Source organism: Streptomyces vilmorinianum (assembly GCF_005517195.1).
Classification (GTDB): domain Bacteria; phylum Actinomycetota; class Actinomycetes; order Streptomycetales; family Streptomycetaceae; genus Streptomyces; species Streptomyces vilmorinianum.
In genome coordinates this window covers 7,243,650-7,355,339 of the sequence record NZ_CP040244.1, presented here as the reverse complement: position 1 = coordinate 7,355,339, position 111,690 = coordinate 7,243,650, and the positions used below count along the sequence as shown (strand labels likewise).

The 111,690-nt window shown below is 71.3% G+C and carries 107 protein-coding genes and 1 tRNA gene (2 of these 108 running past the window's edge); 60 read left to right on the top strand and 48 right to left on the bottom strand.

Annotated features, from left to right (window positions below; translation table 11 throughout):
* Positions 1–796 carry the 5' portion of a mycothiol synthase gene (gene mshD / locus FDM97_RS34235; RefSeq protein ID WP_137994350.1) on the bottom strand. Its footprint begins 131 nt before the window's first position, so the window shows 796 of its 927 coding nt (coding positions 1–796); its start codon is at positions 794–796; its stop codon lies off the left edge, out of view.
* Positions 797–1,055: 259 nt separating this feature from the next.
* On the opposite strand from mshD, the gene FDM97_RS34230 reads away from it, so the two are divergent.
* The 6 genes from FDM97_RS34230 to FDM97_RS34205 all read left to right on the top strand — a co-directional run bounded on the left by FDM97_RS34230 (position 1,056) and on the right by FDM97_RS34205 (position 7,300).
* Entirely contained in the window at positions 1,056–2,885 is a 1,830-nt protein-coding gene (locus FDM97_RS34230) for a bifunctional metallophosphatase/5'-nucleotidase (RefSeq protein WP_137994349.1), read from the top strand.
* 211 nt (positions 2,886–3,096) lie between these two features.
* On the top strand, positions 3,097–4,722 hold the full coding sequence (locus FDM97_RS34225; protein WP_217510276.1) for a vanadium-dependent haloperoxidase: 1,626 nt from the start codon (positions 3,097–3,099) through the stop codon (positions 4,720–4,722).
* Positions 4,723–4,743: 21 nt separating this feature from the next.
* Positions 4,744–5,223, top strand: a complete 480-nt coding sequence (locus tag FDM97_RS34220) for a hypothetical protein (RefSeq protein WP_137994348.1) — start codon at positions 4,744–4,746, stop codon at positions 5,221–5,223.
* A 120-nt stretch (positions 5,224–5,343) separates the two neighbouring features.
* On the top strand, positions 5,344–6,195 hold the full coding sequence (locus FDM97_RS34215) for a phosphatidylinositol-specific phospholipase C (RefSeq protein WP_137994347.1): 852 nt from the start codon (positions 5,344–5,346) through the stop codon (positions 6,193–6,195).
* Positions 6,196–6,295: 100 nt separating this feature from the next.
* Positions 6,296–6,742 (top strand): helix-turn-helix domain-containing protein, encoded by a 447-nt coding sequence (locus FDM97_RS34210; protein WP_137994346.1) that lies wholly within the window; start codon positions 6,296–6,298, stop codon positions 6,740–6,742.
* A gap of 15 nt (positions 6,743–6,757) precedes the next feature.
* The gene (locus tag FDM97_RS34205; RefSeq protein WP_137994345.1) at positions 6,758–7,300 is read left to right on the top strand and encodes a PIN domain-containing protein; all 543 of its coding nucleotides are present in this window, start codon (positions 6,758–6,760) and stop codon (positions 7,298–7,300) included.
* 16 nt (positions 7,301–7,316) lie between these two features.
* Here the strand turns inward: FDM97_RS34205 and FDM97_RS34200 are convergent, their stop codons facing one another.
* From FDM97_RS34200 to FDM97_RS34180, 5 genes are all read right to left on the bottom strand, one after another.
* Positions 7,317–8,720, bottom strand: a complete 1,404-nt coding sequence (locus FDM97_RS34200; protein ID WP_254705860.1) for a HAMP domain-containing sensor histidine kinase — start codon at positions 8,718–8,720, stop codon at positions 7,317–7,319.
* Positions 8,717–9,451, bottom strand: a complete 735-nt coding sequence (locus FDM97_RS34195) for a response regulator transcription factor (RefSeq protein ID WP_137994344.1) — start codon at positions 9,449–9,451, stop codon at positions 8,717–8,719. Before FDM97_RS34195 ends, FDM97_RS34200 begins: the two co-directional genes overlap by 4 nt.
* A gap of 20 nt (positions 9,452–9,471) precedes the next feature.
* The gene (locus FDM97_RS34190; protein WP_137994343.1) at positions 9,472–10,524 is read right to left on the bottom strand and encodes a S1C family serine protease; all 1,053 of its coding nucleotides are present in this window, start codon (positions 10,522–10,524) and stop codon (positions 9,472–9,474) included.
* Between the two features lie 88 nt (positions 10,525–10,612).
* Positions 10,613–11,638, bottom strand: a complete 1,026-nt coding sequence (locus tag FDM97_RS34185; protein ID WP_137994342.1) for a LacI family DNA-binding transcriptional regulator — start codon at positions 11,636–11,638, stop codon at positions 10,613–10,615.
* A gap of 24 nt (positions 11,639–11,662) precedes the next feature.
* A complete protein-coding gene (locus FDM97_RS34180) occupies positions 11,663–12,478 on the bottom strand; it encodes a response regulator transcription factor (RefSeq protein WP_137994341.1) in 816 nt (271 codons plus the stop codon).
* 234 nt (positions 12,479–12,712) lie between these two features.
* On the opposite strand from FDM97_RS34180, the gene FDM97_RS34175 reads away from it, so the two are divergent.
* The 7 genes from FDM97_RS34175 to FDM97_RS34140 all read left to right on the top strand — a co-directional run bounded on the left by FDM97_RS34175 (position 12,713) and on the right by FDM97_RS34140 (position 17,774).
* Positions 12,713–13,558 (top strand): alpha/beta hydrolase, encoded by an 846-nt coding sequence (locus tag FDM97_RS34175; protein ID WP_137994340.1) that lies wholly within the window; start codon positions 12,713–12,715, stop codon positions 13,556–13,558.
* 60 nt (positions 13,559–13,618) lie between these two features.
* Positions 13,619–13,873 (top strand): MoaD/ThiS family protein, encoded by a 255-nt coding sequence (locus FDM97_RS34170; RefSeq protein WP_137994339.1) that lies wholly within the window; start codon positions 13,619–13,621, stop codon positions 13,871–13,873.
* A gap of 10 nt (positions 13,874–13,883) precedes the next feature.
* Entirely contained in the window at positions 13,884–14,975 is a 1,092-nt protein-coding gene (locus FDM97_RS34165) for a hypothetical protein (RefSeq protein ID WP_137994338.1), read from the top strand.
* Positions 14,976–15,069: 94 nt separating this feature from the next.
* Positions 15,070–15,759, top strand: coding sequence for an LmeA family phospholipid-binding protein (locus FDM97_RS34160; protein ID WP_137994337.1), 690 nt, complete (start codon positions 15,070–15,072; stop codon positions 15,757–15,759).
* Between the two features lie 471 nt (positions 15,760–16,230).
* Positions 16,231–17,076 carry a sulfurtransferase gene (locus FDM97_RS34150; protein WP_137994336.1) on the top strand — a complete coding sequence of 282 codons (846 nt, stop codon included), beginning with the start codon at positions 16,231–16,233 and terminating at the stop codon, positions 17,074–17,076.
* Positions 17,077–17,128: 52 nt separating this feature from the next.
* Positions 17,129–17,416 carry a DUF1416 domain-containing protein gene (locus FDM97_RS34145; RefSeq protein ID WP_046908577.1) on the top strand — a complete coding sequence of 96 codons (288 nt, stop codon included), beginning with the start codon at positions 17,129–17,131 and terminating at the stop codon, positions 17,414–17,416.
* A 94-nt stretch (positions 17,417–17,510) separates the two neighbouring features.
* Positions 17,511–17,774 (top strand): DUF3099 domain-containing protein, encoded by a 264-nt coding sequence (locus tag FDM97_RS34140; protein WP_137994335.1) that lies wholly within the window; start codon positions 17,511–17,513, stop codon positions 17,772–17,774.
* Between the two features lie 123 nt (positions 17,775–17,897).
* Here FDM97_RS34140 and FDM97_RS34135 read toward each other — a convergent pair whose 3' ends face one another.
* Positions 17,898–18,260, bottom strand: a complete 363-nt coding sequence (locus tag FDM97_RS34135; protein ID WP_137994334.1) for a DsrE family protein — start codon at positions 18,258–18,260, stop codon at positions 17,898–17,900.
* A gap of 104 nt (positions 18,261–18,364) precedes the next feature.
* On the opposite strand from FDM97_RS34135, the gene FDM97_RS34130 reads away from it, so the two are divergent.
* The 4 genes from FDM97_RS34130 to FDM97_RS34110 all read left to right on the top strand — a co-directional run bounded on the left by FDM97_RS34130 (position 18,365) and on the right by FDM97_RS34110 (position 21,830).
* On the top strand, positions 18,365–19,237 hold the full coding sequence (locus tag FDM97_RS34130; protein WP_254705859.1) for a hypothetical protein: 873 nt from the start codon (positions 18,365–18,367) through the stop codon (positions 19,235–19,237).
* Between the two features lie 17 nt (positions 19,238–19,254).
* The gene (locus FDM97_RS34125; protein ID WP_254705858.1) at positions 19,255–20,088 is read left to right on the top strand and encodes a hypothetical protein; all 834 of its coding nucleotides are present in this window, start codon (positions 19,255–19,257) and stop codon (positions 20,086–20,088) included.
* Positions 20,085–21,029, top strand: a complete 945-nt coding sequence (locus FDM97_RS34120) for a hypothetical protein (protein WP_254705857.1) — start codon at positions 20,085–20,087, stop codon at positions 21,027–21,029. The genes FDM97_RS34125 and FDM97_RS34120 overlap by 4 nt, the downstream gene beginning before the upstream one ends.
* 228 nt (positions 21,030–21,257) lie before the next feature.
* Entirely contained in the window at positions 21,258–21,830 is a 573-nt protein-coding gene (locus tag FDM97_RS34110; protein ID WP_137994332.1) for a heme-binding beta-barrel domain-containing protein, read from the top strand.
* 34 nt (positions 21,831–21,864) lie between these two features.
* Here the strand turns inward: FDM97_RS34110 and FDM97_RS34105 are convergent, their stop codons facing one another.
* Entirely contained in the window at positions 21,865–23,097 is a 1,233-nt protein-coding gene (locus FDM97_RS34105) for an RNA-guided endonuclease InsQ/TnpB family protein (protein WP_432816292.1), read from the bottom strand.
* Between the two features lie 201 nt (positions 23,098–23,298).
* Between FDM97_RS34105 and FDM97_RS34100 the strand changes: the two genes are divergently transcribed.
* The gene (locus tag FDM97_RS34100; protein WP_137994331.1) at positions 23,299–23,736 is read left to right on the top strand and encodes a Fur family transcriptional regulator; all 438 of its coding nucleotides are present in this window, start codon (positions 23,299–23,301) and stop codon (positions 23,734–23,736) included.
* A gap of 10 nt (positions 23,737–23,746) precedes the next feature.
* Positions 23,747–24,727, top strand: a complete 981-nt coding sequence (ygfZ, locus tag FDM97_RS34095; RefSeq protein WP_137994330.1) for a CAF17-like 4Fe-4S cluster assembly/insertion protein YgfZ — start codon at positions 23,747–23,749, stop codon at positions 24,725–24,727.
* A 112-nt stretch (positions 24,728–24,839) separates the two neighbouring features.
* Here the strand turns inward: ygfZ and dtd are convergent, their stop codons facing one another.
* Positions 24,840–25,265: a D-aminoacyl-tRNA deacylase gene (gene dtd, locus FDM97_RS34090; protein ID WP_137994329.1), complete on the bottom strand. Its 426-nt coding sequence runs from the start codon at positions 25,263–25,265 to the stop codon at positions 24,840–24,842.
* A 127-nt stretch (positions 25,266–25,392) separates the two neighbouring features.
* Here dtd and FDM97_RS34085 point away from each other — a divergent pair, with 127 nt between their 5' ends.
* Together FDM97_RS34085 and FDM97_RS34080 are read left to right on the top strand one after the other, a co-directional pair.
* Positions 25,393–25,986 (top strand): RsiG family protein, encoded by a 594-nt coding sequence (locus FDM97_RS34085; RefSeq protein ID WP_137994328.1) that lies wholly within the window; start codon positions 25,393–25,395, stop codon positions 25,984–25,986.
* Positions 25,987–26,300: 314 nt separating this feature from the next.
* Positions 26,301–27,548 (top strand): GNAT family N-acetyltransferase, encoded by a 1,248-nt coding sequence (locus tag FDM97_RS34080; RefSeq protein WP_137994327.1) that lies wholly within the window; start codon positions 26,301–26,303, stop codon positions 27,546–27,548.
* Between the two features lie 63 nt (positions 27,549–27,611).
* On the opposite strand, the gene FDM97_RS34075 is transcribed toward FDM97_RS34080, so the two are convergent.
* Together FDM97_RS34075 and FDM97_RS34070 are read right to left on the bottom strand one after the other, a co-directional pair.
* Positions 27,612–28,358: an ABC transporter permease gene (locus FDM97_RS34075; RefSeq protein WP_137994326.1), complete on the bottom strand. Its 747-nt coding sequence runs from the start codon at positions 28,356–28,358 to the stop codon at positions 27,612–27,614.
* Positions 28,351–29,277, bottom strand: a complete 927-nt coding sequence (locus FDM97_RS34070; protein WP_137994325.1) for an ATP-binding cassette domain-containing protein — start codon at positions 29,275–29,277, stop codon at positions 28,351–28,353. Before FDM97_RS34070 ends, FDM97_RS34075 begins: the two co-directional genes overlap by 8 nt.
* A 139-nt stretch (positions 29,278–29,416) precedes the next feature.
* Between FDM97_RS34070 and FDM97_RS34065 the strand changes: the two genes are divergently transcribed.
* Complete coding sequence (locus tag FDM97_RS34065) at positions 29,417–30,178, top strand: TetR/AcrR family transcriptional regulator (protein ID WP_254705856.1); 762 nt, start codon at positions 29,417–29,419, stop codon at positions 30,176–30,178.
* A 241-nt stretch (positions 30,179–30,419) separates the two neighbouring features.
* Here FDM97_RS34065 and FDM97_RS34060 read toward each other — a convergent pair whose 3' ends face one another.
* The 3 genes from FDM97_RS34060 to FDM97_RS34050 form a co-directional block, all read right to left on the bottom strand.
* Entirely contained in the window at positions 30,420–31,043 is a 624-nt protein-coding gene (locus FDM97_RS34060) for a dihydrofolate reductase family protein (RefSeq protein WP_137994324.1), read from the bottom strand.
* Between the two features lie 121 nt (positions 31,044–31,164).
* Entirely contained in the window at positions 31,165–33,465 is a 2,301-nt protein-coding gene (locus FDM97_RS34055; RefSeq protein ID WP_254705855.1) for an ATP-binding cassette domain-containing protein, read from the bottom strand.
* 283 nt (positions 33,466–33,748) lie between these two features.
* Positions 33,749–34,084 carry a VOC family protein gene (locus FDM97_RS34050; protein ID WP_137994323.1) on the bottom strand — a complete coding sequence of 112 codons (336 nt, stop codon included), beginning with the start codon at positions 34,082–34,084 and terminating at the stop codon, positions 33,749–33,751.
* A gap of 241 nt (positions 34,085–34,325) precedes the next feature.
* On the opposite strand from FDM97_RS34050, the gene FDM97_RS34045 reads away from it, so the two are divergent.
* Positions 34,326–35,297: an ATP-binding cassette domain-containing protein gene (locus tag FDM97_RS34045; protein ID WP_137994322.1), complete on the top strand. Its 972-nt coding sequence runs from the start codon at positions 34,326–34,328 to the stop codon at positions 35,295–35,297.
* Positions 35,294–36,088, top strand: a complete 795-nt coding sequence (locus FDM97_RS34040; RefSeq protein ID WP_137994321.1) for an ABC transporter permease — start codon at positions 35,294–35,296, stop codon at positions 36,086–36,088. The genes FDM97_RS34045 and FDM97_RS34040 overlap by 4 nt, the downstream gene beginning before the upstream one ends.
* Here FDM97_RS34040 and FDM97_RS34035 read toward each other — a convergent pair.
* Positions 36,069–39,239, bottom strand: a complete 3,171-nt coding sequence (locus tag FDM97_RS34035; RefSeq protein ID WP_137994320.1) for an ATP-binding protein — start codon at positions 39,237–39,239, stop codon at positions 36,069–36,071. The two genes, FDM97_RS34040 and FDM97_RS34035, sit on opposite strands and share 20 nt — an antisense overlap.
* 188 nt (positions 39,240–39,427) lie before the next feature.
* On the opposite strand from FDM97_RS34035, the gene FDM97_RS34030 reads away from it, so the two are divergent.
* The 3 genes from FDM97_RS34030 (at position 39,428) to FDM97_RS34020 (ending at position 40,920) form a co-directional block, all read left to right on the top strand.
* Positions 39,428–39,853, top strand: a complete 426-nt coding sequence (locus FDM97_RS34030; RefSeq protein ID WP_175439338.1) for a helix-turn-helix domain-containing protein — start codon at positions 39,428–39,430, stop codon at positions 39,851–39,853.
* A 32-nt stretch (positions 39,854–39,885) separates the two neighbouring features.
* Positions 39,886–40,482, top strand: a complete 597-nt coding sequence (locus FDM97_RS34025) for a hypothetical protein (protein WP_137994319.1) — start codon at positions 39,886–39,888, stop codon at positions 40,480–40,482.
* A 96-nt stretch (positions 40,483–40,578) separates the two neighbouring features.
* The gene (locus tag FDM97_RS34020; RefSeq protein ID WP_137994318.1) at positions 40,579–40,920 is read left to right on the top strand and encodes a DUF2516 family protein; all 342 of its coding nucleotides are present in this window, start codon (positions 40,579–40,581) and stop codon (positions 40,918–40,920) included.
* A 26-nt stretch (positions 40,921–40,946) separates the two neighbouring features.
* Here FDM97_RS34020 and FDM97_RS34015 read toward each other — a convergent pair whose 3' ends face one another.
* The 3 genes from FDM97_RS34015 to FDM97_RS34005 form a co-directional block, all read right to left on the bottom strand.
* Complete coding sequence (locus FDM97_RS34015; protein ID WP_137994317.1) at positions 40,947–42,182, bottom strand: PP2C family protein-serine/threonine phosphatase; 1,236 nt, start codon at positions 42,180–42,182, stop codon at positions 40,947–40,949.
* Between the two features lie 203 nt (positions 42,183–42,385).
* The gene (locus tag FDM97_RS34010) at positions 42,386–43,495 is read right to left on the bottom strand and encodes a C40 family peptidase (RefSeq protein ID WP_137994316.1); all 1,110 of its coding nucleotides are present in this window, start codon (positions 43,493–43,495) and stop codon (positions 42,386–42,388) included.
* Between the two features lie 197 nt (positions 43,496–43,692).
* Positions 43,693–44,412, bottom strand: a complete 720-nt coding sequence (locus tag FDM97_RS34005; RefSeq protein ID WP_254705996.1) for a class I SAM-dependent methyltransferase — start codon at positions 44,410–44,412, stop codon at positions 43,693–43,695.
* 357 nt (positions 44,413–44,769) lie between these two features.
* On the opposite strand from FDM97_RS34005, the gene mshA reads away from it, so the two are divergent.
* The 3 genes from mshA (at position 44,770) to FDM97_RS33990 (ending at position 48,344) form a co-directional block, all read left to right on the top strand.
* On the top strand, positions 44,770–46,128 hold the full coding sequence (gene mshA / locus FDM97_RS34000; protein ID WP_137994315.1) for a D-inositol-3-phosphate glycosyltransferase: 1,359 nt from the start codon (positions 44,770–44,772) through the stop codon (positions 46,126–46,128).
* Entirely contained in the window at positions 46,121–46,615 is a 495-nt protein-coding gene (locus FDM97_RS33995; protein WP_137994314.1) for a type III secretion system chaperone family protein, read from the top strand. The genes mshA and FDM97_RS33995 overlap by 8 nt, the downstream gene beginning before the upstream one ends.
* A 109-nt stretch (positions 46,616–46,724) precedes the next feature.
* Positions 46,725–48,344 (top strand): glycosyl hydrolase family 28-related protein, encoded by a 1,620-nt coding sequence (locus FDM97_RS33990; RefSeq protein ID WP_137994313.1) that lies wholly within the window; start codon positions 46,725–46,727, stop codon positions 48,342–48,344.
* On the opposite strand, the gene FDM97_RS33985 is transcribed toward FDM97_RS33990, so the two are convergent.
* Complete coding sequence (locus tag FDM97_RS33985; RefSeq protein WP_137994312.1) at positions 48,334–49,650, bottom strand: MDR family MFS transporter; 1,317 nt, start codon at positions 49,648–49,650, stop codon at positions 48,334–48,336. The two genes, FDM97_RS33990 and FDM97_RS33985, sit on opposite strands and share 11 nt — an antisense overlap.
* A gap of 126 nt (positions 49,651–49,776) precedes the next feature.
* Here FDM97_RS33985 and FDM97_RS33980 point away from each other — a divergent pair, with 126 nt between their 5' ends.
* Together FDM97_RS33980 and FDM97_RS33975 are read left to right on the top strand one after the other, a co-directional pair.
* Positions 49,777–50,535, top strand: coding sequence for a phosphoglyceromutase (locus tag FDM97_RS33980; RefSeq protein ID WP_137994311.1), 759 nt, complete (start codon positions 49,777–49,779; stop codon positions 50,533–50,535).
* A gap of 210 nt (positions 50,536–50,745) precedes the next feature.
* Complete coding sequence (locus FDM97_RS33975) at positions 50,746–51,081, top strand: DUF6980 family protein (protein ID WP_137994310.1); 336 nt, start codon at positions 50,746–50,748, stop codon at positions 51,079–51,081.
* Between the two features lie 542 nt (positions 51,082–51,623).
* Here FDM97_RS33975 and FDM97_RS33970 read toward each other — a convergent pair.
* From FDM97_RS33970 to FDM97_RS33960, 3 genes are all read right to left on the bottom strand, one after another.
* The gene (locus FDM97_RS33970; protein ID WP_137994309.1) at positions 51,624–56,759 is read right to left on the bottom strand and encodes a hypothetical protein; all 5,136 of its coding nucleotides are present in this window, start codon (positions 56,757–56,759) and stop codon (positions 51,624–51,626) included.
* A gap of 16 nt (positions 56,760–56,775) precedes the next feature.
* Positions 56,776–57,081 carry a trypco2 family protein gene (locus FDM97_RS33965; protein WP_137994308.1) on the bottom strand — a complete coding sequence of 102 codons (306 nt, stop codon included), beginning with the start codon at positions 57,079–57,081 and terminating at the stop codon, positions 56,776–56,778.
* Between the two features lie 310 nt (positions 57,082–57,391).
* Positions 57,392–57,640, bottom strand: coding sequence for a hypothetical protein (locus FDM97_RS33960; protein WP_137994307.1), 249 nt, complete (start codon positions 57,638–57,640; stop codon positions 57,392–57,394).
* Between the two features lie 160 nt (positions 57,641–57,800).
* Here FDM97_RS33960 and FDM97_RS33955 point away from each other — a divergent pair, with 160 nt between their 5' ends.
* Positions 57,801–58,268 (top strand): GNAT family N-acetyltransferase, encoded by a 468-nt coding sequence (locus tag FDM97_RS33955; RefSeq protein WP_137994306.1) that lies wholly within the window; start codon positions 57,801–57,803, stop codon positions 58,266–58,268.
* 112 nt (positions 58,269–58,380) lie between these two features.
* Here the strand turns inward: FDM97_RS33955 and FDM97_RS36115 are convergent, their stop codons facing one another.
* On the bottom strand, positions 58,381–58,536 hold the full coding sequence (locus tag FDM97_RS36115) for a hypothetical protein (RefSeq protein WP_175439337.1): 156 nt from the start codon (positions 58,534–58,536) through the stop codon (positions 58,381–58,383).
* A gap of 117 nt (positions 58,537–58,653) precedes the next feature.
* Positions 58,654–59,334, bottom strand: a complete 681-nt coding sequence (gene phoU / locus FDM97_RS33950) for a phosphate signaling complex protein PhoU (protein ID WP_137994305.1) — start codon at positions 59,332–59,334, stop codon at positions 58,654–58,656.
* A 264-nt stretch (positions 59,335–59,598) separates the two neighbouring features.
* On the opposite strand from phoU, the gene FDM97_RS33945 reads away from it, so the two are divergent.
* Both FDM97_RS33945 and FDM97_RS33940 read left to right on the top strand, forming a co-directional pair.
* A complete protein-coding gene (locus tag FDM97_RS33945; protein WP_137994304.1) occupies positions 59,599–60,891 on the top strand; it encodes a two-component system sensor histidine kinase PhoR in 1,293 nt (430 codons plus the stop codon).
* Positions 60,888–61,568 carry a two-component system response regulator PhoP gene (locus tag FDM97_RS33940; RefSeq protein ID WP_017242433.1) on the top strand — a complete coding sequence of 227 codons (681 nt, stop codon included), beginning with the start codon at positions 60,888–60,890 and terminating at the stop codon, positions 61,566–61,568. The genes FDM97_RS33945 and FDM97_RS33940 overlap by 4 nt, the downstream gene beginning before the upstream one ends.
* Before the next feature lie 122 nt (positions 61,569–61,690).
* On the opposite strand, the gene FDM97_RS33935 is transcribed toward FDM97_RS33940, so the two are convergent.
* A complete protein-coding gene (locus FDM97_RS33935) occupies positions 61,691–62,329 on the bottom strand; it encodes a DUF461 domain-containing protein (RefSeq protein ID WP_137994303.1) in 639 nt (212 codons plus the stop codon).
* A gap of 699 nt (positions 62,330–63,028) precedes the next feature.
* Here FDM97_RS33935 and FDM97_RS33925 point away from each other — a divergent pair.
* From FDM97_RS33925 to FDM97_RS33900, 6 genes are all read left to right on the top strand, one after another.
* A complete protein-coding gene (locus FDM97_RS33925; RefSeq protein ID WP_003953493.1) occupies positions 63,029–63,511 on the top strand; it encodes a CarD family transcriptional regulator in 483 nt (160 codons plus the stop codon).
* A gap of 292 nt (positions 63,512–63,803) precedes the next feature.
* Complete coding sequence (gene ispD / locus FDM97_RS33920; RefSeq protein WP_137994301.1) at positions 63,804–64,553, top strand: 2-C-methyl-D-erythritol 4-phosphate cytidylyltransferase; 750 nt, start codon at positions 63,804–63,806, stop codon at positions 64,551–64,553.
* Positions 64,543–65,085: a 2-C-methyl-D-erythritol 2,4-cyclodiphosphate synthase gene (ispF, locus tag FDM97_RS33915; protein WP_254705854.1), complete on the top strand. Its 543-nt coding sequence runs from the start codon at positions 64,543–64,545 to the stop codon at positions 65,083–65,085. Before ispD ends, ispF begins: the two co-directional genes overlap by 11 nt.
* Before the next feature lie 74 nt (positions 65,086–65,159).
* Positions 65,160–66,560 (top strand): cysteine--tRNA ligase, encoded by a 1,401-nt coding sequence (cysS, locus tag FDM97_RS33910; RefSeq protein WP_137994300.1) that lies wholly within the window; start codon positions 65,160–65,162, stop codon positions 66,558–66,560.
* A gap of 97 nt (positions 66,561–66,657) precedes the next feature.
* Positions 66,658–67,617 (top strand): 23S rRNA (guanosine(2251)-2'-O)-methyltransferase RlmB, encoded by a 960-nt coding sequence (gene rlmB / locus FDM97_RS33905; RefSeq protein ID WP_137994299.1) that lies wholly within the window; start codon positions 66,658–66,660, stop codon positions 67,615–67,617.
* Between the two features lie 166 nt (positions 67,618–67,783).
* Complete coding sequence (locus FDM97_RS33900) at positions 67,784–69,289, top strand: DoxX family protein (protein ID WP_137994298.1); 1,506 nt, start codon at positions 67,784–67,786, stop codon at positions 69,287–69,289.
* 111 nt (positions 69,290–69,400) lie between these two features.
* Here the strand turns inward: FDM97_RS33900 and FDM97_RS33895 are convergent, their stop codons facing one another.
* The 4 genes from FDM97_RS33895 to FDM97_RS33880 form a co-directional block, all read right to left on the bottom strand.
* A complete protein-coding gene (locus FDM97_RS33895; protein WP_137994297.1) occupies positions 69,401–70,117 on the bottom strand; it encodes a nucleotidyltransferase family protein in 717 nt (238 codons plus the stop codon).
* A 51-nt stretch (positions 70,118–70,168) separates the two neighbouring features.
* Positions 70,169–70,582 carry a hypothetical protein gene (locus FDM97_RS33890; RefSeq protein WP_137994296.1) on the bottom strand — a complete coding sequence of 138 codons (414 nt, stop codon included), beginning with the start codon at positions 70,580–70,582 and terminating at the stop codon, positions 70,169–70,171.
* 190 nt (positions 70,583–70,772) lie between these two features.
* Positions 70,773–71,870, bottom strand: coding sequence for an ABC transporter ATP-binding protein (locus FDM97_RS33885; protein ID WP_137994295.1), 1,098 nt, complete (start codon positions 71,868–71,870; stop codon positions 70,773–70,775).
* 356 nt (positions 71,871–72,226) lie between these two features.
* Positions 72,227–73,630, bottom strand: coding sequence for an RNA-guided endonuclease InsQ/TnpB family protein (locus FDM97_RS33880; protein ID WP_137994294.1), 1,404 nt, complete (start codon positions 73,628–73,630; stop codon positions 72,227–72,229).
* A 156-nt stretch (positions 73,631–73,786) separates the two neighbouring features.
* Here FDM97_RS33880 and FDM97_RS33875 point away from each other — a divergent pair.
* Together FDM97_RS33875 and FDM97_RS33870 are read left to right on the top strand one after the other, a co-directional pair.
* A tRNA-Thr gene (locus FDM97_RS33875) sits at positions 73,787–73,862 on the top strand.
* Positions 73,863–74,205: 343 nt separating this feature from the next.
* On the top strand, positions 74,206–75,933 hold the full coding sequence (locus tag FDM97_RS33870) for an FG-GAP repeat domain-containing protein (RefSeq protein WP_137994293.1): 1,728 nt from the start codon (positions 74,206–74,208) through the stop codon (positions 75,931–75,933).
* Between the two features lie 241 nt (positions 75,934–76,174).
* Here the strand turns inward: FDM97_RS33870 and FDM97_RS33865 are convergent, their stop codons facing one another.
* Positions 76,175–77,305, bottom strand: a complete 1,131-nt coding sequence (locus FDM97_RS33865) for a helix-turn-helix domain-containing protein (RefSeq protein WP_137994292.1) — start codon at positions 77,303–77,305, stop codon at positions 76,175–76,177.
* 123 nt (positions 77,306–77,428) lie between these two features.
* Here FDM97_RS33865 and FDM97_RS33860 point away from each other — a divergent pair, with 123 nt between their 5' ends.
* From FDM97_RS33860 to FDM97_RS36105, 9 genes are all read left to right on the top strand, one after another.
* Positions 77,429–78,049, top strand: coding sequence for an NADPH-dependent F420 reductase (locus tag FDM97_RS33860; RefSeq protein WP_137994291.1), 621 nt, complete (start codon positions 77,429–77,431; stop codon positions 78,047–78,049).
* Between the two features lie 95 nt (positions 78,050–78,144).
* Positions 78,145–79,089 carry an AfsR/SARP family transcriptional regulator gene (locus FDM97_RS33855; protein ID WP_254705853.1) on the top strand — a complete coding sequence of 315 codons (945 nt, stop codon included), beginning with the start codon at positions 78,145–78,147 and terminating at the stop codon, positions 79,087–79,089.
* 202 nt (positions 79,090–79,291) lie between these two features.
* On the top strand, positions 79,292–80,713 hold the full coding sequence (locus FDM97_RS33850) for an FAD-binding oxidoreductase (RefSeq protein ID WP_254705852.1): 1,422 nt from the start codon (positions 79,292–79,294) through the stop codon (positions 80,711–80,713).
* 224 nt (positions 80,714–80,937) lie between these two features.
* On the top strand, positions 80,938–82,302 hold the full coding sequence (locus tag FDM97_RS33845; RefSeq protein ID WP_137994289.1) for an MFS transporter: 1,365 nt from the start codon (positions 80,938–80,940) through the stop codon (positions 82,300–82,302).
* A gap of 124 nt (positions 82,303–82,426) precedes the next feature.
* On the top strand, positions 82,427–83,485 hold the full coding sequence (locus FDM97_RS33840) for an acyl-CoA synthetase family protein (protein WP_175439336.1): 1,059 nt from the start codon (positions 82,427–82,429) through the stop codon (positions 83,483–83,485).
* The gene (locus FDM97_RS33835) at positions 83,485–84,867 is read left to right on the top strand and encodes an aldehyde dehydrogenase family protein (RefSeq protein ID WP_137994288.1); all 1,383 of its coding nucleotides are present in this window, start codon (positions 83,485–83,487) and stop codon (positions 84,865–84,867) included. The genes FDM97_RS33840 and FDM97_RS33835 overlap by 1 nt, the downstream gene beginning before the upstream one ends.
* A 170-nt stretch (positions 84,868–85,037) precedes the next feature.
* Positions 85,038–86,315: an MFS transporter gene (locus tag FDM97_RS33830; protein ID WP_254705851.1), complete on the top strand. Its 1,278-nt coding sequence runs from the start codon at positions 85,038–85,040 to the stop codon at positions 86,313–86,315.
* Positions 86,316–86,365: 50 nt separating this feature from the next.
* Positions 86,366–86,935 (top strand): hypothetical protein, encoded by a 570-nt coding sequence (locus FDM97_RS36110; protein ID WP_175439335.1) that lies wholly within the window; start codon positions 86,366–86,368, stop codon positions 86,933–86,935.
* Complete coding sequence (locus FDM97_RS36105; protein WP_175439334.1) at positions 86,932–87,525, top strand: TetR/AcrR family transcriptional regulator; 594 nt, start codon at positions 86,932–86,934, stop codon at positions 87,523–87,525. Before FDM97_RS36110 ends, FDM97_RS36105 begins: the two co-directional genes overlap by 4 nt.
* A 69-nt stretch (positions 87,526–87,594) precedes the next feature.
* Here the strand turns inward: FDM97_RS36105 and griH are convergent, their stop codons facing one another.
* From griH to FDM97_RS33810, 3 genes are all read right to left on the bottom strand, one after another.
* Entirely contained in the window at positions 87,595–88,701 is a 1,107-nt protein-coding gene (griH, locus tag FDM97_RS33820; protein ID WP_137994286.1) for a 3-amino-4-hydroxybenzoic acid synthase, read from the bottom strand.
* 85 nt (positions 88,702–88,786) lie between these two features.
* The gene (locus FDM97_RS33815; protein ID WP_137994285.1) at positions 88,787–89,608 is read right to left on the bottom strand and encodes a 2-amino-3,7-dideoxy-D-threo-hept-6-ulosonate synthase; all 822 of its coding nucleotides are present in this window, start codon (positions 89,606–89,608) and stop codon (positions 88,787–88,789) included.
* A 15-nt stretch (positions 89,609–89,623) separates the two neighbouring features.
* The gene (locus FDM97_RS33810) at positions 89,624–90,910 is read right to left on the bottom strand and encodes an aspartate kinase (protein ID WP_137994284.1); all 1,287 of its coding nucleotides are present in this window, start codon (positions 90,908–90,910) and stop codon (positions 89,624–89,626) included.
* Positions 90,911–91,182: 272 nt separating this feature from the next.
* Here FDM97_RS33810 and FDM97_RS33805 point away from each other — a divergent pair, with 272 nt between their 5' ends.
* Both FDM97_RS33805 and griF read left to right on the top strand, forming a co-directional pair.
* Complete coding sequence (locus tag FDM97_RS33805; protein ID WP_254705850.1) at positions 91,183–91,578, top strand: tyrosinase cofactor; 396 nt, start codon at positions 91,183–91,185, stop codon at positions 91,576–91,578.
* Complete coding sequence (gene griF, locus FDM97_RS33800) at positions 91,575–92,534, top strand: grixazone synthase (RefSeq protein ID WP_432816271.1); 960 nt, start codon at positions 91,575–91,577, stop codon at positions 92,532–92,534. The genes FDM97_RS33805 and griF overlap by 4 nt, the downstream gene beginning before the upstream one ends.
* A 76-nt stretch (positions 92,535–92,610) precedes the next feature.
* Here the strand turns inward: griF and FDM97_RS33795 are convergent, their stop codons facing one another.
* Positions 92,611–94,002, bottom strand: coding sequence for an NAD(P)/FAD-dependent oxidoreductase (locus FDM97_RS33795; RefSeq protein ID WP_137994283.1), 1,392 nt, complete (start codon positions 94,000–94,002; stop codon positions 92,611–92,613).
* Positions 94,003–94,202: 200 nt separating this feature from the next.
* On the opposite strand from FDM97_RS33795, the gene FDM97_RS33790 reads away from it, so the two are divergent.
* Both FDM97_RS33790 and FDM97_RS33785 read left to right on the top strand, forming a co-directional pair.
* A complete protein-coding gene (locus FDM97_RS33790) occupies positions 94,203–95,117 on the top strand; it encodes an aminoglycoside phosphotransferase family protein (protein WP_432816270.1) in 915 nt (304 codons plus the stop codon).
* A gap of 19 nt (positions 95,118–95,136) precedes the next feature.
* Complete coding sequence (locus FDM97_RS33785; RefSeq protein ID WP_137994281.1) at positions 95,137–95,613, top strand: GNAT family N-acetyltransferase; 477 nt, start codon at positions 95,137–95,139, stop codon at positions 95,611–95,613.
* Positions 95,614–95,744: 131 nt separating this feature from the next.
* On the opposite strand, the gene FDM97_RS33780 is transcribed toward FDM97_RS33785, so the two are convergent.
* The 6 genes from FDM97_RS33780 to FDM97_RS33755 form a co-directional block, all read right to left on the bottom strand.
* Entirely contained in the window at positions 95,745–96,929 is a 1,185-nt protein-coding gene (locus FDM97_RS33780; protein ID WP_254705849.1) for a methyltransferase domain-containing protein, read from the bottom strand.
* 901 nt (positions 96,930–97,830) lie between these two features.
* Complete coding sequence (locus FDM97_RS33775; RefSeq protein WP_137994280.1) at positions 97,831–98,013, bottom strand: hypothetical protein; 183 nt, start codon at positions 98,011–98,013, stop codon at positions 97,831–97,833.
* 429 nt (positions 98,014–98,442) lie between these two features.
* On the bottom strand, positions 98,443–98,685 hold the full coding sequence (locus tag FDM97_RS37170; RefSeq protein ID WP_137994279.1) for a DUF7848 domain-containing protein: 243 nt from the start codon (positions 98,683–98,685) through the stop codon (positions 98,443–98,445).
* Positions 98,682–98,900 (bottom strand): hypothetical protein, encoded by a 219-nt coding sequence (locus FDM97_RS33765; RefSeq protein ID WP_137994278.1) that lies wholly within the window; start codon positions 98,898–98,900, stop codon positions 98,682–98,684. Before FDM97_RS33765 ends, FDM97_RS37170 begins: the two co-directional genes overlap by 4 nt.
* A 127-nt stretch (positions 98,901–99,027) precedes the next feature.
* Positions 99,028–99,870, bottom strand: coding sequence for a helix-turn-helix domain-containing protein (locus FDM97_RS33760; RefSeq protein ID WP_137994277.1), 843 nt, complete (start codon positions 99,868–99,870; stop codon positions 99,028–99,030).
* Positions 99,867–100,619, bottom strand: a complete 753-nt coding sequence (locus tag FDM97_RS33755) for a DUF6879 family protein (RefSeq protein WP_137994276.1) — start codon at positions 100,617–100,619, stop codon at positions 99,867–99,869. Before FDM97_RS33755 ends, FDM97_RS33760 begins: the two co-directional genes overlap by 4 nt.
* A 122-nt stretch (positions 100,620–100,741) precedes the next feature.
* Here FDM97_RS33755 and FDM97_RS33750 point away from each other — a divergent pair, with 122 nt between their 5' ends.
* A complete protein-coding gene (locus FDM97_RS33750) occupies positions 100,742–101,212 on the top strand; it encodes an NUDIX hydrolase (protein WP_137994275.1) in 471 nt (156 codons plus the stop codon).
* A gap of 410 nt (positions 101,213–101,622) precedes the next feature.
* Here the strand turns inward: FDM97_RS33750 and FDM97_RS33745 are convergent, their stop codons facing one another.
* Entirely contained in the window at positions 101,623–102,606 is a 984-nt protein-coding gene (locus FDM97_RS33745; protein WP_137994274.1) for a zinc-binding dehydrogenase, read from the bottom strand.
* A gap of 46 nt (positions 102,607–102,652) precedes the next feature.
* Complete coding sequence (locus FDM97_RS33740; protein WP_137994273.1) at positions 102,653–103,816, bottom strand: NAD(P)-binding protein; 1,164 nt, start codon at positions 103,814–103,816, stop codon at positions 102,653–102,655.
* A 115-nt stretch (positions 103,817–103,931) separates the two neighbouring features.
* On the opposite strand from FDM97_RS33740, the gene FDM97_RS33735 reads away from it, so the two are divergent.
* The gene (locus FDM97_RS33735) at positions 103,932–104,597 is read left to right on the top strand and encodes a pentapeptide repeat-containing protein (RefSeq protein ID WP_137994272.1); all 666 of its coding nucleotides are present in this window, start codon (positions 103,932–103,934) and stop codon (positions 104,595–104,597) included.
* A gap of 48 nt (positions 104,598–104,645) precedes the next feature.
* On the opposite strand, the gene FDM97_RS33730 is transcribed toward FDM97_RS33735, so the two are convergent.
* The 4 genes from FDM97_RS33730 to FDM97_RS33715 all read right to left on the bottom strand — a co-directional run bounded on the left by FDM97_RS33730 (position 104,646) and on the right by FDM97_RS33715 (position 108,433).
* Positions 104,646–105,146, bottom strand: coding sequence for a hypothetical protein (locus FDM97_RS33730; RefSeq protein WP_137994271.1), 501 nt, complete (start codon positions 105,144–105,146; stop codon positions 104,646–104,648).
* Positions 105,147–105,325: 179 nt separating this feature from the next.
* On the bottom strand, positions 105,326–106,546 hold the full coding sequence (locus FDM97_RS33725; protein ID WP_175439333.1) for an FAD-dependent monooxygenase: 1,221 nt from the start codon (positions 106,544–106,546) through the stop codon (positions 105,326–105,328).
* Positions 106,547–106,661: 115 nt separating this feature from the next.
* Positions 106,662–107,282, bottom strand: coding sequence for a response regulator (locus FDM97_RS33720; RefSeq protein WP_137994270.1), 621 nt, complete (start codon positions 107,280–107,282; stop codon positions 106,662–106,664).
* On the bottom strand, positions 107,279–108,433 hold the full coding sequence (locus FDM97_RS33715) for a sensor histidine kinase (protein ID WP_137994269.1): 1,155 nt from the start codon (positions 108,431–108,433) through the stop codon (positions 107,279–107,281). The genes FDM97_RS33720 and FDM97_RS33715 overlap by 4 nt, the downstream gene beginning before the upstream one ends.
* A 291-nt stretch (positions 108,434–108,724) precedes the next feature.
* On the opposite strand from FDM97_RS33715, the gene FDM97_RS33710 reads away from it, so the two are divergent.
* Entirely contained in the window at positions 108,725–109,279 is a 555-nt protein-coding gene (locus tag FDM97_RS33710; protein WP_137994268.1) for a GlcG/HbpS family heme-binding protein, read from the top strand.
* 95 nt (positions 109,280–109,374) lie between these two features.
* Positions 109,375–110,760 carry a M1 family metallopeptidase gene (locus FDM97_RS33705; RefSeq protein ID WP_137994267.1) on the top strand — a complete coding sequence of 462 codons (1,386 nt, stop codon included), beginning with the start codon at positions 109,375–109,377 and terminating at the stop codon, positions 110,758–110,760.
* A gap of 2 nt (positions 110,761–110,762) precedes the next feature.
* Here FDM97_RS33705 and FDM97_RS33700 read toward each other — a convergent pair whose 3' ends face one another.
* Positions 110,763–111,284, bottom strand: coding sequence for a GNAT family N-acetyltransferase (locus FDM97_RS33700; RefSeq protein ID WP_137994266.1), 522 nt, complete (start codon positions 111,282–111,284; stop codon positions 110,763–110,765).
* 72 nt (positions 111,285–111,356) lie between these two features.
* Positions 111,357–111,690 carry the 3' portion of a TerD family protein gene (locus FDM97_RS33695; protein ID WP_137994265.1) on the bottom strand. Its footprint extends 242 nt past the window's final position, so 334 of the gene's 576 nt are visible here — the last part of the coding sequence; its start codon lies off the right edge, out of view; it ends in the stop codon at positions 111,357–111,359.

Here is a 111,690-nt window from a genome sequence, read left to right as displayed (position 1 = left end):
GCCGCAGGCCGATCGCCGTGAGCGCCTTGCCGAGCCCGCTGCCCTGCGCCTCCGGCAGGACCCCGACCACGTACACCTCGCCGAGCTGCTCCTCGGCGTGCACCTTCGTCCAGTGGAAGCCGATCAGCCGCCCCTCCTTCTCCGCGAGGAAGAAGCCCTTAGGGTCGAACCACGGCTCGGCCATCCGGTCGTCCAGGTCGCGCTGGGTCAGGGAGCCCTGCTCGGGGTGGTGGGCGAACGCCGCCGCGTTGACGGCGAGCCAGGCCGCGTCGTCCTGGCCGGGGACGAACGTACGGACCGTGACGCCCTCGGGCAGCACCGGCTCGGGGATGTCGAGCGGCACCAACGGGCGGCGCAGCTGGCGCAGTTCACGGAAGAGGGTCAGGCCGAGCACCTGGGCCAGATGCCGGGCCGCCGACTTCCCGCCGTGCGCCCACACCCGCAGCCGCTTGCCCGAGGCCGCGAGCAACGCGGTACCGAGCGCCCGCCCGTGCCCCCGGCCGCGCTGCGACGGGTGCACGACCAGCTCGGCGGCCGGCGCCTCGACCGGGTCGGTGTCCTCCAGCTGGGCGTAGCCGTAGAGCTGGTGGCCGACGGTGAGCAGGAAGTGCCGTACGCCCTCGCGCCGGCCGTGACGCAGATACAGCCGCCCCTGCTCGGACACGGCGTGCATGCCGTCGGCCTGGTCGGCGGCCTCCAGCAGGTCGACGACGTCCTGGATCTGCTCGGGGGAGAGCTCGTCGAAGGTGTTGATCTGCCGTCCGGGTTCGAGGGCCGGTGCCGCGTCAGGAGTCATGGCTACGAGCCTACGGCGGGCCCGCGCCGGGGCGGGGGAGATCGCCCGGAGACTGTCGTACGGGGCGGTCGGCAGTCGGTCGGGCGCCTGCCGGCGGCCTGGCGGGTGCCTGTCGGCGGCCTGGTGGGTGCCTGGCGGGTGCCTGCCGAGTGAGCAAAATCAACCAGCTCGTAACCCCTGACCCCTGTTGCGCTACGCGCGTTGACCCTAGGCTGCGCCCGGACCGAGACTTCCCTTCACATGCACCACAGGGGGGCGCATGCCTACCACTTCTCAGAACCAGCACCGCAGACGCCGTACGCACCGGCTCCTCGCGGCTGTCGCCGGCCTCACCACCGTGGGAGCGCTCGCGGTAGCGCTGCCGGGCACCGCGAGCGCCGGCCAGAACGGCCACTCGGACAAGCAGTCCGGCCGCTACCAGGACATCCAGCTGCTGTCCTTCAACGACTTCCACGGCAACCTCGAGGCCCCCACGGGTTCCTCGGGGCGGCTCACGGAGATTCAGCCCGACGGCAGCGTCAAGACCATCGAGGGCGTCGGCGGCGTCGAGTACCTGGCCGGCTCGCTGCGCACGGCCCGCCAGGGCCACCCGTACTCGATCACGGCCGCCGCGGGCGACCTGATCGGCGGCAGCCCCCTCATCTCCGCGCTCTTCCACGACGAGCCCACGATCGAGGCGATGAACGCCCTCGACCTGGACGTCACGGGCGTCGGCAACCACGAGTTCGACGAGGGCGCCGCCGAGCTCAAGCGGATGCAGGACGGCGGCTGCCACCCGAAGGACGGCTGCTACGCGGAGGGGCGGACCTTCGAGGGCGCGCAGTTCCCGTACCTGGCCGCGAACGTCGTCGACGAGAAGACCGGAAAGCCGATGCTCGACCCCACCTTCGTGTGGGAGAAGGACGGCATCAAGGTCGGCTTCATCGGCGTGACCCTGGAGGGCACGGCGGACATCGTCACCGCCGACGGCGTCAAGGGCCTGAAGTTCCTCGACGAGACCGAGACGATCAACAAGTACGCGCGCCAGCTGCAGAAGCGGGGCGTGAAGTCGATCGTCGCGCTCATCCACGAGGGCGGCGCCCCGGCGTCCGACGCGTACAACTACGGCTGTGACGGGAACGGCCCCGGCACCGGTATCTCCGGCCCCATCGTGGACATCGCCAAGGGCGTCGACGCCAAGGTCGACGCGCTGGTCACCGGCCACACCCACGCCGCGTACGCGTGCACCATCCCGGACCCGGAGGGCAAGCCGCGCACGGTGACCTCCGCCGCGTCCTTCGGCCGCCTCTACACGGACACCACGCTGACCTACGACCGGCGCACCCGCGACATCGTCCGTACGTCGGTGAAGTCCGCGAACCACGTCGTCGTCCGGAAGGACCCGGCCGGCGACATGACCGACCTGATCGCCCGCTACAAGGCGATCTCCTCCCCGATCGAGAACCGGCCCATCGGCTGGATCGCCGCCGGGGCCGCCGCCCCGAGCGGGCCGGACGACTCCCCGCTCGGCAACCTGATCGCGGACGCCCAGCTCGCGTACGCCAAGTCCGTGGACCCGAGCGCGGACCTCGCGCTGATGAACCCGGGCGGCGTGCGGGACAGCCTGGTGTACGCGTCCTCCCCGGCCGGTGAGGGCGACGGCGTCGTCACCTACGGCGAGGCGTTCCGGGTGCAGCCGTTCGGCAACACGGTGAACCTGCTCGACCTGACCGGCGCGCAGCTGCTCACGGTCCTCCAGCAGCAGGTCACCGGCCCGAAGAACGAAGGGTCGCCGAAGGTGCTGCAGCCCTCGTCGGGCCTCAGCTACACGCTGGACCTGACCAAGACCGGCGCGGACCGTGTCGTCGCCGACTCGGTGCGGCTGAACGGCGCTCCGCTGGACCCGGCCGCGACCTACCGGGTCGCCGTCAACTCCTTCCTCGCGGGCGGCGGCGACGGCTTCGGCGAGCTGGCGAAGGGGACGAACCGGCTGGTCGGCGTGGACGACCTGCTGGCCTTCGAGACCTACCTCCGCACCTCCTCGGCGAGCGCCCCGCTGCCGGTGCCGGCGGCGGACCGCATCAACGTGGTGTACCCGCCGAAGCCGTAACCGGCGTCGGTGACGCAGTCCCGGGACCCCGCCCGGCCATGACGGCCGGGCGGGGTCCCGTGCGTCGGGGTATTCAAACTCCCTTTGCCAGAGGCATTGTTCACGCGCATTTTCCAGCCGGAACGGACCCGTCAGGCGGACGCTGCTCCTATGCTGCACGTGATCTTGTCAGCACACGATCAACTTTCGTGATCTCTGGAGGGGCAAGACTGTGAGACACCCTGTCAGACGCTCCATCACCGTCGGCCTGGCGCTGTTACTGGCAAGCGTGGGCATATCGGCGCCCGCACACGCCAGTTCGACCACAGGCGACCGGGTCCTCTACTGGAACCAGGCGCTGCTCGACGCCTACGTCACCACGGGCGGCGCTCCGGGACCCCTGGCACGGGCCGGGGCCATGATGCACCTGGCCATGTACGACGCCGCCAACGCCAGCCGCTGCCACAGCAGTGGCGGCTTCAAGCCGGAGAACTGCATCGGGGCGCTCTACACCCCCGGCATCAGCGTGAAGGCCGGCGTCGCTCCCAACGTCGACGCGGCCCTGGACCACGCCGCCTACAACACCCTCAAGTCCGCCTTCCCCGCCCTCGACTTCACGCCCTACCTCACGGCGGCCCGCACGGGCGAGCCGGTCGACGCCACCACCACGGAGGGCAAGAGCGTCGGCGAGAAGGCCGCCGCGGCGATGATCGCCCGTCGTACCGGCGACGGATCCCAGGACACCACGCCGTATACCCCGAGCACCGAACCCGGTCAGTGGCGGCCGACGGGCTCCGGTGCGGCGGCGACTCCGAACTGGGGCAAGGTCAAGAAGTTCATCGACTACGGCGACTACCCGTGGACGTACTACAAGACCACGGCGGCCGACCTGCGTCCGCAGCAGCCCGGCGGGTTCACGACGATGCCCGAGCTGCTGAAGAGCCCCGCCTATACGGCCCAGTTCAAGGAGGTCGCTGAGCTCGGCGCGGCCAACAGCACGACACGGACCGCCGAGCAGACCCAGATCGCCTGGTTCTGGGCCAACGACCTGAACGGCACCTACAAGCCGCCGGGGCAGCTCTTCTCCCACACCCGGATCGTCTCCACGCAGCGCGGACTCGACCAGCTCGCCAACGTCCAGCTCTTCGCGCTGGTCGCGGGCTCGATGGCGGACGCGGGGATCTCCGCCTGGGACCAGAAGTACCAGACCCCCATCGATCTGTGGCGGCCCGAGAGCGCCATCCAGCTGGCCGATTCGGACGGCAACCCGGACACCGCGCAGAACAGCTCCTGGCAGCCGCTCTCGGCCGACGAAGGCGACAACCGCTTCAGCCCGCCGTTCCCCGCCTATGTCTCCGGGCACGCGACCTTCGCCGGAGCGTGGGCCGAGTCGATGAAGCAGTTCTTCGGCACGGACGACATCTCCTTCACCGGCACCACCGACGACCCGCACGCGGTCGGGGTCACCCGCACCTTCCCCAACTTCAGCGCGGCGGCGACCGAGAACGCCCGCAGCCGGGTCTACCTCGGTGTGCACTTCCAGTGGGACGGCGACCTCGGCGTCGCGACCGGCCGGAAGGCCGCCGGCCAGATCATCAACAACTCGTACGGCTGGACGAGTTACAACGACCAGACGCCTTCGTACAGCATCCCCCGCCTCGCCACCGTGGGCAAGCAGTGGCTGATCAAACCCATGGGTGCCACGACCGTCGGGAACCTGTACGACGGCACCCACGAATCCTGGTACTGGTGTGACGAGTACGGGGCGGAGAACGCCTACCACCAGGGCCTCTGGAACTCCTACGGCTGTGTGAACGGCTACGACGGCCGCACGCACCTCTACTACGTTCCGCGCTAGTACCGGAAGGACGGTTTTCCCGTGATCGGAAAGAATCTCCGACGCATCGGCGCGACCGCCGGTGTGGTCGCCGCGCTCGTCACCGTCGCGGTCTTCAGCGCGACGAACGCGACGGGATCGCAGGTCGAGCCCAGCGTGCCGGGGACCCTCCGGGTCTTCGCCGGACCGTACGAGCAGGCGCAGTTCTGCGAGGGCGGCCCGACCCCGGTGATCTCCGGCACGAACGGCGGCGCGCTCGCCGCCTCGCCGACCGCGTTCGGCAAGGACGCGGGCAAGAACAGGAGTTACCACTCCCTGCGGGCCACCTTCGAGGTCGCCAAGCCGGGCGAGGCCGCGCTCATCACCAAGACCGAGCGGATCTGGCCGAACGGCATGGTCTTCAACCTCGCTCTCTCCGCGGGCGAACTGAAGCCGGGTGAGTACCAGTTCCGCCTGCACACGATCGGCGGCAGCCAGGTCTCGGCCTGGACGCCCTGGTGCGCGTTCACCGTCACTCAGTGACCCTGAAGGGCCAGGAAGGCCGGTTCCCCGTCGGGAACCGGCCTTCGGCCGACCCGGTGTCCCGTAGATGTCTCACGCCCCCCTGGCAGTATTGACGTGTGCCTGTCATAGTCCCGGTCCATGGACCGACGACGATTCCTCGTAGGGGCCGCGGCCGCCGGAGCGACTCTGCTCGTGGGAGCCCCCGACGCCTCCGCCGTGGACGCGCGCGCGTGGATGGGGGCGCACGGGGACGGGACCGACCTGCGGCGGCTCACCATCCCCGGGACGCACGACTCAGGGGCCCGGTTCGGCGGGGCCTGGAGCGAGTGCCAGAACACCACCATCGCCCAGCAGCTGGACAGCGGCATCCGCTTCCTGGACGTGCGGTGCCGGGTGACCGGCGGGTCGTTCGCGATCCACCACGGGGCCTCGTACCAGAACATGATGTTCGGGGACGTCCTCATCGCCTGCCGGGACTTCCTCGCCGCGCACCCCTCCGAGACCGTCCTCATGCGGGTCAAGCAGGAGTACTCGCAGGAGTCCGACGCCACCTTCCGCGCCGTCTTCGACGACTACCTCGACCGGCGCGGCTGGCGCTCCCTCTTCCGGATCGGGGACACGCTCCCCCTCCTCGGCGAGGCCCGCGGACGGGTCGTGCTGCTCGCCGACAACGGCGGGCTGCCCGGGCTGAGGTGGGGCAGCTCGGCCTTCGCCATCCAGGACGACTGGAACGCGCTGCCCGACGCCAAGTACCCGAAGATCCAGACCCACTTCCGCACGGCCGTCACCCAGCCCGGCCGGCTGTACGTGAACTTCGTCAGCACCTCCGCGTACCTGCCGCCCCGCTGGAACTCCGACCGGCTGAACCCGTGGGTCCACGGCTTCCTCGACAGCGCCGAGCTGGCCGGACGCGTCGGCCTCGGGATCGTCCCGATGGACTTCCCCAATACTCGCTCAGGCCTGGTCGAGTCCCTCATCCGGCACAACTGACACACCTCCGGGTGCGACCCGGGCTTCTTTCGTTTCCTTCGAATCTTGCGTTTCTTTCGAATTGATGCCAAGGTGGGGTGAGCCTCGAAGGAGACGACGTATGAACAGCACAGCGGAAGACAGGACTCTCCTCCCGGAGCACAGGGCCGAGATCGCGGAGCTTCGCGCCTTTCTCGACCGGACGCCGACGGCGTCCGAGCCTGCTCTCTTGCGGGGCCCGGACGGTACGACCAAGGCGCTGCCCGCAGAGGTGTACGAGGCCCTCGTCGTCGTCGTACACGCGCTGTCCGAGGGCAAGGCCGTCACCGTCGCCCCCAAGCAGACCACGCTCACCACCCAGGAAGCCGCGGAGATGCTGGGCGTCAGCCGCCCGACCCTGGTCAAGCTCCTCGACCAGGGGGACATCCCCTTCACCCGGCCGGGCAGGCACCGTCGGGTGCTGCTGACCGACATCCTCGCCTACCGCGAGCTACGCCGCTCCACGCGGCGCAGCGGCCTGGACGAACTGGTCGAACTGACAGAGGAAGCCGACCTGTACGGCGACTGAATTCCTGGGAGTGATGTGCAGCGCGTCGTTCTGGACACCTGTGTCCTCTTTCCGAACTGCCTGAGGGACACCCTGCTGAGGCTGACCGAGGCGGAGATCTACGAGCCGCTCTGGTCGGCCGACATCCTGGAGGAACTCCGGCGGAACATCGCCGACAAGCGTGACGAGGAGACGGCGAAGCGCCTGGTCGAGACCCTCGACCGACACTTCCCCGCCAGTTCCGTGACCGGGTATGAAGGGCTCGTCCCGGTCATGAGCAACGATCCCAAGGACCGGCACGTCCTCGCGGCCGCGGTGCGGGGCGAGGCGCAGGCCGTCGTGACGCTGAACCTCCGCGATTTCCCCGAGGACTCCACCGCCCCGTACGACATCGAGGTGCTGCACCCCGACGAGTTCCTGCTCGACATCCTCGACCTCGAGCCGGTGGTCGTCCTGTCCGTGCTCCGGCATCAGGTCGCGCGCTACCGCCGTGAGCCCCGCGATCTCCACGGGCTCCTCGACCGGCTGGCGGCCGGCGGTGCGCCCCAGTTCGCGGCCGAGGTGCGCCGCCGCATCTGACGCCCGCCGTCAGACGTCAGGCCTCCGGCGGAGGCGTCGGTGCGCCCGGGAGGCGTAGGACCGCTGCCGTGCCGCCGTCCTCCGGTGTCGTCAGGGTCACCGTGCCGCCGGCCTGCTGGACCGTACGTGCCACGATCGACAGGCCCAGGCCCGAGCCCGGGAGGCCTCGGGCCGAGGGGGAGCGCCAGAAGCGGTCGAAGACGTGGGGGAGTTCCTCGGGGGCGATGCCCGGGCCGTGGTCGCGGACCGTCAGTTCGCCGCGCATCAGGGTCACCTCGATCGTGCCCCGGGGCGGCGAGAACTTCACCGCGTTGTCCAGGACGTTCACCAGCGCGCGCTCAAGACCCGCCGGTTCCGCCCGTACGTACCAGGGCGCCAGGTCCGTACGGAAGGTCAGTTCGGGGCCCCGCAGCCGCGCCCGGTCGAGGGCCGAGCGCAGGATCGTGTGCAGCGGTACGACCTCCAGCGGGCCCGGCTGGACCGCGTCCGGGCGGGCCAGTTCCTGGAGGTCGCCGATGAGCGCGGCCAGCTCCGTCATCTGCGCCTTCACCGACGCCATCAGCGCCCGCCGGTCCTCCGGCGGCAGCGCGCGCCCCGTCTGCTCGCTGCGGGCGAGCAGCTCGACGTTCGTGCGCAGCGAGGTCAGCGGAGTGCGCAGCTCGTGACCCGCGTCCGCGATCAGCTGCGCCTGGCGGTCCCGGGAGACGGCCAGCGCGGCCGTCATCGCGTTGAAGGAGCGCGAGAGCCGGGCGATCTCGTCCTCGCCCTCGACCGGGATGCGCACCGTCAGATCCTCCGTCGCCGCCACATGCTCGACCGCGCCCGTCAGCCGGTTCACCGGCTCGAGCCCGGTCCGCGCCACCCACAGGCCCGCCGCGCCCGCACCCACGACCCCGACCCCGGAGACCAGCAGCAGCACCCAGGCGAGCGTGGTCATGGAGTTGTCGATCTCCGCCAGCGGGCGGGCGACCGAGACGCCGACGAGCTGCTGGAGCGCCAGCGAGGGCTGCGCGTAGGTGTAGACGCGCATCTCGCCGCCGTTCTCGGCCTTCGTCGTGTGCAGGGCGTACGGAATCTGCCCCCGCGCCACCGCGAGATCGTCCGGCTGGGCGGGGATCGGCGAGGTGCCGTACGTACAGACCTTGCCGCTGCTCAGCACGATCTGCACGGTGTACGAGCCACCCGAGGGGACGGGGGACTCGCCGCTCTGCGCGCAGGTCAGCGCCAGCTGGCTCACCGAGCGCTCGTCCAGCTTGCTGCTGCGCAGCGACGAGTCCAGCTCCGCCTCCAGCTGCGCCCGCGTCACGAACCAGCACGCCAGCGACACCCCGGCCACCGCGAGCGCCACCGCCGTCGCCGTCAGCAGCGCGAGCCGGGAGCGCAGCGGGCGGGAGCGGAACCAGGTCAGGGGACCGCTCACTCCGGACCTCCGCCGCGCAGCACGTACCCCACGCCCCGCACCGTGTGCACCAGGCGCGGCTCGCCGCCCGCCTCCGTCTTGCGCCGCAGATACATCACGTACACGTCCAGGGAGTTCGAGCTCGGCTCGAAGTCGAAGCCCCACACCGCCTTCAGGATCTGCTCGCGGGTCAGCACCTGCCGCGGGTGCGCCAGGAACATCTCCAGGAGCGTGAACTCGGTGCGCGTCAGCTCCACCGGCCGCCCCGCACGCGTCACCTCCCGGGTCGCCAGGTCCATCCGCAGGTCCCCGAAGGTCAGCACGTCGCCCTCGGGCTCGGCCGACGAGGCCGACGAGGCCGACGCGTACGAGCTGCGGCGCAGCAGGGCCCGGATCCGGGCGAAGAGCTCGTCCAGCTCGAAGGGCTTCACCAGGTAGTCGTCGGCGCCCGCGTCGAGCCCCGTCACCCGGTCGCCGACCGTGTCCCGCGCCGTCAGCATCAGGATCGGCACGGTCGAGCCGGACGCCCGGATGCGGCGGGCGGCCGTCAGCCCGTCCATGCGGGGCATCTGCACGTCGAGGACGACGAGATCGGGGCGGTACGACTCCATCCGGGCCAGCGCGTCGATGCCGTCGACGGCCTCCTCGGTCCCGTACCCCTCGAAGGCGAGACTGCGCCGCAGCGCCTCCCGTACGGCGGGCTCGTCGTCGACGATGAGGATGCGGTCGCCTTCATTCACCGGGCCAGTCATGGGGCCAGCCTCGCATGCGTTCAGTTGTCGCCGCCGGAGCGGAGGTCGTCCAGGTCGGCCTTGACGGTGTCGATCGGGATGGCGAATCCGAGCCCGACGCTGCCCGCCGAAGAACCGTTCGAAGAACTCGGCGAATACATGGCCGAATTGATCCCGATGATCTCGCCGTTCATATTGATCAGCGCACCGCCGGAATTCCCGGGGTTGAGCGAGGCGTCCGTCTGGATCGCCTTGTACGTCGTCTTCGACGAGCCGGTGTCCCCGTTGAACTGCTGCCCGCCGAACTCGAAGGGCCAGCCCTGCCGCGGGTCGTACTGCTGCTGCTGCCGCTGGTCCTGGCCGTCGTCCTTGGCCACGGTCACATCGCGGTCGAGCGCCGAGACGATGCCGCTGGTGACCGTGCCGGTCAGGCCCTCGGGGGAGCCGATCGCGACGACCTCGTCGCCGACCTTGACGTCGTCGGAGTTCCCGAGCGTGGCCGCCTTCAGACCGGACGCGCCCTCCAGCTTGATCAGCGCCAGGTCCTTGTCGGGGTCGGTGCCGACGACCTTCGCGTCGTACGTCCTGCCGCTGGACAGCTGCACCTTGATCGAGGAGGCGCCGGAGATCACGTGGTTGTTGGTGACGATCTCGCCGTCGCCCGTGATGATCACGCCGGAGCCGGTGGACTTGCCGGAGGCCGTCGCCGCGGAGATCTCCACGATGGACGGGGAGACGGCCTCGGCCACGCCGGCGACCGTGCCCTTGCTGCTCGCGGAGACGGTCGTCCCGTTGACGCCGGTCGCGCTCCGGGTACTGTCCGCGGTGAGCTGCTGCACCAGGGTGGCCGTGCCCCCGCCGACCGCCGCCGCCGCGATCGCCACGGCGGCGAGGAGACCGACGCCCCGCTTGGCGCGATGGCGCGGCGCGGGGGCCGGGGGTGTGACCGCCGGGGGTGTGACCGCCGGCGGTACGTGACCGCCGGCCGGCCAGATCGTCGTGCCCGGCTCCGTGGTGACCGGCTGCGTCGGGTCGTACGGCGGCCGAGGCGGATAGTACGGCTGCTGCTGCGGCTGCTGCTGGAAGTCCGTCATGGATACGACTCTCGGAGCCGTACATGAGAGCTCTCTGAGGACGGCCTGAGAAGCCCGACAGAACCCCGTATGTCCCGTATAAGGACGGTCAGTCGTGGCAGCCGCAGGAGCGGCGGACGACCAGCGCCGACGGGAACTGCTTCACGCGCTCACGCTTCGAGCCCGCCACCCGCAGCCCGTCGTCGAGGACGAGGTCCACCGCCGCCCGGGCCATCGCCGGACGGTCCGAGGAGACCGTCGTGAGCGGCGGGTCCGTGAGCGCCGCTTCCTTCACGTCGTCGAAGCCCGCCACCGCCAGCTCGCCCGGCACGTCGATGCGCAGCTCGCGCGCCGCACGCAGCACGCCGAACGCCTGGTCGTCGGTGGAGCAGAAGATCGCCGGCGGCCGGTCCGGCCCGGAGAGCAGCTTCAGCGCCACCTGGTAGGCGTCGTAGCGGTTGTACGGAGCCTGGAACAGCCGGCCCTCGATCGGGATGCCGGCCTCCAGCATGGCCCGCCGCCAGCCCTCCTCGTGGTCGGCGACCGGGTCGCCGACGGCGGGGGTGTTCGGGATGCCGCCCATGCACGCCACGTACGGATGGCCGTGCTCCAGCAGGTGCCGGGTGGCGAGCTGCGCGCCGCCGATGTCGTCCGTGACGACGGCGACGTCGTCCAGCGCCTCGGGCCGCTCGTGCAGCAGCACCACGCGCGCGTCCCAGGCCTCGATCTCGCTCGCGGCCCGCTCGCTCATGCCCTGGCTGACCAGGATCAGCCCGGAGACCCGCATCCCGAGGAAGGCGCGCAGGTAGTGGACCTCGCGCTCGTCCCGGTAGTCCGAATTGCCGACGAGGACCATCTTCCCGCGCTCGGCGGCGGCCTGCTCGACCGCGTGCGCCATCTCCGCGAAGAACGGCTGCCGCGCGTCCGGGACGATCATGCCTATGAGGTCCGTGCGCCGCGACGCCATGGCCTGGGCCACCCGGTCGGGCCGGTAGCTCAGCTCCTTGATCGCGGCGAGTACACGCTCGCGCGTGGCCGGGGCGACCGGCCGGGGTCCGTTGTTGATGACGTAACTCACGACCGCGGTCGAAGTCCCCGCCAGTCGCGCTACGTCATCCCGCGTCACCTTGGCCACGCGCGGCAGTCTACGCGGGGGGACCTACCTACCGGCAGGTCGCACTGTGGCTTCCGCCACGTTCACGTCCTCCGTCGGGGTGACATCCCGCGCGGCGTCCTTGACCCGGGCCTCTTCCTTGACCCGAGCCTCTTCCTTGGCCCGCGCCTCCTCGGCCGCCCGCTCCACCTTCTCCGGGGTGACGAAGCGGTAGCCGACGTTGCGGACGGTGCCGATCAGCGACTCGTGCTCGGGGCCGAGCTTGGCCCGCAGACGCCGTACGTGGACATCGACCGTTCGGGTGCCACCGAAGTAGTCGTACCCCCAGACCTCCTGCAGGAGCTGGGCGCGCGTGAAGACCCGGCCCGGGTGCTGGGCGAGGTACTTCAGGAGCTCGAACTCCTTGAAGGTCAGGTCCAGGACCCGGCCCTTGAGCTTGGCGCTGTACGTCGCCTCGTCCACCGACAGATCGCCGTTGCGGATCTCCATCGGGGAGTCGTCGGAGACGATCTGCTGGCGGCCCATCGCGAGCCGCAGCCGCGCCTCGACCTCGGCCGGCCCCGCGGTGTCGAGGAGGACGTCGTCGATGCCCCAGTCGGCGGTGACGGCCGCCAGGCCGCCCTCCGTGACGACGAGGATCAGCGGACAGCCCGGCCCGGTGGAGCGCAGCAGCTGACAGAGGCTGCGCACCTGGGGCAGGTCACGGCGGCCGTCGATCAGGATCACGTCCGCGCCGGGGGTGTCCACCAGCGCGGGGCCCTCGGCGGGGGCCACCCGCACGTTGTGCAGCAGCAGGCCGAGTGCGGGGAGCACTTCGGTCGACGGCTGGAGGGCGTTGGTCAGGAGCAGCAGTGAGCTCATCGCGCCCCACCTGCCTGGGTCGACTGGATCGTCGGTCGGTCGTGCTCGGTTCGCTCGTCCATGACGTCGGTTTCCTCCTCGGTCCCTGCGAGGACTACGGCACTGCTTCGTACACATCACTGCTGCTCTCGCGCCCTGAGAGCTTTTGTTCATCCGCCCGTAACAACGGTCGGAAAACACAAAAGGACCCGGGGGCTGCGTTGCCCGGATCCTCTGGCTAGCAGAATAGCCCACATGAGTTCCGAGGCAGAGGGCCGATTTCACATCGTGGATGTTTCCTCGATCTCCCCCTACGCCCCAGGGGGCGTGGAGGGACCCCCACCTGGTCCCCAGCGTGCCACTTTGCTCACCGATGACGGGGTCCGTATCGACGCTGTTTACGAATCGTGTACGCGGAGTGTCCCCGGTACGGCCGCCCCGGCCGTCGTCCTCGCCCACGGCTTCACCGGCTCGGCCGACCGGCCCGCCGTCCGCCGCGCCGCCCGGGTCCTGGCCGAGCACGCGGCCGTCGTCACGTTCTCCTTCCGGGGCCACGGCAGGTCCGGGGGCCGCTCCACCGTCGGCGACCGGGAGGTCCTCGACCTCGCGGCCGCGGTGCGCTGGGCCCGGCAGCTGGGGCACGCGCGCGTGGCGACGGTCGGCTTCTCCATGGGCGGGTCCGTGGTGCTGCGCCACGCGGCCCTGGAGCGGGAATCGGGCGGTCACACCGACGCGGTCGCGGCCGTCAGCGCGCCCGCCCGCTGGTACTACCGGGGTACGCCCGCGATGCGACGGGTCCACTGGGTGATCACCCGCCCGACGGGCCGCCTGGTCGGCCGCTACGGGCTCCGTACGCGGATCCACAACCGGGACTGGGATCCCGTACCGCTGTCGCCCGTGGAGGCGGTGCCGCTCATCGCGCCGACCCCGCTGCTGATCGTGCACGGCGACCGCGACCCGTACTTCCCCCTCGACCACCCGCGCATGCTGGCGGAGGCCGGCGCGTCCGAGCTGTGGCTGGAGCGCGGGATGGGCCACGCCGAGAACGCGGCGGACGAGGAGCTCCTCGCCCGACTGGGGGACTGGCTCACCCGCACCTAGATCGTCCGCGCATGGCCCATCATGGACAGCGGCGCGCACACGAACGAAGGGAGCGCCGCTATGGCAGCGGGAACCATCCGCTACTGGGCCGCGGCCAAGGCCGCCGCCGGTGTCGCCGAGGAGCCGTACACCGCCGAGAACCTGGCGGAGGCGCTGGAGGCCGCCCGCGCGAAGCACCCGGGTGAGCTCGTCCGCGTACTCCAGCGGTGTTCGTTCCTCATCGACGGCAACCCCGTCGGGACCCGCGCGCATGAGACCGTACGCCTTGCCGAGGGCGGCACGGTCGAGGTGCTCCCGCCGTTCGCAGGAGGGTGAACCGCACAGCATGAGCAGTGATCAGCAGCAGCCGTACGATCCGTACGGCGACCGGTACAGCGATCCGTACGCCGGGCAGCAGCAGCACGGGTACCAGTACCAGGACCCGCACGTCACACAGACGTGGGAGGGCCAGACCTGGGACACCCAGTACCAGCCCGTGGCCCAGCCCGCCGTCCAGCCCCTGGCCCAGGAGGAGCCGCAGCCGGTGGCGTACGACACGGCCTACCTGCCGCCGCAGGCCGCGTACCCCCTGCCGCCCGAGAGCACGGCCGAGCACGCGCCCGAGCCCACACCTGAGCCCGTGCCCGCGTTCTCCGCCCCCACCACCTCCGGCAACCTCCGGATCACCGACGCCCAGCGCGCCAGGGCCGAAGGCCGCTCACCGGTCATCGAGCCCGGGATGCAGCCCGCCGCGCTCACCGCGGTCCTCGGCATCCTGCTCGCCGCCGGCGCCGCCATCGGCTCGTACGGGCTGCTCGTACCGCTCGTGCTGCTCCAGGCCGTCACCGCCGCCGGCTGGTTCCGGCTCAACGGCATGTGGCCGGCCCGGCAGGGCATCGCCCTCGCCTTCGCCGGCGGCCTGACCGCCGACATCGCCCTGCTCGCCGCCGGCCGTGAGAACGCCCCGGCCGCGATCATGGGCACCCTCGGCGTCTGGGTGCTGCTCACGCTCGTCCTCCAGCTGCGCAGCCACGCCGACCCGGACGAGCGGATGTACGGGCTGATGGCGACCGTCGCCTCGGCCGCGCTCACCATCGTGGCCGCCGGACACCTCGGCGCCGCCCCCGACGCCGTCGTCGTCGGCGGGATCGCGGTCGCCGCCGCCGTCCTGGCCCGCGCGCTCCCGCTGCCGGGCCCGGCCTCCGTCGTCGTGGCGCTCCTCGCCGCCGCGGGCGCGGGCATCGCGGCCGGCGGGCTCACCGACCTGGGCGCCTCCGGGGCTCTCCTCGGCCTCGCGGCCGGGGTGTGCGCGCTGGTCGGACTGCGGGTCGCGAGCTACGACTACCCCTCGCGGTTCGTCCACATGACCGCCGGCGTCGCCCTCCCGCTGACCGCCGCCGCCCCCGCCGTCTACCTGCTGGGCCGCGCGCTGGCGTAGCGCTCCTCACAGGCTCCCCGGGAACCATCCGGCCTCCCGACACGTCGATCTTCGTGTCGGGGGGCCGGAGACTTTCCAGGGGGGCGTGCGGGCCATGCGAGCACTGCGCATACTGCTGATCGTGGCCGTCGTGCTCGGCGGGATCTTCGTCGGGATCGACCGCCTCGCGGTCTCCTACGCCGAATCGGAGGCCGCCGACCGCGTCAGGCTCGGCCCCGCCCGGGCCGGCTCGACGGACATCGACATCAAGGGCTTCCCCTTCCTGACGCAGGTCATGGACAAGCGTTTCGACGAGGTCGACGTGACCCTGACCGGCGTCGAGGCCACGGCGGGCGGCAAGAAGATCCGTATCAGCGAGATGACCGCCGCGCTCCACGACGTCACCCTGAACGGCGACTACACGAGCGCCCGCGCCGGCACCGCGACCGGCACCGCGCTGATCTCGTACGAGGACCTGATGGCCGCCGCCGACCGCGACGTGAAGATCTCCTACGGCGGCAACGGCAAGGTGAAGGTCACCGGCGGGTTCGAGATCCTGGGCCGCACGCTCACCCGCAGCGTCCTGTCCTCGGTGACCCTCGTCGACGGGGACACGATCCGCGTCCGCGCCGACAAGGTGCCGGGCGAGGGCATCCCCGGCCTGGAGTCCCTGGTCCGGCAGCGGACCGACTTCGACCGCGGGATCGGCGGACTGCCCGAGGGCATGAAGCTGACGAAGGTCGAGGCCCGCGAGGACGGCGTGGCCATCGCCGTGACCGGCACGGACGTCGTCCTGGCCGGCTGAGCGGCCCCTTCCGGCCCCCTTCTCGGCGCCTTCCCGGCCCCTCCCCGGCCCCTCCCCGGCCCCTCCCCGGCCTCTCCTCCCACATCCTGAGACGGTGCCGTCCGACCTGTAGAAACAGAGCCCGGAGGTCCTGGTCCGCGGGCAGGCCGGAGCCCCTTCCCGCGTGATCACGTCCCACATCTCGGACGTTCGCGTCTCAAAATACGACACACCGGTGACACGGCCGCCTGTCCGTCCCTACGATCGTGGGCATGAAGCGACAGGCGGATCTCACGAAGCGGCGGGCAGTAGACCTGTGCCGCATCGCCGCCATGCTCTGTCGCCCCGTCTGAGCGGGACACCCAACTCCCGTATTCCTCAGGCCCTTTGACTGTCCGGTCGGGGCCACCCCGTGTAGCCGTACGCATGCACTGACGCGTACCCGCACCACCCCGCGCCACACCGCCGAACACTGCCCCGGAGGAGAAAAGCATGAGCCGCAGCGACGTCCTGGTAGACGCCGACTGGGTCGAGGCGAACCTCGACAACCCGCAGGTCGCCATCGTCGAGGTCGACGAGGACACCTCGGCGTACGAGAAGAACCACATCCGCAACGCGATCCGGATCGACTGGACCAAGGACCTGCAGGACCCGGTCCGCCGCGACTTCATCGACCAGGAGGGCTTCGAGAAGCTCCTCTCGGCCAAGGGCATCGCGAACGACACCACGGTCGTTCTCTACGGCGGCAACAACAACTGGTTCGCCTCCTACGCCTACTGGTACTTCAAGCTCTACGGCCACCAGGACGTCAAGCTCCTCGACGGCGGCCGCAAGAAGTGGGAGCTCGACTCCCGCGACCTCGTCGACGGTTCCCAGGTACCCGCCCGCCCGGCCACCGAGTACAAGGCTCAGGCCCAGGACACCTCGATCCGCGCCTTCCGCGACGACGTCGTGGCCGCGATCGGCGCCCAGAACCTGGTCGACGTCCGCTCGCCCGACGAGTTCTCCGGCAAGCTGCTCGCCCCGGCCCACCTCCCGCAGGAGCAGTCGCAGCGCCCCGGCCACGTGCCGAGCGCCCGCAACATCCCGTGGTCGAAGAACGCCAACGACGACGGCACGTTCAAGTCGGACGACGAGCTCAAGGCCCTCTACGAGGACGAGCGGGTCGACCTGGCGAAGGACACCATCGCCTACTGCCGCATCGGCGAGCGCTCCGCGCTGACCTGGTTCGTCCTGCACGAGCTGCTCGGCGTCGAGAACGTCAAGAACTACGACGGCTCGTGGACCGAGTACGGCTCCCTCGTCGGCGTGCCGATCGAGCTCGGCGCCAACAAGTAAGACCCCCGGACCCTCTCCTCCTCCGGACCCCTCGACCGTAAGGACAGAAAACATGTGTGGAGCGCAGCCCGGCGGCCCCGACGCCTCGACGATCAAGCCCGGTGAGACCACCATCCAGGGCTTCGTGACCAAGGACGGCCAGCCCGTCACCGGTTACGTCCGCCTCCTGGACTCGACCGGCGAGTTCACGGCCGAGGTCCCGACCTCCGCCACCGGCCAGTTCCGCTTCTACGCGGCCGAGGGCACCTGGACCGTCCGCGCCCTGGTCCCCGGCGGCACCGCCGACCGCCAGGTCGTGGCGCAGAAGGGTGGCCTCGCAGAGGTCGCCATCGCCGTCTGACGGCACCGCTGAACCGGCCGAGGGGCCGCACCTTTCTGGGGGTTGGACGCCATTCCAGGATTTGAGGTGCGGCCCTTCGGTCTACGCTGAAGGTATGTACGCGCGACGGCGTCGTGTCTACTTCTGGATGATGGGCATCTGCCTGGTGCTTTTCGTGGGTGCCTGGGCTGTCGTGCGGCTCTTCTCGATGCCGGTCGCCATCGGGATGTGCGTGGTCGCCATGCTCATGCCGCCGGTCGCCGCGATGATCGCGAACCGGCGGGGACCCGAGGACCGGTGGTGGGACGACCCTTCGGGGGACCCGCAGTCGGACGAGTGGTGGGACGAGCTCGACGGCAAGAAGCGCCGGGAGCGTTGAACCGCCGCGCGGCCACGAGCCGCCTGGCGGAGTCAGGCGCAGCGGCTCGAAGCCTGTGAGGCCCCCCGGGGGCCGAGCAGTGCGGGAGGCGCGTCGAGGGCGGGGCCGGTGGTGGGACGACCGTCAGTAGACGAGGGCCTGGGTGCCGTCCGTCATGGCCTCCTGGACGAAGACCTGGGCGCCGGCGATGCGGACGCCCTCCAGGACGTCCTTCTCCGTGATCTCGCGGCGGGCCGCGCACTGCGTGCAGAGCGTGATGCGGCCGGCGGCCAGGATCGAGTCGATCAGGTCCGGCAGGGGCGCGGCGTGCGGGAGCTCGAACTCGGCCGCGCGGCCCGGGAGCGCGAACCAGGACGACTCTCCGGTCAGCCAGAGCGAGACCTCGACACCGCTGGCCACGGCGACCGCGGCCACGGTGAAGGCCTGGGAGCAGCGTTCGGGGGCGTCGGCCCCGGCGGTCACCTTGATCACGAGCTTCTTCGCCATATACCGAACTGTAATGCGGACCCGTGCAACCCCATGCACCACTCACCTGTCAGTGGGGTGCGCGGGTTACGGAATCTGCGCTTCAGGTCTCGTGGGGGGACCCCTTGGAAGCCACAGAAACCGCGCCGAACGCGGACAGCAATGACAACGACGTGCCCGTGACGGAGCCGGCGGCCGAGGCCGCGCCCGCAGCGGAGCCCGTGCAGGAGGAGCCCGTACAGGAGGAGCCCGTACAGGAGGAGCCCGTGCCGGCGCGCCGTCGGCGGGGCGGCCGTGCCGTCGCGCTGATCGCCGCCGCCGCCGTCCTCGGCATCGTCGGCGGTACGGCGGTGGGCTACGGCATCCAGGCCGAGCGCGAGCCGACCCCGCTGCCCGCCCTGAACCAGCCCGCTCTCGCCTACCCGAAGCCGCTCCCGGAGGGGCAGGCGCCGAAGCCCTTGCCGGCGTCCGAGGACCGGAAGGCCAAGACGGACGGCGACCTGCGCAAGCTGCTGCTGCCGAAGCCGGCGGGAGCGCAGAAGCCAGAGTTCGCGGACGCCGACGGCTGGATGACCGTGCCGCAGTACGTCGGGTATTTCAACCACCCGCGTCGGGCGCTGAACTATCAGCTGGAGAGCCGTATTCGGCGCGTCGCGACCACCTCGTGGCGGACGGGCACATACCGGACGACCTCGATCCGCCTGGTCCAGTACCGCCCCAGCGACATGCTCGGCGCGCAGGATCACGCCGAGAACCAGATGGATTACATGCCCGACGAGGACTACGCCCGGTCCGAGGGCGACCCGATCAAGGGCTCCGCCAACGGCCGCTACTACGTGTTCCCGGTGAAACGGGAGGCCGGTTACCTGGACCACTACCAGGCCCGTGCGTACTTCTACCGCGGCGACATCATGGTCGAGATCTTCATCAGCGACACCAAGAAGATCTCCAAGAAGGACATCAGTTCGGTGGCCGAGCGGCAGCTGGGGCGCCTGTGAGCGAGGACCGGAACACCGTGACCGATGTGGACGACGTGGATGTGGACGACGTGTTCGCCGCGACTGTTCCCCCGGAGGAGCCGAAGAAGCGTGGGCGGGGGCGCAAGCTGCTGACCGTCGCCCTACCCGCCGTCCTCGTCCTCGGCGTGATCGGCGGTGGCGTCACGTACACGGCCGTCATCGTCGCCTCCGCGGACCGCAGCGCGCCGACGGTCCCCTGGGAGCAGACGGACATGACAGCGCGGGACGAGGACCCGGCGCTGCGCGCCCTGCGCGGCAAGGCGTCGACGCCGCTCAGCAAGCTGCTGCTGCCCGCGCCGGAGGGGTACGAGCTCGGTCCTGACGTCGAGTCGTACGGGAACGACAGCGAGCTGGGCGAGAAGGAGGCCCTCGCGCTGCTCAAGCAGGAGGGCAAGGGGCTCTCCGGCAAGAAGCGCCGCGCGTACGAGAAGCGGGTCGAGAAGGTCGGGATCAAGGGCATCGCGGTCCGGTCCTTCGCGTCGCAGGACGGCGACACCGTGGTGTACATCCGCGTCACGCAGATGAAGGACAAGAAGCGGATCCGCGAGATGTTCGAGCTCAGGAAGGAACTCTTCGAGCTCTTCGAGTTCCCCAAGGGGCCGAAGATCGGCGGGCACAAGAACTCCGCCTGCTACATGGCTCCCGAGGCCAAGGACCTGGACAAGGAGGAGAAGGCCGATCAGCTGGAGGAGATGCGCTGCACGGCGTACGACTCCGAGGTCGAGGTCACGGTCACGGTCGCCGGCTCCAAGCCGTTCGACAGGTCCGCGGTGGCGGATCTGGTGAAGAAGCAGCTGGACCACATCGAGTCCCCGGGGGAGTACGTATGACCGAGCAGACGGACGTGACACTGCCGGAGCAGTCCCCTGCTCCGGCAGCCGAGTCGGTGCCCGCCGCCTCGGCCGTTCCTCCCGTGATGCCGGATCAGCCGGATCAGCCGGATCAGCCGGATCAGCCGGATCAGGCGGATCAGGCGGTGCGGCAGACGGTGGACCCCGAGCAGCCCAAACCCAAGCGCTCCCGGCGGCCGCTCCTGTGGGCCGTCGCCCGCTGGACCGCCGCTGTGCTCGTGTGCGGCGGAATCGGAACCGGGACCGCGCTCCAGATCACCTCCATGGAGCGCACCGACGTGCCCGGTCTCGCGACGGAGAGCGACGGCCGCTGGGCGTACCCGAAGCTCAGCCTCCCCGCGCTCCCGGCCGGCGTGCCCCGCCCCTACACCGAGGGCAACGACGGCGAGATCCACCACGCCGACCTGCGCAAGCTCCTCCTGCCCGCCCCGGCCGGTGCCACGCCCGACCCCAAGCTGGACGGCGGCTGGGTCGACGTGGAGCAGTTCCTGTCCCAGTACCGCAAGGACGATCGGACCGAGCTGTCGGATCCGCTGGCCGAGTCAGCGCTGCGGCACATCGCGGCCAGGGGGTGGACCATGCCGGACGGCACGACGACCCGGATCCACCTGCTCCGGTTCAACTCGGTGGCCTTCGCGGAGGCCTTCAAGGACGACGCGGTGCAGGCCGACTCGACCGACGGACCTGTCCTCGACGGGGTGGAGGGGGCCGAGGCGGACGGCGAGTTCCCGACTGCCATCAGAGTGCCGTTCACCGTGTCGTACCCCTTCGTCGAGCTGCCGCACGACGACGAGCAGACCCGCTGGGCCTACATCCAGGCCGGTGACACGCTCGCGCTCGTCACCCAGTCCCGTAAGGGAGAGGCGCTCACGGTCCCGTTCCAGCAGACCGTCGCCCTGCAGAACCAGCTCCTGGGCTGACCGGACAGCGCCTTGACCCACCTCACAGAACGGGTCGGGCCCCAGCCCATTAAGCTGGGGTCCGGCCCGTTCTGCCTTCACCGCTCATTCGAGGAGCACCTGTGATCATCTTCTTCGAAGCCCTCCTGGCCCTGGTCTGCGTCGGCGTGCTCGCCTTCACCGGTCTGGCCGTGAAGAAGCTGTACCAGGGCCAGCGCTAATCCCCTCTACAGATCGACAGAGCTGCTCATGATCGAGATCCCGTCCGACCTCAACCCGGACCTCGTCCCGCTCGCGTTCCTCCTCGGAACGTGGGAAGGCGCGGGCGTGGCCGACTTTCCCGGCGCCGAGAAGTGCAACTTCGGCCAGTCCGTGACCTTCAGCCACGACGGCCGTGACTTCATCGAGTACCGCTCCCACTCCTGGGTCCTCGACAACGACGGCAACCAGATCCGCCCGCTGGAGAGCGAGAGCGGCTACTGGCGGATCGACAAGGACCGCAAGGTCGAGACCGTCATGGTCCGTGACCAGGGCATCGTGGAGATCTGGTACGGCGAGCTCGCCGACAAGAAGCCGCAGATCGACCTGGTGACCGACGCCGTGGCCCGTACCGCGGCCTCCGGTCCGTACAGCGGCGGCAAGCGGCTCTACGGGTACGTCAAGGGTGACCTGATGTGGGTGGGCGAGAAGGCCACCCCCGAGGTCCCGCTGCGCCCGTACATGTCGGCGCACCTGAAGAAGGTCGTGACGCCGGAGGAGGTCGCGGAGATGGCGCGTGGCCTCGGCGACCTGCCGGACGACGGCATCGCGTTCTTCAAGTGAAGTGTTCTCCCGGCCGTGGCCGGGAGATTCCCTCCTACCTTGCGGTGGTGGGCTTGACGCGGCGGGCGCGCCTTGCGACTGCCCTTCCGGCAGCCGGGATGAGCGCGAGGCCCATCCGGTAGAGGTGCAGGATGTTCCGGCCTGCGTTGTGGTCGGCGTTGCCGGTCCAGCCGCAGTCGGGGTTCTTGCACACGAACAGGGCCTGGGATTCCCGGCTGCCCGGGGTGGTGTGCCCGCAGGCCGAGCATCGCCGGGAGGTTCCGGGAGCAGGCACCTTCACCAGGGTCCCGCCGTGGCGGGAGGTCTTGTACGTCAGCAGTTCGACAGTGCGGCCCCACGCCTCGGCGTGGATGGAGCGGTTGAGGCCGGACTTCTGCGCGACTTTCTTCCCTGGGGAATCCACGGTGCCCTTGGCGGACCTGGTCGTGTTCGTGATCTTCAATGCCTCCACCACGACGGTGCTGTACTTCCTGGCGATGTCGGTGGTGGTTTTGTGCTGCCAGTCCAGGTGCCTGCGCTTGGCTCTCGCACGAAGCTCTTGGATCCGGTCGTAGGTGCGCCGCAGGCGCCGTGAGGTCTTCTCCCCACGCCTGCGGTAGGTCTTGCGGCGGGCGGCCTTCTGCTCCAGGCGGAGCAGTGTCGCCCGTTCCTTTTCGGTCAGCCACTCGCGGTGGTCGTACGTGGTTCCGTCCGAGAGGGCGAGCGGGACGCTGATGCCGACGTCGATGCCGACCTCTGGGCCGGTGTGCGGCTCAGGGGCCGGTTCGTAGGTCTGGAGGCGGAAGGCGATGTGCCAGCCGAGCGCGTCCTTGGCCAGCCGAGCCCCGGTGATCCGGGTGTCGGCGTCGGCGCGCTTGCCGACGGGGAGGTCCTTCGTCCAGCGGAAGCGGACCCGGCCGATCTTGGGAAGGCCGACCATGCCCCACCGGCGGTGCACACGGGTGATGTGCAAGTCCCGTCCCTGCGGGACGTCCACCGACATCACCATGCGGCAGCGGGCCTTGAAGTTCGGTTCGTCCGCCCGGCCGGCCCAGCAGTTCTTCCACGCCTGGAAGTACGTCTTCAGCACGGCTTGCGCAGCCTGGGCGGGCAGGACGCTGAGCCAGTCGATCTCCTTGCGTGCCTGACGGATCGCCGCATCAGCGGCAGCCGGCGAACGACGCTCCTTGGGGAGCATGGCCCACCACTCGTGTAAGAGATTCCACATCGTGCGGGCCGCGTGCGCCTGCTCATCGACCAGCCGGACCTGCGCAGGGCTCAGCGCCAGCCGGGCACGGTGCCCGAACTGTCGCTTCGCATTCGCGCGCCCGCTCACAACCCGAAACCAGAGTCCCTCGGTCAGCCCGGGATGCGCATGGCAGAAACTGCCGCACATTGGACGTGATATGCACGTTCTGGCCCAAGAGATCCCGAGCGCGATCGCGTTCACCCGAGGCTCACGCCGCCACGCCCTCCTACACTGGGGGGCGTGGTGAGCACCGACTGGAAGAGCGACCTGCGGCAGCGCGGCTACCGGCTGACGCCTCAGCGTCAGCTTGTCCTGGAGGCCGTGGACGCGCTCGAGCACGCGACCCCCGACGACATCCTCGGTGAGGTCCGCAAGACCGCGTCCGGTGTGAACATCTCCACCGTGTACCGGACCCTGGAGCTCCTGGAGGAGCTCGGTCTCGTCTCCCACGCCCATCTGGGGCACGGGGCGCCGACGTACCACCTCGCCGATCGGCACCACCACCTCCACCTGGTCTGCCGGGACTGTTCGAACGTCATCGAGGCGGATGTCGACATCGCGTCCGAGTTCACCGGGAAGCTGCGCGAGACTTTCGGCTTCGAGACGGACATGAAGCACTTCGCGATCTTCGGGCGGTGTCAGGACTGCTCGAAGAAGGCCGACGGCACGCAGTCGTAGGCTTGCCCCTATGCAGCGACATTCAACGCACAGCCCTCTGTTGTCCCTGCCCGGCGCCGTCCCCGCCGAAGGCCGTGACGAAGGCGTTGCCGCGCACTACGGCGATCTCTTCCGCGAGCAGCGCACCCTCGCCGCGGGTGAGGGTTTCGTCGACCTCTCGCACCGCGGTGTCGTCACCGTCTCCGGCGACGACCGGCTGAGCTGGCTGCACCTGCTGCTCACCCAGCACGTCAGTGAGCTTCCGGCCGGCCAGGCCACCGAGGCGCTGATCCTCTCCGCAAACGGTCACATCGAGCACGCGCTGTATCTCGTCGACGACGGCGAGACGGTCTGGGCGCATGTCGAGCCCGGCACGCGGGAAGAGCTGATCGCCTATCTGGAGTCGATGAAGTTCTTCTACCGGGTCGAGGTGGCCGACCGTACGGACGACTTCGCCGTCGTCCATCTGCCGGCCGGTTCGATCGCCGAGGTGCCGAAGGGTGTGGTCGTACGGGAGACCCCGCACGGCCGTGACCTGTTCCTGCCGCGCGGCGACCTGGAGTCCTTCGCGGCCGACCACGGACCGGCGGCCGGGATGCTCGCGTACGAGGCGCTGCGGATCGAGGCGCACCGGCCGCGGCTCGGCTTCGAGACCGACCACCGGACCATCCCGCACGAGCTGGGCTGGATCGGCAGCGCGGTGCATCTGCAGAAGGGCTGCTACCGGGGGCAGGAGACCGTCGCGCGTGTCCACAACCTGGGGAAGCCGCCGCGCCGGCTCGTCTTCCTGCACCTGGACGGCAGCGAGGTCCACCTCCCGGGCCACGGCACCCCGATCCGGCTCGCGGCGGACGGGGCCGACGGGCGTCAGCTCGGGTTCATCACGACGTCCGGGCGCCACCACGAGCTGGGGCCGATCGCGCTGGCGCTGGTGAAGCGGAACGTGCCGGTGGACGCCGAGCTGATGGCCGGGGATACGGCCGCGGCGCAGGAGACGGTCGTCGAGCCGTAGCTCCTGAGCCTCTTGGGCCTCCTGCGCCTCCTGAGCCTCTTGGGTCTCTCGGACCCTCAGAGCCTCGCACCCTCAGAGCCTCAGAGCCTCGGACCCTCAGAGCGTCAGACCCTCAGACCTCGATCAGGACCGTGAACGGGCCGTGATTCGTGAGCGAGACGCGCATGGACGCTCCGAACCGGCCCGTCTCCACGTGCGCGCCCAGTGCGCGCAGCTGCGTCACGACCTCGTCGACGAGCGGTTCGGCGACGGGGCCGGGCGCGGCGGCGTTCCAGGTGGGCCTGCGGCCCTTGCGGGCGTCCCCGTAGAGGGTGAACTGCGAAATCACCAGCAAGGGCGCATTCACATCCGAACAGGATTTCTCTCCCTCAAGAATTCGGACGGACCACAGCTTTCTGGCCAGCTGGGCGGCCTTCTCCGGTGTGTCCTCGTGGGTGACTCCCACCAGCACACACAGCCCTTCGCCGACGATCTCGCCGACCGTCTCTCCCGCGACGACGACATTCGCGCCGTCCACCCTCTGTACCACTGCACGCATACGGACCAACCTACAGACCGACGCAACTGGGGCTGAACGGGTGCAGAGCGCCTGCACATGCACGTGCAGGAGTGGCACCATGCGTGTCAGGCGGTGCGGTTCCGCACCGGTCGAGGGGACGAATCACATGAGTGCACCTGGCGCTGGGCAGACGCCGTCCGGTCCCGTTCCGCTGACCCGGGTCGGCGCGACCGTACGTCCGCCCGTGCAGCGGCGGGCCGAGCCGGCGCTGCCGGCGCGGCCACAGCCGGACATCGCCGCCCTGCGGCTGCCGGAGCTGCGCGCGCTGCGCCGCGACGCGCAGGGCGACGAGGCGGACCTGAGCTATGTACGGCGGATGCTGCAGGGCCGGATCGACATCCTGCGGGCGGAGTTGGCCCGCCGTACGGATCCGGAGACGCCGGTCCTCGACCGGCTCTCGGAGATCCTCGCGGACGCGCCGTCGCGGCTGCGGACCTCGGCGCGGCACGTGACGCTGTCGACGCCGCGGAGCGAGGAGTACCGGCGGCTCGCGTCCGAGATGCTCTCGGAGGTCGAGCTCTCGGACCTCGGGGCGCGGACGGACGAGGAGCTGCACGCGGCGATGGGGCGGCTCGCGGGGTACGAGCAGCAGATGTCGCGGCGCCGGCAGGAGCTGCAGCGGACGGCCGACGACTGCAGTGCGGAGATCGCCCGCCGCTACCGCGAGGGCGAGGCCCAGGTCGACGACCTGCTCACCTGACGCGGCCCGGGGACTGCCGGAGCCACGGCCCCGGGCACCCCGGAGGCCCGGCTGGGCCCGGAGGCCCGGCGAGGCCCGGACACCCCGGCAGGGCTGGGAGGCCCGGCTGGGCCCGGAGGCTCGGCAGGCTGGGAGATCCCCGGCGAGGCCCGGAGGCTCGGCAACGCAGTGCTGGGAGATCCCCGGCGAGGCCCGGACAGCCCGGCAGGGCTGGGAGGCCCCGGCCATGCCTGGCCGCCTTGGCTTCGCCCGGCGCTTCGGCGTGCTCGGAAACTCGGGTGCGTGGGGGGTGGGGGGCGTCATAGCCTCGAGGGATGGGTCTTGAGGTGCGTGGTGTGGGGGAGTCCGAGTATCGCGAGTGGCTGCGGGCCATTCACGCAGGGTTTCTCCGGCCGCCCGTCGTCAGTGACGAGGAGGTCGCCGACCGGCTGCCGCACACCGATCTCTCCCGTCTTCTCGGCGTGTTCGACGAGGGCCGGTTCGTCGCCACCTTCCGGTCCTTCACGCAGGACGTGAGCACGGTCGGCGGCGGCTCGCTCGTCGCCGATGCCGTCTCCGGGGTCACCGTCGCTCCGACCCACCGCCGCCGCGGGCTGCTCAGCCGGATGATGGCGCGTGATCTCGGCGCCGCGAAGGAGCGGGGCGACGCCGTCGCCACGCTCATCGCCGCCGAGTACCCGATCTACGGCCGTTACGGCTTCGGCCCGGCGACCTGGACCTCCGAGTGGACCGTGGACGTCGCCCGCGCCGGGCTCGATCAGCGGCGCACCGGGCGGCCCGAGGACGGCGGCCGGATCGACTTCGCCGACGGCGAGGAGATCCGCAAGATCGGCCCCGGACTGCACCGCCGGCTGGCCGGCGAGCGCGCCGGAGTCGTTGGCCGGGACGCCCACCGCTGGGACGTCGGCACAGGTCTCGGCTACCAGAGCCACCCGTGGACCGAGCCCTTCTACGCCGTCTACCGCGACGAGGCCGGCCGACCCCAGGGCTTCGCCGCCTACACCTGCGACGACACGTGGGGGGACGGCAAGCAGCCGCTGAACACGGCCAAGGTCAGGGACCTGATCGCGGTCACGCCAGCCGCCGAGCGGGCGCTGTGGACCTTCCTCTGTTCCATCGACTGGGTCACCACGGTGAAGTCCGGCCACCGCGCCCCCGACGACCTCCTGCCGCTGCTGCTGCCCGACCCGCGCGCCGCGCGGATCACCTCGCACGCCGACATGCTCTGGGTCCGGGTCCTGGACGTCGTCAAGGTCCTGGAGAGCCGTACGTACGCCGCCTCCGGCAGTCTCGTCCTCGACGTGCGCGACGCGGACGGTCTGGCCGGCGGCCGGTACCGGCTCGACGCCTCCCCGGAGGGCGCCGCCTGTTCCCGTACCGCCACCGAGTCGGCCGATCTCGCCTTCGACATAGCCGAGTTGGGCACGCTCTCGCTCGGTGACGAGTCGGCGGTACGGCTCGCCGCCCTCGGCCGGGTCGAGGAGGTCACGGCGGGCGCCGCGGCCCGCGCGGACGCCCTGCTGCGGACCTCGCGCCGCCCGTGGTGCCCCGACATCTTCTGACGCGGGCGCGGGCGCGGGCGCGGACGCGGGCGCCGACGCCGACGCGGGCGCCGACGCGACGCCTCACGCCGTGCGCAGGCGGAAGAGCGTGCCGGACGCGGCCACGCCGACCGCCAGCAGGGCGGCGCACCAGGCCAGTGCGATCCACGGGGTGGTGCCGACCGGCTGGTCGAGGAGCAGTCCGCGCAACGACTCGATCAGCGGCGTCACCGGCTGGTTCTCGGCGAAGCCGTGGAGCCAGCCGGGCATGGTCTCGATCGGGACGAACGCGCTGCTGGGGTAGGGCAGGAACATCATGAAGAACGTGATCCCGCCTGCCGCCTCGGGGGTCCGGGTGAGCAGTCCGGCGGCCGCGGCCAGCCAGGAGATCGCCGTGATGAAGGCGACGAGCAGTCCGATCGCGGCGAGCCAGCCGAGCGGGGTCGCGGAGGGGCGGAAGCCGATGAGGAAGGCGACGCCGAAGACGAGCGCGGTGGCGACGAGGTTGCGGGCCACGCTGGCGCCGACATGGCCGGCGAGGATCGGCGTACCGCCGATGTCGAGCGAGCGGAACCGGTCGATGATCCCGCCCTTCATGTCCTCGCTGACGGCGACGGCGGTGCCGGCCGAGCCGAAGCCGGAGCAGAGGACGAGGACGCCGGGGACGACGTACGTCACGTAGCGGGTTCCGGTGTCGATGGCCCCGCCGAAGAAGTAGACGAAGACCAGCATCAGCATCACGGGCAGCATCATCGAGGTGATGACGGCGTCGACGTTGCGCCGGCCGAGCCGGATGCCGCGGCCGGTCATGGTGAGGGCGGCGCTAGACATGGGCGGGCTCCTTGTCGGTCAGGGCGAGGAAGACGTCGTCGAGGGTGGCGGTGTGCAGGGAGAAGCGGGCGATGTCGCGGCGCTCGGGGTCGAGTTCGTCGAGCAGGGCCCGTACGTGGACGGCGCTGCCGTCGGTGGGGATGCCGAGGGTGAGGCTCTCGGGGGAGTGGTGGACGGCCCGGTCCGACAGGCGCAGGTAGGCCTCCTGGTCGTGGAGGACGAGGTCGAGGCGGTGGCCGGCGACGCGTGACTTGAGGGCGTCGGCGGTGCCCTCGGCGACGATCCGGCCGGAGTCCATGACGGCGATCCGGTCGGCGAGCCGGTCGGCCTCCTCCAGGTACTGGGTGGTGAGGAAGACGCTCGTGCCGTTCTCCGCCAGGTGGCGGACGATCTGCCACAACTCCTGGCGGCTGCGCGGGTCGAGGCCGGTGGTCGGCTCGTCGAGGAAGATCACCTCGGCGTCGCGGACGAGTCCGGCGGCCAGGTCGAGGCGGCGGCGCATGCCGCCCGAGTAGGTCTTGGCGAGGCGCCGGCCGGCGTCGGTGAGGCCGAAGCGCTCCAGGAGTTCGGCGGCGCGCCGGGTGGCGGCCGCGCGGGGGAGGCCGGAGAGGCGGGCCATCATGCGCAGGTTCTCGGCGCCGGTCTGCATCTCGTCGACGGCGGCGAACTGGCCGGTGAGGCTGATGGCGCGGCGCACCCGGGATCGCTCGGTGACGATGTCGTGCCCGGCCACGCGCGCGTGGCCGGCGTCCGGTGCGGTGAGGGTGGCGAGGATGCGGACGGTGGTGGTCTTGCCGGCGCCGTTGGGACCGAGCAGGGCGAAGACGGTGCCCTGCTCGACGCGGAGGTCGAGGGAGTCGAGGACGGGGAGGTTGCCGTAGGCCTTGCGCAGGCCGGTGGCTTCGATGGCGGGTGGCACGGCGGCACTCCTTGGGCTGGGGCTGGGGCTGGGGCTCGACAGGATCGGCCCGGGGCTCGTACTGCGTATGCCTTACGCGTTATTGTGTAAGGGTTACGCATTACTAGGATGGCCGTCAAGCGAGGAAGGGCGGTCGGTCGTGGTGGACGGCAGGGAGAAGGGCGGCGGGTCGTTTCTGCCGCCGAGCATCGAGGCCGCCTGGGGCCTGCGCGAACGCCCCTCGAAGGGACCCAAGCCCGGCCTGACCCTCGACCGGATCGTCGACGCGGCCGTGGGCGTCGCCTCGGCGGAGGGCCTGGACGCCGTCTCCATGGGGCGGATCGCGAAGGAGCTCGGCGTCTCCACGATGTCGCTCTACCGCTATGTCGGCGCGAAGAGCGAGCTGTACGTCCTGATGCAGGACGCGGCCACCGGCGCCCCGCCCGAGCTGTTCCCGCCCGGCACCGGCTGGCGCGAGGCGATGGAGCGGTGGTCCTGGGCGCTGCGCGAGGTCTACCACCGCCACCTCTGGCTGGTGCGGGTCCCCATCTCCGGCCCGCCCGCGACCCCGCACGCCGTCGCCTGGTGGGAGAAGGCCATGGTCGCCCTCGCCGACACCGACCTCGACGAGGGCACCAAGATCTCGGTGACCCTGCTGGTGGGGGGCTTCGTCAAGAGCGACGCCATGATGAGCGCCGACCTCGCCGCCGCGATCGACGCGAGCGGCCAGGAGCCCGGGGTCGTCCTGGCCCGCTACAGCCACACCCTGCGCCGGCTCGCCGACCCGGCGCGCTTCCCGGCGGTGGCGCGGATGCTCGACTCGGGGGTGCTCGACCAGGCGGACGGGCCGGACGACGAGTTCCGCTTCGGCCTGGCGCGGATCCTCGACGGGGTCGCGCTGCTGGTGGAGGGCCGGAAGTGAGCGGGTGCGGCCCGGTCGCTCCCGCCTCCTGAAGCGCCGCGAGGAGACCCCGTACGGCGAGCAGGGCGCGCGAGGACTCCCGTACCGCCGCCTGGATCGAGCGGACCGGCTCCGGGCCGCGGACCTTGCGGACGACCACGTTCGGGTGAGGCAGGGGCCGGGGCGCTCGCTGCCCACCCAGGGTTCGTCGGCGAGCTCGGCGAGCTCGGCGAGCTCTGCGAGGTCGATCCGTCGCGGATTGTCAGGAAGCGGATGGCTGGTCGGGGGTGGCGGCGGGGCGAGGGCGGTAGGTGCAGACGTTCACGCCCGCGTCGCTGGTCACCGTCGAGATCAGGTCGAGCGTGTGCAGCCCGCCGTCCTGCGGGAAGATCGACTTGCCGCCGCCGAGGAGCACCGGCATGACGATCAGCCGCAGCTCGTCGACGAGGCCCTCGCTCAGCAGGGTGCGCACGAGCGTGGGGCTCCCCATGACGACCATGTCGCCGCCCGCGGCCTCCCGCAGCTCCCGGATGCGGGCGACGGCGTCCTCGCCCGGGATGCGCGTGGTGTTGTTCCAGGTCAGCTCGTCGCCGTCGCCGAGGGTCCGGGACACGACGTACTTCGGAAGCGCGTTCATCCGGTCGGCGAACGGGTCCCCGGCCCGCTCGGGCCACGCCCCGGCCATCGTCTGCCACGTACGCCGCCCGAAGAGCAGCGCGTCGGCCTTGCTCATCGCCTCGTCGAAGGCGCCGCCCACCACCTCCGGGTCGAAGAACGGGTGCGTCCAGCCGCCGTGCGCGAAGCCGCCGTCGGTGTCCTCCTCGGGGCCGCCGGGGGCCTGCACGATGCCGTCGAGGCTGATGAACTCACTGACGACGATGCGCATGGGAACCGCTCCTCTTGTCTCGTTCGCGATCTACGGCAATAAGACCGCCGCGCCGCCGTGAAGTCATCGCTCCTGATGATCTTGGGGGAGTGATCCGGGTCACAGCGGGACCGTGTGCGGGTCAGGCGCCGACGTACGCCGCGAGGTGCTCGCCCGTGAGGGTGTCGCGGGTCGCGACGAGGTCGGCGGGGGTGCCCTCGAAGACGATCCGGCCGCCGTCGTGGCCCGCGCCGGGGCCGAGGTCGATGATCCAGTCGGCGTGGGCCATGACCGCCTGGTGGTGCTCGACGACGATGACCGACTTGCCCGAGTCGACGAGCCGGTCGAGCAGGCCGAGGAGCTGCTCGACGTCGGCGAGGTGGAGGCCGGTGGTCGGCTCGTCGAGGACGTAGACGCCGCCCTTGTCGGCCATGTGGGTAGCCAGCTTGAGCCGTTGTCGCTCGCCGCCGGACAGAGTGGTGAGCGGCTGGCCGAGCGTGAGGTAGCCGAGCCCGACGTCGGCGAGCCGGTCGAGGATGCGGTGCGCGGCCGGCGTGTGGGCCTCGCCGGCGCCGAAGAACTTCTCCGCCTCGTTCACCGGCATCGCGAGCACCTCGCTGATGTCGCGGCCGCCCAGGTGGTATTCGAGGACCGAGGCCTGGAACCGCTTCCCCTCGCAGTCCTCGCAGGTCGTGGCGACACCGGCCATCATCGCCAGGTCGGTGTAGATGACGCCGGCGCCGTTGCAGGTGGGGCAGGCGCCCTCGGAGTTGGCGCTGAACAGCGCCGGCTTCACGCCGTTGACCTTCGCGAACGCCTTGCGGATCGGGTCGAGCAGTCCGGTGTACGTCGCCGGGTTGCTCCGTCGCGAGCCCTTGATGGCCCCCTGGTCGACCGACACCACGCCCGCGCCGGAAGGGATCGAGCCGTGGACGAGGGAGCTCTTGCCGGAGCCCGCCACGCCGGTGACCACGCACAGGACGCCGAGCGGGATGTCGACGTCGACGCTTCGCAGGTTGTGCTCCGTCGCGCCGCGGATCTCCAGCGTGCCGGTGGGCTTGCGTACCGTCTCCTTGAGTGCGGCCCGGTCGTCGAAGTGGCGGCCGGTGACGGTGCCGCTGGCCCGCAGCTCCTCGACGGTGCCCTCGAAGCAGACGGTGCCGCCCGCCGTACCGGCGCCGGGGCCGAGGTCGACGACGTGGTCGGCGATCGTGATCGCCTCCGGCTTGTGCTCGACGACGAGGACCGTGTTGCCCTTGTCCCGCAGCCGCAGCAGCAGGTCGTTCATCCGCTGGATGTCGTGCGGGTGCAGGCCGATGGTGGGCTCGTCGAAGACGTACGTGACGTCGGTGAGCGAGGAGCCGAGGTGGCGGATCATCTTGACGCGCTGCGCCTCGCCGCCCGACAGGGTGCCCGACGGCCGGTCGAGCGAGAGGTAGCCGAGACCGATCTCCACGAACGAGTCGAGGGTCTGCCCCAGCGCGGTGAGCAGCGGCGCCACCGACGGCTCGTCGAGACCGCGGACCCATGTGGCCAGGTCGCTGATCTGCATCGCGCAGGCGTCGGCGATGCTGATCCGCTTGATCTTCGACGCCCGGGCCCCCTCGCTGAGCCGGGTGCCGTCGCACTCGGGGCAGGTGGTGAAGGTGACCGCGCGCTCCACGAACTCCCGGATGTGCGGCTGCATCCCCTCCTTGTCCTTGGAGAGCATCGACTTCTGGATCCGCGGGATCAGACCCTCGTAGGTCATGTTGATGCCCGCGATCTTCATCCTGGTCGGCTCGCGGTGGAGGAAGTCGTGCAGTTCCTTCTTCGTGTACTTGGCGATCGGCTTGTCAGGGTCGACGAATCCCGACTCGCTGTAGAGCCGGGAGTTCCAGCCGCCGCCCTTGTAGCCGGGGACGGTGATCGCGCCCTCGTTGAGCGACTTGGAGTCGTCGTAGAGCTGGGCGAGGTCGAGGTAGGAGACCGTGCCCCGGCCCTCGCAGCGCGCACACATGCCGCCGGTACGGGAGAAGGTCGCCTTCACCGTCTTCTTGGCGCCGCGCTCGACGGTGATCGCACCGCTCGCCCGGACCGAGGGGACGTTGAAGGCGTACGCGCTGGGCGGCCCGATGTGCGGCTTGCCGAGCCGGCTGAAGAGGATGCGCAGCATCGCGTTGGCGTCGGTGGCGGTGCCGACCGTGGAGCGGGGGTCGGCACCCAGCCGCTGCTGGTCGACGCTGATCGCGGTGGTCAGCCCGTCGAGCACGTCGACGTCGGGCCGGGCGAGGGTCGGCATGAAGCCCTGCACGAAGGCGCTGTACGTCTCGTTGATCAGCCGTTGCGACTCCGCGGCGATCGTGTCGAACACCAGCGAGCTCTTGCCCGAGCCGGAGACGCCGGTGAACACCGTCAGCCGGCGCTTCGGGATCTCGAGGGTGATGTCCTTGAGATTGTTCACGCGCGCGCCGTGGACGCGGATCAGATCATGGCTGTCGGCACTGTGCGGCGCAGGCGACCCCGACCCGGACCCGGACCCGGACCCGGACCCGGACCCGGACCCGGACCCGGACCGTGACTGCGACCCCGACCCTGATCCCGACCGTGACTGCGAACGCGTCTTCGTCTGCGTCTGCGTCTGCGCCTTGGTCCTCTTGGCCGTGCTCATCGTGTCTCCATCCGTTGCGCGGGCCGCCTTCCGATTCTGCTTCGCCTCGGCCCAGCGCGCCTGGGCCTGCCGGAACTCACTGGTCCTGAATCAGGCCGAGGACGTTGCCGTCGGGGTCCGTGACGGTGGCCACCAGGCGGCCGCCGCCGACGTCGTGCGGCTGCTCCTTCACGGTGGCACCCGCGGCGGTCACCTCGGCCAGCTTCGCCTCGATGTCGGGCACGTGCCAGTACGCCACCGGTGAGGTCATGCCCTGCGGTCCACCGCCCGGCACCAGCCCGATGTGCTGGCCGTCGGCCTCGAAGCCGACGTAGTAGGGACCCTCGGCCTGCGGCGCCACGCCGAGCAGGGCGGCGTACACCTCCGTGGCCTTCGCCAGGTCGGAGACGGGGTGCAGCACGGTCTTGATCATGATCGCTCCTGAAGTCTTGGGTGGGATTCGGTCGGGCGGTTGCCCATGGCCTTCACGCTAGGCGCGGCCCAGGGTCCTGCGCTTCTCGAATCCTGATCGGCTTCCGAACGGCTCGTGAGCGGCCTCGTCCTGCCTCGTTGTGCTTCGTCGTGCCTCGTCGTCCGCCAAGGCGACCCTGGTTCCAGGGCACTGAAACCAGCGTGAAACCGCGCTGAACGCGCCCTGCCGCACTCTCTGCGGCATGACGACAACGACATCGCACTCACTCGCCATCGCGGCCAAGGGGCTGCGTAAGTCCTACGGGGACAAGACAGTCCTCGACGGCATCGATCTGGCGGTGCCGGCCGGCACGGTCTTCTCCCTGCTCGGCCCGAACGGGGCCGGCAAGACCACCGCCGTCAAGATCCTCTCCACCCTGATCACCGCCGACGCCGGCGATCTGCACGTCGGCGGCCACGACCTGGCCACCGCCCCGCAGGCGGTGCGGGCCGCGATCGGTGTCACCGGCCAGTTCTCCGCCGTCGACGGCCTGATCACCGGTCAGGAGAACATGCTCCTGATGGCGGACCTGCACCTGCTCCCCCGCGGCGAGGGCCGCCGCAGGGCCGCCGAACTCCTCGAACGCTTCGACCTGACGGAAGCCGCGTCGAAGCCCGTCTCCACCTACTCCGGCGGCATGAAGCGCCGCCTGGACATCGCCATGACGCTGGTCGGCAACCCGCGGATCATCTTCCTTGACGAGCCGACCACCGGCCTCGACCCGCGCAGCCGCCACAACATGTGGCAGATCATCCGCGAACTCGTCACCGGCGGCGTCACCGTCTTCCTCACCACCCAGTACCTGGAGGAGGCCGACGAACTCGCCGACCGCATCGCCGTCCTCAACGACGGCAAGATCGCCGCCGAGGGCACCGCCGAGGAGCTCAAGCGGCTCATCCCCGGCGGACACGTCCGGCTCCGCTTCACCGACCCCAACGACTACCAGCGCGCCGCCGTCGCCCTGCGCGAGGCCACCCGCGACGACGAGGCGCTGGCGCTGCAGATCCCCAGCGACGGCAGCCAGCGCGAGCTGCGCTCCATCCTCGACTGGCTCGACACCGCCGGCATCGAGGCCGACGAGCTGACCGTGCACACCCCCGACCTCGACGACGTGTTCTTCGCCCTGACCGGCTCCACCCACGTCCCCAGCCAGTCCAAGGAGACCGCCCGATGAACGCCTTCTCCCTCGCCGTCCGCAACTCGAACACCATGCTGCGCCGCAACCTGCTGCACGCCCGGCGCTACCCGTCCATGACGCTGAACCTGCTGCTCACTCCGATCATGCTGCTGCTGCTCTTCGTCTACATCTTCGGAGACGTGATGAGCGCGGGCATCGGCGGCGGCGGCGTCGCCGACCGCTCCGCCTATATCGCCTACATCGTCCCGGGCCTGCTGATGATGACCATCGGCTCCACCGTGATCGGGGCCGCGATCTCCGTCTCCATGGACATGACCGAGGGCTTGATCGCCCGCTTCCGCACCATGGCGCTCCACCGCGGCTCGGTGCTCATCGGACACGTCGCCGGCAGCGTGCTGCAGGTGCTCGCCAGCCTGGTCCTGGTCAGTGCCGTCGCCGTGGCCATGGGCTTTCGCTCCACCGACGCCACCGCCCTGGAGTGGCTGGCGGCGTTCGGGCTGCTCGCGCTGTTCACCCTGGCGCTCACCTGGATCGCGGTCGGGATGGGCATGGCCAGCCCGAACCCCGAGGCCGCCAGCAACATGGCCATGCCGCTGATTCTCCTGCCGCTCATCTCCAGCGCCTTCATCCCCGCCGACACCATGCCCGGCTGGTTCCAGCCCATCGCCGAGTACCAGCCCTTCACCCCCGCCATCGAGACCCTGCGCGGACTGCTGCTCGGCACCGAGATCGGCAACAACGGGTGGATCGCCATCGCCTGGTGCGTCGGCCTCACCGCGCTCGGCTACCGCTGGTCGACAGCACTGTTCAACCGCGACCCGAAGTAACCGCCATGACAGCGCGGGCCGCCTCCCGCAGCTCGTCCCGCTCCAGGGCGGCGTACTCCGACACCGCGTCGGCGTACGCCGCCCTGGCAGCGTTCCCGGCGGCCCCGACCGCCTGCCGGGCGCGGTCCGCCGACATCGTCGGCTGGAAATCGCGCAGCACCCGCAGCCGTTCGGCCAGCGCGATCATCCGTACGGCACCGGTGTCGCCGGACGCGAGCCCCGCCATGCCGAGCGCGTGCAGCACCGTCCCGAACACCGGGAACTCCATGGGCGAGCCGGACGGACCGGAGAGCAGGGTTCGCAGCCCCTGCCGCAGTCGGTCGACCGGCTCCGCGACGAGCTCGAGACGGCCGGCGTGCGCGTGCGCCGTCACCGCCACCGCCAGGATCTGCAGTACCCACCGGTCGAGGAAGGGGTCGCCGCCGTGTGTCGAGTCGGCTGCGGGCAGCGGCTGCACGGCGGAGCGCCACAAGCCGAGCCCGACCTCCGTCAGTCCGCGGGCGAGCGCGATCTCGGCGCGCCCGAGGAGGTCCATGCTGTGGTCGTCCTGCTGCGAGGTGTTGGCGCCCGCGGCCTGCCGCAGCCAGTACTCGGCCTCGTCGGGGTCGCCGCGCTGCAGGCAGGCGAGGACGAGACTCCAGCGGACGCCGATGAAGTCGTGCTCGTCGCCGAGCCGCGGCAGCGCCTGGAGCGCTTGGAGCGCCGCCTTGAGGTGTCCGTACGCGGCCTCGCCCTGCTCCGTCTGCAAGTACAGCTCGCTCAGCCGGGCGTGGCCCATGACCTGCAGGAACGGGTTGTCGACCGGCGCCAGTGCGGCGATGATCCGCCGAGCCGAGGCGAGCGCGCGGTCGATGTCGTGCTCCGACTCCCAGACGTAGGTGGCGACGCACTCCGCGATGCCGGCGAGCAGCGGCTGCTCGCTGTCGCAGAGCCCCCGCAGCACGTCGTAGTCGGGAGGCAGCATCTCGGGGACCGCGCTCAGCACTGTCGCGATGGCGCGCAGCAGCGTGTCCGGCGGGGCCGGGGGCAGCCGCCGGAGGGTGACGAGCTGGCGTACGACGTGCGGGCCGTAGCCCATGAACAGGCTCGCCGTGCACAACACCGCGGCGGCGCGGGCGACTTCGACGTGTTCGGGCTCGGGGTGGTAGTGCGACAGCGGCGGGCCGGTCTCCGCGGCGAGGGCGACGAGGCGGGGGTAGTTGGAGCCGGTGGACCACAGGGCGGCGAGGACGGCGGTGAGGGCGGCGGTGGTGGGGCCGTCCGTACGGGCCAGGGCGTGCCGCAGGGCCAGCACGAGGTTGTCCTGCTCGGCCCTGATCCGCTCCCAGGCGGACAGCGGTCCCGAGCCGAAGAACCAGTCGTGGTGCGCGATCCCGAAGTCCCGCGCCCAGGCGAGGAACCGGCCCACGGCCTCCTCGTCCTCGCCCGCCTCCGCACGCCGGGCCGCGCTGAACTCCCGTATGGTCTCCAGCATCCTGAACCGCATACCGGCCGGGGTGTCGGCGACAGTGATCAGCGACTGACCGGCCAACTGCTCAAGCAGGAACAGCGCGTCCTCGCCGAGCACCTGCTCCGCCGCCTCGCCGGAGAAGCCGCCGGGAAAGACGGACAGCATGCGCAGCGCGGCCCTGGCGTCCTCGTCCAGCAGGTTCCAGCTCCAGTCCACGACCGCGTGCAGCGTGCGGTGGCGCTCCGGCACGTCCCGCACCCCGCCGCGAAGGAGCGCGAACCGGTCGCCGAGGCGGCGGGCGATCTCCGGCACCGAGAGCACCCGCACCCGCGCCGCGGCCAGCTCCAGGGCGAGCGGCAGCCCGTCGAGGTGGCGGCACAGCTCGGCCACCGCGTCCGGCGGCAGCTCCACGCCGGGCCTGGCGGCCCGGGCGCGCTGGGTGAACAGCTCGGCCGAGGTGGCGGGACCGAGCTCAGGCAGCGCGTACACCGCCTCCGACGTGAGGCCGAGCGGGGCCCGGCTGGTGGTGAGCACCCGCAGGTCCCTCGAGGACGAGACCAGGGCCTGTACGAGGTCGGCGGCGCCCCGGACGACCTGCTCGCAGTTGTCCAGGGCCAGCAGAGCGGGCCCGGAGCCGAGCACGCCGAGGATGCCGGACACCGGGTCGGCCGCGGCGTGACCGCTCACGGCGGAGGGCCGCCCCTCGCCCGCGCCGAGCGCCGAGGCCACCTCCGCGGCCACGTCCTCGTCCGCGGTGACGCCGGCGAGCGGCACGAAATACACCACGCGCTGCTCGGCCCGGCGGCTGACGGCGTGCGCGAGCCGGGTCTTGCCGAGGCCGCCGGGTCCTACGAGGGTGACGGCGCGGGAGGCGCGCAGCAGCCGCTCCACCGCCGCGATGTCCTCGTCCCGGCCGAGCAGCGGGTTCGGCTCGTGCGGCACGCCGTGCCTGACCGCAGGCGCCTCGCCGCGCAGCAGCTCCCGCTGTACGGCCTTGAGCGCGGCGCCCGGATCCGTACCGAGCTCGTCGCGCAGCTCACGGCGGTACGCCTCGTACCGCATCAGCGCGGCGGACGGGCCCGTCGTCGCCGCCTCGCCGCGCAGCAGCTCGGCGAGCACCTCCTCGTCGCGCGGATGCTCCGAGGCGGCCGCGGCCAGCGGCCCGGCCGCCTCCGCGTGCCGTCCGAGGCGGGCGAGCGCGAGCGCCCGCGCGCGGGCGAGCGTGCCGCGGACGGGGGCGCGCTCGGTGCGCAACGCGGCTACGGGGTCTGTGGTTCCGCCGGGTCCGCCGGGTCCGCCGGGCCCGTCAGGGGTGCCCTCCCACAGCGCGAGCCCGGCCTCGGCCGCCGCCAGCGATCCCGCGTGGTCCCCGGCCCTGGCCCGGTCCGCGCTGGTGGCGGCGTGCAGCAGCAGGGCGGAGCTGTCGACCTGGTCCTCGGCGAGGGCGAGCCGGTAGCCGGTCGGCGTACTGGCGATGACGTCGGCGCCCAGCAGCGCCCGCGCCCTGGACACGAGGACCTGTACCGCCTTTCCCGGCCGCTCCGGCAACGCGTCCGGCCACAGCCCTGCCACGAGCCGCTCGCTGCCGCAGCCCGTGCGCAGGTCGCTCGCGAGCAGCGCGAGGAGGCCGCGGAGCCGGGGCGCGGTGACCTCCTGTCCGCGGTAGGCGACACGCGGCAGCAGGGTCAGGTCGGTGGTCACCCGAGCAGACTAGCCAAGGCCCGGCCCGCCGGAACCTCGCCGCGGCCCGAACTCCCGCTGCGCGGGAGGCCCTTGGCTCGGCCCCGCCGCCGTCGCTGTCGCCGTCGCCGTCGTCGTCACGAGGTGAGGTGCGACACTATTGCAAGCACGTGCTTGCAATAGTTAGCGCGCGGTGGCATGGTCGGAGCATGGCATCACTCAACGTCGGCAATCTTGGCGAGTACCTGCGCGAGCAGCGGCGCACCGCGCAGCTGTCGTTGCGGCAGCTCGCGGAGGCCGCCGGGGTGTCCAATCCGTATCTGAGCCAGATCGAGCGAGGCCTGCGCAAGCCCAGCGCCGAGGTGCTGCAGCAGGTCGCCAAGGCTCTGCGGATCTCCGCCGAGACGCTCTACGTGCGGGCCGGGATCCTCGACGAGAAGGAGCGGGAGGAGCTGGAGACGCGCGCCGTCATCCTGGCCGATCCCTCGATCAACGAGCGGCAGAAGCAGGTGCTGCTCCAGATCTACGACTCCTTCCGCAAGGAGAACGCCGCCGAGGCCGCCGAGGCCACGGAGGGCGACCGCCGCGCGGAGGGCGACGACACCCCCGATGCCGAACGACGACCTGCGAGCTAGCCCGTACGTACACATCCGGGAGGACCACCAGCATGGCCATCATCGAAGAACTGCGTACCCCTCTCTACTTCGCCGCCGGCACCGCCGACCTCGCCGTCCAGCAGGCCAAGAAGGTCCCCGGTCTGATCGAGCAGATCGCCGCCGAGGCGCCCGCGCGGATCGACGCCGTACGCCGGACGGACCCCAAGGCCGTGCAGGAGAAGGTCGCGGACCGGGCCAAGGAGGCCCAGGTCACCGTGCAGTCGAAGCTCGCGGAGGTCGTCGGCACCCTCGACACGGACCTGAAGAAGCTGGGCGAGACCGCCCAGGACCTGGCCCTGCGGGGTGTCGGCGTCGCCGCCGAGTACGCCGTCAAGGCGCGCGAGAAGTACGAGGAGGTCGCCGCCCACGGCGAGGAGGCCGTCAAGGCGTGGCGTGGTGAGGCGGCCGAGGAGCTCACCGAGATCGCCGTCGTCGTCGAGCCGGAGCCCGAGGCAGAGGCAGAGGCAGAGGCCAAGACGGAGACCAAGGCAGAGACCAAGGCAGAGGCCAAGGCGGACGAGCCGGAGGCGAAGAAGACTCCCGCCGCCCGCAAGCCCGCTGCCCGCAAGGCCCCCGCCAAGAGGACCGCGGCCGCGACCGAGAAGTAAGCAGGGGCCAGGCGGGGCACCAATCAAGGTGCACGGTGCGTTGTACCGGGTACCTTGGCCGCGAGGCGCTCCATCCACTCACGAGGCGGTTCAGACATGTTGCGCGAGGGTTTCGACTCCATCATCTGGCTGGTGATCGGCCTGGTCTTCATCGGCTTCGCCGTCGCCGCGCTCGTCTTCGCCGTCATGGCACGCGAGGACGCGTACCGCGCGGCCGACAAGCAGACGAAGAAGTTCTGGCTGATCATCCTGGGCATCAACCTCGCCCTGAACCTGCTGCTGCCGATGCTCTTCCTGCAGATCGCCGGCCTTATCGCGGCCATCGTCTTCATGGTCGACGTCCGGCCCGCCATCCGGCAGGTCTCGGGCGGGGGCGGCGGCCGTCGCGGCGGATCCAGCAGCGACGGGCCGTACGGTCCGTACAACGGCGGACGCTGAGCGGACGACAGGCGAGGGCCCGGGGGCTAACCCCGGGCCCTTTCCAGTGCCAGGACCGCCACGTCGTCCGTCAGCTCGCCGCCGTTGAGCGCGCGTACCTCCGCCACCGCCGCCTCCAGGAGCTCCTCGCCCCGCAGGCCCTCCGCCAGCTGCCGGTTGATCATCTCGACCATCCCGTCCTGGCCGAGCCGCGGCGAGCCCGGACCCGCCGAGCGGCCCTCGATCAGGCCGTCCGTGTACATCAGCAGGCTCCACGCCCCGCCCAGCTCCACCTGGCGCCGCGGCCAGCGGGCGCGCGGCAGCAGGCCGAGGGCCGGGCCGCCGTCGTCGTACGGCAGCAGCCGCGCCGTGCGGCCCTGCCGGGCGATCAGCGGGGAGGGGTGTCCGGCCAGGCACAGGCCCGCCCGGCGCCCGTCCGGGGCGATGTCGACCGTGCAGAGGGTCGCGAAGATCTCCTCGCTCTCCCGCTCGTGCTCCAGGACCCGCTGCAGGGTCGAGAGGAGCTCGTCCCCGCACAGGCCCGCGAAGGTCAGCGCCCGCCAGGCGATCCGCAGCTCCACGCCCAGCGCCGCCTCGTCCGGGCCGTGCCCGCAGACGTCGCCGATCATGGCGTGGACCGTGCCGTCGGGCGTACGGACGGTGTCGTAGAAGTCGCCGCCGAGCAGGGCGCGCGAGCGGCCGGGCCGGTAGCGGGCCGCGAACCGCAGGTCGGAGCCCTCGAGCAGCGGCGTGGGCAGCAGTCCGCGCTCCAGGCGGGCGTTCTCCTGGGCCCGCAGCCGCGACTCGGTCAGCTTCACCTGCACGGCGTCGGCCCGCTTGCGCTCGACGGCGTAGCGGATCGCCCGGCTCAGCAGCCGGCCGTCGAGCTCCTCGCGGAAGAGATGGTCCTGGGCCCCGACGCGTACCGCCTCGGCCGCCAGCTCCGCGTCGGCCGAGGCCGCGAGCGCCAGGACGGCGTGGCGCGGCGCGAGCCGCAGGACGTGGCGCAGGGGCGCGAGCGGGTCGTCGCCGGCGGCCCGAGGGCCGGGCAGGGCGAGGTCGACCAGGACGCAGTGCACGTCGTCGGTGAGCAGCCGCTCCGCCTCGGTGAGGTTACGGGCGGTGCGGATACGGACGCGGGTGCCGTCCGCGTCGAGCATTTCGGGTACGGCGAGGGCACCCGCCGGGTCGTCCTCGACGACCAGGAGGGTGAGATCGGTGCCTGTGGCAGCGCCGGGCGCCGCAGCAGAGACGATTCTCTGTCGCGGTACGGGTACGGGCATCGGTCGTGGTTTCCTTCCCTCCCCCCGAGGGCGCGGCAGGACGACGAACGACGTCCCGCCAGACGGGGACCATAGCGGTACCCCGCGGGGCAACGGAATGGTGATCACGACACGAGTGCCGAAGAGTCACTGGCATATGCCGCGCATGGGGAGGTTGTTGCCTTCCAGGCCATGACGAACATCACGCCGACAGGGCCGGCGGCTCACTCCGGGCGGACGACTCCGAGGATCTCCATCGAGCCCGCCCCCGCGATCGTCACGTCACGGCCCGGCCGCGGCGCGTGCACGATCGCCCCGTTTCCGACGTACATCCCGATATGGCTGGCGTCCTTGTAGTAGACGATCAGGTCGCCTGGCCGCATGTCCTTGATGTCCACCCGGGGCAGCAGCCGCCACTGCTCCTGCGAGGTGCGGGGGATGGACCGGCCGGCCGAGCCCCAGGCGCTCTGGGTCAGACCCGAGCAGTCGAACGAGTCCGGGCCCTCCGCGCCCCAGACGTACGGCTTGCCGATCTGCGCCGTGGCGAACTCCACGGCCCGCTTGCCCTGCGCGGTCGCCTTGCCGTCGAGGCCCTTGAGGATGCCGGTGCTCAGCCAGGCGGTCTGCGCCCGGTACCGCTCCTGCTCCTCAAGGCGCAGCAGCCGCTCCCGCTCCTCGGCCGCCAGCTCGGACTCGAGCTTCTTGGCCGCTTCGATCTTGGCGGTGATGTCCTTCTTCGCCTCGGCCTGCTTGACGCGGTTGGCCTCCAGCTTGGTCCAGTTGGCGCCCGCCTCCTTGGCGTACGTGGCCAACTCGGTCTGGGTCCGGTCCATTTCGGCGAGCAGGTCCTTGGTGGCCTTCGCGCCCTGCTGCAGCCGGCCGGCGTTGTCCAGGAAGAGCTGCGGGTCGGAGGTGAGGACCAACTGGGCGCCGTCGGGCAGTCCGCCGTTGCGGTACTGGGCGCGGGCCGCCGCGCCCGCCTGGGCCTTGAGCAGGTCGATCTTCTCGCGGCCGGCCACGATCATCCGGGCCAGCTTCACGATCTCGGCGGACTGCTCCTTGGTCTGCTCCTCGGCGAGGTTGTACGCGTCGGTGGCGGCGGCGGCCTGCCGGTACAGACCGTCTATCTCCTTGCGGACCTCGTCGAGGGTCTTCTTGGGCGCGACGGGCGGGGGCGGGGGCGGCAGCGGGGCGTTCGGCGCCGCCGGGGCGCCCAAGGGGGCCGCGGGGGTCGACGGGGCCGCGGCGGCCGAGAGGGTCAGGGCGGGTGAGGCGAGGACCGTCAGGGCGCAGACCACGGTGATCGCGGCGGTGGCGCAGCGGCGTCGGTTCACGGACTCCCCCTTGGACGGTTCAGGCATCCCGTATCTGATTTACCGTCAGTAACTTGTTGGTGGCCTTGGCGATAGTGCCATGCGAAACGTGAAAGCAACAGGGATACCGGGGCTTGTCGGGCCGTTGTCCCCCACAGGGGGACGAGAGAGGGCCGCCTGGCGTTCCCGACGTACCGCGAATTGCGAATTCACCGCGTTCAGCGGGGAGCCAGCGCCTCCCAGCGGACCGTCACCTCGCCCTGACGCCACCGCCGGTGCCCGTCCGTCAACGGCCAGTCCGCCGCCAGATCGTGTACGGCCCGGATCCAGCGCTGCCGCGCGCCGAGTGAGGCGTACGGAGCGGCCGCCGCCCACGCCCGGTCGAAGTCCCGCAGGAAGGCGTGCACCGGTTCGCCCGGGACGTTCCGGTGGATCAGCGCCTTCGGCAGCCGCTCGGCCAGGTCGGAGGGGCGCTCCAGCGAGCCGAGCCGGGTGGCGAAGGTGACCGTCCGCGGCCCGGACCGGTCGAGCGCGACCCATACGTGCCGGCGCCCGATCTCGTCGCACGTCCCCTCCACCAGCAGCCCGTCCGGCGCGAGCCGCGCGCACAGCCGCGCCCACACGGCGGCGACCTCGCCCTCGTCGTACTGCCGCAGCACGTTCGCGGCCCGGATCAGCGCGACCTCGCCCTGCACCGGGACCTCGAAGCCGCCGTGCAGGAAGGTGAGGCCCTCGCGCTCGTACGGCCGGGCGGCGGCGACCCGGGCGGGCTCGATCTCGATGCCCACGACCTCGGTGCGCGGATCGGCCGTACGGAGCCGGGTCAGGAGCTCCACGGCGGTCCAGGGGGCGGCCCCGTAGCCCAGGTCCACGGCGACGGGCGGCTCGGCCGAGCGGCGCAGGGCGGGGCCGTGGACGGCGGCGATCCAGCGGTCCATGCGGCGCAGCCGGTTGGGGTTGGTGGTCCCGCGGGTCGTCGTGCCGACGGGGCGGGTCCCGGCGAGCGGAGCGGCATGGGGGTGCCCCTGGGGGTACCTCCCAGGCGAAGCTCTGGGGGAGGAGCTCTGGGGGAGGGTGGTGCGCGGGGCCATGGAGCGAGGGTACGCGCCGTGGGCAGTGGCAATGAATTGGCAAAACGGAAATGGATGGCGTCGTTCCGGTGTTGTGCGGCGTGGAGGGCCCCGTACGCCGTCCCGTTTGCCGTGCCTGCACGGCCCCGCAGTACGCCGAAAACCAGCAGTGCCCCGCAGTACGCAGTGCCCGCTACGCCCCCACTCAGCGGAAGGACCGTCGACGTGAGCCAGTACGTGTCCCGACTGGCCGGATCCCGGCTCGCCGGTTCCCTGGTGACGCCGCCCAGGCTCCGGCTCCCCGGACGCCACCGGACCCCGCGCCGGGTGGCCATGCTCAGCGTCCACACCTCGCCGCTCCACCAGCCGGGCACCGGCGACGCCGGCGGCATGAACGTCTACATCGTCGAGCTGGCCAAGCGCCTCGCCGCGATCAACGTCGAGGTCGAGATCTTCACCCGGGCCACCACCGGCGGCCTCGCCCCGGTCGTCGAGCTCGCGCCGGGTGTGCTCGTACGGCATGTGGACGCCGGTCCTTACGAGGGACTGGCCAAGGAGGAGCTGCCGGCCCAGCTCTGCGCCTTCACCCACGGCGTGATGCAGGCCTGGGCGGGCCACCGCCCCGGCCACTACGACCTGGTCCACTCCCACTACTGGCTCTCCGGCCACGTCGGCTGGCTGGCCGCCGAGCGCTGGGGCGTCCCGCTCGTCCACGCCATGCACACCATGGCCAAGGTCAAGAACGCGGCGCTCGCGGAGGGCGACACCCCCGAGCCCGCGGCCCGGGTGATCGGCGAGACGCAGATCGTCCGCGCCGCCGACCGGCTGATCGCCAACACCGCCGAGGAGGCCGACGAGCTCGTCCGCTTCTACGAGGCCGAGCCCGGCAAGGTCGCCGTCGTGCACCCCGGGGTCAACCTCGACCACTTCCGCCCGGCCGACGGCCGTGCCGCCGCCCGGGCCCGCCTCGGGCTGCCGCAGGACGCCTTCGTCCCCGTCTTCGCGGGCCGTATCCAGCCGCTGAAGGCCCCCGACATCCTGCTGCGGGCCGCGGCCCAGCTCCTCGACCGCGACCCCTCCCTGCGCGCGCGCATGGTCGTGCCGGTCGTCGGCGGACCGAGCGGCAGCGGCCTGGCGAAGCCGGAGGGGCTGCAGAAGCTGGCCGCCCGGCTCGGCATCGCGGACGTCGTCCGCTTTCACCCGCCGGTGGGCCAGGACCGGCTCGCGGACTGGTTCCGGGCGGCGTCGGTGCTGGTCATGCCCTCGTACAGCGAGTCCTTCGGCCTGGTCGCCATCGAGGCCCAGGCGGCCGGCACTCCGGTCGTCGCCGCGGCGGTGGGCGGCCTGCCGGTCGCGGTACGGGACGACGTCACCGGCTTCCTCGTCCAGGGGCACGACCCGGCCGACTACGCCAGGGCGCTCGAACGGTTCGTGACCGACCCGGCCCTGTCCGCCCGTATGGGCGCGGCGGCGGCCCGGCACGCCGAGTCCTTCGGCTGGGACACGGCGGCCTCGGGCACGGCGGACGTGTACACGGCCGCGATGCACGATCACCGCCGTCGCGTACGCTCGCACCATGGCTGAGGACGTACGGCAGGTCATCGAAGACACGTTCAAGGACGCCGAGCTGGAGTGGGAGTCCCCCGAGCCCGGCTCGTACGTCGTGAAACTGCCGGGCACGCGCAAGCTGTTCACCACGCTCTCGCTGCGCGTCGGCCGCCACTCGCTGTCGCTGAACGCCTTCGTCATCCGCCACCCCGACGAGAACGAGGCGGGCGTCCACCGCTGGCTCCTTGAGCGCAATCTCAAGCTGTACGGAGTGAGTTACGCGGTCGACGGCCTCGGCGACATCTATCTGACCGGCAAGCTGCCGCTGTCCGCCGTCACCCCGGAGGAGCTGGACCGGCTGCTCGGCTCCGTCCTGGAGGCGGCGGACGGTTCCTTCAACACGCTCCTCGAACTGGGCTTCGCGAGTGCGATCCGGCGTGAGTACGAGTGGCGGGTCTCGCGCGGCGAGTCGACCCGGAACCTCGACGCGTTCACGAATCTGACCCAGAAGCCCGCGAACTGACCACCGTTCGACGGTAGCCGCACGACCCCTTCCGTACCTGCCGTGGCCGTGCCATGCTCGCCCGCGACTCAGATCTGAACACTGTTCATATCCGTGAAAGGTCGGGCTCATGGGAATCAGCAGAAGGCAGTTCGTGAGCGGTGCGGTGGCGGTCGGGGCGGCGGCGACGACGACCGGCTTCACCCCGCCGACCACCACCCCTGTCTGGCAGGAGTTCGCCGGCGCCCCCTACACCCACCCGCAGATCCCCTACGTCGGCCGCGCGGGTGCCCGCGCGGGCGCGACCCGGCTGCCCCACCCGCCCGTCGTCGCGAACGTCCTCTCCTACGGGGCCACCCCCGACGGCTCCACGGACTCCGCCCCCGCCATCAACCGGGCCCTCGCCGAGGCGGGGGAGCGGGGCGGCGGGACGGTGCTCGTCCCGCCCGGCACGTACCGGATCGACGGCTTCCTCCACATCGGCCACAGCGACGTCGTCCTGCGCGGCGCGGGCTCGGGCCGGACCACCCTCCTCGCGACGAAGCACCTCACGGAGCTGATCGGCCCGTACGGCTCGCGCTACGGCGGTGACAAGTCCGCCTGGTCCTGGGCCGGCGGTCTCATTTGGCTCGCCCCGCACGCCCGGCACGCCTCCCTCCTCGCCGCGATCCGCGCCCGGGCCTGGCCCTTCGAGGGCTGGACCGGCAACGGCCGCGACGAGTGGACCTCCCTCACGGCCGTCCGCCCCGCCCGCCGCGGCGACTGGAGCGTGACGGTCGACGACCCGTCAGGGCTGCGCCGGGGGCAGGTGGTTCTGCTCCGGCTCGCCGACGACGCCGACCACACGCTCCTGGAGCACATGGCGGGCGGCGGCCCGGGCGCGCAGGCGTATGCGTGGGACGACAAGACGAAGCTGACGTCGTACGTCCCGTACGAGTGGCCGGTCCGCGTGATGTCCGTACGCGGCCGCACGGTCACGCTGGAACGCCCGCTGCCCCTCGACGTACGCCCGGAGTGGGACCCGCGGATCACCACCCTCGCCGAACCGCTCACGGGATCGGGCGTCGCGGGCCTCACCCTCGAAGCAGTCGAGACCCCCCAGTCCCCGCACCTGCTCGACAAGGGCTACAACGGCGTCGCCTTCCAGTGCGCGTACGACTGCTGGGCCGAGGACGTCGTCGTACGCCATGTCGACAACGGCTTCGGTCTGGTCGCCGCCTCCGCCTGCACCCTGCGCCACACGCGCGTGGAGGGCCGGGGCTCCCATCACCCGTACTTCTGCCGCGAGGGCTCCCACGACAACCTGATCGAGGGCTTCCACATCGCGGCCGTCGCGGTGACGCACGGCATCAACGTGGAGGGGCTCTCCAGCCACAACGTCTGGTCGCGCGGGGTGATGGAGAGGGGCACCTTCGACACCCACCGGGGCATGCCCTTCGCCGACGTACGGACGGAGATCACGGTGGAGAACAACGGCCGGCACGGCGGCGACGCCTCGGCCGGGCCGCTGTACGGCGCCCGTTTCGCGCACTGGAACGTGACGGTCACCAACGGCCGGGCGGGACTCGTCAAGATCGACACGATCGCGCCGTACAGCGCGACGGTCGGCATCAGCGAGGTCCGGGAGTTCGACCAGATCGACGTCCCGGACTTCACGGGCGAGCTCCACGCGCGCCTGGAGGCGTACGGGGCTCCTGGGGCGGTCCGCCCCCGGAACCTGTACGAGGCGCAGCGGCTGCTCAGGCGGTGACGGAGGAGGAGGCCGGGGTGTCGGCGTCCTTGGTGTCGGCGTCCTTGGTGTCGGCGGTGGCCGGCGTGTCCGGTTCGCCCAGGTCCAGGTCCAGGTCCAGGGCCTTGCGCAGACGGGTCGTGTACCCGAGGGCGGCGATGCAGCCGATGACCGCGCAGGAGATCCACAGGACGTCCGGGCCGGGACCGTCCACGACCCAGCCCGCCAGGATCGGGGCGACGAACCCGGCCACCGCCCAGGACATGCCCATCACGCCCTGGTAGCGGCCGCGGGCGTGCTCGGGGGCGAGCTTGGCGGTGGCGGCGGCGTTGGTCGGGACGTGGACCATCTCGCCGATCGTCCACACGACCACGGTCGCGGCGAACGCCACCGGGGAGCCGGCGAGCGCGGTCGCGCCCGTACCGAAGGCGAACAGCAGGGAGGAGACGGTGAGGAGCATGGCCGGTGAGCGCTTGTCGGTCACCTTGTTGACCAGGAGCTGGAAGCCGACGATCACCACGCCGTTGACGGCGATGACCGCGCCGTACGCCCCGGTGGACAGGCCCTCCGCCGCCATGGTGAGCGGGAGGCCGACCCAGGGGGCGGTGAAGACCAGGCAGACGAGGAGGTTGAGCAGGACGAGGGTGCGGAAGGGCGCGTCGCGCAGCACGTCGATGACGCTGACGCGGTCCTCCTCGACGACCTTGCCGGTGGCCGTGTCGCGCCGGGCCTCGGGGCGGGTCTCGGGGAGCCGGAGGAAGACGATGAGGGCACAGAGGGTCGTGGCGACGGCGTCGACGACGAACAGGGTCCGGTAGCCGAGGAAGATCGCGGCGCCGCCACCGAAGGCGGCGACGGCGAAGCCGAGGTTGAGGGCCCAGTAGTTGAGCGCGTAGGCCCGGCGGAGGTCGGACTCGGGGACCATGTCGGCGATCGTGGCGTTGATGGACGGCCGGACCGCCTGCATGGCGACGCCCATCAGCAGGACGACGACGGCGATGCCCCAGGCGCTGCTCACCAGGGCCAGGGCGGCGGCACACGCGGCCCCGGCCAGATGCATCGTGACCATGGTGGGGCGCCGGCCCCACTTGTCGGTGAGCATGCCGCCGAGCGGGGATCCGGCGACGCCGCCGAGGCCGTGGAGGGCGACGACGAGACCGGCGTACCAGGCCGAGTAGCCGAGCTCCTGGGTCAGGAAGAGGGAGAGGAAGGTGAGGACGAAGGCGCCGGTGCGGTTGACCAGAGTGGAGAGCCAGAGCCACCAGAAGCCGCCGGGGAGGCCGGAGACCGTCGCGCGGGCTGATCGTCTGAGCGAGGCGATGGACATGTGTGGCTGGGCCCCCTGCGGTGTAAGCGTCTCTATCGGCCTCCGTAACTTACGAGGATCGGCTTCCCGGGCGCCAGTGAATTGACGGGGAGCGTCAAGCGTCGGGCGTCGTTTAGGCTCGGACGCATGGCCGACGCACCGTACAAGCTGATCCTCCTCCGCCACGGCGAGAGCGACTGGAACGCGAAGAACCTGTTCACCGGCTGGGTGGACGTCAACCTCACCGAGAAGGGCGAGAAGGAGGCGGTCCGCGGCGGTGAGCTGCTCAAGGACGCCGGTCTGCTGCCCGACGTACTGCACACCTCCCTCCAGAAGCGCGCCATCCGCACGGCGCAGCTCGCGCTGGAGTCCGCCGACCGCCACTGGATCCCGGTCCACCGCTCCTGGCGTCTGAACGAGCGCCACTACGGTGCGCTGCAGGGCAAGGACAAGGCGCAGACGCTCGCGGAGTTCGGCGAGGAGCAGTTCATGCTCTGGCGCCGCTCGTACGACACCCCGCCGCCGGCGCTCGCCGACGACAACGAGTTCTCCCAGGCCCACGACCCGCGCTACGCCTCCATCCCGCCGGAGCTGCGCCCGCGCACGGAGTGCCTGAAGGACGTCGTCGTCCGCATGCTGCCGTACTGGTACGACGGCATCGTCCCGGACCTCCTGGCCGGCCGCACGGTCCTGGTCGCCGCCCACGGCAACAGCCTGCGCGCCCTGGTCAAGCACCTGGACGGCATCTCGGACGCGGACATCGCGGGCCTGAACATCCCGACGGGCATCCCGCTCGCCTACGAGCTCGACGAGAACTTCAAGCCCCTCAAGCCGGGCGGCACGTACCTGGACCCGGACGCGGCGGCGGCGGCGATCGAGGCCGTGAAGAACCAGGGCAAGAAGTAACCCTGACGCATGGAGAAGGGCCCCCTGCCTGCCGCTTTCCGGCGGGGAGGGGGCTTCTTCATGCCGTGGGGCCGCCTGTGGCCCGTCGACCCCTCGACCCCTCGGCCCCTCGACCCCTCGGCCCGTCGCCCCGTCACGGCGAAGGGGCCGCGCGATGTCGGGTCACGGCTCCGGTGTTCGACCTGATGAGGATGGGGCCAGACTGTCACCATGCGAGAGCACTGCTGCGAAGCCATGGGACGTCACGTCGAATGGGACTGCGACGTCCACAGCGATCCGTTCGCGTGCCCTGACGCGCTGGTTCACTTCATGCCCAGGTACCAGGAGTACGGGCTGCTCATCCATGACGGAGGCTCCTCCTATGTGGAGCTACTGTTCTGCCCTTGGTGCGGCGTGCGTCTGCCGGAGTCGCAGCGCGACCGGTGGTTCGACGAGCTGGAACAGCTCGGGATCGACCCTTGGGAGGACGACATCCCAGAGGCGTTTCTCAGTGATCGATGGCTCCACGGCCACGCGGAACAGGGCGGAGCCACGGCCGGGAGGTAAGAGAGGTGGCGTCCAAGCTCAGGGCGCCGGCCGCTCCGTGTGTGGCGCGACCTCTGAGAAGGTCCTTTCACTGATCACCGCCGCACGCTGACGCCGACCAGGGCGTGCCGCCAACGGACTTGGAGCGTGTGCGCCCCCAAGCACATCCAGGGAGGCCGACGTGCACCGGTTCGTCAGGGCGTGCGCCTTCCGCTCGGGGCTGCTGCCTCGCGACCCTGGGGCGGTCCGCACGTCAGTCGAGACCAGGGGTGGGAGTCGTGGCTCGTACGCAGTCCAGGTGTGGAGCGATAACGCAGAAGGGCACCCCGTGTCGGCGCCTCGCCATGATGGGGGCATCGAGGTGCGATCGTCATCGGGGCGACTGGTCCTCCTACACCGTCCAGAGGCGCAAGGAGGCCGAGCGCAAGGCCAGGGCGAGCAAGCGGCGGAGGTGACACGCCTCGGAGAGGCGGCTCCGACGCATGGAGAAGAGAGCCCCCTGCCTGCCGCTCTCCGGCGGGGAGGGGGCTTCTTCACACCCTGGGGATGCCCTGGGGCGCCCGTCAGTCAGGCCCGTCCCCGAGCGTGAGCGTCAGCGCCAACTGCTGGGCCTCGTCCGGAGTGAGGTCCGTGCGGGTGCGGAGTGCCTCGAGGATCGGGGCGGCCTTGTCCGTGCCGGCGTGGTGGGTGAGCCAGGTGAGGGCGAGGGTGATCGTGCGGCGGGTGGCCTCCGGTGTGAGGGGGGTGCGGGTGAGGAGGGGGTCGAGGACGAAGCGGGCACGGGCGGACGTGCCGTGGGCGGTGAGCCAGGTGAAGGCGACGGTGAGCGTCTTCGCGGCGTCCTCGGGGGTGAGGTCCGTGCGGGAGAGGAGGGGCTTCAGGAGCAGGGGCGCGCCGGGGGTGAAGGCGTAGTGGTCGAGCCAGGCGAGCGTCAGCGAGAGGGTTCGGCGGGCCTGGTCGGGGGTGAGGTCCGTACGGGTGAGGAGAGGGTTGAGGACGAACCGGGCCCGCGCGGTGGCCGCGTAGTCGTCGAGCCAGGCGAACGCGGCGGCGGCCGCCCGCTCCGCGTCCTCGGGGGTGAGGTCGGTGCGGGCGAGGAGCGGGTCGAAGACGTGGCCGGCGCCCGGGGCGGCGACGGGGCGGCTGACCCAGGCGACGGCGGCCGGAGCCGCCCGCGCCACGTCGCCGGGGGAGAGGTCCGTGCGCATGAGCAGCGGCTTGAGGACGTGCCCCGCGTTGGAGGTCGTGGCGTGGCGGTCCAGCCAGGCGAGGCTCGCGGCGACCGCACGCCGGGCGTGGTCGGCGCTCAGGTCGGGGCGGGCGAGCAGCGGTTTGAGGACGCGCCCCACGGTGGGGGTCACGGTCTGGCGGTCGAGCCAGGCGAGGGCCGCGGTGGCCGCCCGCGCCGCGTCCTCGGGGCTGAGGTCGGCGCGGACGAGCAGCGGGTCGATGACGAAGCGCGCCTCCGCCGTGGACCCGTGCAGGTCGAGCCAGTCGTGGGTGCGGGAGATCGCCCGCTCCGCGTCCTCGGGGGTGAGGTCGGTGCGGGCGAGCAGCGGGTCGATGACGAAGCGGGCCTCCGCCGTGGCCGCGTGCAGGTCGAGCCAGGCGAGCGTGAGGGAGATCGCCCGCTCCGCGTCCTCGGGGGTGAGGTCGGTACGGGCGAGCAGCGGGTCGAGGGCGAACCGCGCCTCGGCCGTGGCCGCGTGCAGGCCGAGCCAGGTGAAGGTGTGGCCGAGCGCCTGCCGGGCGTGGTCGGCGGTGAGATCGCCGCGGGAGACCAGCGGTTTGAGGACGAACTGGGCCTTCGGGGCGGTGGCCTGGCCGTCGAGCCAGGCGAGGGCCGCGGTGGCCGCCCGCCCCGCGTCCTGAGGGCCGAGGTCGGTGCGGGTGAGCAGCGGGTCGAGGACGAATCCGGCGTTGGGCGTGGACCCGTGGTGCTCGAGCCAGACGTGCGTGACGCCGAGCGCCTGCCGCAGATGCTCCGCGCTGAGATTGCCGCGGGAGAGCAGCGGTTTGAGGACGTGCCCGGCGATGCCGGCGGTGGCGTTGTGGTCGAGCCAGGCGAGGGCCGCGGCGGCGCTCTTCTGCGTGTCGCCGGGGCTGAAGCCGCTACGGGAGTCCAGGGCGTCCAGGACGAACCGGGCCTCCGGAAGGGTGCCGTACTCGCCCAGCCAGGCGAGGGCGGCGGGCATGACCCGCTGGGCGTCGGCGGGCGGGAGGTCGGTGCGGGCGAGCAGCCGCCCGTAGACGTATCCCGCGTCGGCCGTGGTGGCGTGGTGGTCGAGCCACGCGAAGGCCTCGGAGAGCGCCCGCTGTACGTGCTCGGGGGACAGGTCGGTGCGGGACAGCAGGATGTTGAGGACGTATCCGGCGTCGAGCGTGGTGGCGTAGTGACCGAGCCAGCCGAGCGTGGCGCCGAGGGCCTGCTCGACGTCCGCGGCCGGCAGATCGGTCCGTACGAGGAGCGGCTTGAGGACGAACCCGGCGTCGGCGATGGGGTGTCCGGCGAGCCAGGCATGGGTGGTACGGAGTACCTGCCGCAGGTCGTCGGGGCCGAGGTCGACGCGGGCGAGCAGGGGCTTGAGGACGTGGCCGGCGTCGGCGATGGGGTGTTCGGCGAGCCAGACAAGGGCGGCGGACACCACCCGCCGGGCGTCGCCCTCCGCGAGGTCGGCCAGGGTGAGCAGGCGGCCGAGGATGAACGAGGCCTTCTCGTTGGCGGCGTGGTGGTCGAGCCAGGTGAGGGCGGCACGGCGCACGCGCTGGACGTCGTCGTCGGTCAGATCCGTACGGGGAACCAGCTTGCCGAGGGCGAACTCGGCCTCCACGTGGGTGGCGTGGTCGGCGAGCCAGATGAGGGCGAGCGAGATCGCCCGCCGGGTGTCCTCGGGGCCGAGGTCGGTGCGGCCCAGCAGCGGGTCGAGGATGAAGCGGGCTTCCTCCGTGGGCGCGTGCAGGTCGAGCCAGGCGAGGCTGGCCTGACGCACGCGCGGGACGTCGTCGCCGGCCACATCGGGGTGCGCGATCAGGGGGCCGAGGACGAACTGCGCCTTGTCGGAGGTGGCGTAGTGCTCCAGCCAGGCCAGCGCGGCACGCAGGACCCGCCCGACCACGGCGGGGCTCAGGTCGGTGCGCGAGACGAGCGGCCTGAGGATGTGTCCCGCGCCGAGGGTGACGGTGTGGTGGTCGAGCCAGTCGAGGGCGGGAGCGGAGATCCGTTCGGCGTCGTCGGGGGTGAGGTCGGCGCGCGAGAGGAGCGTGCTGAGGACGAATCCGGCCCCGGGGGTGGTGGAGTGGCGGTCGAGCCAGATGCGCGCCGCGGAGATGACCCGCCGGGCGTCGTACGGGTTGAGGTCGGTCCGGGCGAGCAGCGGCCGCAGGACGTACCCGGCACCGGGGTGCGTGGTGTGGCGGTTGAGCCAGGCGAGCGTGGTGGTGATGGCCTGCTGGACGGCCTCGGCCGGCAGGTCCGTACGCGAGAGCAGCGGGCCCGCGACGTAGTTGGCCTCCTTCGACATGCCGTGGACCTTGAGCCAGTCGAGGGCGGCGGGTACGAGGAGCAGCGCGCCGTCGCCGGGGAGATGGCGCAGGCCCCGGTGCAGAAGGTGGCGGGCGTCGAAGCCGACGCCGAAGTCCGTGAGCCAGGGGCTGACGACGGCGTCCCAGCACTGGACTGCCGGGGCGGACCAGGGCGGCCCCGAGCAGATCGCGCCGAGGGCGTAGCTGCCCACATCGGAGTCGTGGCGCATGAGCCCGCCTATGGTGGCGGCCTGCTCGGTGAACCAGTCGTGGAGCACGGAGGTGATCGCCGCCGCCCGGTCGGCGAGCGCGAGGTCGTTGACGAGGCGGCCGATGTTGAGGGAGAAGCGGCCGACGGTGCGCGCGCCGGTGAGGCTGCCGGCGAGCATGGCATGGGTCTTGGTGACGTCCGGTGTGGCGACCGGATCGGGCAGCATGACCGATTCCATGAGCTGGTCGGCGACGATGTCGTGGGCGACCGACAGCACACCGTCCTTGGTCTCCAGCCAGCCCAGCGAGACCAGGGTGGCCACGATGTCCTCGGCCTCCGGCACGTCGCCGGTCGCTCCGGCCAGTGAGGCGTGCGCGGCCGCCACCACCTCGGACTGGTCCTGCGGGCAGGCCGCCGCGGCGGCACCGGCGGCCACAAGTCCGTGCGAGGCGCGGGCGCGGGTGAGGCTGTTCTCGCGGCCGGGAACGGTCAGACCGTCCTCGCTCAGCCGCTTCAGGAGCCACGCGGGCAGTTCGCCGCCGGACCGCAGGCCGGCCGCCTCGGGCATGGAGAGGCCCGCCTTGACGCGGCGTTCGATTTCCCGGGCGACCAGCAGCGCGACGATGGGGCGGTTGCCGCTGACCGCGAGCATGCGGTCCATGCCCAGTCGACGGATGGCGGTGGGGGCCAGCGTCTCCAGCGCGTTACGGGTGATGAGCCGCTGGAACTCGTCGTCCTGCCGCAGCTTCACCTCGTCGAACAGCTCGTACACCAGCGCGCGTTCGGCCTTCAGGAGCCACCCGGGGCGTGCGGAGGCGAGCACGGTCATGGTGACGCGCTTACGGCGGGCCTCGGGGAGGAGCTGGGTCCGCACCGCCTGCAGGTCGATGTTCGTCTCGTTGAGGTCGATCACCACCAGTACGGAACCGGGCTCGGCGAACGCCTGCTCCGCGATCTGCTCGACGATCGTGTCGCCGCGGGTCTGGGACAGGTCGGCGCGGGTCTGGGGCAGGACGTGCAGGACGCGCCAGCCCTCCGCCAGCGCGAGCCGTCCCACCTCGAGGCCGGTACGGGTCTTTCCCGTACCGGCCGCGCCCACGAGGAGCACGCCGCGGTCCACCGACATCAGCAGCCTGGTGAGCAACTGCTCCGGGTCGGCGTCGTGTTCGCTGCCCGGGGACACGAACGGCAGGCGCTCGGGGGTGAAGTTCTTCTCGAAGTCGCCGAAGCCCTCGATGAGTTCTTCTTGGGAGATCACCACGCGCAGCCGGTGCCCCGGCTCGCGACCGGGCGGATCCAGCGGTACCGCGTGGGGATTCACGCGGTGTTCGGCGAGGAGTCTGACGAGTTCCGGGTCCTTCAAGGCCTCGGCCAGGGGTTCGGCCTGGGCGCTGCCGGTTCCGGCGGCGGGCAGCCGGTGGGCCTGCACCCCGACGAGGCGGCCGTGGGCGAACAGGGCCGTCCCCGAGACGCCCTTCCACGGATCCTGCCCGTCGGGTCCTCTCTCGGCAGGTGAATGGGTGTCGACGGTGAGATCGAGCAGCCCGGACTTCATGTTGGAGCCGAGGTGGATGAATCCGTCGAACCCGACGCTGTCCCGCCGGTCCAGCCCCTGGAACCTCTCCGAGGCGGCTCGTTTCGCGAACGCCGGGAAGCCGATACCGGCGAACGGCACTCTGCCCACCGCGTCCGGCAGGCTGCCGAGGGCGACACCCGGCGCCGGCTCCAGGTCCGGCGGCGGAGCGTCGAGGGCCAGCAGCGCCAGATCCTGCCCGTTCGCCCGCCACACGGGTGTGGCGGGAAACGCGTCCTTACGACGGCCGAGCATCACCGTGCAGTCGTGGTCACGGGAGTCGAGGAGATGAGCCACCGTCAGGATCAGCCTCGTACTGATCCGGTAGCCCGATCCGAACTCGATCCCGTTCGCGTGCCTGACGAAGACCTGGGCCACCCGGTTCTTGTCCATCGGGCTCACCCAGCGGTCAGTTCGAGGAGAAGAGGTCCGAGACGTCATCGCCGGTGAGGACCGGCGCACCGGTGTCCGTCTCGGCAGTCAGGCTGATCTTGACCGTGTGGGTCTCCGCCGACTTGGCGGCGCCCTTGGCGCCGAGCGAGACCACCCAGAAGCGCATACCGGCGTTGGCCTCGGCCGTCTTCTCGACCGCGACCTGAAGCTCCAGGTCGATGGAGTCGATCCGGAAGCGCACGTCCTGGCCGGCTGCTTCGAGGCGGGCCCGGCCGATTTCCGAGCGCAGCGACGTGAGCAGATCGGCGAGTTGGATTTCCATGGAGTCCCCCCGGATGAAGTGGAGCAACCACTCGCTGTGGTGCGGGTGTCAGCGGGTGTGAAGTCTCTCAGAAGAGCGCGCATCCGTAAGGGGATCGGGGCATATGCGATCACGTACGGACGAGATCCGGCCAACGTGCTGCGCAGTTACCGCGTACGGCGAGGCGTACGCCTCGGGGCGGCTCGGGGCGGCTTGGGGGCGGCTCGGGGACGGCTCGCGTACGGCTCCCGCGCGGAGCCCCCAGCCCTTGGGACTCCTGGGAGGGGGCTCGACTGTGCTGGGAGATTGACGGGCGTCTCGTCAGCTCACCTCACTTGTTCTGTCCAGGCGGAGCGTGGCCCGGCTTGTTCTGGTTCTCGGTCTCCTGCGTGTGTGCCTTGCCCTTACATTCCGGCTGCTGGCCGCCAGGCTCATTGCCGCCCTCGTTCGTGCAGCTGACAGGCACCGGGTTGATCCCACCGGCGACGGCGGTTCCGGCCGTGCCGAGACCCAGTGCGCAGGCCGCGGCCGCCGCGGCCACTGCCGCGCCGATCCTCTTCGTCGTCAGTTTTCTGGTCATCACTGCCTCGAATCCTCGAGTGCAACACTCGCAAACCAGGCTTCTCGTGCTAAACCTCACTGTCAAGAAAATCCGGCAATTGTGGTGGAGTTGACGAACCGGCCGGTAGCGCCGGGAAAATCGCGAGCGGAGATCGCACGCGATCACTAGCCTCCGCCGCATGCCTTCGACGCTCCGACTGGAGAAGATCACCCCCGAGAACGTGGACGCCGCGCTCGCGCTGAACGTCCATCCCCACCAGGAGAAGAACGTCGCCCCGGTCGCGACGTCGCTGGCGGAGGCGTACGCCTACGGCGACACCGCCTGGCCGCGGCTGATCCTCGACGGGGACGAGCCGGTCGGTTTCCTGATGGCCTTCCTCGACATCCGGTGGGGCACCGGGAACGACCCCGAGGGCCGGCGCAGCGGACTGTGGCGGCTGAACATCGCCGCAGGCCACCAGGGGCGCGGGTACGGGCGCTTCGCCGTCGACGCCGTACGGGACGAGTTGCGCGGGCGCGGGAAGAACCGGATGTACGTGAGCTGGGAGCCCGGCGAGAACGGCCCCGGCGACTTCTACCGCAGGCTCGGCTTCTTCGAGACGGGCGAGACGAGCGGCCGCCAGACGGTCGGCGTGCTCGACCTGTGACGTGATGTGACGTGATGTGACCTGTGGGCCCGTGACCTGCGGCGCCTGCGGCGGGTGATGTGAGACGAGAGGGCCCCGCCCGGAAACCGGGCGGGGCCCACCGATCGCGCGGCTAGCCGGAGCAGCCCCCGCACTGGCACGGTCCGCCGGACTGGCAGCCGCAGCCGCAGCCCGAGCCGCACCCGCAGGCGCCGAGGACGGGCAGGAAGACCGCGTCGCGCGGAGTCTCCTGCAGGGGCTGGGGGTCGGTGGTGGCGGATTCGGCCATGGGGTCCCTCCTCGAAGGCGTACGTCGCCTCTCCCCATTGCATGCCCATCCCACCGGGCGCATCAACGGCGCACAGGAGTGCGAACGTCGCGACCACCGCCCGCCCATGCCCGGGGGCTACGCGCCCTCGACCGGCGCGTCCGCCTGCTGCAGCTCGTCCGCGTGCTCGCCCGTCACCAGGTACACGACGCGCTTGGCCACCGACACCGCGTGGTCCGCGAACCGCTCGTAGTAGCGGCCGAGCAGCGTCACGTCGACCGCCGTCTCGATGCCGTGCTTCCAGCGGTCGTCCATCAGGTGCTGGAACAGCGTCCGGTGCAGCAGGTCCATCTCGTCGTCGTCCTGCTCCAGCTGCAGCGCCAGATCGACGTCCTTCGTGATGATGACCTCCGCCGCCTTCGCCATCAGGCGCTGCGCCAGCTGACCCATCTCCAGGATCGTCGCGTGCAGGTCCCGCGGCACCGCGGTGTCGGGGAACCGCAGCCGCGCCAGCTTCGCCACGTGCTGCGCCAGGTCGCCGGAGCGCTCCAGGTCGGCCGACATCCGCAGCGAGGTCACCACGATCCGCAGGTCCGTCGCCACCGGCTGCTGGCGCGCGAGCAGCGCTATCGCACGGGCCTCCAGGTCGTGCTGCAGATCGTCGACCTTCTGATCCGCGGCGATCACACTCTCCGCGAGCTTCAGATCGGCGTCGAGCATCGCCGTCGTGGCGCGCCCGATCGCCGACCCGACAAGGCGGGCCATCTCGACCAGGCCCTCGCCGATCGAGTCAAGTTCCTCGTGGTACGCGTCCCGCATCGATGTCCCTCTCTCACAGACGTCCGGGGTCCAGGTGGGGCTCGGACCCCCCACGCTCCCACGTTCGGCCCCCTACAAGTCAGGCGCCTCCACCCCACATGAATCAACCCTTTCCCCTGAGTGAACTCTGGGCGACACGCGTCAGCCCTGCGAACAGGCCAAATGAACCACCACCGTCCCCACGGTGAACTCTGGGCGACGACTGTTCGAGCAGCCACTCGGACGGCTGGGAGAGTGTCCGTCGCCCCGCATAACCTGGATGGCATGGACGTGAACGCGGCGGTCGCCGCATTGGCCGCGATCGCCGGGGTGTGCACCGGCGTGATCGCCATGCTGGCGTTCCGCTGGAGCGAGCGCGACCAGGCGCGACCCACCCGGACCTCCCTGCACACCGACGCCGTGCTCCCGCCCGGCGTCGACACCGTGCTGTCCGTGCTGCGCTCCTCCGCGGTCGTCCTCGACGAGAGCGACTCGGTGGTCAAGGCCAGCTCGGCGGCGTACGCCCTCGGCCTGGTCCGCGGCGGAAAGCTGGCCGTCGAGCCCATGCTCAACATGGCCCGCGACACCCGCCGCGACGGAGAGATACGACAGGTCGAGCTGGACCTGCCCCGGCGCGGCACCGGACGCGGCGAGGCCCTCGCCGTCTCCGCCCGCGTGGCCCCGCTCGGCTCCCGCCTGGTGCTCCTCCTGGTCGAGGACCTGACCGAGGCCCGCCGTATCGAAGCGGTACGGCGCGACTTCGTCGCCAACGTGAGTCACGAGCTCAAGACGCCCGTGGGCGCGCTCTCCCTGCTCTCCGAAGCCGTCATGGACGCCTCGGACGACCCCGAGGCGGTCACCCGCTTCGCCGGCCGGATGCAGATTGAGGCGACCCGGCTGACCAATCTCGTCCAGGAGCTCATCGACCTCTCCCGGGTGCAGAACGACGACCCGCTGGAGGACTCCGAGCCCGTACGGGTGGACGAGCTGGTCGCCGAGGCGATCGACCGCTCCCGGCACACCGCGTCCACCAAGCAGATCACCATGGTCTCGAACGTATCCGCGCCCGAAGGGCTCGAGCAGGGCGATGCCGGGCGACGGGAGGGCGGGACCGCGGACCTGCGCGTCTGGGGCAGCCGGGGCCAGCTCGCCGCCGCGCTCGGCAACCTCGTCGAGAACGCCGTCAACTACTCACCCGCCCACACCCGCGTCGGCATCGCCGCCCGGAAGATCACCGCGCCCGGCGGCGATCTCATCGAGATAGCGGTCACCGACCAGGGCATCGGCATCCCCGACAAGGACAAGGAGCGCATCTTCGAGCGCTTCTACCGCGTCGACCCGGCCCGCTCCCGCGCCACCGGAGGTACGGGGCTCGGCCTGGCCATCGTCAAGCACGTGGCCGCCTCGCACGGCGGGGAGGTCACGGTCTGGAGCACCGAAGGCCAGGGCTCCACCTTCACCCTGCGGCTGCCCGAGGCGGGCGCCGCACGGGACCGGCGATCATCCGACTCCGACTCCACCTCCCCCACCCCCGATCTCATGACCGAACCGCTCACTGCCCCGGAGGTCCTTCCGTGACCCGAGTGCTCGTCGTCGAGGATGAGGAATCCTTCAGCGACGCCCTGTCGTACATGCTCCGCAAGGAAGGCTTCGAGGTCGCGGTCGCCGCGACCGGGCCCGACGGCCTCGACGAGTTCGAGCGCAACGGAGCGGATCTCGTCCTCCTCGACCTGATGCTGCCCGGCCTGCCCGGTACCGAGGTGTGCCGCCAGTTGCGCGGCCGCTCGAACGTTCCGGTGATCATGGTGACCGCCAAGGACAGCGAGATCGACAAGGTCGTCGGGCTGGAAATAGGAGCCGACGACTACGTGACGAAGCCCTTCTCCTCGCGGGAGCTGGTCGCCCGCATCCGCGCGGTCCTGCGCCGCCGCGGCGAGCCGGAGGAGGTCACCCCCGCGGCCCTGGAGGCCGGCCCGGTCCGCATGGACGTGGACCGCCACGTCGTCACGGTCTCCGGCGGCAAGGTCGACCTCCCCCTGAAGGAGTTCGACCTCCTGGAGATGCTGCTCAGGAACGCGGGCCGCGTCCTGACCCGTATGCAGCTGATCGACCGCGTCTGGGGCGCGGACTACGTGGGCGACACCAAGACCCTCGACGTCCACGTCAAGCGCCTGCGGGCGAAGATCGAGCCGGACCCGGGCGCGCCGCGGTACCTGGTGACCGTCCGGGGCCTGGGCTACAAGTTCGAGCCGTAAACCGGCCCGAGCTCGGTACGGCCGGCAGGCCGACCGTACCGGCCGTAGGACCGCACACACGCGAAGGGGCGCCCCCACCGGATCACTCCGGCGGGGGCGCCCCTTCGCATGGTGCGCGTGCGTCAGTGGCCGGCGTCGCCCGTCGGGGAGGCCGAGGAGCCGGCCTCGGCGCCGTGGCCCGCCGCCTCGGTCGCGGTCGCGGTGCCGGTCGGGGTCACCGTCGGCTTGGCGGACGGGGGCGCAGGGATCTCGGTCGGGCCGAAGTCCTTGAAGTAGCTGGCCGCCGGGACGACGAACGCCTGCAGGCTCACGTCGCCGGTCTTGCTCAGCTTGAAGACGAGCTCCTGGACCCCGCCGTTCTTCACGGCCTCGTGGCCGTTCTCGATCGTGGCGGTGGCGTTGCCCTGGCCGCCGATGACGACCGAGCCGCCCGCGGGGATGGTGATCGCACCCGAACCCTCGGCCGCCGTGAGCTTCACCGGCGCGGCGGAGCCGCCCAGGGTGATCGAGTCGAGCGTCTGCGGCGTGGTGCCGGTGTTGAACACCGTCGCGGAGACGACGGCCGGGCCGGGGGCGCCGGCGGTCGGCTGGGTGATCACGAGGGCGTTCTGGATCTTGACATCGTCCACGGTGACGGCGGCGTTGTCCGGCCGCACGCCGAGCGTCTGCGCGTCGTTGCCCGCGCCACAGGCGGACAGCGAGGCGATCGAGATCACGATGGCGGCGGCGGCGAGGGCGCCGCGTCGAAGGCTGCGGCTCACGGCGGCGGCAACTCCTAGGACGTACGGACGGGCTAAGGACGAGCCGGCTGCGGTCGAGCTCAGGAACAACCGGCTAAGGACGAGCTAAAGGTGCGTCAGCGCGCTTAGGTTACCGAGCCACCCTCTCCGTCCCGCACCCGACCCGCCCCTTCGCGCACCCGGCGCTCGCCGCCGTCTCCGTGACAGCCGCCCGGACGGCCTCCGCGACACGGACCGCGACACGGACCGCGACAAGCGCCGCGACATGCGCCGCGATCGGCTCAGGGATGGCCGGATCGCAGCGTATTGACCTGCCGTTCACATAACCGCCTTGATCAATTCGGCGGCCGTCCGCGCATTCCGCGGCCCGCCCCGCGGAAAAAACCGCTCCGAGCACCGGGTGATCAATTCGGGAATCGGTCCGGGATGCATCCGTACGAGTGAGCGATCCTCGAACGGAGTACGGTGGGATGCACGTCCTGAACCCGACAAAACGGGACATCGCCCCTCCTGTGGAGCCCTCCGGACGTGTGTAACGTGCGCGTTTCTCTCCGTCCGTGCAGCCGCTCCGACCTGCGGATACCGCCCCCCGGAAGCCTTCCGCAGCACGTTCGCGTCGCTGTTGTCAAGCCCCGAGATATGCCCTGACCTGCGAAAACGCCATTCAGAAGAAGCCGTATCCGTGTTACCCTGGATAGCCACGGAAGGGGTACCTGTCACATGACGTTCAAGGTTGGCGACACCGTGGTCTATCCCCATCACGGGGCCGCGCTGATCGAGGCCATCGAAACTCGCCAGATCAAAGGCGTGGACAAGACCTACTTGGTGCTCAAGGTCGCTCAGGGCGACCTGACGGTTCGTGTGCCGGCGGACAATGCAGAGTTCGTCGGTGTTCGCGATGTGGTCGGTCAGGATGGGCTGGACCGGGTCTTCGAGGTGCTGCGTGCGCCGTACGCCGAAGAGCCGACGAACTGGTCCCGGCGCTACAAGGCAAACCTCGAGAAGCTCGCCTCCGGCGATGTCATCAAGGTCGCCGAAGTGGTCCGTGACCTCTGGCGCCGGGAGCGCGAGCGCGGACTCTCCGCAGGTGAGAAGCGCATGCTCGCCAAGGCTCGGCAGATTCTGGTGAGCGAGCTCGCCCTCGCGGAGAACACGAACGAGGACAAGGCCGAGGCCCTCCTCGACGAGGTCCTCGCGTCCTGAAGCGAAGCGATGCCGCGGTGCCCGATGACGTGCTGTGAACCTACAGCGCTGTCGCCGGGCGCTGCGGCATGTCCGTCTCGTGATGTGCTGTCCGTCTCGTGACGCGTCCGTCCACGAAACTCCCGTACCTCTGCCCCCTCGCGTCCCTCGCGTACTCCTTGCGTCACATCACCTGTGCCGCGCGGAACGCCCCGACCGTCGTCACGGAAAGGGCCCGGTCAAGGCGTCGCGTCCGGCACGGTGAGGCCATACCCATGTCCGCCGAGGAAACAAACCTGCCGGAGTGCAACCGATGACAGACGAAACGCGTCCCGCGCGCACCGCCGCGGTGATCCCCGCGGCCGGCCGGGGCGTACGGCTCGGCCCGGGCGCCCCCAAGGCGCTCCGCGCGCTGAACGGCACCCCCATGCTCATCCACGCCGTCCGGGCGATGGCCGCCTCCCGTGCCGTCTCCCTCGTCGTCGTGGTCGCGCCCTCCGACGGCGCCGCCGAGGTCAAGAACCTCCTCGACGCGCACGCGCTGCCCGAGCGCACCGACTACCTCGTGGTCCCCGGCGGCGACACCCGCCAGGAGTCCGTACGGCTCGGCCTCGAAGCCCTGCCCGAGGGCGTCACCACCGTCCTCGTCCACGACGCGGCCCGCCCGCTCGTCCCCGTCGACACCGTCGACGCCGTCATCGAGGCGGTCCGGGACGGTGCCGTCGCCGTCGTCCCCGCCCTGCCGGTCGCCGACACCGTCAAGGAGGTCGAGCCCGCGGAGAAGAAGGGCGACCCCGAGAGCGTCGTCGCCACCCCCGAGCGCTCCCGGCTGCGCGCCGTCCAGACCCCGCAGGGCTTCGACTACGACACCCTCGTCAACGCGCACGCGACCGTCGCCCTCACCGGTGACGGCGCCACCGACGACGCCGGCATGGTCGAGCGCCTCGGCGCACCCGTCGTCGTCGTGCCCGGCCACGAGGAGGCGTTCAAGGTCACCCGCCCCCTCGATCTCGTCCTGGCCGAGGCCGTACTCGCCCGCAGGAGGGCCAACGATGGCTTCTGAGCCGCTGAACCCGAACCCGAACCTGAACCCGAACCCGAACCTGAACCTGCCCCGTACCGGCATCGGCACCGACGTCCACGCCTTCGAGCGCGGCCGCGAACTCTGGTGCGCGGGACTCCTCTGGGAGGACTCCGAGAGCGACGGGTACGGACTCGCCGGGCACTCCGACGGCGACGTCGCCGCCCACGCCGCCTGCGACGCCCTCTTCTCCGCCGCCGGAATCGGCGACCTCGGCGCCCACTTCGGCACCTCCCGCCCCGAGTGGTCCGGCGCCTCCGGCGTCACCCTGCTCGCCGAGGCCGCCCGGATCGTCCGGGCCGAGGGGTACGAGATCGGCAACGTCGCCGTGCAGGTCATCGGCGTCCGCCCCAAGGTCGGCAAGCGTCGCGACGAGGCACAGAAGGCGCTCAGCGCGGCCGTCGGAGCCCCCGTCTCCGTCTCCGGCACCACGACCGACGGACTCGGCCTCACCGGCCGCGCCGAGGGCCTCGCCGCGATCGCGACGGCGCTGGTCGTCCGCGTACAGCCGTAGAAGGCCCCGAAAAAGTGCCCCCGCGACCCGCAATCGGTCGCGGGGCACTACCACACGCCCACTACCCTGGAGTGGTGACTATTCGCCTGTACGACACCAGCGCCCGGCAGATCCGTGACTTCACCCCGCTCACGCCGGGCTGCGTCTCGATCTACCTGTGTGGTGCCACCGTGCAGGCCGCCCCGCACATCGGCCACATCCGCTCGGGGCTCAACTTCGACATCATGCGCCGCTGGTTCGAGTACCGCGGCTACGACGTCACGTTCATCCGCAACGTCACCGACATCGACGACAAGATCATCAGGAAGGGCGCCGAGCAGGGCCGCCCCTGGTGGTCCATCGGCTACGACAACGAGCGCGCCTTCAACGACGGCTACCACGCCCTCGGTTGCCTCCCGCCCACCTACGAGCCCCGCGCCACCGGCCATGTCACCGAGATGGTCGAGATGATGCGCGGCCTCATCGAGCGCGGCCACGCCTACGAGGCCGACGGCAGCGTCTACTTCGACGTGCGCTCCTTCCCCGGCTATCTGGCGCTGTCCAACCAGGACATCGACGACCTGCGCCAGCCCGCCGAGGAAGGCATCACCGGCAAGCGCGACCCGCGCGACTTCGCCATGTGGAAGGCGTCCAAGCCCGGCGAGCCCGACTGGGAGACCCCGTGGGGCCGCGGCCGACCCGGCTGGCACCTGGAGTGCTCGGCCATGGCCCACAAGTACCTGGGCGCCGCCTTCGACATCCACGGCGGCGGCCTCGACCTGATCTTCCCCCACCACGAGAACGAGATCGCCCAGGCCAAGGCCTACGGCGACGACTTCGCCTCGTACTGGGTGCACAACGCCTGGGTCACCATGAGCGGCGAGAAGATGTCCAAGTCGCTCGGCAACTCGGTGCTCGTCTCCGAGATGGTCAAGAACTGGCGCCCCATCGTCCTGCGCTACTACCTGGGCACCCCGCACTACCGCTCGATGATCGAGTACAGCGAGGAGTCCCTGCGCGAGGCCGAGTCCGCGTTCGCGCGCATCGAGGGCTTCGTCCAGCGCGTCACGGAGAAGGCCGGCAAGCCCGTCCCGCCCGCCCCCGAGGTGCCGCTCGCCTTCGCCGAGGCCATGGACGACGACCTGGGCGTCCCGCAGGCGCTCGCGATCATCCACACCGCCGTACGCCAGGGCAACAGCGCGCTGGCCGCCGACGACAAGGACGAGGCCATCGCCCGCCTCGCCGAGGTCCGCGCCATGCTCGGCGTCCTCGGCCTGGACCCCCTCGACCCGCACTGGGCCGAGGAGACCGACCGCGGCGAGGAACTCCACGGCGTCGTCGACACCCTCGTACGGCTCGTGCTCCAGCAGCGCGAGTCGGCGCGCGAGCGCAAGGACTGGGCGACCGCGGACGCGATCCGCGACCAGCTCACCCAGTCCGGCCTCGCCATCGAGGACGGCCCCGACGGCCCCCGCTGGACGCTGGGCGCGCGCTGAGGCGCCACTGATGTGCCGCTCGGGTGTGCCGCTCGGGCAGCCGGGCGGCACACTTCACTTACAGACCTATGTACGCAACACCGAGGATTAGGTAGTCATGGCCGGGAACAGCCAGCGCAGGAACCGCCGCACGTCCAACAAGAAGGGCGCGACGGTCGGCAGCGGTGGCCAGCGGCGCAAGGGCCTCGAGGGCAAGGGCCCCACGCCGCCCGCCTCCGCCCGCAAGGGCCACAAGAAGAACCGCATCGCCAACGCCCAGGCCAAGCACGCCGCCGCCCGCCGCCCCGCCCCGCGCCGCGGCGGCCCCAAGGGCACCTCGGAGATGGTCGTCGGCCGCAACCCGGTCTTCGAGGCCCTGCGCGACGGCGTCCCCGCGACCACGCTCTACGTCCAGCAGTTCATCGACAACGACGAGCGCGTCCGCGACGTCCTCAAGCTCGCCGGCGAGCGCGGCAACATCAACCTGATGGAAGCCCCGCGCCAGGAGCTCGACCGGATGACGAACGGCCTGAACCACCAGGGCCTCGTCCTCCAGGTCCCGCCGTACGAGTACGCGCACCCCGAGGACCTCACCGCGGCCGCCTACGACGCCCACGAGGACCCGCTGATCGTCGCCCTCGACGGCGTCACCGACCCCCGCAACCTCGGCGCGATCGTCCGCTCCGTCTCCGCCTTCGGCGGCCACGGCGTCGTCGTCCCCGAGCGCCGCGCGGCCGGCATGACCGCCGGCGCCTGGAAGTCCTCGGCCGGCACCGCCGCCCGCACCCCGGTCTCCCGCGTCACCAACCTGACCCGGGCCCTGGAGGGCTTCCAGAAGGAGGGCCTCACCGTCGTCGGCCTCGCCGCCGACGGCGAGCACACCGTCGAGGACCTCGAGGCGCTCGACGGCCCGGTCGTCATCGTCATCGGCAGCGAGGGCAAGGGCCTCGGCCGCCTCGTCGGCGAGACCTGCGACTACCGCGTGCGCATCTCGATGCCCGGTGGCGCCGAGTCGCTGAACGCCGGCGTCGCCGCCGGAATCGTCCTCTACGAGGTCGCCCGGCGCCGCGCCCACTGACCCACCGGCACCGCACCGGCACCGCACCGGCACCGCACCGGCACCGCCATGGAACAGGGCCCACCTCGCTGAGCTGGGCCCTTTCCCGTACCCCCGGCGATCTTGACGGGTCTCGGACATTTCGAGTCCTGTCAAGCAGTGTCCTAACCCCGCGTCACTCGGTTAGATGAGTGTGGACACCAGAACGCCCCGGCCGGGGTTCGACGATCAGCCCGCGCTGAGCATGGTCAAAGTGGATTCCGATCCCGCGCAGGTCATCGTGAACCACGCCAGCTTCCGTGTGCGGCTCGCGCCGGCGCAGCAGCCCAAGTTCGCCGCCCCCAGGCTCTCCCCCCTGGGGACACCGGCGGGCGCGGCAGCGGGCCGCCGCCGCCCCGTCGTCTGGACCGGACGGTCCGCGCCCGGCGACCCCGGCGCCACCGGACTGCTCCAGGCCGTACGCGAGTCCTCCGTCTCGACGCTGGAACCGCTGGACGCCGGAGTCACCCAGGCCATCCCGCGCATCGACGACACCATGCCGACCCCCGTCGTCGGCGACGGGCCCCCGCTCCTGCCCCCGATGCGGCGGGCCGAAGGCGCGTACGACCTCCCGGAGGAGGTGACGTACGACGACCTCGCCGCCCAGGACGGCGACGGGGACCACGCCCGCCCGCACCGCCACGGCGCCGACCCGGTCCGGCACGCCTACTATCCCGGCCGCCGGATGAACCTCGGCGTGGTGCTCCTCCCGCTCCGCGTCTTCCTCGGCTTCATCTCCATCTACGCCGGCATGGGCAAGCTCTGCGACCCCGTCTACTTCGACGGCGGCGAACGCGGCTCCATGGTCAAGTGGCTCAACTCGCTCCACCCCTGGGCGCTCGCCGAGCCGCTCCGCGACTTCGCCCTCCAGCACCCCGTCGGCGCCGGACTGACCGTCGCCTTCCTCCAGGTCGTCGTCGGCGTCCTCACCGTCTTCGGACTCTGGCAGCGCGTCGCCGCCGTCATCGGCGCCCTGCTCTCGGCCGCCCTGATCCTCACCGTCAGCTGGAAGACCGTCCCGGTCTACGACTCCGCCGACATCATCTTCCTCGCCGCCTGGTCCCCGCTGATCATCGCCGGCGCCCCCGTCTACTCCCTCGACAGCCGCCTCGCCGGCGAAGCCTGGCGCACCCTCGGACCCCGCTCCGAACTCTGGCAGCTCCGCCGCCGCGTCCTGCGCCGCGGGACGCTCCTCGCCTCCGTCGTCGTCGGCCTCACGCTCCTCACCGGCTCGGTGCTCGGCGGAGCCGTACGGTCCACGGAGATGGTCACCGTGCCCGGTCCGAACGACGACCCGATCAACCACCTGCCCGGCCGGCCGCTCCCGCAGGAGCCCGGCACGAGCAGCCCCTCCCGTACCGCCTCCAAGACCCCCAAGCCGTCGGAGACGGCCGGGGCGAGCGGCGAGCGCGAGGACGAGGAGACGGCCGAGCCGCGCGAGACCGCACGGGAGACCGGCCGGATCGAGGAGAGCCGGCCCACGGCGACCCAGGGCACGGGCAGCAGCCGCACCCCGACCCAGTCCCGGCCCGCGCCCCCGCCGACCACCAGCTCGGGACCGACCAGCACGGGCGGGACCAGTGGCTCCGACGCCCCCACGGACGAGTCGACGACGGGCGGCAACCGGAACCCGATCGGCGGCCTGCTGGGCTGACACCTGCTGGGCTGACGTACGGGCTCGTACGAGAAGGGCGGCACCGCGCGCATGCGGTGCCGCCCTTCTCTGTGCGTGAAGCGGTACGCGAGGCCGTACGTGAAACGGCTCTCAGGTCCCCTGAGAGGCCAGCTCCTTCGCGGCCTCGGTCAGGTCCTTCGCGGTGTCGATAGCCCGCCAGTAGGCCCCCTGGGGCAGCGGGAAGCCCGCCAGACGGCGCTCGCGGGCCAGCCGGGGGAACGTGGTGCGCTCGTGGTCGCCCCGGTCGGGGAGAAGCTCCGTGAACGCGGCGGAGAAGACGTACACGCCCGCGTTGATGAGATACGGCGACGGCGGCGACTCGATGAAGTCGGTGATGTGCCCGAAGGTGTCGGTCTCGACGGCGCCCCACGGGATCCGGGGGCGGGCGAGAGCGAGCGTGGCGGTGGCGTCCCGCTCGGCGTGGAACTCGGCCATCTCACGCAGGGAGAAGCGGGTCCAGATGTCGCCGTTGGTGGCGTACCAGGGCTGCCCGGGCTCAGGCAGATGCGCGGCGGCGTACTTGAGGCCGCCGCCACGGCCCAGCGGCTCCGACTCGACGACGGTCGTCACACGGAGCGGCAGATCGGCGTCCGCGAGCCACTCCTGGAGCACCTCGGCGAGATGGCCACAGGACACGACGGCATCCGTCACGCCCTCGGAGGCGAGCCAGGAAAGCTGATGGCCGATGATCGGGGTCCCGGTGCCCGGGATCTCGACCATCGGCTTGGGGCGGTCGTCGGTGTACGGGCGCAGGCGCGAGCCCTGGCCGCCCGCCAGGACCACGGCTTGCGTCGGAGAGGTATCCATACCGCGAACGATATGCGTACCCCGCGAGAGAGCTGATCGGCGTGGCGGGGGTCAGCTCGCGTACATGACACCGGTCGCGAACGAGGTGTCGCAGACCGGGCGGGAGTAGGACTGGGCGCGGGTGGGGCCGTAGTAGCGGACGGCGGCCTTGCCCAGCGCGCGGGCGATGGACATGCAGTGCTTGGCGAGCGACGGGCTGTTCTCGACCTCGCGCTGGAGGTGCGTCAGAGCCGTTCCGGGGTCCTTCTCCTGAAGTTCTGCGAGGAGCCGGTCGCGCAGAATATCCTGCGGGGCACGGGACTTGGCGGGGACGGAGACGTCCTCCGAGGATGCGGTGAGCATCTGGGTCCCGGAGCCCTGGCCGGCCCACGGAACGGCGGACACCGCGAGCGTTCCGGAGAGCACCAGGACGACGGGCAGGACGAGAGCGAGAGAGCGGCCGATTCGGCGGGCAGTGTGCGTCACGCAGGTGAGCGTAGCGGTCAGTGAAGATATGGCGACATTTAGTCACTCTCGCGAGGGATGGTTCGAGGCGGCTTTTCGAATCCCGTGTTGACGACACTGTCCGAATTGGCGGTTGTGCCGGGGTATTTATCGACATAGGCGAACGGCCCCGCATCTGCAACAGATGCGGGGCCGTATGGTCGCCGCGGGGTCAGCCGGAGAGACGCTCACCCGTCGAGGTCGAGAAGACGTGCAGCTCGTCCGGGCGCGGCACCACGTGCAGCGTGGAGCCCTTCTCCGGGACGGCACGGCCGCCGACACGGACGACCAGATCCTTGTCCGCGCCGCCGACGTGCGTGGAGCCGTAGACGTAACCGTCGGCGCCGAGCTCCTCGACGACGTTCACGGAGACGGCCAGGCCCTCCTTGCCGGTGGCGCCCGACACATCGAAGTGCTCGGGGCGGATACCGACCGTGACGGTCGTGTCGCCCTTGGCGGAGGCGGCGGAGAGCGCGTCACGGGAGACCGGGACCACGCTGTTGCCGAACCGCACGCCACCGTCGGTGATCGGCACCTCGACCAGGTTCATGGCCGGGGAGCCGATGAAGCCGGCGACGAAGAGGTTGGCCGGGCGGTCGTACATGTTGCGCGGCGAGTCGACCTGCTGGAGCAGACCGTCCTTCAGCACGGCGACGCGGTCGCCCATGGTGAGGGCCTCGACCTGGTCGTGGGTGACGTACACCGTCGTGATGCCGAGACGGCGCTGGAGGCTCGCGATCTGCGTACGCGTGGAGACACGGAGCTTGGCGTCGAGGTTCGACAGCGGCTCGTCCATGAGGAACACCTGGGGCTCACGCACGATCGCGCGCCCCATCGCGACACGCTGCCGCTGACCACCGGAGAGCGCCTTCGGCTTGCGGTCCAGGTACGGGGTGAGGTCGAGGATCTTCGCGGCCTCTTCGACCTTGGCCCGGATCTCGCTCTTGTTGACGCCGGCGATCTTGAGCGCGAAGCCCATGTTGTCGGCGACGGTCATGTGCGGGTACAGCGCGTAGTTCTGGAACACCATGGCGATGTCCCGGTCCTTCGGCGGCAGGTGCGTGACGTCGCGGTCACCGATGCGGATGGAGCCGCCGTTGACGTCCTCCAGACCGGCGAGCATGCGCAGGGAGGTCGACTTGCCGCAGCCGGACGGGCCGACGAGGACGAGGAACTCGCCGTCCTCGATCTCGATCTCGAGCTGGTCGACGGCGGGCTTGTCGGAACCCGGGTAGAGCCGGGTCGCCTTGTCGAACGTGACAGAAGCCATGGCGATGTGTCCCTTCACCGGCAGGAACGTGCCGGACGATCCGTTGTAAAGGAAGGATGGGTCTAGTCCACCGGAGCGAACTCCCCGTGACGCTACCTTGGCGATGTCCGATCTGTCAGCAGCTGGCGGCGGTGAGATTTTCGACGGGGCTCGGCGCGAGGCCGAGCGCCGCACTTTTGACCTGGCGCCCCGTGAGGCAGAGCGCGGGATTTTAGGCCCTGCCATGCACGTGACGCTTCCTGCTTCAACACCCATTGCCGATCCAGCACGACCCTGAGGGCCACACCAGGCCGGTCTTACGCGAGCTCCACAGGCATTCCGGCCGACGGCCCGTCGGTCCGTACAGCACGTCCGTCCTACGCGGCCAAGACGGCGTCGGGCAGCGCCGACGCGCGGATCATCGAAGGTGTCGGTTTGCCCGGTGGCAGCGCGGCCGCCACAAGCCAGTACAGCCGCATCCCCTCGTCTCGGAGGTTCACCGCCGCGTTCTTGTCCCTCCCGTGCACGACACCGCACTCACCACAGACCCACTCCCGGACTGATACATCCAGCCGAGGCCCCTTCGCATGGCAGGCCGAACATCGCCGCGTCGAGGCAAAGAACCGGTCCACGATCACAAGCGTCCGCCCGTACCACTCGCACTTGTAGCGCAACTGCCGCAGCAGCTCACCCCACGCCGCATCCCGGATCGTCTGATTCAGTTTCGCCTTCCGGCGGCGCCCTTTCCCGACGGCCGGACGCATCAGATTGGCGATGGGCAGGTCCTCCACCACGAGCACTTGGTTCTCGCGCACGAGGCGGGTGGTGAGCTGATCCAACAGATCCCTGCGGACATCGCCGATGAGTGCGTACAGACGCGCGATGCGCTCCCTGGCCTTCCCCCGGTTCTTCGACCCCTTCTTCTTCCGATGCATCGCCCGTTGGCGGCGGGCCAACTCCTCCCCGTACTTCTTCAACAGACGTGGATGCTCAAGCACCGAACCGTCGTCCAACGTCACCAGCGCCGCCAGACCGAGATCCAGTCCCACCGCCTTCGGCTCGCACCCGCCCGGAAGGAACACCGGCGGCAAAGGCTCGATCCGCTCCTCGACCAACACCGACAGGAAGAACCGCCCCGCCCGATCCCGCGTGACGTTCAACCGCACCGGCACCTGACCCGCCGGCAAAGGCCGCGACCACCGCACATCCAGCGGCGCGGACTGCTTCGCCAGCGTCACCAGACCCGTACCCGGCCGCTCCGGATCCTCGACCCACCGAAAACCGGTCCGCACGTACGTCGCCGAATCCCGCGACCGACCCTTCCTCTTCCGCTTCGGGTACTTCGCCGACTTCTTGAAGAACCGAGAGAACGCCCCGTCCAGATGCCGCAACGCCTGCTGCAACACCGTCGACGACACCTCCCGTAACCACTCCCTCCCCTCGGCCCGCTTCCACCCGGTCAGAGCCCGGCATGTCTCCGCGAACCCGACCGAGACACGGTGCTGCTCCCAGGCACCGGACCGCAGAGCCAGCCCCTCGTTGTAGACCCATCGGCAGGCACCGAAGGTCTGGAGCAGCTGCTCGGCCTGGTCGGGCGTGGGGTAGAAGCGGTAGCGGTAGACCCGCTGCTGCGTGCCCGCCTCTTTCGCGCGGCGCTGCATCGGAAGCGCGGCGCGCGCCGGATGCTTGCGCCGATCGGCGATGCCCAGCGCCTCGCGCTTCACGCGCTTGGCCTCGGCACCGACGACACGTACCGGCTCCTCCTCCGACGGCTCCGCCATCGCCCCTCCCCTTGCTGTCCGATAGTCGGAACTGCACTTCAGTCCGATCAACGAACGTCTGGGCGGGTGGTTACGGCGGTCGTGAAGTTCTTGGCTGGCGGTTCGCAGTGCTGTGTAGAGTGGGAGAGCCTCGCGTCCGTGAGTGACGCGGGTAGTGCCGCCTTAGCTCAGTTGGCAGAGCGAAATACTTGTAATATTTAGGTCGTCGGTTCGATTCCGACAGGCGGCTCCACCAATCTCGTGTCCCGGACCCTTCAGGTCCGGGACACTTGTGCGTTACGGGGGTGTGCGTGTCAGTGGGGTGTTTCCGGAGAGGGATGCGGCGGGATGAGTCGGCGTCCCCATGGGTTGATCGGCGCGTGGGCAGAGGCCGGGACGGTCGCGCTGTCCCGGGGCTGTTCGTTTGCCCTGGAGTTGACCGTCCGGACCTGTCGTGGGTGAATCCGGGCGCGGTGGCGTGATCTTGTGGGGTACGTTGCGGACGCGCCCGGGGGGTGTTGTGCCTGGCGTGGCCGTGGCGGTGGACGACCGTGTGCGTGCCTACTTGTTTCGTTCGTTCACAGGGGACTGATTTCGTGCGAAGAATCGTTGCTCTCGGGGGGACGGCCGCCTTGCTGGTGGCCGGGATCGTCACCGGGGCGGCCGGGCCGGCCGTCGCCGCCGATGAGTTCTACGGGTTCACCATCGAGGACCAGGTGCTGCAGCCCGGTGAGGGCTGGGCCGAGCTGAGTCCGACCAGCATCGACGGGACCGCTGACGGAACCCTCGTCTATGCCCTGAGCAAGGCCCCGCTGACCGATCCGGCCTGGACGCAGGCGGGGCTGCCCGGTGGGATGACGCTGGACGTCTATGACTCGTGCGCGCCGCGGGCGGGTGTGGTCGGGGTGTACACGTGCCCCGTCAACGAGAACAACCCCTTCCCGGGGATCAACGTCGAGGCCGCCGCGTCGGCCGCGCACGGCACCACGCTGCACTACGGCGTCGTCTACGCCCCACGTGGTGCGGATCTGGCGCAGGCCGTGAAGCAGGCGCAGACGGTCGCCAATGTGGCCGAGGACGGTCGGCATGCCGCTCGTACGGTGACGGTGAAGTCGCTGGAGCACGTCGCGCAGAACACGCTGGCGCTGAACACCCCGGCGCTGCCGGCGGGTGGCCAGGTCACCCAGTCGGTCACCGTGCACGCGGTGGACAAGGGGCGGCTCGATGTCTTCTTCGCGCCGTCCGAGGGGCAGCGGTACTGGGAGGAGGGTGAGCTCCAGGTCGACATCACGGGGGTCACCACCGATTCGGGCATCGCCACGTGCGACCACAGCCTCGACATCGAGTACGGCGGTGTGTACTGCGACGTCGATCCGGGCGAGGGCGGGCCGGCCGACGTCACCGTCTCGTACACGCTGAAGGCGGGCGCCTCGGCGGCCGCGTGGAAGATCGACGCCCAGGCCGTGTACGAGGTGTACAGCTTCGGCACGGGCAACCCGGAGAAGAGCAGCACCTTCTCGATCCAGAGCTCGCGTCCGGTGCCGACCCATCACGCGATGCTCGCGCGGGACAAGAACGGCCTGCTGCAGTGGCACCACGGCACCGGCAACGCGGCCGCGCCGTTCCGTGACTGGGTCGAGACGGTCGGCGGCGGCTGGCAGATCTACAACGCGCTCGCCAAGCTGTCGCCGGTCACGGTCCAGGCGACGGGCAGTGGTGTGGTCGGCCGGGACGGTTCCGGTGTCCTCTGGTACTACCGGACGACCGGTGAGGAGTACGCGCCGCTGGCGCCGCGTACCAAGGTCGGTGCGGGCTGGGGGATCTACAACTCCCTGACGGGCGTCGTCGATGTGACGAACGACGGCAAGGCGGACCTGATCGCCCGTGACACGGCCGGTGTGCTGTGGCTGTACAAGGGCACGGGCAGCAACACGGCGCCGTTCGCGCCCCGTACGCGGATCGGTGCCGGCTGGCAGATCTACAACCAGCTGACCGGGACGGGTGACTTCACCGGTGACAAGAAGGCGGATCTCCTCGCCCGTGACACGTCCGGCGCGCTGTGGCTTTACAAGGGCACGGGCAACGCGGCGGCTCCGTTCGCGGCGCGTGTGAAGGTCGGTACCGGCTGGGGGATCTACCCGCTCCTGACGGCGCCGGGTGACCTCACGGACGACGGCCGTGCCGACCTGGTCGCGCGCGACGGTGCCGGGGTGTTCTGGCTGTACAAGGGCACCGGTAACGCGGCGGCGCCGTACTCCTCCCGTACCAAGCTCGGTACCGGCTGGGGCGGCGTCGCGGGCAGCACGTACAACAGCCTGCTCTGATCTGCGCTGACCTGCTGCGATCCGCTCTGACTCGCACGGCCCCGGACTTCGGTCCGGGGCCGTTGCGTTTCGGCGCGTACTGGCCCGTAACCGGCCATTTCTCTCGGCACGGGTGAGTGTTCGCCCGACTTCCTGGCACCATCGGGTGCGGGGAAGTGTGGATCACGCCATTCGGCGCGCCACGCGTTTGTGCTGTGTGGGGGTTGGTCGCGCTATGCGACGCGGTGGGCGGGCGTGGCGTTCAGTCGGTGGTGACGCGCACGATGCCCTTCTCGGTCAGGGGTGCGTAGTACTCGGTGAAGAGCTTGCCGACCAGTTCGCCTCGGCTGGAGACGCCGACCTTCTCGAAGACGGCCTTGATGTGGTCGCGGACCGTGTGCGGGGACAGGTGCAGCTGTTCGGCGATCTCGCCGGTGGGCAGGCCGCGGGCGATGCACTGGGTGACCTCGGTCTCGCGGTCGGTCAGTTCGTACGCGTCGACGATGAGGGGCACGATCTCGGAGGTCTTCGCCGGCTCGATCACCACGGCGGAGGCGCCGAGCGTGCCGTCGGCCTGGCGCAGGCAGGAGGCGTGGCACACCAGCCAGCGGCCGGTGCGGGTGCGGATGCGGACCCGGGCCTGGCCGCGGTCGCGTTCCTGGGCGATGGCGCGGGCGCGCATGGCGGTCGACTGGACCCAGGCGGGGATCCGCAGGCCCATGGGGGAGGGGACGGAGGGGCCCGGGGGGAGGTCCTCCAGGTGGGCGAGGGCGTCGTCGTTGGCCGAGAGCAGGGCGCCGGTGACGTCGAAGAGCAGCAGGCCGGGGCCGTGGGAGGCGTCGGGGACGGGCTGGGAGGGCGGTTCGGAGAAGGAGCGGAGCTTCCTGGCGAGCGGGGTGATCAGTCCGGAGATCAGGTTGGTCTCGGCCGTGCCGAACGCCTCGCGGCCCTTGGCGCGGAAGAGGCTGATGTGGCCCTGGGGGCGGCCGCCGACGCGCAGGACGGCGCGCAGTTCGTCCTGGAGGCCGCGGGGGCGCATGAAGTCCTGGTAGAGCGTGCTGCGGGCGGGGAGGTCGCCGGTGGCCTGGCGCAGTCCGGCGACGGGGACGGGGGCCTGGGTGAGGTCGCGGAAGAGGTTCACGTTCTCGGTGAACAGTTCGCTCTCCCAGTAGACGGCGCAGCCGCCCTCGTCGAGGTTCTCGGCGCGGATGGGGGCGGTCATCATGCCGGTGACGGGGTCGGTGACGCGCCAGACGGCGGCGTCGTACGGCAGCAGTCTGCGGAGCTGGGCGGACGCCTCGGCGAACATGCTCAGGGCGTCGGTCGCCTTCGCGGCGCGCGCGAGCAGTTCGTTGCGGCCGATCTCGGTGCGGGTGGCAGTCGAACTGGTCATCCAAGCATCGTGGCATCCGGGCGGTGGAGGTCCAACCCCTCAGTTGAGGGGGGTGGCCGGTTGTTCGAGTCCCCCTTGGTTGCGGGATGGGAAGTGGGGCGAATCCGCGCGAGGCTGGCGATCATGCGGATTGGAATCATCGGAGCGGGAGCCATGGGCCGGGCGGTCGCCAGGCGGTCGGCCCTCGCGGGAGCAGTGGCGCTGTTGGCCGATCGCAGCAGTGGAAAGGCCCGCAAGGCCGCCGCCGAGGCGTCCGAGGGTGCTTCGGGGCGGGTCATCGCGACCACGGTGGCCGCCGCCCTGAAGCCGGACGTGGTGGTGCTCGCACTCGACTGGACCGATGTGGTGCGGGTCGCGAGGAGCCGCGCGGCGCTGCTGGAGCGGAAGGTGGTGGTGGACATGAGTGTGCCCGGCTGCTCGGGCACGGTTCCGAACGGTCTCGAGCAGTTGGCGGACATCGCGCCGGGGGTGCGGTGGGTCAAGGCGTTCACGACCACGAACGCCGACGCTCTGTTCCGCGGTGAGATCGACGGGCAGCCGCTGGACGTGTTCGTGGCGTCGGACGACGACGGGGCGAAGGTCGCGGTGGTGGAGCTGGTGGACCGTTCGGGGCTGCGGGCGTTCGACGCCGGAGGCGTGGGCGGCGCCCGGGCCCTCGAGGAGATGGCACGACTGGGGCAGGCGGTCCATGACCGGCTGCTGATCGCCGGGAGTTGGGGCTTCAAGTTCCTGCCCGGCTGGTAGTCCGCGGGCCACGGGGCCTGTGGGGAGCGCTCGGTGCGGGGGGCACTGCATCGCGCGGGAGTTGCGTGAACGCATTCGACGTGAAGTGATCTGTGATGGGGGAAATCATGGTGACGCACCTTTCGTTCTTCGTACTCGGCGCGCTGGCCGTCCATGGCGAGCGCGGGGAGATCGCTCTCGGGGGCAACAGACAGCGCATCCTGCTGACCATGCTGTTGATCGAGGCCAACCGGGTGGTCGGGGTGGAGCGGCTGATCGAGGCGATCTGGGGTGAGAATCCGCCGGCCTCGGCGCGGAGCCAGGTGCGTATCTGCGTGTCCGGGCTGCGCCGGCAGCTGACGGCGGCCAGGGCGCCGGCCCGGATCGAGACCCAGGCGGCGGGCTATCGGCTGCGGGTTCCGCAGGATGCCGTGGACTTGCACCATTTCGAGAATCTGGTCGCCCGGATCAGGGCGGAGGACGGGGATTCACCGGGGGAATCGACGGCTTTGCGGTTCCAGGAGGCGTTGCGGCTGTGGCGGGGGCCGATCGGGGAGGGGCTGGACAGCCCGCTCCTGGAGACGGTGGCGCTGAAGTATCACGAGGACCGTTACGCCGCGATCGAGTGCCGTTTCGAACTCGAACTCCAGCTCGGGCACCACCGTCAGGTGCTGGGTGAGCTGGCGCTGAGCGTGGCGCAGTACCCGTTCAGGGAGACGCTGTGCGCGCAGTTGATGCTGGCGCTGTACCGGTCGGGTCGTACGGCCGAGGCGCTGGCGCTGTACCGGGACACGCATCGCCGGTTCACGGACGAGCTCGGGATAGAGCCGGGGGACCGGCTGCGCGAACTGGAGCAGCTCATTCTGGACGGGGAGGCGGGGCAGGAGCCGTTGGGCGATCTGCTGCACCGGGAGCCGACGGCTCCGGCGCCGCGCCGTCAGGAAGCGGCCGTGCCCGCCTGCGAGTTGAGTACGGAGGACCGGATCGCGCTTCTGGAGGAGGAGATCGCGTCGCTGCGCGAGGCGCACGCGCGCAGCCAGCGCTTGAGCAAGAGCGCTTGAGCAAGAGCGCTTGAGCAAGAGCGCTTGAGCAAGAGCGCCTGAGCGAAAACGCCTGAGCGAAAACGCCTGAGGCGAACGTTGTCTCCCCCTCAAGTGAGGGGGAGACGACGGCGCGAGTCCCTTGGCTGCGAGGGATGGGGCCGGACCGCCCGCAAAGAAAGACTGCTGAACGTTGCAGGTGCGGCGGAAAGGACGTGGGACAGTGGCAGAGAATCTGCGGATCCCCTCAGGCTCGGGCGAACAGACCTTCTCGGTCCCGGGCGAACTCGCTCCCTCACTCACCGAGGAGGCGATCGACCGGCTCGTGGCGCGGCTCAAGGGCGAGGTCCTGCTGCCCGGGGACGCGGCCTACGAGCGGGAGCTCGACGGGTTCAACCGGATCGCGCGGCACCGTCCCGCGCTGATCGTCGCGGCGGTCGGCGCCGAGGACGTACGTACGGCCGTGGAGTTCGCGGGCCGGCTGGATCTGCCCATCGGGGTCCAGGCCACCGGCCACGGCATCGCCGCGCCCGCCGAGGGCGGGGTGCTGGTCAGCACGCGGCGGATGAACACCGTGGCGGTGGATCCGATCGCGCGGATCGCCCGGGTGGAGGCCGGCGCGCAGTGGCACCAGGTCATCGCGACCGCCGGCTACCACGGGCTCGCTCCACTCAACGGCTCGTCCCCGCTGGTCGGTGTGGTTGGCTACACGCTCGGCGGCGGTCTGGGTCCGCTGGGCCGGCTGTACGGGTACGCCGCCGACCATGTCACCCGGATCGAGATCGTCACCGCCGACGGGGTGCCGCGCGTGGTCTCGGCCACCCAGCACAGCGAGCTGTTCTGGGCGCTGCGCGGCGGCAAGGGGAACTTCGGGATCGTCACCGCCCTGGAGTTCGGCCTGGTGCCGGTCGGGCAGTTGTACGGCGGCGGTCTGTACTTCCCCGGGGAGCTCGCCCCCGAGGTGCTGCGCACGTGGCGGGAGTGGACCCGCGAGGTGCCCGAGGCGATGACCTCCTCGCTCGCGCTGCTGCGGTTGCCCGACGTGCCGGTCGTGCCGGAGTTCCTCCGTGGCCGGCTCGCCGTACACGTCCGGATCGCGTTCGCCGGCTCGAAGGAGAACGGGGAGCGGCTGGTGCGTCCGCTGCGGGACGTCGGGCCGGCCCTCGTCGACTCCGTGCGGGAGATTCCGTACACCGATGTCGCGGAGATCCACCAGGATCCCACCGAGCCGATGCCGTACCACGAACGCAACATCGTGCTGCGCGATCTGAGCCCGGTGGCGGTCGAGGAGCTCCTCGCGCTGGCCGGGCCCGAGTCGGAGTGCGCGGACCTGATGGTGGAGCTGCGGCACCTCGGTGGGGCGCTGTCCCGTGCCGCGTCCGTTCCCAACGCGGTCGGGAACCGGGACGGGGCCTTCACCCTCTCCACGCTCTCGCCTCCCGGCGTGGCCGACAGCGTGCTGCACCCGATGGCGCGGTGGGGCACCGGCGGCAGGTACCTCAACTTCCTTGCCGGGCCGGACACGGCCGACGCCACGCCGGACTGCTTCGACCAGCCCACGTACGCGCGTCTCGCCCGGGTCAAGGCGGCCTACGACCCGCGGAACCTGTTCCGGCTCGGGCACACGGTCGCCCCGGGGCGGTAGACGCAGCCCGTCCCCGCGCACGCGTCCGCGCCTCCCCCGCGCCCGCGAGCAGCCCCCGCGTCCGCGCCTCCCCCGCGCCCGCGAGCAGCCCCCGCGTCCGCGTCCGCGCCTCCCCCGCGCCCGCGAGCAGCCCCCGCGTCCGCGTCCGCGCCTCCCCCGCGTCCGCGCCCCCCCCCGCGCTCGCCGCTTCTTCCTCGTTCCCCGTTGACAGCAAAGGACTTGTCATGGCCACCGACCCAGCCGTCTCGATCCCCGAGGCCGCTCCAGCCGCCCGGGCAGGCTCGGGCACCGCCCGCTCCGCCGGGCTGCGTTACGGGGCGCTGTTCGGACCCGCCGTGTTCGGTGTCACCGCGGCCGGTGTCGCGCTGCCCGACGTGGCGGCCGCCCTGCACGCCACCCCGTCCGCCGCGGCGTGGGTGCTGACCGCCCACGCCCTCGCGCTCGGGGTCGGCACCGCGCTGTTCGGCCGTCTCGCGGACTCCAGGGGCGTGCGCGCCTCCCTGCTGATCGGCTCGCTCGTCCTGGCCGTCGGCGCCGTGATCTGCCTCTTCGCCCCCAACCTCGGCGTCCTGGTCGCGGGCCGGTTCGTGCTCGCCGCCGGCTCCGGGGCCATGACCTCCGGCGCGCTGGCCCTCACGGCGTCGTCGGAGCCCGCCGCGCGGCCGAAGGTCCTGGCCGGGTTCGGCGCGACCATGGCGGTCTTCTCGGCCAGCGCGACCCTGGCCGGCGGTGTCTTCACCCAGTGGGTGACCTGGCGCATCACGCTCGTCCTGCCGGCGCTGTCGCTGCTCGTCGTTCCGCTCTGTCTGCAGGCGGCCTCCGTGCGGCCGGGTTCGGGCCGCAAGCTGGATCTGCCCGGTGCCGCGCTGCTGACGGCCGCGGCGACCTCGTTCCTGCTGCTCATCCAGGCCTCGGCGCTCAGCCTGTCCACCACCGTGGTGGTCGCGCTCGCCGCCGCCCTCGTGGTGGCCACGGCCGGACTGGTCTGGCGCGTCCGTACCGCCGCGGCCTCCTTCGTCCCGCGTCCGCTCGTGAAGGACAGCATGTTTCTGCGGGCCGCCGTCACCGGGATCGGTGTCTACGCGGGACTGTTCGCCGCCATGTACGCCGTCCCGCAGATCCTCGTGCGCGAACACCAGTGGAGCGTCCTCGCCATCGGTACGTGGCTGCTGCCGGGCGCGGTGGTCGGCGCGGTCCTGTCCCGCCTCGCGGGCCGGCTTCCGGCCGGGACCGGCGGCAGCAGGCTGCTGGCCGCCATCGCCGCCGCCACGGCGGGCGTCCTCGCGACGTCCCTGGCCGGGGCCCCGGCGCCCGCCCTGCTGATCGTCGGAGCCTCGCTCGGCTTCGCGGCCTTCGCCGTCACCCAGGTCGTCACGACGGCGCTGATGTCGGCGCGGGTCGAACCGGCCCTGCGCGGCGGTGCGATGGGGCTGCTCAACCTGACGTTCTTCGTCGGCGGCGGCGTGGGCAGCGCCACCGCGGGCGCCCTGGCCAAGTCGATGTCCCTGTCCACCGCGCTCGGCATCGTGGCGGCCTTCCCGCTGATCGCCTGCCTGGCGGCGCTCACCCTGACGCAGCGCGAGCGGTAGCCGCCGCCCCCGCCGTACGCCGTCTCCGGCTCGGAGATGAGGACGATACGGACCCGATGCGCGCCGGCCGGACGATGATCCGGCCGGCGCCCTTTTTTCTGCGACGAGGAGAACACGAGACGCCATGACACCTCATTCCGACACCGAATTCGACGCGCACATACGGAAGCTGATGGCCTGGCACTTCGGTGAGGACACCGGCTCCCCGTTCTGGCTCGGCAAGAAGGGCCGACTGGGCTTCGATCCGCTCACCGACATCACGGGCCTGGCGGATCTGGCCCGCTTCCCCGACGTCAGCGAGGAACTGCGCACCGTCCCGGCCCAGCGGCTCATCCCGCGCGGGCTTGCCGGCCGGCCGTTCCGCGTCTACGACTCGGGCGGTACGACGGGCGCCCCCAAGCGCATCGTCGACAGTGGCTACCGCTCCACGCTCCTGGAGTGGGCCAGGGAGCGGCTCATCGCGTCCGGAGTCCCGGGCGACGGCAACTGGCTGCACCTCGGCCCCAGCGGCCCGCACGTCATCGGCTTCGACGTCTCGCGCTACGCGGCGCTCGGCGGCGGGGTCTTCTACACCGTCGACCTCGACCCCCGCTGGGTCAAGCACCTGCTGGGCGCGGGGCGGACCGACGAGGCCGACGACTACGTACAGCACCTGCTGGACCAGGCCGAGACCATCCTGGAGTCGCAGGACATCGCGGTCCTCAACACGACCCCGCCGCTCCTGGAGGCCATCTGCGCCCGGCCGAAGCTGCACGCGCGGATCCGCGACGGCGTCCGGGCGATCATCTGGGCCGGTACCTCCATCAGCGCCGAGAGCCTGCGCCAGCTCGACGAGGTCTTCTTCCCCGGGCAGGCCGTCGTCGGCATCTACGGCAACAGCCTCATGGGCGTGGCCCCGCAGCGGCCCGCGGCGCCGGGTGACCCGTACCCCTGTGTCTTCGAGCCCTATCCGGTCACCACGCGCCTCGAACTCGTCGACGACGAGGGTGCGTTGGTGCCATACGGGGAGCGGGGGCGGGTGCGGCTGCATCTGGTCGCCGAGGAGATGTTCCTGCCGAACATCCTGGAGCGGGACAGCGCGGTACGCCTCGCGCCCGGTCCCGGCTCCGTCGTCGACGGGCTCGCCGACGTCCAGACGTACACCGCCCTCGACGGCGTGCGCATCATCGAGGGGGTCTACTGATGGGCACCCCCACCCCCACTCCGGCTCCGGCTCCGATCACGGTCGACCCGTACATCTGCGGGCGCACCACGGCCAGCGCCGACCGCACCCGGCTGCCCAGCGTCCTCGGCGGCGACCTCGCCGACATCGGCAACGCCCCCCGGCTGCTCGCCCTCGCGGCCCTCAACGAGATCCGTACGCACGCGGACGGCCGGGCGCCGGCGACGGAGATCTTCACCGAGGCGGCCCGGCTGTTCGCCACCGCCACCCTGGAGGGGGAGACCCCTCAGGAGTACGTGCTGCGGGTCTCCCACGCGACCGGGCTCACGGCGGCGGCCATGGACCAGGCGGTCAGGGACCTGGTCGCCGAGATCGGGGAGCTGCCCGAGACGACGGCCGCCGAGCTGCCCGGGACGCGGTTCGGTGAGGGCTTCGGCACCCGGTGGGTGCCGCGGGGCAGGGTGTTCGCCGCGGTGATGGCGAGCAACCACCCGGTGCCCAACGTCTCCTGGGTGCAGGCGCTGTTCCACGGCTACAGCGTGCTCGTGAAGCCGGGCAGCCGCGATCCGTTCACCCCGCGGCGGCTGATCGCGGCGCTCCTCGCGGCGGGCCTGGAACCGGCCAAGGTGGCGTTCCTGCCGTGCGCGCACGCCGTCGGCGACTTCCTGCTGCGGGAGGCCGACCGGGGGATCATCTACGGCGGGGCGCGGGCGGTGGCCCAGTGGCAGGACCGGGAGTCGGTGGCCGTGCGCGGGCCGGGCCGTACGAAGGCCCTTCTCGACCAGGACCTCGACGACTCGGTCGTCGACCACCTGGCGCTCTCCGCCTCCTTCGACGGGGGCACGCGCTGCACGAACCTGTCCGCGGTGCTGACCACGCGTCCGGTGGGCGAGGTCGCCGACCGGCTGGCCGAGCGGCTGGGCCGGCTGCCCTCCCTGCCGGCCACCGAGGACGAGGCGACGCTGCTGGTCGTGGACCGTGCGCGCGCCGAGCAGATCCGGGAGCAGGTCGCCGCCCTGCGCGCCCAACTGACCGATCACAGCGTCGGGTTCGACTCCGGGGACCCGGTCGTCGAACTCGACGACGGCTCGTTCCTGCCGCGGCCCGTCGTGCTGTCGGCCGACCGCGCCGACCATCCGGCGGTCGGCACCGAGCTGCCCTTCCCGTTCGTGATCGTCGCTCCCTGGACCGACGCGGACGGCGTCGCGCCGCTGCGCGAGTCCCTCGTCCTCAACGTCCTCACCGATCGCGAAGAGCTGGTCGACGAGGCGGTCCGTGAGCCGAGCGTGCGCAAGGTGACGCGCGGGACGGTGCTGCCGTGGACGGCCGTGCCGGGCATTCCCCACGACGACAACTACACGCAGTTCCTGCTGGAGCCCAAGGGCATGGTGGCCCAGCGGTGAGACCTCCTCGGTGAGGCCCCCCGGCGCCGGACAGCGGACACCCTCCGCTCGTCCGGCGCCTTCGTATCTCCGTCCGTCCCCTGGAGGTTGAAGTGCGCCCTGGCCTGCGCTCCCGTCCGCGCTCCCGTCCCCGCGTACGTTCCCGTCCCCGCGTACGTTCCCGTTCCCGCTTGTCGCCGCTGGGCGCGGCGACGCCCGTCGTCGCCCTGTGCTGGCTCGCCGTCTTCTTCGACGGCCTCGACGTCACGGTGTACGGCGCCGTCATGCCGTACATGCTCGACGACCCCCGCTTCGGCCTCGAACCGGGCATGGCGGGCACGATCGGCAGCTGGACCACGTTCGGCATGCTCATCGGCGCCCTCGGTGCCGGCAACACCACGGACTGGCTGGGCCGGCGCAACGTCCTGGTCGCGTGCGTCCTCGTCTTCTCGGCCGGCTCCGGGGTCTGCGCCCTGGCCACCGGCCCGGGGTCCTTCGCCGCGGGCCGGCTGCTCGCGGGTCTGGGGCTCGGCGGACTGATGCCCACCTGCCTGGCGATGGTCGCCGAGTTCGCGCCGCCCCGGCGCCTGGGGCTCGCCACCGGGATCCTGATGACCGCCTATCACGCGGGGGGCATGGCCGCGACGGGCCTCGGCCTCGCCCTCGCTCCGCAGGCGGGCTGGCGCTGGGTTTTCGCGGTCGGCGTCCTGCCCGCCGCGATCGCCGCCCCGCTGCTGCTCCGTGCGCTGCCGGAGTCCCCGTCCGTGCTGTTCGCCCGGGGCGACGCGGCACGGGCGCGGGCCGTGGCGGCGCGGTACGAGCTGCCGGCCCCGGCGCCCGGCGAGGCGCCGATCGGCGGGGCGGCCGAACGCCTGCGGGCCGCCCGTGCGCTGCTCGCGCCGGGCAGCCGGCTGACCACTCCGCTGCTGTGGGCGGCGTCCTTCTGCGGGCTGATGCTCGTGTACGGGGTGAGCACCTGGCTTCCGCAGATGATGCGCTCGGCCGGCTACGGCCTGAGCTCGTCGGTGAGCCTGCTCATGGTCGCCAACGCGGGCGGTGTGGTGGGGATGCTGATCGCGGGCCGGGTCGCCGACCGCTTCGGCGCGGGCCGGGTCGCGGGCCTCTGGTTCGCGCTCACGGCGGGGGCTCTGCTGCTGCTCTCGGCCCGGCTGCCGCTTTCGGTGACGTACGTGGTGGTCGCGCTCACCGGCGTCTGGCTGTTCAGCGCCTCCACCATGGTCTACGCCCTGGCCGGCCGGATCTACCCGACGGCCCTGCGCGCCCCCGGCATCGGCTGGGTCACCGGGATCGGCCGCCTGGGCGCGGTCGTCAGCCCCTGGCTGGGCGGCGTGCTCGTCGTCCGGGGAAGCCAGGGCTGGGGCTTCGCGGTCTTCGCTCTCGCGGGGGCGGCCGGCTGCGTGACGGTCCTGCTCGCCGCGTACGGATCTCGCCGCACGTCGCGGAGTTGAAGCCTGCGCCTCTTCGCCTCCGGGGCTCTACAAATGTAGAGTCCGGGGGTATGAGCGGACTCGCAGGCACGTTCGTCCCCCGCCCGGACTTCGGATCCCGGCACCAGACGGTCATCCCGGCTCCCGTCGACGCGGTGTGGGCGGCGTGGCAGGAGATGGAGCAGGCCGGCGGGGAGGGGTGGGGGCCGCTCGTACGGGTGCTGTTCGCCGTGCGGCGCCGGCTCGGGCGGCTGAAGCGCGGCGGCGGCGGGGTGCCGGGCCCGGAGAAGGAGCTGCGGGACAGCTTCCTGCTGCTGGCCGAGGACCCGCCGCGGGAGACCGTCCGGGGGATCGTGGGGCAGTGGTGGACCATGGGCGCGGCCGACGGGCGGCCGGACGTCACGGGGCCGAGCGAGTTCCTGGCCTTCGACGAACCCGGTTACGCGAAGGCGACGTTCAGCATGCGATTCGCCCCGGACACCGCCACAGGCGGCACGCGGGTCGTCACCGAGACGCGGGTCCTGTGCCTGGATCAGGCGGCGCGCCGGGCCATGGGGCGGTACTGGCGGTTCATCGAGCCGTTCAGCGGTCTCGTCCGCCGGATGATGCTCCGCAGGCTCAGGAAGCGGGCAGTCGCGTGAGCACCGCCAGGAGTCCCCGCGTACAGGCGCTGCTCACCGCGGCCGTGGAGGTCATCGCCGAGGAGGGCCTGCGCGGGCTCACCCACCGGGCGGTCGACGGGCGGGCGTCGGTGCCGGCCGGGTCGACCAGCTACTACTTCCGTACCCGGCAGGCCCTGCTCGCCGGCGTGATCGCGTTCATCGCCGAACAGGAAGTGGCGGACATCGAAGCGGCCACCGTCTCCGAGGAGTTGGCCGAGGCGCCGCCGGTACGCCGGATCGCCGACAGCTTCGCGGGCGTCCTGGCCCACTGGCTCGGCCCCCGGCGCGACCGCACCCGCGCCCGCCTGGAGATCGTCCTGCTGACCGCACGCCACCCGGAAGGGGAGCTGGGCACCGAACTGCTCCGCGCGCGGGAGAGCTTCGTCGGCCGGGCGCGGATGCTGGCGGCGGCGCTCGGCAGCCCGGATCCGGAGGAAGGCGGGCGGATCGTGGTCGCCTTCGCCGAGGGCCTCACGTACGACGGGGTGACACGGCCCGGCCCGGACACCACCGACCGGGCGGCCCTGCGGCAGATGCTGGAGCGGGTCCTTCGCACCCTGTCCGAGTGATGACGAAGGGAACGCCGGCCGTGCCGCCAGGGGGAGGGCGGCACGGCCGGCGTGGTCGTGGAGCGAGGTCTACTTCTCCAGGCAGAACTCGTTGATCGGGTAGCCGACGTGGCGGTCCTCGCTCGGCAGGTAGCCCAGCACCACGTCGCCCGGCTTCAGCTCCGTGCTGTTGAGGACCGTGCCGCCCGGGCCGAGCACCCGCACGTGCCAGTCGTCCTGCAGGATCAGGTTCACCCGCTGGCCGTTCGGCGCCTCGGCGTCGATCGAGATCAGCGGACGGGACTCGATCTTCACCCGGCCGACCGTCACCAGGCGCGTGTTGCCCTTGATGTCGACGGCGGTGACCTTGCTGCCCGCCTTGAGCTCGCTGAGGTAGTTGGTCCGCTCGTCCTTGCCGATCGTGTACGAGTGGATGGCACCCGCGTTGACGCGGAACGGCCGGGTCGGCATGTACGGCAGCGGGTGGGTCTCGCTGACGCACAGGATCATGCCCTTGGAGTGCGAACCGACCAGGATGCCCTCGTCCTCGCGGAAGTGGGTGCAGGTGTCCACGCAGGCCCGCTCGCCCATGCCGATGTGCGAGGTCTCGACGACCCGCAGCTCGACCAGGTCGAGGTTGGGGATCTCCGACTGGGCGGACTTCTTCAGGTCCGCCGCGTCGCCGACGGTCTTCGGCGCCATCATCACGCCGTCCGAACCGTGCTCGAGCACACCGAAGATGATCTCCGCCTCTTCGACGTCCTGGGCGATGGTGACCAGCGAGCCGTTCGAACGGGCGGCCGCGGCGATCACGATCTCCAGCGGGATCTTGGTCGGGTCGCGGAAGAGCAGCAGGCTCCACTGCTCGGTGCGGGCGGACTCGCAGGCGTCCTCCAGCGTCGGCGCGTCGATGATCTCGACGAAGCGGCCGAACTCCACCTCGGGGTGGCGCAGCGCCAGTTCGGCCGGCGTCACGCCGTGCCGCTCGGGCTCGACGATGACGACCGTGGCGTCGCCGAAGGACTCCGGCAGCTGCTTGCCCTGCGGGAAGAGGACCTTGGTGATGGTCGGCGGCAGGTCGCTCAAGTCCTCGACGGTGTCGGCGACGACGCCGTCGAGACGGTAGTGCAGCGCCTCCTGAACGATGGCGGCCTTCGCCTCGCCGAGCGAGCGGATGTCGAGCCAGCTGAGCTTCATGGTGGAACTCCTTGTCAGGGACTTACTCGGTGAAGGAAAGGGCGAGGGGAAGGTCAGGGGAGGGGCGGCGAGGAGAACCCGAGGCTCACGCCGCTCCTTTGGCCGGTACCGCCCCGGTGAGCAGCGGGCCGCGGGAGCGGTCGTGAATCAGGTCGGAGAGCTTGTCCGCCATGGCGCCCGGGTCCTGGGCCTGGAAGACGTTGCGCCCCATGGCGACGCCCGCGGCGCCCCCGCGCAGTGCCTCGTCGACGTACGCGAGGACGGACGCCTCGTCGTCGTTGCGCGGACCGCCGACCACGACCACCGGAACGGGCGCGGCGGCGGTGATCGCCGCCATCTCGTCCACCGACCCGGTGTAGAGCGTCTTGACGACATCGGCCCCGAGATCGGCCGCCAGTTGCACGGCGTGGGCGATCAGGGCGGGGTCCCGAGGGTTGTCGATCTTCGGGCCGCGGGGGTACATCATGGCCATCAGCGGCACGTTCCAGCGGTCGCAGGCCTCCGCCACCGTCGCCATGTCGGCGATCTGGGCGGCCTCCTCCAGCGAGCCGAGATTGACGTGCACGCTGACCGCGTCGGCGCCGAGCCGCAGGCTCTCCTCGACGCTCGCGACGAGGTACTTGGCGTTCGGGTCGGGCGCGTGGACCGTGCTGGCGCTGAGATGGACGATCAGCGAGGTACGGGTGAACCACTCCGGGTCGACGTACCGTACGGCGCCCTTGTGCAGCACCACGGCGTCCACGTGGTGCGAGGCGAGCTCGCCGACCAGGGCGTTGAGCCGGTTTCCGCCGGTCAGGGGGCCGTCGGTGATCGAGTGGTCGAGGGGGACGACGAGCAGTCGCTCCGGGTCGTGGCGGTGGAGCCGCTGGAGACGGAGCCTCCTGGCGAACGAGGTGTTGGCGAGCATCGGTTCTCCTGGGTTTCAGGTCTGGCGTGCGAAGGAGAGAGGTTCGTGGCCGTTCTCCGTACCGAGGTCGAATTCGCTGTGCAGCAGGCTCACCGCGCGGGCCGCCTCATGGCCCGGCACGGTGACCGACACCCGTAGCTGCGAGGCGGAGAGCGATCCGGCCGCGATGCCCGACCCGGTCAGGGAGGAGAGCATCCGGGCGGCGTACTCGGGGCGGCTCAGCAGCCCCTTGCCGATGATCGAGACCTTGGCGACGCGGTCGTCGACGGCGACCTGGTCCCTGGGGGACAGCGCCAGTTCGCCGAACGACCTGACCACGGCGGCCGAGTGGGAGCGGTGGACGGTCAGCGCGATGGCGAGCCCGCCGTCGGCTCCCTGCGAGACGCTGGTCATGTCGGTGGGAATCGCCTGGCCGGCAAGGAGGCGGAACGCCGCGGTCGCGGGGTCCTCGCCGGAATCGGTGGTGTTCAGGGTGACCCGGGCCACTTCAGGGTCATGGACGACCGCTGTCACGGCGGCCTTGGCCTCGAGCATGTCCACTCCGTCTCCGTTGGTGATACGCGTACCGATCGCCGAGCCGGCCGCATGGCCCACGTGGATGTCGACCCCGTACAGCGCGGCGAGTTCCACCGCCCGGGCGTGCATGACACGTGCTCCGGCGAAGGCCATCTCCGCCATGACGTCGATGTCGACGGTGGGCATCAGCCGCGCGCCCGGCACCACCCGGGGGTCCGCGGTGAGGATCCCGTCGACGTCCGTGTAGATCTCGCAGACCCGGGCGCCGAGTTCGGCGGCGACGGCCACGGCGGTGGTGTCCGAACCGCCCCGCCCCAGGGTGATCGTGTCGCCGTCGGCGGTGAGCCCCTGGAACCCGGCGAGGATCACCGTCTGCCCGGCGTCAAGGAGTCGCACCATGCGGTCGGTGTCGACCGCGACGATGACGCCCGAGCCGTGCGGACCGGTCGCGAGGACCCCGCCCGGCCCGCCGGCCAGCGCGGTGGCGGCGACCCCCATGTCCTGCAGGGCCATGGCCAGCAGGGCGGAGGAGGCCGTCTCGCCGGTGGAGAGGAGCTGGTCGAGCTCCCGGGCCGGCGGCCGGGCGTGGAAGGCCGTGGCCTGCCGGATCAGGTCGTCGGTGGTGTCTCCTTGCGCGGACACCACCGTGACCACCCGCCGGCCTTCCCGTACCGCCGCGGCGATACGCCGGGCGACATGCCGGACGTGGTCGTCCGTGGCCAGCGAGCTGCCCCCGTACTTCTGTACGACGACGTCCCCGGCAGGCCCACGGTCGTGTGCCGCCATGTCCCCTCCACCGCCTTTCGCACCAGAGTCTCTGGCTTGCGGTGAAGAGCTAACGGGACCCGCATATTGCGCCCGTTCCGCGCGCGCACCATCCCCGTATTGGCGGCGCATCCCTGCTCACAGGGGCCGGTCGGGGGTCGGTCGGGGGTCGGTCGGAGGCCGGTCGGAGGCTGGTCGGGGGCCGGCAATACGCAGACGAAAGCCGAACGACACAGGGTCTCGGCATCATTCCGCACGCCGCAGATCACCCGTGAAGGAAGGAACGTGCTGCGATGAAACGACGCGACATGGTCAAGCTGACGGCAGGGGCCGCCGTCGCCGCGGCCGTGCCGGTGGCCTTGGCCGTAAAGGTTGCGAACGACCCCTCCGACACCCCCGCCCCCGCGCAGGCCGCCGGGAACAGCGCCGATGAGCACGTGGAGACGTACAAGGGCCGCACGATCCGGATCGGCCAGGCGTCCGGCGACCACCACCCCGTGTACATAGACGACCGACCGCTGCACGTCATGAAGATGGGCGAGAACGCCTACATGAGCTCGATGTGCCACTACGGCCTCGAGGCGACGCCCCTGATCGCGGCCCGCCGGGCCGTCGACGAGCTGCGGGGCGCGAGCCTGCTGGCGCCCAAGGAGTCCGGCTCCGCCGGCGGACACCACCGCAGCGCATGAGCGAGAACACAGAGGAGAAGAGGCGACGCATGGGCGTCCGCAAGAACCACCTCCACATGACCGCCGAGGAGAAGCGCCGCTTCGTCGCCGCCGTCCTGGAGATCAAGCGCCGCGGCGTCTACGACCGCTTCGTCGAGCTGCACATCAAGGTGAACTCGCAGGACTACCTGGACAAGCTCGGCGGGGCGCGCCTCGGCCACGTCAACCCGGGGCTTCTTCCCTGGCACCGCCAGTACCTGCTCGACTTCGAGCGCGAGCTGCAGAAGGTCGACCCGCGCGTCACCCTGCCGTACTGGGACTGGACCACGGACCAGGGCGCCGACTCCCCCCTGTGGGACGAGAAGTTCATGGGCGGGAACGGCCGCCCCGGCGACAACCGCGTGATGACGGGCCCGTTCGCGCGGGACAACGGCTGGAAGCTCAACATCAGTGTGGTGTCGGACGGTTCGGAGCCGGCGCCGCTGAACGGCCACTACACGACGGACGACCGCGACTACCTGGTCCGGGACTTCGGCGTCCTGACGCCGAACCTGCCTACGCCCAAGGAGCTCGAGGACACCCTCGCGCTGCCCGTCTACGACTGCCCGCCGTGGAACCACACCTCGGGCGGCGAGGCTCCGTTCAACAGCTTCCGCAACCACCTGGAGGGGTACACCAAGTTCCCCTGGGAGGCGAGCCTGGGCAAGCTGCACGGCGCGGGGCACGTGTGGGTGGGCGGCCACATGATGTACATCGGGTCGCCCAACGACCCGGTCTTCTTCCTCCACCACTGCTTCATCGACAAGCTGTGGTCGGTGTGGCAGAAGCGCCACCCGAAGGTCCCGCACTACCTCCCGCTGGAGCCGACGCCGGATGTCCCGGACATCAACACCAAGCTGGCTCCGTGGTTCACGATGACGCCGCGCGATCTGATCGACCACCGGCGGTTCTACTTCTACGACAAGCCCGGTCACTGACGGGCGGTACGACGGCGGGGCCCGGGTACACGACCCGGGCCCTGTTCGTATGTATGTCTGTATGTCCTCGTGTGTCTCAGCGGCCGGCGAGGCGGTCGGCGATCCTGGCGATGGGGTCGGTCGTGGCCGTGTGGGCGGTGGTCTCGCGGCGGTCGGCGGTGCGGTAGGCCGCGTACATCGTCTGGACGCCGAGCCAGCGCAGGGGTTCGGGCTCCCACTTGCGGACCTTGTGGTTCACCCAGGGGAGCGTGGTCAGATCGGTCGGGCCGGACTGGCCCGAGTCCTGCTGGATCAGGTCGCGCAGGGTACGGGCGGCGAGGTTGGTGGTGGCGACGCCGGAGCCGACGTAGCCGCCGGCCCAGCCGAGGCCGGTGGAGCGGTCCAGGGTGACGGTGGCGCACCAGTCGCGGGGGACGCCGAGGACGCCGGACCAGGCGTGCGCGATCCCCACACCGGCGAGCTGCGGGAAGAAGCGGATCAGGATCTCGCGCAGGGCCTCGACGGTCTGCGGCTGGGTGCGCCCGTCGTTGTCGGTGCGGGAGCCGTAGCGGTACGGGACGCCCCGGCCGCCGAGCGCGATGCGGCCGTCGGCGGTGCGCTGGGCGTACATGTAGGCGTGGGCCATGTCGCCGAGGGTTTCGAGGCCGTTCCAGCCGATGGTCTCCCACTGGGCGTCGGTGAGGGGCTCGGTGGCGATCATGGAGGAGTTCATGGGGAGCCAGGTGCGGCGCTGACCGGTGAGGGAGGCGGTGAAGCCCTCGGTGCAGCGCAGGACGTACGGGGCGCGGACCGTGCCGTACGGGGTGATCGCGTGCTTGGGCTTGATCTCCGTGACGGGCGTCGACTCGTGGATGGTGACGCCGAGGGCCTCGACGGCCGCGGCCAGGCCCGTGACGAGCTTGACGGGGTGGAGGCGGGCGCCGTGGGGTGTCCAGCTGGAGCCGACGGCGCCGGAGACACGGATGCGCTCGGCGGTCTCGCGGGCGCCGTAGAGCTCGCGGTCCTTCTCGCCGAAGGCGATCTCGACGGAGTGGAAGTCCTTGAGGCGGGCGAGCTGGGCGGGGGAGTGGGCGATCTCGAGGACGCCGCCGCGGTGGATGTCGGCGTCGATGCTCTCGGCCGCGCAGACGTCGAGGACCTCGTCGACGGTGGCGTTCATGGCCTGCTGGAGGCGGACGGCCGCCTCGTGGCCGTGGAGCTTGGCGTAGCGGTCGCGGCCGGCGATGCCGTTGTAGAGCCAGCCGCCGTTGCGGCCGGAGGCGCCGTAGCCGCAGAACTTGGCCTCCAGGAGGGTGATGTTGAGGAAGGGGACGGCCTTCTTGAGGTAGTACGCCGTCCACAGGCCGGTGTAGCCGCCGCCGACGATGCAGACGTCGGCGGTGGTGTCCCCGGGCAGCGGCTCGCGGGGGGCGGGCGCGCCTTCCTGCGCGTACCAGAACGAGATACCGCCGTTGACCGTGCTGCTCATGGTGTCCTTCTCCCTGGGGTGTGGGCGGGAGGTTACTGGAGGCCCGGGGCCTGTGGATACGGGTCTTCGGGCGCGGGTCGGAAGGTGCGGATTTCGTTGTTCCGCACGGCCCCGGGAAGGCCCTTGGAAGGACCCTGGAAGGCCCTTGGAGGGACGGTTTCTGCGACGGATGTCGGTGGACGGTACGAAAACCGTCGCGGGTGTGCCAGCCTCGCGAGGTGATCCATGTTCCGGAGGAGCTCGTCGCGTCCCAGGCCCGGTTCAACGGCGCCGAGGGCCGCGCCTTCGTCGCCGCGCTGCCCGGGCGCGCCGAGCGCTTCCTGGACGGCTGGGGGCTGCGGCAGACGGGGCCGTCGATGTACGGGGCGGCGTCGCTGGTCCTGCCGGTGACCCGTACGTCCGACGGGACGCCCGGCGCGCTCAAGCTGCAGCTCCTGGACGACGAGAACGAGGGCGAGGCGCTCGCGCTGCGGGCGTGGGGCGGCAGGGGAGCCGTACGCCTCCTCGATCACGACCCCGGGACGGGGACGCTGCTTCTGGAGCGGCTGGACGAGACCCGGCATCTGTCGGCGCTCCCGGACGCGCGGCGGACGACGCGGATCCTGGCGGATCTCCTCGCCCGCCTGACGGCCGAGCCGGCGCCGGAGGGCCTGCGGCGGCTCGGCGACATCGCGGACCGGATGCTGGACGACGCACCGCGGGCGGCCCGGAAGCTCCCCGAGCCGGACGCGCGGCTGCTGCGGGACTGCGCGGCGGCGGTACGGGAGGTGGCGGCCGAACCGGGGGACCGGCTCCTCCACTGGGACCTGCACGTCGACAACATCCTGGCCGCGGAGCGGGAGCCGTGGCTGGCGATCGACCCGAAGCCGCTGGCGGGGGATCCGGGCTTCGAACTGCTGCCGGCGCTGACCAACGGCTTCGACCCGGATCCGGCGGAGACGCTGTGGCGCTTCGACCTGCTGACGGAGACGCTGGGTCTCGACCGGGGCCGTGCGGTGGCCTGGACACTGGGCCGGGTGCTGCAGAACGGCCTGTGGGACGTGGAGGACGGCGAGGACGCCCTGGACGAGGAACAGGTGTCGATCGCCCGGACACTACTGGCACGGACGCCGTGATCCGGTGCAGGCTGGCCCCATGATTCGTACCGCCACACCTGCCGACGTCCCCGTCATCCACGCGATGGTCCGCGAACTCGCCGACTACGAGAAGGCGCTCCACGAGGCCCGCGCGACCGAGGAACAGCTCCACGAGGCCCTGTTCGGCGAGCGCCCGGCGGCCTTCGCTCACATCGCCGAGACGGACGAGGGCGAGCCGGTGGGCTTCGCCCTGTGGTTCCTCAACTTCTCGACCTGGCGCGGCGTGCACGGCATCTACCTGGAGGACCTCTACGTCCGCCCGACGAGCCGCGGCGGCGGCCACGGCAAGGCGCTGCTGACGGAGCTGGCGCGGATCTGCGTGGAGCGGGGGTACGAGCGCCTGGAGTGGTCCGTCCTGGACTGGAACACCCCGTCGATCAACTTCTACAAGTCGCTGGGCGCGAAGCCGCAGGACGAGTGGACGGTGTACCGCCTGACGGACGAGGCGCTGCGGGAGCTGGGGACGGGCGCGTAGGGCGCCATGGGGTTGCCACCCCTGCGAAACGACGAACGCCCGCCCCGGGGCATCCCGGGGCGGGCGTGGCCGTGGCCCCGGCCATCCGTCACGGGGGGAGCGGACGACCGGGCCGGCCATGGGGTGGGCGGTCAGCCGGTCGTCGGGAGCGGCTGGTCCGGCTTGTCCAGCCAGACCCATTCACCCCTGTCCGGCAGGGTCGTCAGTCCGAACCGGTCAGGGGCGGGTCGGCCAGCATGGGTCCACCAGTCGTGCGCCGCCTCCACCTCGTTCCAGAGTCGCCGGGGGCCGTACTGCCACACGGTGAACCGGTCGTCCGAGTGGCCGTCCCAGTCCACGGCCGCCCAGGACGCGGCGTCGGTCGTCGCGACCCAGAGCCTGGAGGCCACGCCGTCCACGTCCGGGTCGTCGTGCCAGGTCCGCCACACGTCGCGGAGCTGGAGGCCGATGGCGAACTGGGCCGCCAGGTCATCGCCCGTGACCGTCCACGGGGACAACGTGGTCCGTGACTCCTCCGGCTGATGGTCGTCCCGCACCACGTCCCGGTAGATCCGCAGATCCGTACGCTGGTTCCGCATGAGCATGAATGCGGAGTGGGGAGAGAACCGGCCCGACGCGTCGCCGTGCACGCCCACCTTCAGGCGCAACAGGCCGTAGCACAGCCAGGGCGTCTCCCACGGCGTGAGGATGACCCCGCCGGGCCGGGTCTGTCGCACCCAGGCCTGGGGGACGGACCGTACGGAGCATGTGGCCTCCACCCGGTCGAACGGTTGGGTGGACGTGTGCCCCAGGGCTCCGTCACCGGCGCTCACCGTCGGCTCCAGACTCAGCTTCCGCAAGCGCGCGTCAGCCTCCGCCGCCAGGACCGGGTCCACCTCCACCGTGGTCACGTTCTCCGGGCCCAGGCGGTGAGCAAGGAGACCCGCGTTCCACCCGGTCCCGGTGCCGATCTCCAGAACCCTGTGTCCGTCGGCCAGATCCAGCATGTGGAGCATCCGGAACACGATGCCCGGGGCCGACGCGGCCGACGACGCCCAGCGCTCACCGTCGCCGGGGTCTTGGCCGTCGTTGATCTGCGTCACGACGGAGTCGTTGGCGTAGGCGGCCCGCAACCACGTCTCCGGTGCCTCCGCCCGGGTGCACGGTTCCAGGTCATCCCCGAGGTAGATGCGTTCGGGGAGGAACCGGTGGCGGGGGACCGCCCAGGCCGCGCGTTCCCACTCGGGCCCCAACGGTGTGTCCAGGTCGTTGTTCACCGCGCCGAGCAAATCGCGCATGGCGATCTGCTCGGACGCTGCGAGATCCGTTGCGGTCACGTGCACTAGTCCTTCTTGTGCTTCGGCGGGTCCTTCGGCTTGGCGGTGTCCGAAGACGGCTTGGACGTGCCCGGGTCCTTCCCCCCGGAGTGCTGCCCGTTGCCACCACTTCCACCCTTACCGGTTCCCCATCCCATGCCGTTCTCCTCTCGGTTGTGAATTGCGTTTTGACACCCGCCCCAAGCGGTCCCAGGTGTCCTTGGAGGCGTAGGGCGGGTGAGTGCACCCGGCACATCGGCGTGGGCCTGCAAGGCCAAGGCCACGCCTTCCGGTGCTCGTGTTCGGCTGTGCTTGATGCGATATCCGCCCCGGGCGACCCACGCGGGGGCCGTCCCACCCCGGGGCGGACGTTCCCTCCGGCGGTTCCCAGGCGGAGGGAGCTGGGCCCGCTGCCCTGGCTCGGGACGGTCACCAGGAGGCGGAGTGTGTGGGTGGGTCTCGACGACGGCTGTTTGAGGGCAGTCCGATGGCCGGGATCCGCGTTGTGCAGTTCCCAACCGCCAGCGTTGGAGGGAATCAGTGGCGCGGCTGTGGAGGCTCGGCGGTGCCCATGGGGACACTCCGCGCGCGGGACCTTCCACCGCCCGACCGGATCGGGCGGCTCTTGGCTCGTAGGACTACATGGCCCCGCCGTGTCGGCGGCGGGGAACCTAGGGATAGAACGGCGTCCGCAGAGGGGCGTGGGGGTGGCCGTAGTGGGCGTGGAGGGCCGCCACTTCCATGATCTCCAGGAACCCGATGCCTTGCTCCATGGTCTCCCGGAGGCCGTCACGGAGTTCCCGGCACTGCGCACAACGGATCGGGTCCGCCGGCCCCGTGCGTGGCGTCGTCATGACGTGGTACTCCGCCTGTATCTCCGGCGCCAGGGTGGCCGCCGAGTCGGCTGGGAACGGGCCACGGTTCACGGCTCCAACCCTCTGATCCCGTCCGTGCAGGCCGTGTGGAATTCCTCGGAAGCGGCCGGGACTGTGACCGGGTCCTCCACGTGGACCAGGTCCGCCCCGTAGTAGAGCGTGCGCGCCTGGACCGGTCCGGCCCAGTCGACCGTCACCCAGGTCCGGTCAGCCCGCGTGCGGCTGGTCACCTCCAGCGCCGTACGCCACGCGGTACCGACCCGCACGCGGATACCCGGCTGGATATCGATGGCCAGGCGCCGCCGGTCCTCACCCTCAGGGACGGGTAATCCCAGCGGGTTCCCAACCCAGACCAGGCGGTCCGGCTGCCGTCGTCTCACCATGAGTGCTCTCGCTTCCGTGGTGTCCGCTCTCCTCGTCCGGCCCGACCCACGGAACCGGAAGAGCGGAGTGTCCTCCGCTCGCTCCCTGGTCCGCCTTCCGGCGGGAGCGTGCGGAAATCTCAATGGGCAGTCAGAAAGAACGCGATGGTCGCCCAGATCGTGACTGCGGCGGCGGCCCACAGGACGCGGGGCCAGTTCACCGCGCGGTGACGGCCAAGGTCAGGGCCACGACACTGACCGCGCCAGTGGGGGTGACCGCCAGGGCCGGGAGCCACCTCACGCGGAGCCCTCCAGCCGCTCCACCAGGGCCACGTCCTCAAATCTCCTGGCGAAGGTCGTGTGGTCCCTGAGGCGGCCCGTGTGCTCCATGCACTGGTCGTCCACCTTGTTCACGTCAGTGTTCGGCCGGGCCTCCCAATCACACCCGCCGTGCAGGCAGTGGGCCGACGCCGTGGCCTCCGACTCCGGGTGACGCTTGATCCGGTGCGTCACGAACCGGAGAACCGTCCGGACCGTCACTGGTCCACCGCCGACACCGGGGTGGCGAACAAGCGGGCCTGGGCCAGTTCCTCCAGGGTCGGCTCCCGCAGTTCCTCCGGCGGGACTGCCCACTCCCTGCCCCCGCCCGGCGGACGCAGGTACACGCTCCCCTCGTACTGGCGGTCCACCCGGCCCAGCGTCCCGTTACGGTCCACCGCGTACCGACTGGCGGTCGGTCTCCACTCCTCGGCCATGCCTCACCGTCCCCTCCAGCGCTCCGAATGCCTCGGACCACACTGGGACGGTATGAGATCCGGGTGCTGCTTGGCGGCCCTGATTCGCCTTGATTCGAGCGCCGTCGGGGCTTCTTCGGGGTGATTCTCAGCTGAGGTCGAGTGCCCGCCGGGCGCGTGTGATCACGCGATGGGCTTCAGCCCCATAGACGGCGGAGTCAGCGAGTGTCTGCCAGACCCGCTGGTACACGCCGACGGTCGCGGAGTCGTCCAGCCACAGCTCCGCGTGCCAGTCCTCGGCGATGGCCAAGCGGTCGTCGTACAGCCAGAACGCATTGGCCGGCGGGAGCTTGAGAGGGGCGCCCAGCGGGACTATTCCCAGGGCGACGGTGTCGAGCCCCAGCACGCCCATGAGCCGGTCGAGTTGGGCAGCCAGTACCGGCGGCGGGCAGACCAGGGCGTGGAGGGCGGCTTCCCACAGGATGATGTGGAAGGTTTTCCCTGGCTCGTAGAGCATTTCCTGGCGCCTCACCCGGGCCCGTACAGCCTCCTCCACATCCCGGACGGACTGGTGAAGGTCGACGTACTGGCTGAACACGTGGCGGGCGTAGTCGGGTGTCTGGAGCATCCCGACGACCATGGAGCCCTGCCAGGCCCGGAAGGTTCTGGATCGCTCGTACTCAGCGGTGAGAGCGTCCTGGACGGGCTTGTGCCCGGCGGCAAGCTGGCGCCGCCAGGAGCGGGATCGGGACTCCAGCGTCCGTAGGCGGGTGATCAGTTCATCGGCGGCCTCCGGATGCCCTGTTGCCTGGGCCCATGCCCGGAGGTCGGCTGCTGTGGCGGTCTGGCGTCCCGTCTCCAGTTTGCTGACCTTGGACTGGGGCCAGTGCAGCACCGTCGCCAGTTCGCGCCCCGTGAAGCCGCGAGCGGCGCGCAGCTCACGGAGCCGCGCGCCGAGGGCCACCCGGGCCTGTTGGAAGTCGGTGCTCACTCGGTGGAAGGTACCTGGCCCTCGAACTGGTCGTACGGGACGGCGTGGTGCCAAGCGGCATCGCGGGCCTGACAGGCGCGCAGGACCTCCACCGGGTCCGTGATCAGTTCTACGCCGGTCATCTGGTCGTCACCGTCGAAGTGAAGTCGTGCGATGACGCGTGAGTCGAACAGCCAGAAGTCCTCTTCGGGGAGCTTCAGCCGCTCAGCGTCGCTCCGCCACAGGTTCCGGATGTCCTCTCCTACGGTGCTGTTGCGGCGGGCGTTGTCCAGGAGGTACCGCTGGCCCAGGGTCGGCGGGTTGTCCACGATGCGTACGCGCTCGAACCGCTTGCCGAGTGCAGACTGTTCGCGCCGGGACACACACCACGGGTCGTCCAGGTCCCACCCGGCATCCTCACCCCGGGCGAACCGGGTGTACGTCTCGGTCTCCTCATCCGACGCGTACCGGCGGCGGGTCTCCAGCCGCCATGCGGTGTGCTCGAAGGTGCGGAACATCCCGCCGAACTCTTCGAAGCTGATCTCCGTCGGTACTCGGTCCACGTTCCTCGGCGCGAAGTCGGCCAGGAGCACGCGCGGCACCACCACGAACCCCTCCCCGGGCTTGACGTTGCGGAGTTGGGCCACGTCGTCAGGGTCGGTCACAGCGTCTCCCTGGACCAGGAGCTCACCTGTGTCCAGGTCTTCGTAGAGCGTCGGACAGCCGTCGTTGCCGGAGTTGGTGCCGATGAAGCGAAGTCGCCTTGCCAACGTCGTTCCCCTCTCGCCCGGATGACCCGGTTGGGCCGTCTCCAGGATGGAACCGCCGATGGCGTTCTGTCCGCCGTGATTCTCGAATATGCGCGAATCGCCGCGTGAAGGGAGGTAGACCCGTGGCACGGACCGAGTACGACCACGACCCGAACGCCCCCGAGCCGAACAGCCTGGTGGTGGCGGCCTCGGCCGTCGTCACCGACTCTGAGGGCCGCATCCTCGTGCAGCGGCGTAGGGGCAACGATTTGTGGGCGCTCCCGGGCGGCGGCATGGACATGGGCGATTCTCTACCGGGTGCGGCCGTGAGAGAGGTGCGCGAGGAGACCGGGTTGGAGGTGGAGATCACTGGCCTGGTCGGCACGTACACGGATCCCCGGCATGTGATCGCGTACAGCGATGGGGAGGTGCGCCGGCAGTTCAATGTCTGCTTTACCGCTCGCATCGTTGGCGGATCGCTCACCATCTCGGAGGAATCGACGGAGCTCCGGTTCGTGGAGCCTGATGAACTTCCCGCTCTGGCCATGCACCACACTCAGCGGTTGCGTATTCAGCATTACTTGGAGCATCGTCCCTCGCCCTACCTGGGGTAGAGGGTCGCCGCGCTTTGACTCACTCGCGCGTCAGAGGCTCACGTAGGCAGCCGTGCGCCGATCCGACTACTCGCGGAAGGCGGCCTGGCCGGGGCGCCTCGGGGACATCCGATGCATCGCAGACCCTACAACCAAGTGTCCGGATTGCCGGTTTTTGGAAAGTCCATCCACACTGAGCAACATGACTCGGACCATCAACAGCGAACAACGCCCCTGCTTTGAACTCCGTTGGGGTGGGCTGCACTTGACCGTTCAACGCATCCCCGCGTGGTTGATCACGCTGCTCACTACGGCTACAGGCACCGGGGCCGCCTGGTGGACAAGCCGATGAAGCGGGACGGACGTCCTCGCACCGCCACGACCGCCTGCGTAGGGCTCGTCATCCCGGGCGATGCGTCGTCGGTTGTTCTCTACGGGATCAGGACCACCTTGCCCACCGTGCCTCGGGTCTCCAGGGCCCGGTGGGCCGTCGCCGCTTCGGTGAGGGGGAAGCGGTGGATCGCCGGGCGGAGCCGGCCTTCGGTGGCCGCGGTGAGGGCGGCGAGTTCGAGGGTGCGGATGTCGCCGCCCGCCTTCTGGATCATGACCGGGCCGAGGACGCCCTCGGAGGTGATGCCCCGGGTGGTCAATTCCTCGTCGGTGAAGGTGAGCGGTTCGCCGCCCGACCAGCCGAAGACGAGGTGGCGGCCGCCCTTGCCCAGGAGGTCGACCGCCGCGCGGGCCGTGGCGCCGCCCACCGAGTCGAAGACGACCGTGGCCTCGCGGTCGCCCAGGTACGTGCGGACCTCCGCCGGCCAGTCGGGCCGCTTGTAGTCGACCGCCAGGTCCGCGCCGTTCTCCTTCACCAGGGCGGTCTTCTCGGGGCCGCCGGCCAGGCCGATGACGGTCGCGCCGGCGTTCTTGGCGTACTGGACGAGGAGGGTGCCGATGCCGCCCGCGGCGGCGGGGACGATCGCGATCGAGTCCGGGCCGAGCTCGGTGAACTGGAGGATGCCGAGCGTGGTGCGGCCCGTGCCGATCATGGCGACGGCCTCGGCGTCGCCGAGCGTGTCCGGGAGGGCGTGGAGCTTGGCGGCGTCGACGACGGCCAGTTCGGCGTAGCCTCCGGGGGCCAGGCCCAGGTGGGCGACCACGCGCTTGCCGAGCCAGGACGGGTCGGTGCCCTCGCCGAGCGCGTCCACCGTGCCGGCGACCTCGCGGCCGGGGATGGTGGGCAGCTCGGCGGGGGCGGGGAAGGGGCCCGTCCCGCCCTGGCGCAGGACGGTGTCGAGGAGGTGCACGCCGGCCGCGGCGACCGCGATCCGTACCTGGCCGGGGCCGGGCGCGGGGTCCGCGGTCTCCTCGTACGTGAGGTTCTCGGCCGGTCCGAAGGCGTGGAGACGGATGGCGTGCATGGTGGGCTCCCCTTGTTGTCCGGTGTGGTGAGCCCAGCTTTCAACCTCAAGCGCGCTTGAGGTCAAGGTGGGTCGCCCGCAGCGCCAGCGACACCGCCTCCACCGCGCTCGTGAACGACACCTCCGACAGCACGCCGGGCGCCGCGACCTGGTCGCCGACGAGGTAGACGCCGTCGCCGCGGTCGATCGCGGGCCGGTCGCGCCAGGTCGTACCGGGCCGGTCCACCGCTCCCGTACGCCCCGAGCAGACGGACGCGCGGCGCCAGACCGTACGCGCGCGCCAGCCGGGGAACCCCAGGTCCAGCAGGCGCTCGGCATGGGCGACACCGTCCGCCTTGGACAGGCCGGGGCCGATGGGGAGCTGAGCCTGGATCAGCTGCTGCCCGGCCGGGGCGAGGGAGGGGTCCTGGGCGGTGAAGCGCTCGATCCAGCCGGGGGCGTCGAGGTCGGACACGACGAACGGGTCTCCCCTGCGGGTGCGCAGCGCCAGGTCGAACAGGACGGTGCGGCCGCTCTCCCAGGTCAGGCCGGGGTCGCCGAGCAGCCGGGCGGCGGCGGGCAGGGAGGTGGCGACGACGACCGGGCCGTCCGCGAGCGGCAGCTCGTCGAGCCGGGAGGACGTCTCGATCCGTACGCCGAGCTCCCAGGCGCGGGCGGCCATACGGTCGATCAGCTGTCCCCAGCCCCCGCGGACGTACTGCGCCTCCGGCGGCAGCGAGGCGGCCCGGTGCAGCCGTTCCTGGACGAAGCGGGCGGAGAGCGCGCCGGGGTCGTGGTGGAAGAGGGCGACCCCGCTGTACGCGGCGGCCTGACGGGCGGCCTCGGGGCCCGCGACCCGCGTGGCCCAGGTGAGGAAGTCGGTGTCGACGGGAGCCTGTTCGGCCGTGCGGAGCGTGTGGCGCAGGAAGCCGAGCGGCGGGGTGCGGCGCAGGGCCCCGGCGTGGTGGAAGCGGAAGCGGGCGCCTTCGAGGGCCGGGAGCTGTGCCAGCGGCCCGAGGAGGCCGCGCTGCTCGAGCCAGGTCCAGTGCGGGCCCTTGCGGTAGATCGCGTGCGGTCCCTCGTTGGTGCGGTACGGGCCTTCGGAGGTGCGGGCGCGGCCGCCGAGGGTGTGGTGGGCCTCGTGCACGGTCACCTTGGCGCCGGCCTCGGCGGCGGTGAGGGCCGCGGTCAGTCCCGCGAAGCCGCCGCCGATGATCGTGATCTTCCGCATGTCCGTCTCCACTCGTCTTGGGTCGGGTCGGGTCGGGTCTCACAGGTGGGACCGGAGAGAGGGCGCGGTTTGTGACATCGAGGCGTTGTCAGTGGCGCAGGTCACTATGGGTGCCATGGCGACGAGGAAGAGGAAGATCCCGGCCGTGCGGCGGCCCGAGGTGCGGCTGCCGCCGCTCACGGCGTACGACGGCGGGCTGGAGCCGGACGGGGACTACGACGGGCTCGAGTTCGCCGGTCTCGACCTGGCCGGGCAGGAGGGGGCGGGGGCGCGGTTCATGGACTGCGCGGTGCGGGAGTGCGCGGTCGACGGGGCGCGGCTGACCTCGGCGCGGGTGCTGGACTGCGTGCTGAGCGGGGTACGGGGGGTCGGTACGGATCTGGCGGGGGCGACGCTGCGGGACGTGGAGATCGTGGACGCGCGGCTCGGCGGTACGCAGCTGCACGGGGCGGTGCTGGAGAGGGTGCTCGTGAAGGGAGGGAAGATCGACTACCTGAACCTGCGGACGGCGAAGCTGAAGGACGTCGTCTTCGAGGGGTGCGTGCTCGACGAGCCGGACTTCGGGGGAGCGGTCCTGGAGCGGGTCGAGTTCCGGGACTGTGTGCTGAGGGGGGCCGACTTCAGCGGGGCGCGGATGAAGGACGTGGATCTGCGGACGGCGGAGCGCCTGGAGATCGCGCGCGGGGTGGAGGCCCTGGCGGGGGCGGTGATCAGCACGGCCCAGCTGCTGGACCTGGCGCCCGTGTTCGCCGCCCAGTTGGGGGTGCGCGTGGAGGACTGACGTACGTACGGGGTACGGGGTACGGGGTACGGGGTACGGGGTACGAGGTTAAGGGACGCGGGGGAAGCGGGCCTGGAGGTCCCAGATCACGGGGTTGTCGCCGAGGCCCTCGTGCATGTCCGTGAGGTCGGCGATCAGGTCGTGCAGGAAGTCGCGGGCCTCGCGGCGCAGTTCCGCGTGGTTGAAGGTGAGCGGGGGCTCGTCGCCCGGCATCCAGTCGGCCTCCACGTCCACCCAGCCGAACCGGCGCTCGAAGAGCATGCGGTCCGAGGACTCGGTGAAGTCGAGCTCCGCGTACTGGGGCTGCGAGGACCGGCTGCCGCGCGGGTCGCGGTCGAGCTGCTCGACGATGTCGCACAGCGCCCACGCGAAGTCGAGCACCGGTACCCATCCCCAGGCTGTGGACACCTCGCGGTCGGCCTTGGGGTCGGCGAGGTAGACGTCCCCGCAGAAGAGGTCGTGGCGCAGGGCGTGGACGTCCGCGCGGCGGTAGTCGGTCTGCGGGGGGTCGGGGAAGCGACGGGAGAGGGAGTAGCCGATGTCGAGCACGGGTCGATGGTCCCACGGCCCCGCGGTACTCCGACGCGCCCCGGGGGCGACTGCCGCCGCGCCCCGCGGCGATTCCACGCGCCCCACGGGCCGACCGCCGCCCCGCCCTCAGCCGGCCGCGCCCCGCCGTCAGGCCGCCACGCGCCCGCGCCGGGCGACCGCCGCGCCCCGCGCTGCCCTCAGCCGCGCATGCGGGCGTGCAGTGTGCGCGCCACCCGTGGGCCCAGCCAGCGCTTGAGGCGGCGCAGCGGCTCCAGCTGCTCCGCCGCCCTGTCGATCCGGTAGTAGAGCTGCGGCGGGATGTGCGGCAGCAGCGGGGAGTGCCGCTGTCCGAGCAGCGCGAACATCTGGACCGGGTCCAGCCGCATGTAGCGCGGGAGGTTCTCGTACCACCGGGCGCTGTAGCGGGCCGCGCTCTGGGCCGAGAGGAGCTCGGCGCGCCGGCGCTTGCCGTATCGGGTGAGCGGGGCGTCGAGATCCCGGCCCGCCTCGTGGCCCCGCAGGACGTCCGCGAGGGCCAGGGCGTCCTCCAGGGCCAGGGTCGTGCCGGCGCCGATCGAGTAGTGCGTGGTGTGGGCGGCGTCGCCGAGCAGGACCAGGTTGGCGCGGTGCCAGGTGCGGGTGGTCAGGGTGCGGAAGTTCAGCCACTGCGCGGCGCCGTCGTCCTGTGCGCGGCCGATCAGCGGATGGCCGTCGAGGAGGTCGTGGAAGAGCTTCTCCATCAGGTTCAGGCCGTCGGCCTCGCTCATCGTGTCGAGCCCGAGCCCCGTCCAGGTCTCCGGGGCGCACTCGACGACACACGTGGACCGCTCGCCGCTGAAGCCGTACGCGTAGCACCAGATCCAGCCGTGCTCGGTCTCCTTGAAGGCGAAGCTGAAGGAGTCGAAGACCTTCGTCGTGCCGAGCCAGATGTAGTGGTTGCGGCCGCTGTCGACCTCGGCGCCGAAGTGGTCGGCGTACGCCTCGCGCAGCACGCTGTTGACCCCGTCGGCCGCGACGACCAGGTCGGCGCCGACGAGTTCGGGCGCGTCGGGGCCGGTGATCCCGTGCTCGAACTCGACGCGTACGCCGAGCGAGGCGGCCCGCTCGGCGAGCAGGGCGAGCATCCGGCGCCGGCCGATGCCGAAGCCCTCGTCGCCGCGGTGGACGGTCCGCTCGTCGCGGACGATGGCGACGCCGTCGGTCCAGGTCACCGAGGCCTCGCCGATCGCCTCGGCGGACTCCGGGTCGCCCGCCCGCAGCTTGTCGAGGAGACCGGCCCAGTAGGTCACGCCCCAGCCGTAGGTGGAGCCCGCCGGGTTCCGCTCGTACACGGTGATCTCGTGGGCCGGGTCCTGCCGCTTCATCAGGATCGAGAAGTACAGACCGGCGGGACCACCGCCGACGCAGGCGATCTTCACACGCGCTCCCACTCAGACACTCGGACACCCGGACACTCGGACGCGCACGCCCGGACGCTCAGGACACCCACGAACGTGACACCTTGCCATCGAACGGCAACGCAGGGTAGCAGCGTCAGGGCAGCAGGCGCTGTTCCTTCGCCACGGCGACGGCGCCCGCACGTGTGTCCACACCGAGCTTGGCGTAGATCCGGCCGAGGTGGGTCTTCACGGTCGCCTCGCTGATGAACAGCGCGCGGGCGATCTCGCGGTTGCCGAGGCCGTGCGCGAGCTGGCCGAGGATGTCCCGTTCGCGGTCGGTGAGGGTCGGCCCGGCCGCTCCCCGCATCCGGTCCATGACACGGCTGGCGACCGGCGGCGAGAGCGTCGTACGGCCCTGGGCGGCGGAGTGGATCGCGGCGAACAGCTCCTCGGGGCGCTCCGCCTTCAGCAGATACCCCGTCGCACCCGCCTCGATGGCGCGGGTGATGTCCGCGTCCGTGTCGTACGTCGTGAGGACCAGGACGTGCACGTCGGGGGAGGCGATCCGGCGCGTCGCCTCCACGCCGTCGATCCCGGGCCCCAGCTGAAGGTCCATCAGGACCACGTCCGGGGTGAGCTTCGCCGCCATCGCCACGGCCTCCTCGCCGCTGCCGGCCTCCCCGACGACCTCGATGTCCTCGGCGCTGCCCAGCAGGGCGAGCAGCCCGGCGCGCACCACCGCGTGGTCGTCGCAGAGCAGGATCCGTACCGTCACGAGGGAACCTCCAGGGGGATCGCGACCGAGAGCACCGTGCCCTCGCCCGGGGTGGACTCCACGGTCAGGGTGCCGCCGAGCTGCTGGGCGCGCACCCGCATCGCCGGCAGACCGTGCCCCCGGACCCCGGTGGGCGGTGCGTCGGTGGACTCGAAGCCGCGGCCGTCGTCGGCGATGTCGAGGACGACCTGGTCGTCGAGGTAGGTCAGGGTCAGGGCGGCGGAGGAGGCGGCGGCGTGCTCGCGGACGTTGGCGAGGGCGCCCTGCGCGATGCGCACCAGCGCCGACTGCACCCGTTCGGGCAGCGGCACCGGCGCCCCGTCGACGCGGAACGCGGCGGACTCCCGGCCCGCGAGCGTGCGCAGCGCCGCCTCCAGGCCGCCGCCCTCGGCGAGGTCGGCGGGGGCGAGGTCGTGGACGAAGCGGCGGGCCTCGGCGAGGTTGCGCTCGGCGATCGACTCGGCGGTACGGACATGGCGGCGCGCGGTCCCCGGGTCGGAGTCCCAGGTGCGCTCGGCCGCCTGGAGCAGCATCTGCTGGCTGGACAGGCCCTGGGCCAGGGTGTCGTGGATCTCCATGGAAAGCCGCTGGCGCTCGGCGAGGGTGCCCTCGCGGCGCTCGGTGGCGGCCAGTTCGCGCCGGGTCCGGATCAGGTCGTCGATCAGCGCCCGCTGGCGCTCCGCCTGGCGCTGCGCGTGCACGAAGACGGCGGTGGCGATCGCGGCGACGGCCGGCGGGGCGACGACCAGGTTCGGGTCCCAGCCGCCGTGCGAGAGCTGGACCTGCGCGGTGACCACGAACGCGGTGAGGAGGGCGACCAGGACGAGCGCGGCGCGCGGCGGGAGCGTACGCAACCCGGTGTAGAAGAGCGGCACCGCGCACCAGGCGAAGCTCGGCGCGAGGACCACGAGGAGCATCCAGACGGCGACGACCGTGAAGAGCCACGCGATGCGGCGGGGCGTGGCGCGGGTGCCGAGCACCGGGCCGAGGAGATAGAGGGCGGCGAGGGTGGCGGAGAGGGCGACGATCCAGGGGCCGCGGTCCTCCCACGGGTGCCGCAGCAGGAAGCGGGCCAGGGACGCGCCGAGGAGGAGGAAGAAGGCGACGTGCATGACCCGCGCCAGCCAGCGGGCGTCCGGGTCCTGCTCCATGGCATGCGCTCCTGTGACCGGGGTTCCGACGGGGGTTCCGACCTGGGGATCTGACCTGGGGTTCTGGCCTGGGGTTCTGGCCTGGGGATTGACCAGAGGTTCTGACCTGGGGATACGTGTCCATCCTGGCCCGGGAGGACCAGAGGGGCATCAACCGATCGGCTGACACCTCCGTCGTCCATCATGCGTGACGGGGGCAGCCGGTCCGTGGACCGTACGGGCCCGGAACCGGCCGGAGGATCGATGGCAGAGCGAAACGAACCGCCCCGCAACCACTCAGGAGCCCTCCGCATGAAGAAGATCATCATCGGTGCCGCCACCGCCGCTGTCGTCGCCGCCGGCACCTTCGGCGCCGTCTCCGCGAACGCCTCCGCCCCGCAGGCCGCCCCCGCCGCTCCCGCCGCCGCGGTCGCCAAGAAGGCCGACGCCGTCGACGACAACCTGCGCCAGACCACGCACCTGACGATCGAGGCGGCGACCGAAGCCGCCCAGGCCGCCCTCAAGGCCGCCGAGAAGGAGAACCAGCGCGTCTCCGTCGCCGTCGTCGACCGCAACGGCACGACCCTCGTCACCCTGCGCGGCGACGGCGCCGGCCCGCAGTCGTACGAGTCCGCCGAGCGCAAGGCGTTCACCGCGGTCTCCTGGAACGCCCCGACCTCCGTCCTCGTCGGCCGCCTCGCCCAGGCCCCGAACCTGAAGGACATCCCGGGCACCCTGTTCCTCGGCGGCGGCGTGCCCGTCACCGCGAGCGGCGCCCCGATCGCCGGTATCGGTGTCGCCGGCGCGCCGAGCGGCGACCTGGACGAGAAGTTCGCGCAGGCGGGCGTCGAGGCGCTCAACTCCTGAGCACGGTGCGATGCGGTACGGATGGCGTGGCGCCCGGACCTCGCCGGGCGCCACCGCGTCCGTACGGCCATCCGCACCCTGCCTAAGATCGGCTCGTGGAGACCCGTACCCGAGCCGCCCTGGGAGCCGTCGCGGCGCTCCTCCTCCTCGCCGGCTGCACCAGCTCGGTGCGCGGCACCCCCGGCGCGGCCGGCCTGCGTGACCCCTACTTCCCCAAGCTCGGCAACGGCGGCTACGACGTACGGCACTACGCCCTCACCCTCGCCTACGACCCGGCGGACGGCCGCCTCGACGCCACCGCCGAGATCACCGCCCGCGCCACCCAGGACCTCAGCGCCTTCAACCTCGACCTCACCGGACTCACCGTCAGCGGCGCCACCGTCGACGGCGCACCGGCCGCGGTCAACCGCGCCGGGAGCGAGCTGACACTCCGTCCGCGCACGGACATCGACAAGGGCCAGGAGTTCCGGACGACCGTCACCTACTCCGGCGTCCCGGAGAAGATCACCGACTCGGACGGCGCGGGCGAGGGCTGGCTGCGGACCGAGGACGGGGCGCTCGCGCTCGGCGAACCGGCCGGCTCCCTGGCCTGGTTCCCCGGGAACCACCACCCCTCCGACAAGGCGACGTACGACATCACCGTCACCGTCCCGCAGGGGCTGCGCGCCTTCTCCAACGGCGAGCGGCGCTCGGAGCGGACCGCGAACGGCAGGACCACGGCCGTCTGGCGTTCCGCGGAGCCGATGGCGAGCTATCTCGCGATGGTGGCCATCGGCCGGTACGAGACGAAGAGCGTCCCCGCGACCGGCGCCGCAGGCATCCCCGTCCTCAGCGCCGCCGACCCGTCCGTCGCCGCGAAGAGCGCGCCGCTGCTCGACCGGATCCCCGAACTCCTGGAATGGTCGCGGGAGAACTTCGGGCCCTACCCCTTCTCCTCCGCCGGCGCGATCGTCGAGCCGACCGGGGACGTCGGCTACGCGCTGGAGACCCAGACCCGGCCCGTCCTCCCGCAGAACGCCTTCGACGTCGAGACGCTCGTCCACGAGCTGGCGCACCAGTGGTACGGCAACTCCGTCACGCCCGCGACCTGGCGCGACATGTGGCTGAACGAGGGCTTCGCGACGTACGCGGAGTGGCTGTACGCGGAGGACTTCGAGGACACGCCCGCGCAGGAGAGCTTCGAGGAGGCCTTCGCGACCGAGGTCAACTGGGCCTTCCCGCCCGCCGAACCGCCGACGGAGCGGAACCTCTTCGACCCGCCCGTGTACGAGCGGGGCGCGATGGTGCTGCACAAGATCCGCCAGCGGACCGGCGACGACACCTTCTACGAGATCCTGGCCGGCTGGCCCGCCACGCACCGCCACGGCAACGCCTCCACCGACGACTTCATCGCCTATGTGGAGGACGTGGCGGGCGAGGATCTCGATGAGGTGTGGGACGTGTGGCTGTACGGGGACGAGAAGCCGGAACGCCCGAACTAGGTTTACGCTCCCAGGCTCTTGCGCAGCACGACGCACGGGCGGCCGTGGGCGCGGTCCGCGCGGCGGGCGGTCTCCTCGTAGCCGAGGGAGGTCCAGAAGGCGAGCGCCCTGGCGTTGTCCTCCAGGACGGCGAGCTTGAGGCCCGTACGGCCGGCGGCGCGGAAGCGGTCCTCGACGGCGGCCGCGAGGCGGCGGCCGTGGCCGGCGCGGTGTTCGCGGGCGTCGACCAGCAGCAGGCCCAGCCACGGGTCGGGGTCGGCCGGGTCGGGGTGGTGCGCGAGCGTCACGGCGATGCCGACGAGCCGGCCTTCGGAACGGGCGAGCAGGACCTCGGGGCCGCCGGGCTGCGCCAGCTCGTCGGCGAGCGAGACGGCGACCTGCTCGGGCCGGATGTCGTCGGGGTCCGGGAAGTCCCCACTGAGCTGCTGGAACTCGCGGTTCGAGGCGTAGAGCGCGGTGAGTTCGGTGAGCAGCGGGCCGGGGAGGGCGTGGGCTTCCGCGGGGGTGAGTGCTTCGACGATCACGCGGCAAGAGTAGAGCCCCGGCGCGCTGGTGGCGCCGGGGCTCCGACTGCGTCCCGCTGTCTCAGTCGTACGTCAGATGCTGACGCCGAAGTCGCGGGCGATGCCCTCGAGACCGGAGGCGTAGCCCTGGCCGACCGCGCGGAACTTCCACTCCGCGCCGTTGCGGTACAGCTCGCCGAAGACCATGGCGGTCTCGACGGCGGCGTCCTCGGAGAGGTCGTAGCGGGCGATCTCGCTGCCGCCGGCCTGGTTGATGATGCGGATGTAGGCGTTGCGGACCTGGCCGAAGTTCTGCGAGCGGTTCACCGCGTCGTAGATGGAGACCGGGAAGACGATCTTGTCGACGGTCGGGGGGAGCGCCGCGAGGTTGACGTTGATCTGCTCGTCGTCGCCGCCGCCCTCGCCG

What these genes read in the sequence shown, in the direction of transcription:
- FDM97_RS34230 (WP_137994349.1), top strand. Translation starts at nt 1,056, where the DNA reads ATGCCTACCACTTCTCAGAACCAGCACCGCAGACGCCGTACGCACCGG.
- FDM97_RS34215 (WP_137994347.1), top strand. Translation starts at nt 5,344, where the DNA reads ATGGACCGACGACGATTCCTCGTAGGGGCCGCGGCCGCCGGAGCGACT.
- FDM97_RS34210 (WP_137994346.1), top strand. Translation starts at nt 6,296, where the DNA reads ATGAACAGCACAGCGGAAGACAGGACTCTCCTCCCGGAGCACAGGGCC.
- FDM97_RS34195 (WP_137994344.1), bottom strand. Translation starts at nt 9,451, where the DNA reads ATGACTGGCCCGGTGAATGAAGGCGACCGCATCCTCATCGTCGACGAC.
- FDM97_RS34190 (WP_137994343.1), bottom strand. Translation starts at nt 10,524, where the DNA reads ATGACGGACTTCCAGCAGCAGCCGCAGCAGCAGCCGTACTATCCGCCT.
- FDM97_RS34180 (WP_137994341.1), bottom strand. Translation starts at nt 12,478, where the DNA reads ATGAGCTCACTGCTGCTCCTGACCAACGCCCTCCAGCCGTCGACCGAA.
- FDM97_RS34175 (WP_137994340.1), top strand. Translation starts at nt 12,713, where the DNA reads ATGAGTTCCGAGGCAGAGGGCCGATTTCACATCGTGGATGTTTCCTCG.
- FDM97_RS34170 (WP_137994339.1), top strand. Translation starts at nt 13,619, where the DNA reads ATGGCAGCGGGAACCATCCGCTACTGGGCCGCGGCCAAGGCCGCCGCC.
- FDM97_RS34165 (WP_137994338.1), top strand. Translation starts at nt 13,884, where the DNA reads ATGAGCAGTGATCAGCAGCAGCCGTACGATCCGTACGGCGACCGGTAC.
- FDM97_RS34160 (WP_137994337.1), top strand. Translation starts at nt 15,070, where the DNA reads ATGCGAGCACTGCGCATACTGCTGATCGTGGCCGTCGTGCTCGGCGGG.
- FDM97_RS34150 (WP_137994336.1), top strand. Translation starts at nt 16,231, where the DNA reads ATGAGCCGCAGCGACGTCCTGGTAGACGCCGACTGGGTCGAGGCGAAC.
- FDM97_RS34145 (WP_046908577.1), top strand. Translation starts at nt 17,129, where the DNA reads ATGTGTGGAGCGCAGCCCGGCGGCCCCGACGCCTCGACGATCAAGCCC.
- FDM97_RS34140 (WP_137994335.1), top strand. Translation starts at nt 17,511, where the DNA reads ATGTACGCGCGACGGCGTCGTGTCTACTTCTGGATGATGGGCATCTGC.
- FDM97_RS34135 (WP_137994334.1), bottom strand. Translation starts at nt 18,260, where the DNA reads ATGGCGAAGAAGCTCGTGATCAAGGTGACCGCCGGGGCCGACGCCCCC.
- FDM97_RS34120 (WP_254705857.1), top strand. Translation starts at nt 20,085, where the DNA reads ATGACCGAGCAGACGGACGTGACACTGCCGGAGCAGTCCCCTGCTCCG.
- FDM97_RS34110 (WP_137994332.1), top strand. Translation starts at nt 21,258, where the DNA reads ATGATCGAGATCCCGTCCGACCTCAACCCGGACCTCGTCCCGCTCGCG.
- ygfZ (WP_137994330.1), top strand. Translation starts at nt 23,747, where the DNA reads ATGCAGCGACATTCAACGCACAGCCCTCTGTTGTCCCTGCCCGGCGCC.
- dtd (WP_137994329.1), bottom strand. Translation starts at nt 25,265, where the DNA reads ATGCGTGCAGTGGTACAGAGGGTGGACGGCGCGAATGTCGTCGTCGCG.
- FDM97_RS34085 (WP_137994328.1), top strand. Translation starts at nt 25,393, where the DNA reads ATGAGTGCACCTGGCGCTGGGCAGACGCCGTCCGGTCCCGTTCCGCTG.
- FDM97_RS34080 (WP_137994327.1), top strand. Translation starts at nt 26,301, where the DNA reads ATGGGTCTTGAGGTGCGTGGTGTGGGGGAGTCCGAGTATCGCGAGTGG.
- FDM97_RS34075 (WP_137994326.1), bottom strand. Translation starts at nt 28,358, where the DNA reads ATGTCTAGCGCCGCCCTCACCATGACCGGCCGCGGCATCCGGCTCGGC.
- FDM97_RS34060 (WP_137994324.1), bottom strand. Translation starts at nt 31,043, where the DNA reads ATGCGCATCGTCGTCAGTGAGTTCATCAGCCTCGACGGCATCGTGCAG.
- FDM97_RS34050 (WP_137994323.1), bottom strand. Translation starts at nt 34,084, where the DNA reads ATGATCAAGACCGTGCTGCACCCCGTCTCCGACCTGGCGAAGGCCACG.
- FDM97_RS34045 (WP_137994322.1), top strand. Translation starts at nt 34,326, where the DNA reads ATGACGACAACGACATCGCACTCACTCGCCATCGCGGCCAAGGGGCTG.
- FDM97_RS34040 (WP_137994321.1), top strand. Translation starts at nt 35,294, where the DNA reads ATGAACGCCTTCTCCCTCGCCGTCCGCAACTCGAACACCATGCTGCGC.
- FDM97_RS34030 (WP_175439338.1), top strand. Translation starts at nt 39,428, where the DNA reads ATGGCATCACTCAACGTCGGCAATCTTGGCGAGTACCTGCGCGAGCAG.
- FDM97_RS34025 (WP_137994319.1), top strand. Translation starts at nt 39,886, where the DNA reads ATGGCCATCATCGAAGAACTGCGTACCCCTCTCTACTTCGCCGCCGGC.
- FDM97_RS34020 (WP_137994318.1), top strand. Translation starts at nt 40,579, where the DNA reads ATGTTGCGCGAGGGTTTCGACTCCATCATCTGGCTGGTGATCGGCCTG.
- FDM97_RS34015 (WP_137994317.1), bottom strand. Translation starts at nt 42,182, where the DNA reads ATGCCCGTACCCGTACCGCGACAGAGAATCGTCTCTGCTGCGGCGCCC.
- FDM97_RS34005 (WP_254705996.1), bottom strand. Translation starts at nt 44,412, where the DNA reads ATGGACCGCTGGATCGCCGCCGTCCACGGCCCCGCCCTGCGCCGCTCG.
- FDM97_RS33995 (WP_137994314.1), top strand. Translation starts at nt 46,121, where the DNA reads ATGGCTGAGGACGTACGGCAGGTCATCGAAGACACGTTCAAGGACGCC.
- FDM97_RS33990 (WP_137994313.1), top strand. Translation starts at nt 46,725, where the DNA reads ATGGGAATCAGCAGAAGGCAGTTCGTGAGCGGTGCGGTGGCGGTCGGG.
- FDM97_RS33985 (WP_137994312.1), bottom strand. Translation starts at nt 49,650, where the DNA reads ATGTCCATCGCCTCGCTCAGACGATCAGCCCGCGCGACGGTCTCCGGC.
- FDM97_RS33980 (WP_137994311.1), top strand. Translation starts at nt 49,777, where the DNA reads ATGGCCGACGCACCGTACAAGCTGATCCTCCTCCGCCACGGCGAGAGC.
- FDM97_RS33975 (WP_137994310.1), top strand. Translation starts at nt 50,746, where the DNA reads ATGCGAGAGCACTGCTGCGAAGCCATGGGACGTCACGTCGAATGGGAC.
- FDM97_RS33970 (WP_137994309.1), bottom strand. Translation starts at nt 56,759, where the DNA reads ATGGACAAGAACCGGGTGGCCCAGGTCTTCGTCAGGCACGCGAACGGG.
- FDM97_RS33965 (WP_137994308.1), bottom strand. Translation starts at nt 57,081, where the DNA reads ATGGAAATCCAACTCGCCGATCTGCTCACGTCGCTGCGCTCGGAAATC.
- FDM97_RS33960 (WP_137994307.1), bottom strand. Translation starts at nt 57,640, where the DNA reads ATGACCAGAAAACTGACGACGAAGAGGATCGGCGCGGCAGTGGCCGCG.
- FDM97_RS33955 (WP_137994306.1), top strand. Translation starts at nt 57,801, where the DNA reads ATGCCTTCGACGCTCCGACTGGAGAAGATCACCCCCGAGAACGTGGAC.
- FDM97_RS36115 (WP_175439337.1), bottom strand. Translation starts at nt 58,536, where the DNA reads ATGGCCGAATCCGCCACCACCGACCCCCAGCCCCTGCAGGAGACTCCG.
- phoU (WP_137994305.1), bottom strand. Translation starts at nt 59,334, where the DNA reads ATGCGGGACGCGTACCACGAGGAACTTGACTCGATCGGCGAGGGCCTG.
- FDM97_RS33945 (WP_137994304.1), top strand. Translation starts at nt 59,599, where the DNA reads ATGGACGTGAACGCGGCGGTCGCCGCATTGGCCGCGATCGCCGGGGTG.
- FDM97_RS33925 (WP_003953493.1), top strand. Translation starts at nt 63,029, where the DNA reads ATGACGTTCAAGGTTGGCGACACCGTGGTCTATCCCCATCACGGGGCC.
- ispD (WP_137994301.1), top strand. Translation starts at nt 63,804, where the DNA reads ATGACAGACGAAACGCGTCCCGCGCGCACCGCCGCGGTGATCCCCGCG.
- ispF (WP_254705854.1), top strand. Translation starts at nt 64,543, where the DNA reads ATGGCTTCTGAGCCGCTGAACCCGAACCCGAACCTGAACCCGAACCCG.
- rlmB (WP_137994299.1), top strand. Translation starts at nt 66,658, where the DNA reads ATGGCCGGGAACAGCCAGCGCAGGAACCGCCGCACGTCCAACAAGAAG.
- FDM97_RS33900 (WP_137994298.1), top strand. Translation starts at nt 67,784, where the DNA reads ATGAGTGTGGACACCAGAACGCCCCGGCCGGGGTTCGACGATCAGCCC.
- FDM97_RS33895 (WP_137994297.1), bottom strand. Translation starts at nt 70,117, where the DNA reads ATGGATACCTCTCCGACGCAAGCCGTGGTCCTGGCGGGCGGCCAGGGC.
- FDM97_RS33885 (WP_137994295.1), bottom strand. Translation starts at nt 71,870, where the DNA reads ATGGCTTCTGTCACGTTCGACAAGGCGACCCGGCTCTACCCGGGTTCC.
- FDM97_RS33880 (WP_137994294.1), bottom strand. Translation starts at nt 73,630, where the DNA reads ATGGCGGAGCCGTCGGAGGAGGAGCCGGTACGTGTCGTCGGTGCCGAG.
- FDM97_RS33865 (WP_137994292.1), bottom strand. Translation starts at nt 77,305, where the DNA reads ATGACCAGTTCGACTGCCACCCGCACCGAGATCGGCCGCAACGAACTG.
- FDM97_RS33860 (WP_137994291.1), top strand. Translation starts at nt 77,429, where the DNA reads ATGCGGATTGGAATCATCGGAGCGGGAGCCATGGGCCGGGCGGTCGCC.
- FDM97_RS33855 (WP_254705853.1), top strand. Translation starts at nt 78,145, where the DNA reads ATGGGGGAAATCATGGTGACGCACCTTTCGTTCTTCGTACTCGGCGCG.
- FDM97_RS33845 (WP_137994289.1), top strand. Translation starts at nt 80,938, where the DNA reads ATGGCCACCGACCCAGCCGTCTCGATCCCCGAGGCCGCTCCAGCCGCC.
- FDM97_RS33840 (WP_175439336.1), top strand. Translation starts at nt 82,427, where the DNA reads ATGACACCTCATTCCGACACCGAATTCGACGCGCACATACGGAAGCTG.
- FDM97_RS33835 (WP_137994288.1), top strand. Translation starts at nt 83,485, where the DNA reads ATGGGCACCCCCACCCCCACTCCGGCTCCGGCTCCGATCACGGTCGAC.
- FDM97_RS36110 (WP_175439335.1), top strand. Translation starts at nt 86,366, where the DNA reads ATGAGCGGACTCGCAGGCACGTTCGTCCCCCGCCCGGACTTCGGATCC.
- griH (WP_137994286.1), bottom strand. Translation starts at nt 88,701, where the DNA reads ATGAAGCTCAGCTGGCTCGACATCCGCTCGCTCGGCGAGGCGAAGGCC.
- FDM97_RS33815 (WP_137994285.1), bottom strand. Translation starts at nt 89,608, where the DNA reads ATGCTCGCCAACACCTCGTTCGCCAGGAGGCTCCGTCTCCAGCGGCTC.
- FDM97_RS33810 (WP_137994284.1), bottom strand. Translation starts at nt 90,910, where the DNA reads ATGGCGGCACACGACCGTGGGCCTGCCGGGGACGTCGTCGTACAGAAG.
- FDM97_RS33805 (WP_254705850.1), top strand. Translation starts at nt 91,183, where the DNA reads ATGAAACGACGCGACATGGTCAAGCTGACGGCAGGGGCCGCCGTCGCC.
- griF (WP_432816271.1), top strand. Translation starts at nt 91,575, where the DNA reads ATGAGCGAGAACACAGAGGAGAAGAGGCGACGCATGGGCGTCCGCAAG.
- FDM97_RS33795 (WP_137994283.1), bottom strand. Translation starts at nt 94,002, where the DNA reads ATGAGCAGCACGGTCAACGGCGGTATCTCGTTCTGGTACGCGCAGGAA.
- FDM97_RS33785 (WP_137994281.1), top strand. Translation starts at nt 95,137, where the DNA reads ATGATTCGTACCGCCACACCTGCCGACGTCCCCGTCATCCACGCGATG.
- FDM97_RS33765 (WP_137994278.1), bottom strand. Translation starts at nt 98,900, where the DNA reads ATGGCCGAGGAGTGGAGACCGACCGCCAGTCGGTACGCGGTGGACCGT.
- FDM97_RS33745 (WP_137994274.1), bottom strand. Translation starts at nt 102,606, where the DNA reads ATGCACGCCATCCGTCTCCACGCCTTCGGACCGGCCGAGAACCTCACG.
- FDM97_RS33740 (WP_137994273.1), bottom strand. Translation starts at nt 103,816, where the DNA reads ATGCGGAAGATCACGATCATCGGCGGCGGCTTCGCGGGACTGACCGCG.
- FDM97_RS33735 (WP_137994272.1), top strand. Translation starts at nt 103,932, where the DNA reads ATGGCGACGAGGAAGAGGAAGATCCCGGCCGTGCGGCGGCCCGAGGTG.
- FDM97_RS33715 (WP_137994269.1), bottom strand. Translation starts at nt 108,433, where the DNA reads ATGGAGCAGGACCCGGACGCCCGCTGGCTGGCGCGGGTCATGCACGTC.
- FDM97_RS33710 (WP_137994268.1), top strand. Translation starts at nt 108,725, where the DNA reads ATGAAGAAGATCATCATCGGTGCCGCCACCGCCGCTGTCGTCGCCGCC.